Here is a 112035-nt window from a genome sequence, read left to right on the forward strand (position 1 = left end):
GCGCACCGTCTATAACTGCGAGCGCCCGCACCAGGCCATCGACCTGGCCACGCCCATCACACGCTACCGGCCCAGCCCGCGACCGTATCCGTCTACGTTGGCACCGATCGAGTACAGCCCGCAGGACATCGTCCTCAACGTCGGATGGAATGGGGAGCTACGCTTCAGGAGTTGGCGCTTCAAGCTCTCCAATGCCCTGCACGGCTTGCCGGTGGCATTGCGCCCCGACCCTAAACACAGGGATCAATTCGATCTGTACTTCGTTCACCAACACCTTGGCCGTATCGATCTGAACCTGCCCGATGACTGCTGACATGTGTCAACCATGTCCTCGCACACCTGTCACCTATGTCCCCGGTCCATACAGCAAGACAAAGAAGAGTGAGTCGTGCCCGGCAGGGTACGAAACAGGGATGATTCACACCCGCCCGGCGGGGTGGCGCGACGCTGGTGATCATACGGCGATCCGGTGGAATGTGACCCGAGCGTCAGCCAGGCTTTTCTGCCCGTCGCTGCGTCGTTTATCCTCTGCAATCTGTTTCATCCCATCTTTCATTCCAACACCAAGCGAGGAGCAGTTCATGGCAATTCAAGTCGTCGGCATCGTCGGTGCCGGAACAATGGGCAACGGCATTGCGCAAGCGTGCGCCGTGGTCGGGCTGGATGTGGTGATGGTGGACATCAGCGATGCCGCCGTGCAGAAGGGCATTGCCACCGTGGCCGGCAGCCTGGACCGCCTCATCAAGAAAGAAAAGCTGACGGAAGCCGACAAGGCCGCCGCGCTCGCCCGCATTCAGGGCTCCACGTCGTATGACGACCTCAAGCGCGCCGACCTCGTCATCGAGGCCGCCACCGAGAACTTCGACCTGAAGGTGAAGATCCTCAAGCAGCTCGAGGCTGCCGCTGCACCGCATGCCATCGTCGCATCGAACACGTCGTCCATCTCGATCACCAAGCTGGCCGCGGTGCTGCAAGACGCCAGCCGCTTCATCGGCATGCACTTCTTCAACCCCGTGCCGATGATGGCGCTGGTGGAAGTCATCCGCGGCCTGCAGACGAGCGATGCGACGCACGCGGCGGTCGAAGCGCTGGCCAAGCAGCTCGGCAAGACGCCCATCACGGTCAAGAACAGCCCGGGCTTTGTCGTCAACCGGATCCTGTGCCCGATGATCAACGAGGCGTTCTGCGTGCTGGGTGAAGGCTTGGCCTCGCCCGAGGAAATCGACGAAGGCATGAAGCTCGGCTGCAACCACCCGATCGGGCCGCTTGCGCTGGCCGACATGATCGGCCTGGACACCATGCTGGCCGTGATGGAAGTCCTGTACACCGAATTCGGCGATCCGAAATACCGCCCCGCCATGCTGATGCGCGAAATGGTGGCCGCCGGCTACCTGGGCCGCAAGACCGGCCGCGGCGTGTACGACTATCGCAAGTGAGTTAGGCGCGGTCCTTCACGGCGTTTGTGCTGTCCGCCAACTGTCAGGCTGGATTCGCGCAAACTGTCTGCAAGTGTGCATGGAGACGGTGTGGTGGTGCGTTGATGATGACGCATCGCCACACCGTTTTTTTTTCTTCCCCAACACTTCGGACGCCACCATGTCGCGCTACGCCTTCCGCCTGCTCAACGTCTTTGCCGAATCCACTTTTGGCGGCAACCAGCTCGCCGTGTTTGAAGACGGCCGCGGCCTGGACGACGCCACCATGCAAGCCATCGGACGCCAGTTCAACCTGTCCGAAATCACCTTCATCTTTCCCGACGAGGCCGATGGCGCCACGGCGCGTTTCCGCATCTTCACGCCCGATTACGAGATGCCGTTTGCCGGCCACCCGTCGCTGGGGACCGCGCAGGTGGTGCGCGAGCTGTATGGCCCCGGCAATGAACTGACGCTGCGTTGCCAGTCGGGCATCGTGTCGCTGACGGCGCAGGACGAGGGATGGTCGCTCGTGCCGCCGCGTTCGGGCGCGTTGAATACGCGCGAAGCCGATCCGGGCATTGCCAAGATGCTGGGGCTGGACGCCGATGCGCTGGCGGGTCCGCCGCTGTGGATTGACGCGGGCATCGAGCAACTGATGGTGCCGGTCAAGACGCGCGCCGATGTGGAGCGTGCCCGGCCCGACCCCTCAGCCTTCGACGCGTGGCCGCGCAGCCGCAATGATGGGCGCAATGCCTACGTCTTCACCATGCCCGCGCCCGGCAGCGACGGCCCGGTGGTCTCGCGCTTCTTCTTCGAATACGGTGCCGGCCTCTGGGAAGACCCCGGCACCGGCTCGGCGTGCGCCAACCTGGGCGGCTGGCTGCGCGCAACGGGCCATGCCTTGCCGGCAACCTACCGCATCGAGCAGGGCGCAGCAGTGGGGCGCCCCTGCCACCTCACGCTGCGCGTGGATGCCGACGGCACGATCCACGTCGGCGGCCGCGTGATCGAAATCGGCCGCGGCACGTTGACGATTTGATCGGTTGACTAGGCGGCGCTGGCAGACGGTGAGAGCTGCTTGCAGAAGAACGTCGTCCCGCAGAACGCTCCGTCGGGCATCAGCGCGTAGTTGGGCACCACGCCGACGCGTTGCCAGCCGGCGCGCGCATATAGCCGCTCGGCATCGCCGCCTGTCACCGTGTCGAGCACGAGTACCGTCTTGCGCTCGGCGCGTGCCTCATCTTCGATGGCGGCGATCAACCGCTGCGCTACACCCTGACGGCGCGCGCGGCGATGCACGAGCATCTTCGCGACGTCCGCACGGTGCGGCTGGTTTTCCGGCTGCGCCAGCACCAACTGCACCGTGCCCAGGATGTCGCCCGCCGCGTCTTCGGCAATCAGCAGGGCGCGCTCACCGCGCGTCACGCCTTCGGCCACATTGCGCCAGAACGCCTGCGCCTTGTCGCGAGACAACGGCGACATGAAGCTGACGGAAGCGCCACCCTCTACGCAATCGATGAGCACATCGGCCAATGCATCGACGCACGCGCTTGCTTCGTTGGCGCCCACGCGGCGGATGGTCAGGGTATCGATCATCAGGGCCTCCAGGGGGCGGCGGATACGGTGGTCAGTGCGACGAGGTAACGGGCCGGCCGCCGCGTGGGGTTGTGATAGACGATCAGGCAGTCCAGCCGCATGGTCAGGCAATCGCCTGCATTGAGGCGCCTGGGTCTTGCCTTGCGACCATCGCGTTGACGAGGCTGGAGAACGCCCCGGTCGCATTCCGCGGCCTGCTCGAAGGACGAACCTTCGGCAAGCGCGTGGTGCGCGTGGCCGAGGCTTGATCGCGCAATTGGGGGCGACGGACTATGGGGTCGCGGCGTCGCGGCGCTGTACGGCGGGCGGCAGCCACGAAGCGTCGAGCGCCGCTTCCTTCGGCCACGTCAGTTGCAGGCGCAGGAGGAACGGGCCGGTGGGCGGCGGCAGCCAGTTGTTGCGCATGCCTTTGGGCGGCGCACGCTGGATCAGGATGTCGAGCGAGCCGTCGCGGTTCAGGCGCGGGTGGTCGGCCTCGCTCAGCATGTTGCGCAGGCCCGGGCGCTCCGCTGTGCTGCGCGGTTGCCCGCCAGGAGATAAAGCGGCGATGGCCCAGCCGGCGTTCTCGGGCGGGAGCTGGTTGCGCTCGAAGTGCAATACGTAGCGGTGCGTGCTGTCCAGCGCAATGCCGTTGGTGTCGGTTTTGGCGGTGGCAATGAGCATGTCCTGCGGCAGGTCGGTGCCGCCGCCGTTCCAAGCGACGATGGCGCGCTGCGCATAGTCCAGCCCATAGGCGCCGACCATGCGCGGGATGAACCAGCCGTTTTGCGTGATGGGCGGCTGCTTCACGGCCAGCGAGAGGGTTTCCCGCGCTGCCGCCACCCCGCCATCCATCACCTTCAGATTGGCGGCGCTCACTGCCTTGGCGTCGAATGGCGCGCCGGGCACGATGCCCAGATCACGCAGCGATTGCAGCATGGTCGAATCTGCGGCGTGCGGTGGATTGTCCTTTAGCAGCTCGGCAAAGCGCGTGAAGTAACTGTTTGCATCGAGCGCGGTGACGCGTCGTCGCGCCGCCTCCATGCTGACGTCGAGGTCTGTGGCCTTGTCCGTGTTCAGCTTGGTTTCGGCTTCGGTGCCGCGCAGGGAGCCTTTGCCGAAGGCATCCAGCGGGGTGATGCGATAGCGGTCCTGCACGCGGCGCGCGCCGGCCAGGTCGCGCGGGCCGGCGACTTGCGTGCGAGCGACCACCCACACGAGATTGGTCGGCGCAGCAATCTGCTTGACGCCGGCCGGCAGCGTGCCTTCCCAGCCAGGCGGCGTGAGGGCGTAGTGCGCGGCCCGCGGCCCCGTGGTGCGATTGCCGAGCGACTCGAACACATCGCTCCACGCGTCGTGCAGCGCCACCCAGATGTGGCGGCGCCCGGCCTCGGGCAGGCTCAGGACGACCGGGCCGTTACGCAAATCGACGAAGGCGCTGCTGGCGAGCACGTCTACCCTGGCGCGCACGCCGGTCGGCAGGGTTTCGTCTTCCAGCGTGCGCTGATGCATGAACGTGCCGGCGGGCGCCAGCGCGGACGTGGTTTGCAGCAGCGCGTCGGTCATCATCAACGGAAACGCGTAGACGTAAGCCGAGCGCACGAGCGCTTCGTTCGGCTGCGGCAGACGTTGTTCGATGGGAGCCGTGGTTGCGGTGTTCTGGGTAGAGCAACCGGCCAGGCCCAGGGTGATCGCCCAGGCCACCACGCTCAGCGCCACGGCGGCCAGCTGGGTAAGCGGGCGCGCGGGCGCAGGGCAGTGCGTCATCTTGTTCTCCTTTTGTCGTCGGTGCGCGCAACAGGAAAGCAGACGCCTGTCGGTCATCCCCCCAAAGGATGCTTGCGCACACGGTTGCGCGGTGGCCAATCCATCGTCCCACGCGTCTCGTGTCTTTAGTCTTTGGAATGTAGAAGCGCCGCCAGCGCAAGTCAATTGAAGTGCGGCGGGGCATGCACGCATGGCTCGGCGCAGGTCGCTTCTAGAGGCGCAGGTGCAGCGCAAGACGCAACTTTGCCGCATCGTACTCGGCCTTCATGCGCGCCACGATTTCGGCGGCGGGCGGCAGATCGGCAATCTGACCCACGCCCTGGCCGGCACCCCAGATGTCTTTCCAGGCCTTGGCGCGCGAGCTGCCGTCGCCAAAGTTCATCTTCGATTTGTCGGCCTCGGGCAAGGCGGCGGGGTCCAGGCCCGCCAGTTCGATGCTCTCGCGGATGTAGTTGCCGTGCACACCCGTAAAAAGGTTGGTGTAGACGATGTCCGACGCGGCCGCGCGCAGGATGGCCTGCTTGTAGCTTTCGGCGGCGTGGGCCTCCTGGCTGGCGATGAAGCGTGTGCCGATGTAGGCCAAGTCGGCGCCCATGGCCTGCGCGGCCAGGATGGCATCGCCCGTGGCAATGGCGCCCGACAGCGCGATCGGCCCGTCAAAGATGCGCCGTACCTCGCCCACCAGCGCAAACGGCGACAGCGTGCCGGCATGCCCGCCCGCCCCAGCAGCCACCAGGATCAGGCCGTCGACGCCGGCTTCCAGTGCCTTTTCGGCATGGCGCAGGTTGATCACATCGTGCAGCACGATGCCGCCGTAGCTGTGCACGGCATCGAGGATCTCCTTGACGGGCGCGCGCAGCGAGGTGATGAAGATCGGCACCTTGTGCTTGACGCAGGTGGCCACGTCCTGCTCCAGCCGCGCATTCGAGTGGTGAACGATTTGATTGACGGCGATGGGACCTACCACCTCCTGCGGATGCGCGGTGCGGTACGTCGCCAGTTCCTCGTTCATCCGCGTGAGCCAGTCGTCCAGCACCTCGGCCGGGCGCGCATTGAGCGCCGGAAATGCCCCCACGATGCCGGCCTTGCATTGCGCCAACACCAGCTCCGGATAGCTGACGATGAACATCGGTGAACCGATGACGGGCAGCGTCAGGTGCTGCAGCGCGGGCGGAAGATGCTTGGCGGCGGGCATGACGTCTCCTGGTTTGGCGAACCGGCACGACAGGGCAGAGCCTGTCGTTCGATTATAGGAACGATCCCGCACGCCGCCGTGCGCGGTCACGCCGCAGGGCTCAGACGTGAGCGTGCTGCGCCAGCAGTTCGATGAAGGTACGGTTGAAGGCAGGCAGGTCGTCGGGTTTGCGGCTGCTGACCCAGTTGCGGTCGGTCACCACTTCACGGTCTACCCACGTGCCGCCGGCATTGCGGATGTCGTCCTGCAGCGTCGGCCAGCTTGTCAGCGTGCGGCCCCGCACCAGTCCGGCAGACACCATCAGCCACGGCCCGTGGCAGATCACGGCGATGGGCTTCTGCGCATCCTCGAACGCTTTCACGAATGCCTGTGCGGCGGGCACGACGCGCAGCGCATCGGCATTGAAGACCCCGCCTGGAAGTACCAGGCCATCGAAGTCTTCTGCCTTGGCCTGGTCCAACGTCAGGTCCACTTTGAACGTATCGCCCTTGTCGGCGTGGTGCAGGCCCGTCACGCTGGGGCCTTTCGGCGCAATGATGCTGACCGTGGCACCGGCGCCTTCCAGCGCCTGCCGGGGGCTGGCCAGTTCGGCCTGCTCGAACAGGTCGTCGACGAGGATGGCGATGCGCAAGTCATGCAATTGGGTCATGGTGAACTCCTAATCAGGGACATCGAAAGAAGAGAGCGGCAGCGGACGGTTCCGCAACGCACGTGCCCGCTCTGCGCTAGCATGCGGAGCATTCGCCACGCATCACTTCAACCACGATCGATCACCGGAGACTTGCATGACCACGCCGCTTTCCATCGATGCCGCCACCGCTGCCGCAGATGCTGCGCTGTTTCCGGGCTTCCGTCCGTTTCGCCAGGTGGCCAACGGGGTGGAAATTGCGGGGGTGATTGGCGGCAGCGGTCCGCCGCTGCTATTGCTGCACGGCCATCCGCAAAGCCATGTGATCTGGCACAAGGTCGCGCAGGAACTGGCGCACGACTACACCGTCGTGGCGACCGATCTGCGCGGCTATGGCGCCTCGTCCAAACCGGCCGGCAGCGCCCGGCACGCGGAATACAGCAAGCGCACCATGGCGCAGGACCAGGTGGAGGTGATGCGCGCACTCGGCTTTGGCCGCTTCCGGCTGTGCGCGCATGATCGCGGGGCGCGTGTGGCGCATCGGCTATGTGTCGATCATCCCCTCCACGTGGAGCGCGCCATGCTGCTCGACATCGCCCCCACGCTGGCGATGTACGAGCACACCGACATGGCGTTTGCGTCCGCCTACTGGCATTGGTTCTTCCTGATCCAGCCGTCGCCGTTTCCTGAAACGCTCATCAACGCCACGCCCGATTTCTATGTCGGCAAGTTGATGGGCCTGCGCCACGCAGGGCTCGAACCGTTCGCCCCGGAAGCGATGGCGACCTACGCCGCCGCCATGCGCGAACCCGCCTGCGTGCACGCCATGTGCGAGGACTACCGCGCCGCCGCCACCATCGACCTCGAACATGATCGCGCCGACCGCGACGCAGGCAAGCGCGTGAGCGTGCCGCTGCGTGTGCTGTGGGGCGAGCATGGCGTGATCCAACGCTGCTTCAAGCCGTTGGAGTTGTGGAAAGCGGTGGCGGACGACGTGAGCGGCGGCACGGTGCCATGCGGGCATTACGTGCCGGAGGAGGCGCCGGAGGCGTTGCTCGAGGAGATGCGCGCGTACTTTGCCTGAGGCGGCTTGAGGTGGCTTGAAGTGGCCGCCTACGCTTCAGCCCATTCGCGCAGCAGGTTGTGATACGTCCCTGTCAGCGCAATGACGGACGGGTCGTCCTGCCCCAGCAGCCCCATCAGCCGCTGCAGTTCCGTATCCATCTGGAACAGCAGCGTGCGATGCGCGTCGCTGCGCACCATGCTCTGCAGCCAGAAGAACGAGCACACGCGCGCACCGCGCGTCACCGGTGTCACGCGGTGCAGGCTGCTGCTGGGGTAGAGCACCATGTCGCCCGCCGCAAGTTTGGCGCGGTGTTCGCCAAAGGTATCGTCGATGACGAGTTCGCCGCCGTCGTAGTCTTCGGGCTCGGTCAGGAACAGCGTGCAGGAGAGGTCGCTGCGGATGCGGAAAGCGGTGCCGCGCAGATGGCGCACGGCGTTGTCGACGTGGTTGCCGAAGGTCTGGCCGCCCGCGTAGCGGTTGAACAGCGGCGGAAACACCTTGAGCGGCAACGCAGCGGAAAAGAACAGCGTATTGGCGGACAGCGCATCCTGGATGAGGGAGCCGGCCTCGCGCGCAGCCGGCGAGCCCTCGGGCAGCTGCATGTTGTGCTTCACCTGGCCCGACTGCGCGCCGGCCGTGACCTTGCCGTCCACCCACTCAGCGGCGTCGATGGTGGCGCGGCACTGCGCGACCTGTTCCTTCGTGAGGACGGCGGGAATCTTCAGCAACATGGCGATGGGGTGTTCAGCACGCAGGCCAGCGCACGCAGACGCGCATCGGGATGGCCAGCGAGAAAGTCATGCGCCTTCGCGAGGAAGGCGGGTGTGGCTGTGCGTGGCACCGCGCGCATCCAGGCGAGCGCGTCGTCTGCGCGGTTGGCGAGTGCGAGCAGGCGCGCAGCGTTGAACTGGCCGCGGAAGTCTCCGCCCTCTGCGGCACGCACATAGCAGCGCAGAGCCATCGCCGTGTCGGCCTCGACCTCCCAGCCGTCTTCATAGAAGCCGCCCAGCACGTTGATCGACTTGGCGTGCCCTTGCGCGGCCGCGGCCTGGAAGAGTGCAAACGCGCGGGCGCGGTCCGCCGGGATGCCGCGCCCGAGTTGCAACTGCGTCGCGTAGTTGTACTGACCCCAGTCGAGCCCGGCATCGGCGGCGCGGGCGTACCAGTGCGTGGCGGTCTTGTCGCAGGCGGGCGCGCCCCAGCCGTGCTCATAGCAGCGGCCCAGCATGTTGGCGGCCATCGGGTGGCCCGACAGCGCGGCCGTCTTGAACCAGAACAACGCTTCGGCCGGGTTGCGTTCAACACCGCGGCCATCGAGCAGCCATTGGCCGAAGACGGCCTGCGCTTCCGCGTGCCCGCGCCGGGCGGCTGCCGCCAGCCAGCGCGCGGCGCGGTCGGCGGGGCCGGTCAGCACGCCGTGGATGGCATCGATCACCGCAGGATCGGCTGCGGCGGTTGCAGCGTCGGCCGGCATCAGTAGCGAATGCCCAGCGTCAGGATGGCCGTGCGGCCAGGTGCGAGCGATGCGTAATGCGATGCATACGCCTGATTGAAGTACACCTTGTCGAACACGTTCTGCACATTCAGCTGCAGCGTGGTGTGCTTGTCGACGCGGTAGGCTGCCATGGCGTCAAAGCGCCAGTAGGCCGGCACCCACTTCGGGTTGGCGGGGTTGGCGCTGCCCCACACCTTCGAGACGTAATACGCGCCGCCGCCGAGCGTGAGCTTCGGCATCGGCTGATAGGTCGTCCACAGGCTGAAGCTGTTCTTTGGCGTGTTGGGGAAGGCCGTTCCGTTGGTGCCGCCAAAGGCTGCGCCTGCGCCGCCGTTGTTGCGCAGTTCGCTCTTCAGATACGTGTAGCCCCCGAACACCTGCCAGCGGTTGGTCAGCGCGCCCGACCAACCCAGCTCGAAGCCGTCGACGCGCTTGTTGCCAGCCATGGCAGCGGTGCCGTCCTGCAGCACGATGCGTGCATTCGTCGTTTCAACGCGGAAGATGGCGGCAGTCAGCGCAAGCTTGCTGTCCAGGACGTTCCACTTGGTGCCGAGTTCGTAGGCGCGGTTCTTTTCCGGAGCGAGCACGTCCCCGCGATTGCCGGAGCGGTCAGGCGTGAGCGCGCTGGTATCGGCACCTTGGCCGGCCACCGAGCCCGACGGCGTCGACGATGTGCCGTACGCGAGATAAATGCTGCCGTTCTGCGCCGGCTTGAACACGATGCCGAGCTGATAGTTCAGCAGGTTGTCGTCGCGCGAGAAGGTCGACCGCACGCCCTGCGCATTCGCCGACGTGGTGGCCGATGCCGAATAGCGGTCGAAGCGCAGGCCGCCGTTGACTTGCCACCGCGGCGACAGTTCGACCGTGTCGAATACGTAGGCCGATTGGGTGCGCACCGTCGTCTCCGCCGGATTGTTGCTCAGCTTGATGCTGCCGGCCCACGGATCGTTCGGGTTGGGGTTGAGCAGGTCTGCGCAGTTGTAGCCCCCCGCCGCGCCGATGCCGTTGGGGCAGCGGTTGCTGCCGGTGGCCACGTTGTAGGTGTCGTTGCTGCTGCGCTCGCGCGAGAACTCCAGGCCCGCCGCGTAGCTGTGCTTGAGGCCGCCGGTGATGAACTTGCCGGTCGCTTCCGTCTGGTTGGCGACGGTGTTGGCCACCGAATAGCGTGAATTGGCGCGGCGCCAGACCATGCCGTAGTAGATGTTGCCCTGGCTGTCGTCGGGCTGCGTCCAGATCGTGTCTTGGCTCGTGCGGGCAATGCGCATGGTGTTGCGCAGCTTCAGCGCGCTCGACACATCGTGCTCCAGCGTGAAGGTGCCCATGTCGACGCGGTCGCGGCGGAAGTCGCGCGACAGGCCGTAGTAGACGTTGCGGTCGACATTCACGGGCGCGCCGTCACCCGGGCCGAACAGCTGCGGGCGGCCGTCGGTGCGCCGGTTGAACGTGCCGTTGTTGTACGGAATGCCGGTGTCGGGCGTGTCGTTCGATTGCAGGTGGTAGTACGACAGCGTGGCGCGCGTGGGTGTGCCGAGCCCAAAGGCGATGGACGGCGCAATGCCCCAGCGGCTGAAGCTCGTCACGTCACGGCCGGCAACGGCGGCGTCGTGGGCCATCGCGTTCAGGCGGAACGCGGCGCGCTCGCCGATCTGGTAGTTGCCGTCGGCCGTGGCCCGCTTGTACGCGGCATTGCCGACCGACAGCGTGCCCTCGGTGAAGTGCTCAAGCTTCGGCGTCTTGGTCACGATGTTCACCGCCCCGCCTGCCGCCCCGCGGCCTTCATACGCGCCAGACGGCCCCTTGATGACTTCCACCGATTCCACGTTGAACATCTCGCGCGATTGCGCACCGATGTCGCGCAGCCCGTCCAGAAAGGTGCTGGCCTGCGCGTCGTAGCCGCGGATGAACGGACGATCCCCCACCGGATTGCCGCCTTCGCCAGCGCCAAACGCGATGCCCGGCACCGTGCGCAGGGCCTCGGTGAGCGTGACTGAGCCGGTGCCCTGCAATACCTCAGCGGGGATCACCGTGACGGACTTGGGCGTATCGAGCAGCGGCGCGGTGAATTTGCCGCCCGAGGCCGCATCCGCCTTGAAGCCGTTGGTGCCGGTCACGGTCTGCTCGGGCAGGGTGGCGGATACGGCGTCTTTCTTCGTGTCGGCCAGTGCCGGCGCCGAAACCACGGCGAAGCTCATCGCCCCGGTCAGATAACCCACCACCGAATGTTCGGTGCGCTTGCGTTCGATCTGTGCTGCGGACATGAGGTGGTGACACTCCCCTGAAAGTTTTCGTCACATGTTTGTTGTAAATGAGAATTGTTATTGTTTACATGTGAGCGAGTCAACGCTTCAGCTGGCGAATTGCTTACGGCTGCAGCGGGATCGTCATATAAATCATGGGGTTAGAAGGCCCCCGTGCCGCTGTAGAAAATTGTTGAGAGCTACCGCACACGAACGTTTCCATTTTTTCAATCAAATGATTTAGTATTGCCGGGCAGGTTGTCCAACCGAATCCCTTTTCCAGGCGAGCATCGCGTGAGCACGGACCCGGAACTCCTCATCGAGCGGCGCGGCCAGGCGCTGTGGTTGACCATTCAGCGCGAAGATCGCCGCAATGCGATCAGCGCCGCCGTGCTTGAAGCGCTCACAGCTGCATTGGCTGACGCCAGCCGCAACACTTCTGTGCGCGCCGTGGTGCTGACCGGCACCGGCACGCGTGCCTTCTGTGCCGGCGCGGATCTGCAGACCGGACAGTCCTTTCGCTTCGACTATTCCCAGCCGTACCAAGCCCTGGCGGATCTGTTTCGCCAGGCGCGTCGCTGCACCGTGCCGCTCATCGCCCGCGTGAACGGCGCGTGCATGGCGGGCGGCATGGGTTTGCTGGCGATGTGCGATCTGGCGGTGGCTAGCAGCAGCGCCACGTTCGGCTTGCCGGAGGTAAAAGTCGGCGTGTTTCCCGCCCAGGTGCTGGCCGTGCTGCAGCACCAGTTGCCGCGCCGCGTGCTGAACGAGTTGTGCCTGACGGGCGAGCCGATGAGCGCAGACCGCGCACTCGCCGCGGGCCTCGTCAACGAAGTCGCCGAGCCTGAAGCGCTTGATGGGGCCGTCGATGCGTTGCTTGCACGGTTGTGGGACAAATCGCCGTCGGCCATCCGGCGCGGCCTGTACACGCTCAAGCAGGTGGAATCGCTCAGCTTCGAGCAGGCCATGGCGTTTACCGAAAGCCAGATCGGCCTGTTCGCCCTGACCGAAGACGCGCAGGAGGGCCAAGCCGCCTTTCGGGAAAAGCGTGCTCCCAACTGGACGGGCCGCTGACATGCGCAGGGACACCATTTCCATTGGCGGAGCCAGCGGTTTCTGGGGCGACAGCGTGACCGGTCCGCTGCAGTTGGTGGCCTCCGGCCGTCTCGACTTTCTCGTCTTCGATTACCTAGCCGAGCTGACCATGTCGCTGCTGGCCAGCGCGCGCATGAAAAACCCCGAGTCGGGCTATGCCACCGACTTCGTAAGCGTGGCGATGCGCGCGGTGCTCAAGGATGCGCTGGCGCAGAACACCCGCATCATCGCCAACGCGGGCGGCGTGAACCCGCGCGGATGCGCTGCGGCGCTGCAGGCGTTGGCCGATGAACTGGGTGTGAGCGTGCGCATTGCGGTGGTGGAAGGCGACGACGTCATGCCGCTGCTGCCCGCCTTGCGCGACGAAGGTGTACGCGAATTGCAAAGCGGTCGCCCCTTGCCCGACAAGGTGGTAAGCGCCAATGCGTATCTCGGCGCATTGCCGATCAAGGCGGCGCTCGATGCGGGCGCGCAGGTTGTCATCACGGGGCGGTGCGTCGACAGCGCCGTCACGCTCGGCGCGTTGATGCACCACTTCGGCTGGGCGATCGACGACTACGATCGACTCGCTGCTGGCAGCCTCGCCGGACACATCCTTGAATGCGGCTGCCAAGGCGCGGGCGGCCTGCACACCGATTGGGAAGCCGTGCCCGACTGGGCGCACAGCGGCTATCCGATCGCCGAATGCCGGGCCGATGGCAGCTTCATCGTCACCAAGCCCGACGGCACGGGCGGGCTGGTGACGACCGCGACCGTGGGCGAACAGCTGCTCTACGAAATCGGCGACCCCGCGCGCTATGCGCTGCCCGACGTCGTTTGCGATTTCACAGAGGTGACGATGACGCAGGCCGGCGAGCATCGCGTCGATGTGCGTGGCGCACGCGGTCGCGCGCCCACGCCCGATTACAAGGTGAGCGCAACGTATGCCGATGGCTATCGGGCGACGGGCCAGCTCACCGTCGTCGGCATCGACGCCGATCGCAAGGCGCGCCGCACGGCCGAGGCGATTCTGGAGCGCACGCGCGGCCTGTTCCGCCAGCTCGGCCTGCCGGACTACAGCGCAACGCATATCGAGACGCTCGGCTCGGCGTATCTGTTCGGGCCGCATCAGCCGATCGTGCCGCGGTTTGAATCGGTGATGTGGCTGTCGGTGACGCATCCGAACAAGCAGGCGCTGGACTTGTTCGCGCGTGAAATCGCCCCGGCCGGCACCTCGTGGGCGCCCGGCACGACGGGCGCAGGTGGGCGGCCAAGCGTGGTGCCTGCCATCAAGCAATACGCTTTTTTGATCGACAAAGCGCGGGTCCAGGCGCGCGTGACATTGCTGGGTGCCGACAGCATCGTCATCGACGTGCCAACGGGTGGCGCCGCGCTTGAACCATCCGCTGCGGTGCAGGCCTCCGTTGCATTGCCTCCCGGCCCGACGCGCGAGGTGCCTCTCATCGAACTCGCCTATGCCCGCAGCGGCGACAAGGGCGACACCTCCAATATCGGCGTCATCGCGCGTCGGCCCGAAGACCTGCCGCTGCTGCGCGCGCAACTGACGGAAGATGCCGTCGCGGCGTACCTCTCGCACGTCGTGAAGGGGCGTGTGACGCGGTACGACTTGCCCGGCATCCACGCCCTCAACTTCGTGTGCGAGCAGGCGCTGGGCGGTGGCGGCATGGCATCGCTGCGCAACGATCCGCTCGGCAAGGGCATGGCGCAGGTGCTGCTGACGATGCCGGTGCGCGTGCCGGTCAACCACCCTTGATTGACGAGGCGATCATGCTTTCAGGTTTGCTCCCGTCTGCCCGCTTCGATGCCGAGCACGATACCTTTCGCGAGACGGTGCGCCGCTTCGTCGACAACGCCGTGCTGCCGCACATCGAGGCGTGGGAAGAGGCCGAGACGTTTCCGCGTGCGCTGTATCGGGAGGCGGCCGACCTGGGCTTGCTTGGCATCGGTTTCCCCGAGGAATACGGCGGGACGCCGGGCGACCTGTTTCTTGAACTGGCAATGATCGAAGAGCTGACGCGGGCGGCCAGCGGCGGCTTGCTCGCTTCGCTCTTCAGCCACTCGATCGGTGCGCCGCCCATCGTTGCAGGCGGATCGGCCGAGCTGAAGGCGCGCGTGTTGCCGGCGATTCTGTCGGGCGAGAAGATCAGCGCGCTCGCCATCACCGAGCCGTCAGGCGGGTCGGACGTGGCCAACCTCGCCACGCGCGCGGTGCGCGACGGCGATCACTACACCGTCAACGGCAGCAAGATCTTCATCACGTCTGGCATGCGCGCCGATTACATCACCGTGGCCGTGCGCACCGGTGAGGCGGGCGCGGGCGGCATCTCCGTGCTGCTGGTGGAGGGCGATACGCCGGGTCTGACGCGCACACCGCTCAAGAAAATGGGCTGGTGGTGCTCCGACACCGCGCAACTGCATTTCGATGATTGCCGCGTGCCCCTCGGCAATCTGCTCGGCAAGGAAAACCACGGTTTCGAGTTGGTGATGCGCAACTTCAACCACGAACGCCTCGCGCTGGCGATGCAGGCCTACGGCCTGGCGCGCACGTGTCTGATCGAAGCCGTGGAATGGGCCACCCAGCGCGAGACCTTCGGCAAGCGCCTCGTGCAGCACCAGGTGGCGCGTCAGAAGCTGGTGGCGATGGCCACGCGCATCGAAGCCACCCGGGCGTTGCTGGAAGACCTGATGCGGCGCATGCAGGCCGGCGATTCTCCGGTCGCCCAGCTGTGCATGCTGAAAAATTTCGCAACGCAGAGCCTTCAGTTCTGCGCGGACACGGCCGTGCAACTGCTCGGCGGTATGGGCTTCATGCGCGGCACGAAGTCGGAGCGCATCTATCGTGAAGTGAAGGTCTACATGATCGGCGGCGGGGCGGAGGAAGTTCTCAGCGACCTTGCCGCGCGCCAGCTCGGCTGGGTCTAAGGGCCTAACGCGCGCATTCAAGGGAGAACACCATGTATCGCTCAGTCTTTCGACCGGGGCTGTTCCAGGGCCAAGTGGCCGTGGTGACGGGTGGCGGCAGCGGCATCGGCCGATGCACGGCGCATGAGTTGGCGTCGCTGGGCGCGGCGGTCGCGTTGGTGGGGCGCAATGCCGAGAAGCTCGCGGCGGTGCGCACGGAGATCGTTGAAGCCGGCGGCACCGCGCACACCTACGTTTGCAACATCCGCGACGAGGATGCCGTGCAAGCGACCGTTGCGCAGATCTACGGCGCGCACGGCTGCATCGATGCGCTGGTCAACAACGCGGGCGGGCAGTTTCCGGCGCCGCTCAAGGACATTTCCGCCAAGGGCTGGGAAGCCGTCGTGCAGACAAACCTGACGGGCGGCTTTTTGATGGCACGCGAGTGCCTGAACCAGGCGATGCAGCAGCGCGGTGGCGCCATCGTCAGCATCGTGGCCGACATGTGGGGCGGTATGCCGAACATGGGCCACTCCGGTGCGGCGCGTGCGGGCATGGTCAACTTCACGGAGACGGCCGCGTTCGAGTGGGCGCAGTACGGCGTGCGCGTGAACGCGGTGGCGCCGGGCTACGTGGCGTCGTCGGGCATGGATGCGTATCCGCCGTGGATGGCCGAGACCATCCGCAGCATGCCTTCGACCGTGCCGCTTGGTCGCTTTGCCACCGAGGCGGAAGTGTCTTCGGCCATCGTGTATCTGCTCTCGGAAGCCGCTGCGTTCATTACCGGCACGACGTTGCGCGTGGACGGCGGCCGCCCGAACGTGCGGCCCGGTTCGCCCATGCCGGCTCCGCGCCATGGTGCCGAGCCGTTCAACGGCTTCCACCTGGCCGTGACGCCCAAGGTGCTGCAAGGCGAGGAGGACCGCCATGCCGGCACTTGAATCGCGGATCGTGCCGCAGAGCGACGCGTATCGGCAGAACCATGCTGCGCTCACGGAACTCGTCGGCCGGTTGCGCGCGCTGGAAGACCGCACGCGCGACAAGTCCGAAGCCTCGCGCGCCCGCTTCGAGCAGCGCGGGCAACTGCTGCCGCGCGACCGGCTGGGCCGCCTGCTCGACGCCGGCGCGCCGTTTCTTGAGCTATCCACGCTGGCGGGCTTTTGCCTCGACCACGCAGACCCGACGCGCTCGATTCCCGGGGGAGGCTTCATCGCAGGCATCGGCTGGGTGAGCGGTGTGCGCGCGATGATCATCGTCGACGACGCGGGCATCGACGCAGGGGCCGTGCAGCCGATGGGCATCGAGAAGTTCCAGCGCGCGCAGGCCATTGCGCTGGAGCAGAAGCTGCCGTTCATCCACCTTGTCGAATCGGCCGGCGCCAACCTGCTGACGTATCGCGTGGAGACATTCATCCACGGCGGCAGCGGCTTTTACTGGCTCGCGCGGCTGTCGGCGGCGGGCATTCCGGTGATCAGCGTGGTGCATGGGTCCAGCACGGCGGGCGGCGCCTACATGCCGGGCCTGTCGGACTACGTGGTGATGGTGCGCGACCGGGCGCGCGCGTTCCTCGCCGGCCCGCCGCTGCTGAAAGCGGCCACGGGCGAGATCGCCACCGAAGAGGAACTGGGCGGTGCCGAGATGCACGCCACCACTTCGGGCCTGGCCGAATACCTGGCCGAAGACGATGCCGATGCATTGCGCATTGCACGCGAACTTGTTGCCGCGCTCGACTGGAACCGTGATGTGCCGGCACCGGACAGACCATACGCGCCGCCGCGCTTTGATGCGGAAGAACTGCTTGGCATTGCGCTGACCGATCATCGCAAACCGCTCGACATGCGCGAGGTGATTGCCCGCATTGCCGACGGGTCGGACTTCCTGGAGTTCAAGCCCGACTACGGCCCTGGCACCGTCACCGGGCACGCGGCCATCTGCGGTATGCGCGTTGGGGTCATCACGAACAACGGGCCGCTGGACCCGGCGGGCGCCACCAAGGTGGTGCACTTCATCCAGGCGTGCTGCCAGTCGGGCACGCCGCTGCTGTATCTGCAAAACACCACCGGCTTCATCGTCGGCAAGGCGTCGGAGCAGGCCGGCATGATCAAGCACGGCTCGAAGATGATCCAGGCCATGGCCAACGCCACCGTGCCGCGCATCACCGTGCATTGCGGTGCGTCGTTCGGGGCGGGCAACTACGGCATGTCGGGGCGCGGCTTCTTTCCGGATTTCTGCTTCAGTTGGCCCAACGCCAAGACGGCCGTGATGGGCGCAGAGCAGGCCGCCGGCACGATGGCGACGGTGATGGCCGCGAGCATGCAACGCAAGACCCAGACCGTCGACCACGACGCCATCGAAGCGATGCGCGCCAAGGTCATCGACACCTTCGAGCGGCAGTCCGACGCGTTCACCATTTCGGGCCGGCTGCTGGACGACGGCGTGATCGACCCGCGCGATACGCGCAAGGTGCTCGCCTGCGTGCTCTCCGTCTGCGACGAGGCGCGCAGGCGAACGCTGCATCCGATCCAGTTTGGCGTTGCGCGCCCGTAGCGCCATCCCGAAATCCATACACGAAACAGCCAGCACACCAGGACAACGGAGCGAGACACCATGCACTTCACGCACGAGCACCAGGAACTGCAGCGCAACCTGAAACGCTTCATCGACAGCGACATCAACCCATACGTGGACGAATGGGAAGCAGCGGAGATGTTCCCCGCCAAGCAGCTCTTCAAGAAGATGGGCGAGCTGGGCTTTCTCGGCATCGCCAAGCCGACCGAGTTTGGCGGCCTGGGCCTCGACTATTCGTATGCGATGGCGATGGCCGAGACGCTCGGGCACATCCACTGCGGCGGCGTACCGATGGCGATTGGTGTGCAGACCGACATGGCCACGCCCGCGCTCGCACGCTTCGGTTCGGACGAACTGCGCGCACAGTTTCTCGCCCCCGCCATCAGCGGCGATGCGGTGGCCTGCGTGGGCGTATCGGAACCGAGCGCGGGCTCCGACGTGGCGAGCATCAAGACCACTGCGCGCAAGGACGGCGACGACTACATCATCAACGGCAGCAAGATGTGGATCACCAACAGCCTGCAGGCCGACTGGATGTGCCTGCTGGCCAATACGTCGGACGACCCCGCCCACCGCAACAAGTCGCTCATCATCGTGCCGATGAACACGAAGGGCGTGTCGGTCGGCAAGAAGATCCGCAAGATCGGCATGAACTCGTCGGACACCGGCCTTATCTACTTTGACGATGTGCGCGTGCCGCAGCGCTACCGCATCGGCGAGGAAGGCAAGGGCTTTACGTACCAGATGCTGCAGTTCCAGGAAGAGCGCCTGTGGGCCGCGGCCAGCAGCCTGGCGACGATGACGATGTGCATCGAGACCACCGCCGAGTACGCGCGCGAGCGCAAGCTCTTCGGCGCCAGCCTGCTCGACAACCAGTGGGTGCACTTCAAGCTGGCCGAGCTGAAGACGGAGGTGGAAGCGCTGCGCGCGCTCACGTATCGCGCCTGCGACTTGTACATCCAAGGGCAGGACGTGACGGAGCTGGCATCGATGGCCAAGCTCAAGGCCGGGCGCCTCGCGCGCATCGTGCCCGATGCCTGCCTGCAGTTCTGGGGCGGCATGGGCTTCACGTGGGACAACCCGGTCTCGCGCTATTACCGCGATGGGCGCCTGGGCTCCATTGGCGGCGGCGCGGACGAGGTGATGCTCGGCATCATCTGCAAATACATGAACACGCTGCCGGGCAAGAAGGGCTGAACGATGGCCGCCCCGCATGCCGCCTTCCGCTCGGTCCTCATCGCCAACCGGGGCGAGATCGCTTTGCGCATCATGCGCACGGCGCGTCGCCTTGGCATGCGCACCGTTGCCGTGTATTCCGACGCTGACCGCGATGCGCCGCATTGCCGCGCGGCCGATCTGGCGTTGCCGATCGGCGCGTCGCAACCGCAGGCGTCGTACCTGAACGTTGCGGCGTTGCTGGAGGCCGCGCGCAAGTCGGGTGCGCAGGCGGTCCATCCGGGTTACGGCTTCCTTGCAGAGAGCGATGCCTTTGCCGGCGCATGCGCGGATGCCGGCCTGGTCTTCATCGGGCCACCTGCGGGGGCCATCCGAGCGATGGGCAACAAGGCTGGCGCCAAGCGCCTCATGGAAGCGGCCGGCGTGCCGTGCGTGCCCGGTTATCAGGGCGAGGACCAATCCGCCACACGCATGGCGGACGAAGCGGCGCGCATCGGCTACCCGGTGATGATCAAGGCGGCCGCTGGCGGTGGCGGGCGCGGCATGCGGCGCGTAGACCGGCCCGAGGCGTTAGCGGCGGCGCTGCAGTCTGCCCGCTCCGAAGCGGAGAACGCGTTTGGCTCGGGCGAGTTGATCCTCGAGAAAGCCATCGTCGAGCCGCGCCACATCGAGATTCAAGTCTTTGCCGATACGCATGGCAACGTGGTTCACCTGGGCGAGCGCGATTGCTCGGTGCAGCGCCGGCATCAGAAGGTGATTGAAGAATCGCCGTCACCAGCCGTATCGCCCGAGTTGCGCGCGCGCATGGGCGCGGTGTCGGTGGCGGCGGCGCGCGCGATCGGCTACGTGGGTGCGGGCACGCTGGAGTTTCTGCTCGCCCCGGACGGCGCGTTCTACTTCATGGAAATGAACACGCGCCTGCAAGTCGAGCATGCGGTGACTGAAGCGATCGTCGGCGTCGATCTGGTCGAGTGGCAGTTGCGCGTGGCGCTGCGCGAGCCGTTGCCGCTTGCGCAAGACGCCATCGACGCCCGCCGTGCACAAGGCGGCCACGCCATCGAAGTGCGTCTGTGCGCAGAAGACCCGCAGCAGAATTTCCTGCCGCAAAGCGGCACCGTCGCGCGCTGGCGTGCACCCGGAGACGTGCGCACGGACCATGCGTTGGCCGACGGGCTTGTCGTCTCGCCGTACTACGATTCGATGCTCGCCAAGATCGTCGCGCACGGCACCGACCGCGCCGATGCCTGCCGGCGTCTTGCGCACGCCTTGGACGATTGCCTGCTGCTTGGGTTGCCCACCAACCGGGCGTTTCTGCGCGACTGCTTGGCGCATCCGGCGTTTCTTGCCGGCGATGTGTCGACGGCGTTCATCGACCGCCATTTCCCGGCGGCGACGCGGCAGGCGCCCGTACCCGACGCCGCGGTCTGCCAGGCCGCTGCCGTGCTGATCACGTACCTGCGCCAGGACGCCGCACGCCGCTATCCCGCAGAGCTGCATGGCTGGGCCAGCAGCCGCACGTATCCCACGCTGTGCCGCTTCACGCTCGACGGTGAAGTCATCGACATGCGCGTGCGTGCGCTCGGTGCGCAGCAATGGGAGGTGACCTGGGACGGCGGTGCCACGCAGGTGGCGCTTGTGTCTGGGGGCGAAGGGCGCATCACGCTGGTGCTGGGCGACACATTCCACGCGGTGGATTACGCCGTCACGGCCGGCGCTTGCCACTTCGTGCTGAATGGCATCGAACACACCGCCATCGACACCACCTACGCCAAGGCCGAGCGCAGCGGCGCGCAAACCGGCAGCGGCCGCATCAGTGCACCGATGAACGGTCGCGTGGTTGCCGTACACGTGGCCGAAGGCGAGGCCGTCAGCGCCGGTCAGGTGCTGCTGGTGGTCGAGGCGATGAAGATGGAGCACAGCATTGCCGCGCCGCTCGCTGGCGAGGTGAAGGGGCTGTTCACCCAGGTCGGGGCCCAGGTTGCGCCTGGTGGGTTGCTGATGGAGATTGCCGCGGCCTAACGGCTGCACTGCCGTCCTGATCCCATCGTTTTGTCGTGCTGTTCATGCGGTCAATGCAGTCAATGCAGTCAATGCAGTCCTTAGGAGACGTCCCATGTCCGAAGCCACGCCAGACACCGCGCTTGAAGCCAACCTGCTGAACCGGGTGACGTTGGGCGATACGTTGCATCGCAGTGCGCGCAAGTTCGGCGCGAAGGTCGCGCTGGTCGATGGCGCCCGCCGCATGACGCATGGCGAACTTAACGCAGACAGCAATCGCTACGCGCACGCGCTGCTTGCAAGCGGCCTCAAGCCCGGCGACAAGGTGGCGATGGTGTGTGGGAATTCCGCGCAGTTCCTGGTGGCTGCGTACGGCATTCTCAAGGCGGGGCTGGTTTGGGTGCCGATCAATGCGATGCTCGGGCCGGAAGACGTGCGCTACATCCTTGAACATGCCGAGGCGCGACACGTGGTGATCGACGCGGCGCCGTACCCGGCGCTGCGTGACACGCTGTCGGCGCTCGGGCTCCCCGCGCACCAGTGCTTCGGTGAACCGGTTGCCGACGGGCCGCAAACGGTGGAGCAAGCGTTGCAAGGCCACGCCGATACGCTGCCCGCCGTGGTGATCGACGACCGCGATCTCGCGCTCATCATGTACACCAGCGGCACGACCGGCCGGCCAAAGGGCGCAATGCACTCGCACCGCTCGGTGCATGCCGCGCTGATGTCCAACGTCGCCGGCCTGAATCTGAACGAAACCGACGTGTTCTCGTGCCTGCTGCCGATGTTCCACTGCGCACAGTTTGCAACGGCCGCGTCCGCGATGATGGTGGGCGCCACGCTCGTCATCCAGCGCGGCTTTGACCCGGCGGCGCTGCTCGACGCGATTGCCAACGAACGCATCACGCAACTGTTCGGCTTGCCGCTCATGTACGCCGCGTTACTGCACCATCCGCTGCGTGCGCAGCGGGATCTCTCAAGCCTGCGCCTGTGCCTCTATGCGATGGCGCCGATGGCCAAGCCGCTGCTCGAACGCCTGATTGCCGAGGTGTGCCCCAACTTTGCCCTGGGCTCCGGACAGACCGAGATTTTCCCGATGACGATGTACTTCGCGCCTGACCAGCAACTGCAGCGCACCGGCAACTATTGGGGACAGCCGTGCATGGTGAACGAAGCAGCGGTGATGGACGATCAAGGCAATCTGCTCGGCCCGAACCAGTTGGGCGAGATCGTGCACCGCGGCCCCAACGTCATGCTCGGCTACTACAAGGATCCGCAGGCCACGGCCAACGCGTGCCGCTTCGGCTGGCACCACACGGGCGACCTCGGCATGTGGGATGCCGACGGCCAGCTTCAGTTCAAGGACCGCATCAAGGACATGATCAAGACCGGCGGTGAGAACGTGCCCTCGGTCAAGGTGGAAGAGGTGCTGCTGCGCCACCCCGACGTGGCGAATGCCGCAGTGGTCGGCTTGCCGCACGCGCACTGGGTGGAAGCGGTGGCTGCATTCGTCTGCCTCAAGCCCGATGCACAGGCCGATGCCGCCGCGCTGCAGGCGCATTGCCGCGCGCATCTCGGCAGCTTTGAGGTGCCCAAGCACATTGCCGTGGTCGACAAGCTGCCCATGACGGCGACCGGCAAGATCCAGAAGCACGTGCTGCGCAGCGCCAACCAGACGCTGTTCGAGGGCGATGCGCGCTAACGTGGACTAAGCCACCGGCTGGGGCGGCGTACGCAGGATGAACAGCACCGCCTGATCGGCCAGTGCGTCGATGCTGATGCCGGCGCCCGCCTGATACCACTGCGCCGTCCAGTTGAGTGCGCCGAACATCAGCAGGCGGTCAACAGGTGTTGGTTGTGCCCACTCGCCGGAGGCGTGCAGACGGTCGATCACGCGCGTCCAGATGCCTTCATACCGGTCCTTGAGCGCGATGATGCGTTCCTGCGCCTGTGCGTCGAGCGAGCGCCACTCGTACAGCATCACCGGAATGAAATCCTGGTTCGGTGCGAGCAGCGTATGGAGGTGTGCGCGCACGAGCTGGCGCATCGCCTCGCGCGGGGGCAGGTCTTCGATATCGATGGCTTCGATATCCGCCAGCGCGACGGTCAGACCATGCTCGATCACGGCTTGCAGGATGTCCTGCTTGGTCTTGAAGTAGTAGAACCAGCTGCCCGCATGCACGCCCGTGGCCGCCGCAATGTCGCGCACCGTGGTGTTGCCGTAGCCCTTCTCGCGGAACAGTCGGGCCGATTGCTCGATCAGCGCGCGGCGCAAGCCCTCGTTGGCATCCTGCGCGGGGCGGCCGCGCTTGCGGCGCGGTGTTTCGGCTTCAGTGGCGGCTTCGGTGACGGATTCCGGCGGAGCGGATGTGGCGGCTTTCGGCATGCCCAAGCGGAGAGAAGAAACGTCGCTGCATTGTAGCGGGGCATCGCCACCGCGCGGCACGTCAATCGCGGTTCAGGATGCTGCCGTGTTCGACGGTGGCGGCACCGGCCTTGACCAGCGCGGCAATCGCGGCATCCAGCAACGCTTCCATCGATTGGCTCGCGAAGAAGCGCGCTTGCAAGCGCGGCATCAACGTCGTCTGCGTGAACCACGCGAACAGCGCGTCGCGCGACAGCGCCTGCTGCTCCAGCAGCTTGAACTTCACCAGCACGCGGATGGCGTGCAGCGCGTTGCGCTCGGGGTCTGCACGCAGATAGGCCAGCCGCCCCAACGAAGCGTCAATCGCGGCGTTGACGTTGGTGAACGGCCGGCCGTGTCCGGGAATGACCATGCGCGCGTCGAGCTGCGCGATGCGCTCAAGAATGGCCTGCTGTTCGGCAAAGCCGCTCTCGCCTTCCAGCTCGGGAAAGATCACGCCAAAGCCGCGTTCCCACAACGCATCGGCAGAGATCAGCACGCGCGTGTCCGGGCTGAACAGGATGACCGCGTGCGGGTCGTGCCCGGGTGCGCTGATGACCTGCCAGTCGAAGCCGCCCAGTCGCGCCGTCATGCCGTCGGCCAGGCCTGCGTCGGCATCGCTGTCAGGCAACGCAAAGCGTGCGCATTGCTGGCCAGTGGGGCCGTAGCTGAGGGCGTCGGTATCCCAGCGGCGCACGTCGTCGATCTGCGCGGCCGGTACGCGCGTGTGACTGCCGTAGAGGGCCTGCAGCGCAGCATTGCCGCCGCAGTGGTCCGAGTGCAGATGCGTATTCAGCAGCCGGCGCAGCGGCCTGCTTTGCAGCGCGTGCTGCACAAGCGCCACGGTTTGCGCCGCGTGCGTGAGGTAGCCGGTGTCCACCAGCGCGCAGCCGCCATGCGCTTCGTCATCGAAGAACAGGATGTTGTTGGACGACAGCCAGCCGCGCTCGAACACGCGCATCGAATCAGGCAAGGTGACGATGTCGTGTTCGGCCATTGTGATGGGTGCTCAGGCGCAGGACGCGTCGTTGAGCCAGGCGCAGGCGCGCTCGGGCAAGGTTTTCCACACGGTCAGGCGGGCGGTGTCGTCCATGGTCGACCACGCGGCAATTTCGTCGATGGTGCGCATGCAGCCGATACACAAGCCGCGCGCGTCGTCCATCTTGCACACGCTGATGCACGGCGATGCCACTGGCTGGGCGCGCTCGGCCTGCGCGCGGCTATTGCGCAGCTTGCCGAGCGAGCGCTTCAATTGCGCGCGGGTGCAGTGGTCCATGTGTGTTCGATCAGTCGCGCAGGGCGATGTCGGCCACAGGCGCGCCGGTCATGGCTTCCAGTTCGGCAGGCGTCAGGTTGAACACGGCATGCGGGTGGCCGGCCGCGGCCCACACGCTGTCGTATTGGAACAGGTCTTGGTCGAGCAGCATCACAGGCTTGACCGCATGGCCGACCGGACACACGCCGCCGATGGCGTAACCGGTCTTCTCGCGTACGAACTTCGCATCGGCCTTGGCCAGCGCGCCCACGTGCGCTGAAACCTTTGCCTCGTCGACACGATTGGTGCCGCTGGCGATCACCAGTACCGGCACGTCGTCTTTCGCACGGCGGAAGATGATCGACTTGGCGATCTCCGCCACCGAACAGCCGAGCCCAGCAGCCGCTTCAGCGGAGGTCTTGCCGGTGGCCGGCAGCATTACGATGGCCTTCTCATAGCCGAGCGTACGGAGGTGGTCGGCCACGCGTTGGGCGGATTCAGGCAGCGGGGCGTTCGTATCGGTCGCGGTCATCGTCGTTGTTCTTGATGGGGGTTCAGATGCAGGCCTGGGCGATCTGGTCCTGCAGCTTGAGCAGCAGCGCGCGGCCCGCACGCGAGGCAGTCGGGCGGCCGATGGCCTGCGAGATGAAGTCACCCGCCAGCACCACCTTGTCCAGGTCGATGCCGGTGCGGATGCCGAGGCCGTGCAGCAGGTACAGCACGTCTTCGGTGGCGACATTGCCGGTCGCGCCCTTGGCATACGGGCAGCCGCCCAGCCCGGCCACCGAGGCGTGGAAGATCGCGATGCCGACTTCCAGGCTGGCGAGGATGTTGGCCAGTGCCTGGCCGTACGTGTCATGGAAATGGCCTGAGAGGCGGTCGATCGGGAACGTCGCCGCGGCGGCTTCCATCACGGTTTTCACCTGCCCGGCCGTGCCCACGCCGATGGTGTCGGCAATGTCGATCTCGTCGCAACCGAGGTCGGCCATGCGCTTGATGACGTCCACCACCGACGACACCGGCACCTCGCCCTGATACGGGCAGCCCAGCGAACACGAGATCGACCCGCGCACGCGAATGCCCGCATCCTTGGCGGCCTTGGCCACCGGCACAAAGCGTTCGATCGATTCGGCGATCGTGCAGTTGATGTTCTTCTGCGCAAAGGCCTCGCTGGCGGCGCTGAAGATCACGATCTCGTCCGCACCCGCTGCAGCAGCGCCTTCGAAACCCTTCATGTTGGGCGTGAGCACCGAGTACAGCGTGCCCGGCCGGCGCTGGATGCGTGCCATCACGTCGGCGCCATCAGCCATCGCCGGCACCCATTTGGGCGACACGAACGACGCCGCCTCCACATTCACAAAACCGGCCTCGGACAGCCGGTTCACCAGTTCGACCTTGGTGTCGGTGGAGACCGGTGCCTTCTCGTTCTGCAGACCATCGCGCGGGCCGACCTCGACCACCTTCACAAAATTCGGAATGCTCATCTCAGTACCCTCGTTGCAGATCGACGATGCCGGCAATCGGCTCGCCTGCTTCCAGCGCTCGGATCTTGCGCGCGATCTGGGCAATGCTGACCTCGCGCAGCGTCAGCGCCGAAATGTGCGGCGTGATGTGGATGCGCGGTTCGGTCCAGAAAGGGTGGTCGGCGGGCAGCGGCTCGGTGCGGAATACGTCGAGCGCGGCGCCGGCAATGTGGCCGCTGCGCACGGCGGCCAGCAGGTCGTCTTCCACGACATGCTTACCGCGCGCCACGTTGACGACGAATGCGCCCGGTGCGAGTTGCGCGAGCAGTTTCGCGTCGATCACGTTTTCGGTGTCTGCCGTCAGCGGCAGCACGTTCACCAGCACGCGCGTGCCGGCGAGGAAGCCGGGCAGGGCATCGCTGCCTGAGCGGCAATCTACGCCCTCGACGTGCTTGGCGGAGCGGCTCCAGCCGCGCACCGGAAAGCCGAAGCCCGCCAGCGTCCTGGCGATGTGCGTACCGAGCACGCCGAGGCCCAGCACGCCGACGACAAACTCATCGCGGTTGAACGGCTTGAGGAAGCGCCACATCTTCGCTTGCTGCTGGCGCTCGTATTCATCGAGCCGGCGGAAGAAGCGCAGGACGGCGTGCGTGACGTATTCGCCCATCTGCGCGGCCATGCCGGCGTCGTCCAGCCGCACGATCGGCAGGCCTTCGAGGATGGCATCGGGCGCTTGCGCACGCAGGCCCAGGATGGCATCGACGCCCGCGCCGAGGTTGAACACGGCGCGCAAATCGCGGCGATCGCGCAGCATGTCGGCGGGCGGCTGCCAGACCACGGCGTAGTCGGCGTCCTGCACTGCGCCTTGCTCCCACACCGACAGGCGTGCCTCAGGAAGTGCCTGCGCGAAACCGTCGAGCCAGGGTTGGGGCTTGCCGTCGGGCGTGTAGATCTGGATGTGCATGTGGGGCGACTTCAATGCGGGTGATTGACGTATACGTCAAGCAGTGTAGCAGGGGCCGCCAAGGCGTGTGGCAGCCCCCTTGGGCTTCATTCGGCGGGCTTGAACGCCAGCAACTGCACGCCTTCCGTCACCTGATCGCCCACGCCGTACAGCACGGATTCGACGACGCCGTCGGCAGGTGCCGTGAGCGTGTGCTCCATCTTCATGGCCTCCATGACGACCAGCGGTGCGCCCTTGGTGACGGTTTGCCCCGGGGCGGCCAGCACGGCGATGACCTTGCCGGGCATCGGCGCCGTCAGCTTGCCGCCTTCGTCGTCGGCCTCGCCGGCATGGGCGAGCGGGTCGTGGCGCTCGAGTGTCCAGTGCGCGCCGCCCGTGAAGACGTGGAACGTGTCGCCGTCCACATGCACCTGGCCGGTCGCCTTGTGCGAACCGAGCGCAACGGTGAAGGTCTCGGCATGGCGCTGCGAGGTGAAGGGCGCTTCGCTGCCGCTGGTCTTCAACCACGAGCCGTCGCGGCCGTAGACGAGCGTGGCGTCAATGGCCTGTTCGCCATGCGTGAAACGCAGCGTGCGTTCAGCGGCACCGTTCAGCCGCCAGCCGCTGCCGCGCGCCCACGGCGAATGCGGATCGCGCGTATCGGTGCGCAGGCTGCGTGCCTCGCGGGCGAGCAGCGCAGCCACGGCCAGGGCGATGGCGTCTTGCGGCACGTCCGGTGCGGCGGGGAACAGCGTGTCGTGATTGCGGGCGATCAGGCCGGTATCCAGATCGGCGGTCGCAAACGGCTTCGATGCAACAAGCCGGCGCAGGAACGCCACGTTGGACGACAGCCCCACCAGGCGGAAGCTGCCCAGCGCCTGCAGCATGCGCGCCAGCGCTTCTTCACGGTCACGGCCCCAGACGATGAGCTTGGCGATCATCGGATCGTAATAGGGGCTGATGGCATCGCCCTCCCGCACGCCCGCGTCGATGCGCACGGCGGCAGGTTCGCCATTGGCCTGCGCGCCCACGGTAAATTCCACCGCTGCCGGCGTGCGCAACACCTTCAGCGTGCCGATGGACGGCAGAAAATCGCGCTCCGGGTTTTCTGCGTAGATGCGTGCTTCCAGCGCGTGGCCGTGGATGTGCAACTCGTCTTGCGCGCGCGGTAGCGGCTCCCCGGAGGCCACGCGCAATTGCCATTCGACGAGGTCTTCACCCGTGATCATTTCGGTGACCGGGTGCTCGACCTGCAGGCGCGTGTTCATCTCCATGAAGTAGAACGTGCCGTCTTCATCGACGATGAACTCGACCGTGCCGGCACCCACGTAGCCCACGGCGCGTGCGGCCGCCACGGCGGCTTCGCCCATCGCGCGGCGGCGGTCCAGCGTCATGCCCGGGGCGGGGGCTTCTTCCAGCACCTTCTGGTGGCGGCGCTGCACCGAGCAGTCGCGCTCGAACAGATAGACGGCGTCGCCGAAGCTGTCGGCAAACACCTGGATTTCAATGTGGCGCGGGCGCGTGAGGTACTTCTCGATGAGCACGCGGTCGTCGCCAAAGCTTGACGATGCCTCACGCTTGACCGAGGCCAGCGAGGCTTCGAACGCATCGCCCGATTCGACCACGCGCATGCCCTTGCCGCCGCCGCCCGCGCTCGCCTTGATGAGCACCGGGTAGCCGATGCGATCGGCCTGCGTGCGCAGGAATCCTGCGTCCTGGTTGTCGCCGTGGTAACCCGGGACGAGTGGCACGCCGGCCTTCTCCATCAGTGCCTTGGCCGCGCTCTTGCTGCCCATCGCTTCGATGGCCGGGGCCGGCGGGCCGACGAAGATGATGCCGGCGTCTGCACAGGCCTTGGCAAAGGCTTCGTTTTCCGACAGGAAGCCGTAGCCGGGGTGGATGGCCTGGGCGCCCGTTGCGCGTGCGGCTTCGAGGATGCGGTCGGCGCGCAGGTAGCTGTCGCGGGCGGCGGGCTCACCGATGTGGATGGCTTCGTCGCAGGCCGCGACGTGGCGGGCGTTGGCGTCGGCATCGGAGTAGACCGCGACCGTGCGGATGCCGAGCTTGCGGCAGGTGGCGGCGACTCGGCAGGCGATTTCGCCTCGGTTGGCGATGAGGAGCTTGGTGATCATTTGGTGTTTGTCTCCGGTGTTCTGCGTCTTTTGCACTTGTGGTGCATCTCCTGTTTCATCCCCTGCCGGGGCTGAGTCACTTTCTTTGTCTTGCCAAAGAAAGTAACCAAAGAAAGGCGCGCCCGAGATGGCGACCCCCTCCTTGAATTTTCGTAACCGGGCGGAGACGGGAAAAACTCGCTTCGCTCAGACAGTTTCCCGTCTTGTTTCCGCCCGCTTACGAAAATTCAAGGCGCCATCAAGGGCAGGAACGTCAACGGCCAAACCGTTGGGGTGCATGCTCTGTCAGGCGCTTGTTTGTTGCTGTTGCTGTTGCTTGTTGCCGTTTGCTTCGCTCCGCGTCTTGCCGCGTACCCACCACTGCCTTTGCACTGCGATGGTGTGGCCGTACCTCGCCCTAGATGGCGCCTTGAATTTCTGTTGCAGAGAGGAAAAAGAGAGGAGGCTGTTTGAGCGAAGCGAGTTTGCCTCCTCTCCCTCTCTGCGACATAAATTCAAGGAATCTTTCGCCATCTCGGGCGCGCCTTTCTTTGCTTACTTTCTTTGGCAAGACAAAGAAAGTGAGTCGGCCCCGGCAGGGGACGAAAGGGAGGCAGACCACCAACACAAAAAACAAAAACCACCTCCCACAAAACCCATCAGTCCGCAGGCGTAATGTCGATATGGCAATGCGACGAATGCGAGTGCGAAGCATCAGCGCTTTGATGCAGATGATCCTGCACGTCCACCCGCATCCCCAACCGCGCCAGCAGCTTCCGATCCGCATCCGCCTCCGGGTTGTCCGTCGTCAGCAGCTTCTCGCCATAGAAGATCGAGTTGGCACCCGCCATGAAGCACAGCGCCTGCAAGGCATCGCCCATCGCCTCGCGGCCAGCGGAGAGCCGCACCATCGCCTTGGGCATCGTGATCCGCGCTACGGCAATCGTGCGCACGAAATCAAACGGGTCCAGTTCTTCGTTGCCCGCCAGCGGCGTGCCTTCCACCTTCACCAGGTTGTTGATGGGCACCGAGTCCGGATACGGCTCCATATTCGCCAATTCGGCGATCAGGCCCGCGCGCTCGTGCACCGATTCCCCCAGCCCGACGATGCCGCCGCAGCACACGTTGATGCCGGCGTCACGCACGTGCTCGAGCGTATCGAGCCGGTCCTGGTACGTGCGCGTGGTGATGATCTCGCCGTAGAACTCGGGGGCGGTGTCGAGGTTGTGGTTGTAGTAATCCAGGCCCGCCTCCTTCAACTGCGCAGCCTGTTCCTGCTTGAGCATGCCGAGTGTCACGCACGTCTCCAGCCCCATCGCCTTCACGCCGCGCACCATGTCGGCCACGGCGTCGAGCTGATGCGGCTTGGGGTTGCGCCAGGCGGCGCCCATGCAGAAGCGGCTCGCGCCGTTTTGCTTGGCGCGCGAGGCGGCTTCCAGCACTTCGTCAATCGGCATCAGCTTTTCAGCCTCGACACCGGTGTCGTAGCGCGCCGATTGCGGGCAGTACGAGCAGTCTTCGGGGCAGCCGCCGGTCTTGATGGACAGCAGGGTCGAGAGCTGCACGGCATTCGCATCAAAGTTGGCGCGGTGCACCTGCTGCGCCTGGAACAGCAGGTCGTTGAACGGCAGCGCGAACAGCGCTTCGATGGCTTCGCGGCTCCAGCGGGCGTTGGGATTCTGCCCGGGCGTGGGCGGCACCTTGGCGGCGTTCGGCACGAAGTTGAGCGGAGTGGATTGCATGAGGACTTCCTTCGAGTGATGCGTGGTTTCGTTGTTATGCGGGTCAGGCCGGCAGCAGCCAGTTCGGCTTGCGCTTGCCCAGGAAACTTTGCACGCCTTCGCGGCCTTCTTCCGAAGCGCGAATGGCGGCGATGCGTTCAGCGGTGTCGGCCAGCAGGGCGTCGTTGATCGCGGCACCGGACACCTCGCGCACGAGGCGCTTGCTCTCACGCACGGCGTTCGGGCTGTTGGCGACCAGCGCGGCAGTGATGTCGGCCACCTTCGCGTCAAGGGCATCTGCGCTCACCAGCTCATGCACGAGGCCAAGGTGATGCGCTTCGGCAGCGGAAAAGCGTTCTGCGGTGATGAAGTAGCGGCGCGATGCCTGCTCGCCCAGCGCGCGGATCACGTATGGGCTGATGGTGGCCGGGATCAAGCCGAGCTTCGCTTCCGACAGGCAGAAGTTGGCCGTGTCGACAGCGACGACGATGTCGCACGCGGCGACCAGGCCGACGCCGCCGGCATACGTGTCGCCCTGCACGCGCGCGATCACAGGCTTGGGACAGGTGTAGATGGCGCGCAGCATCTCGGCCAGGCGCAGGGCGTCGGCGCGGTTTTCGTCATCCGAGTAGCCGGCCATCTTCTTCATCCAGTTCAGGTCGGCGCCCGCGCAGAACGCAGGGCCGTTGCCGGACAGGACGATGGCGCGCACGCTTGGCTCGGCTGCCAGCGCGCGGAACGCGCCGGTCAGTTCGGCGATGACCGTTTCGTTGAAGGCGTTGCGCACGTCGGGCCGGTTCAGCGTGAGCGTGGTGACGGCGCCGTGCTGCGCGAAGTCGAGGGTCTCGAAAGCGTTCATTCGGGGTCCTTGTTGGTGTCGGCTTTGGGGTCGTCGGCGCCGGAGGTTTCTGCGTTGCCGCCCGGCGCCTCCGCTTGCACCGGGCCTGCGGGCAGACCGAGTTCGCGCAGGAAGGCGTCGACCTGCGGCAGCCAGATGCGCAACCCCGCGTGGCTTGCGAACATGCCGTGCGAGTCGCTCTTGAAGTTGCCGAAATCCACCAGCCGGCCTTTGCCGCCGGCAGCGGTGTAGGCGGCGAACATCCTGTCGGGCATCGGCTTGGGCCAGTAGCTGTCGTTGTCGCCGTAGAACCAGAGCGAAGGGTAGCGTGCCTGGCGGCCGTACGTCTCAAAGGCGCGCACGAGGTTGTCTTCCCAATCGACACAGGTGTCGTTGCGCAGGCCGCCGGCGAAGTTCACGAGCCCACGCACGCCAGGGTAGGCGATGGTGCCGAAGGCCAGGGTGGTCAGGCCGCCATGCGACTGGCCCATGACGACGATGCGGTTGCGGTCCACGTACGGCTGCGCGGTCATGTAGTCGAGTGCGGCCACCACGTCTTCGGCCTGGACGATGCCGTTGGCTTCCACGTTGCAACCGCTGCCGATATACGCGCCGCCGGATTTGGAAAACCCCTGCCGCATCGGAATGGCGACCACATAGCCACGCGCGACCAGCGCCGCAGCCTGCTCGCTGTAACGGGCACGCGATTGGAATGCGGCCTTGCCGCGCGCCTTGCCATGATTGAGCACGATGAGCGGGAAGGGCCCGTCGCCGGCCGGCTTGTAGACGGTCGTCTCCAGCTTGACGGTGAAGATGCCCGCAGACTTGGGCACCTCCACGATGGTCTCGCTGATGCCCGGCGGCGCCGTTTCACTCGCATGCGCGGCCGCAAGCAGCAGCGCGCAGCCAACGGCTGCCAAGGCGCTGCGCCACGCTCGCGCGGTGTTGCTGTTCACTGCAGATCCCTGTTCGATGGGCGGCCCGCTTACATGCGGAACACGCCGAAGTTCATGTCGCCGATCGGTGCGTTCAGGCTGGCTGACAGCCCGAGGCCCAGCACGCTGCGCGTGTCGGCAGGGTCGATCACGCCGTCGTCCCACAGGCGTGCGCTGGCGTAATACGGATGGCCCTGGCGCTCATATTGGTCGCGGATCGGCGCCTTGAAGGCCGCTTCTTCGTCCGCGCTCCACTGGCCGCCCTTGGCTTCGATGCCGTCGCGGCGCACGGTGGCGAGCACGCTTGCGGCCTGTTCGCCGCCCATCACGGAGATGCGCGCGTTCGGCCACATCCACAGGAAGCGCGGCGAATACGCCCGGCCGCACATGCCGTAATTGCCCGCGCCAAACGAGCCGCCGATGATGACCGTGAACTTGGGCACCTGCGCCGTTGCCACGGCCGTCACCATTTTCGCGCCGTTCTTGGCGATGCCTTCGTTTTCGTACTTGCGGCCCACCATGAAGCCCGTGATGTTCTGCAGGAACACCAGCGGGATCTTGCGCTGACAGCACAGCTCGATGAAGTGCGCGCCCTTCAACGCAGCCTCGGAAAACAGAATGCCGTTGTTGGCGATGATGCCGACCGGGTAGCCCCAGATGCGCGCAAAGCCGCAGACCAGCGTCGTGCCGTAGCGCGCCTTGAATTCGTCAAAGGCGGAATCGTCGACGATGCGGGCGATGACTTCGCGCACGTCGAACGGCTTGCGCGTGTCGGTCGGGATCACGCCGTAGAGTTCTTCGGCTGCGTAGCGCGGTTCGACCGGCGCATGAATCTGCACCTGCTCCGGCTTGCGGCGGTTCAGGTGCGCGACGATGCTTCGGGCTTGCGCCAACGCGTGCGAATCGTTGTTGGCGAAGTAATCCGCCACGCCGGACAGCCGCGTATGTACATCGGCGCCGCCCAGGTCTTCGGCACTCACCACTTCGCCGGTCGCGGCCTTCACCAGCGGCGGGCCTGCCAGGAAGATCGTCCCCTGTTCCTTGACGATGATCGACTCATCACTCATGGCCGGCACATACGCGCCTCCCGCCGTGCACGAGCCCATCACCACCGCGATCTGTGGAATGCCCTTCGATGACAGGTTGGCCTGGTTGTAGAAGATGCGGCCGAAGTGGTCGCGGTCGGGAAACACGTCGTCCTGGTTCGGCAGGTTGGCGCCGCCCGAATCGACCAGGTAGACGCAGGGCAGGTGGTTCTGCTCGGCAATCTCCTGCGCGCGCAGATGCTTCTTCACCGTCATCGGGTAATACGTGCCGCCCTTGACCGTGGCGTCGTTGCAGACGATCACGCATTCCTGCCCCGAGATGCGGCCGATGCCGGTGATGATGCCGGCGCCCGGCGCGGCGTCGTCGTACATGCCATACGCCGCCAGTTGCGAGAACTCCAGGAACGGCGTGCCGGGGTCGAGCAGTTGCTGCACGCGGTCGCGCGGCAGGAGCTTGCCGCGCGCGAGGTGCTTGGCGCGGGCGTCTTCGCCGCCGCCCTGGGCGATGCGCGCAACCTTGTCGCGCAAGTCGGCGACGAGCGCGCGCATGGCATCGGCGTTGGCCTTGAAGTCTTCTGCGCGGGGGTTCAGCTTGGTCTCTAGCGTCGGCATGGCAGCAGTGCGGGAAGGTCGGTACGGTTCAGTCAGGGAAAGTGCCGTCGACGTACAGCCAACGGCCTTCGGCGGATTCAGCGCCGCTGGCGTCCAGGCGGACGAAGCGGCTGGTTTCATGCAGGCGATGCGCGCGGCCGCCCACCTTGTAGCGGGCGACGAATTCCACCGTCGCGTGCGTCGCGTCTTGCGGCGTGTGGCGCTTGACGTCCAGGCCGAGCCAGCGCGTGGCAGCGGCGTCTGCTTCGCTGGTTTCCAGGTCGACGGGGCAGGTGGACGGATGCCACGTGCGCCGCAGGTACGCCGTGTCGCCCAGCACATAGGCGCTGTAGCGCGAGCGCATCAGTTGCTCAGCGGTGGCCGCCACGGCCTCGCCCGCGTGGAACGGGCCGCAGCAACGCGCATAGGCGCCGTTGCCGCAGGGGCACGCGTCGGCCGCGCCGATGGGCTGGGTTTGTGCAGCAGGCATCAGGCCAGCAACTCCGGCAGTTCCGGCAGCTCGCGCATGTCGGTAAACGTGCGCGCCGCGCCAGCGGCGATCAACGGGCCGGGCGCGTTGCGGCCCGCGTATGCCAGCACCGTCATGCCGGCAGCGTGCCCAGCGGTAACGCCCGTGGGGCTGTCTTCGATCACCAGGCAGCGCGACGGCGATACCCCCAAGCTGCTGGCGGCGAGCAGATACACGTCGGGCGCGGGCTTGCTGCGCGCGACTTCGGTGGCCGAAAAGATGCGCACGTCCGTCGGCTGGAAATGCTCGATCAGACCGGTGCGATTGAGCTGCAGCTCCACCTTCATGCGGTCCGCTCCGGAAGCCACGGCCATCGGCAGGCCGAGCCTGGAGAGCACATCGATGGCGTGCCCGATATACGGCACGGCTTCCACTTCGGCTTCGAGCAGCACGTTGCGTCGCGCCTGGAAGGTGGACAACCAGTTCGGCGGCAGCGGTGCGCCGCGCATCTCGGCAATCGCATCCAGCTCTTCGCGGATGGCCTTGCCGAGGAAACGCTGGATGGAATCTTCCAGGCTGATGTCGATGCCAAGCTCGATCAGCATCTCCCAGATCAGCCGGTTGACGATAGGTTCGCTGTCGACCAGCACGCCGTCGCAATCGAAGAGGATCGCGTCAAAGCGCGGGTGGTTTGAAACAGAGGAGGTCACTGCAGTCATGCGCTCTTCGTTGTTGGTTCGTTGGCGGCGGTTCGTGCATCTGCCGCCGTTGTGGATGTGGCCTTATATGCGTCCGTCGCGCAGCAACGCTTCAATCTGGTCAAAGCGGTCGAAGCCCCAGAACGCCTCGCCGTCGACGATCACGTAGGGCGAGCCGAACACGCCGCGCGACATCGCCAGGTCGATCTCGGCCTTGAGCTGATCCTTGATCTGCTGGCTGCTTGCGCCGGCGTTGAGCGCGGCACCGTCGATGCCCATCGCGTCGGCAATCTTCATCACCTCGGTCGGCTCGCCGATATTGATGTCGTCAACGAACAGTGCGCGGTAGACGGCCCGCGCGAAGTCGATCGCGCGCTCCCCGCCGTGATGGTCATGCACCCACAGCGTGGCCCGCGCGGCGTATTGCGTGGGCAGCGGGAAGTGCGTCGGCTTGCGGTATTCAATGCCGTTGAAGCGCGCGGTACGCTCGAAATCGCGCCACGCGTAATCGCCCTTGAGCGGCACCTGCGGCAGCGGGGAGCCGCCGGTGGTCTTGAAGACCACCCCCAGCAGGATCGGGTGCCATGCCGTCGCCCGGTTGTACCGCTGGGCGAGTTCCTCCACGCGCGTGCTGGCGAAGTAGCCGTACGGCGATGAGAAGTCGAAGTAGAAATCGATGGCCCCGTTCATGGTGTGCTCCCCTTGTTGTGCTGCGCCTTCCCCAAAAAAATGCCTACGCCAGCGCGCGGGCGATCAAGATTTTCTGGATATCGCTCGTGCCCTCGTAGATCTGGCACACGCGCACGTCGCGGTAGATGCGCTCCACCGGGAAGTCGCTGACGTAGCCGTAACCACCGAAGACCTGGATGGCATCGGAGCACACGCGTTCGGCCATCTCGCTGGCGTTGAGCTTGGCCATGGCCGCTTCTTTCAGGCACGGCAGGCCGGCGTCCTTCAGGCTGGCGGCATGCCAGACCATCTGCCGCGCGACGTCCACACGCGTCGCCATCTCGGCCAGGCGGAACTGCACCGCCTGGTGCGCAAACAGCGGCTGGCCGAAGCTCTCGCGCTCCTTGGCATACGCCAGCGCTGCCTCAAAGGCCGCACGCGCCATGCCCACGCTCTGCGCGGCAATGCCGATGCGCCCGCCTTCCAGCCCGGACAGCGCCATCTTGTAGCCCGCGCCTTCTTCGCCCAACAGGCAATCGGCGGGGATGCGGCAGTCTTCGAACACGATCTGCGCCGTGTCGGACGAGTGCTGGCCGAGTTTGTCTTCGAGTCGCGCGACGATGTAGCCCGGCGTCTTGGTCGGCACCAGGAACGCGCTGATGCCGCGCTTGCCTGCAGCTTTGTCCGTCACAGCCATGACGATCCCCACGTCGGCATGCTTGCCGCTGGTGATGAACTGCTTCACGCCGTTCAAGACCCAGTGGTCGCCATCGCGCACGGCCGTGGTGCGCAGCGCCGATGCGTCGGAGCCGACGTGCGGCTCGGTCAGGCAGAACGCGCCGAGCATCTCGCCGCGCGCCAGCGGCACGAGCCACTGCTGCTTTTGCGCGTCGTTCGCAAACGCCATCAGCATGCTGCACACGGGGCAGTTGTTCACGCTAATGACCGTGGAGGTGCCACCGTCGCCGGCAGCAATCTCTTCCAGGATCAGCGCCAGCGACAGGTAGTCGAGCCCCGCGCCACCGAGTTCTTCCGGCACAGCCACGCCATAGGCGCCCAGCTCGCCGAGCTGGCGGTGCACGTCTTTCGGGAACGTCGCATCGCGGTCCCATGCGGCAGCGTGCGGGGTGATCGCCTCGCGCACGAAGGTGCGGATGGCGTCGCGAATCATCTCTTGCTCTTGGGTCAGCAGCATCGTTCCGGCCTCACCATTCAATGACGCTGCCGTCGTAGTTGCGGAACCCGCCGTTGTCGGCGCGCGTGGCGCCGGCAATCACGCGGCGGATGCCGGCCACGCTCTGCTGCGGCGTGATGGCCGCGCCCGCGCCGCCCATGTCGGTCTGCACCCAGCCCGGATGGAAGGTCAGGCACGTGGCGTTCTTGGCATCGATCGACAAGGCGCGCAGCACGGCGTTCACCGCTGCCTTGCTCGCGCGATACAGCCAGCCGCCGTTGCTCTCCATGTCGCCGATGCTGCCCATGCGGCTGGAAATGACGGCGAGCACGCCGCCGGGTTCGTCCACACCATTGCGTCCGGCTTCCACCATGGGCAGCACGGCGGGCAGCACGTTCATCGGGCCCCACACATTGGTGTGCATCACGGCATCGAAATCCGCCTGGCTGACGGGCGTGGCGCCCTGCGTGCGCGGGCCGTAGATGCCCGCTACGTAGATCGCCACGTCCAGCGCTTCGCCGTCGAGCTTCCACGCGAGCCCGGCAACGGCATTGGCGTCAGTCAGATCCAGCACGTGCGTTTCCGCGCCCAGCGCCTGCAATTCTTCTGCGGCTGCTTGCGAGCGCACGGTGGCGATCACGCGCCAGCCATCCGATCGGTATTGCTTGACGGTCTCCAGACCGATGCCGCGCGACGCGCCCAGGATGAGCGCGGTACGCGTGCGGCGGGACGTTGCGTTCGTCATGCGCGCGCCTTAGTAGAGTTCGATGCCGACGGCCGTGGCTTCACCGCCGCCAATGCACAGGCTGGCAACACCGCGCTTGCCGCCGCGGTGTTGCAGCGCGCCCAGCAGCGTCGCGATCAGGCGCGCGCCCGAGGCGCCGATCGGATGACCCAGCGCGCACGCGCCGCCGTTCACGTTCACCTTCTCGTGCGGGATCTTCAGGTCGTGCATCGCGGCCATCGGCACCACGGCAAACGCCTCGTTGATCTCGAACAGGTCGACGTTGCCCGAGTTCCAGTCGAGCTTCTTGAACAGCTTGTCGATGGCGGTGACCGGCGCCGTGGTGAACCAGCCCGGTGCCTGTGCGTGCGTGGTGTGGCCGAGCATCACGGCGAGCGGCGTGATGCCGAGTTGCTTGGCAGTCGACTCGCGCATCATCACCAGCGCAGCCGCACCATCGTTGATCGACGAAGACGACGCGGCCGTCACCGTGCCGTCTTTCTTGAACGCGGGCTTGAGCGAGGGGATCTTGTCGACCTTGATGCGGCGCGGGCCTTCATCGGTGTCGATGACGCTATCGTCGCCCTTGCCGGCTTTGCCCGGCACGGTAACCGGCGTGATCTCCCAGCGGAACGCGCCGGATTCGGTGGCCTCCTGCGCGCGGCGCACCGACGTCATCGCGAAGTGGTCCTGGGCTTCGCGCGTGAAGCCGTACTTCTCGGCGCAGTCCTCGCCGAAGGTGCCCATGGCGCGGCCCTTTTCATAGGCGTCTTCCAGGCCGTCGAGCATCATGTGGTCGTAGATCATGCCGTGCCCGATGCGATAACCGCCGCGGCCTTTCGGGATCAGGTACGGCGCATTGGTCATGCTTTCCATGCCGCCCGCGACCACCACGTCGACCGAGCCCGCGAGCAGCGCGTCATACGCGTTCATGGCTGCGCGCATGCCCGAACCGCACATCTTGTTGACCGTCGTGCAGCCGACCGACAGCGGCAGACCCGCGCCCAGTGCGGCCTGACGAGCCGGCGCCTGCCCCTGGCCCGCAGGCAGAACGCAGCCCATGATGACTTCTTCGATCTGTCCCGGTTTCAATCCCGCGCGTTCGACCGCAGCGCGAATGGCAGCGGCGCCGAGTTGCGGAGCGGTGAGGCTGGCGAGTTCGCCCTGGAAGGCGCCCATCGGGGTACGGGCGGCGGAGGCGATGACGATGCGGTCGGACATTGCTGCAATCTCCTGGAACTGTGCTTGGGACATGTTCTGCACTTTTGGTGCAGGGTTGATGTGTCTCTTGCTTGTTGGGTGGGCCTTGTTGGTCCATCTCCGTTTCGTCCCCTGCCGGGGCCGACTCACTTTCTTTGTCTTGCCAAAGAAAGTAACCAAAGAAAGGCGCGCCCGAGATGGCGACCCATCCCTTGAATTTTCGTAACCGGGCGGAGACGGGAAAAACTCGCTGCGCTCAAACAGTTTCCCGTCTTGTTTCCGCTCGCTTACAAAAATCCAAGGCGCCATCAAGGGCAGGAACGTCAACGGCCAAACCGTTGGTGTGCGTGCCCCATCAGGCTCTTGTTTTTTGCTGTTGCTGTTGCTTGCTGCCGTTTGCTTCGCTCTGCGTCTTGCCGCGTACCCACCACTGCGTTTGCACTGCGATGGTGGGGCCGTTCCTGCCCTAGATGGCGCCTTGAATTTCTGTTGCAGGGAGGAAAAAGAGGGGAGGCCTGTCTGAGCGAAGCGAGTTTGCCTCCCCTCCCTCCCTGCGACATAAATTCAAGGAATCTTTCGCCATCTCGGGCGCGCCTTTCTTTTGCTTACTTTTCTTTGGCAAGACAAAGAAAAGTGAGTCGTGCCCGGCAGGGTACGAAAGGGGGATGAACCACCAACATCAAATCCATCCCTCAAAAAAGCAAAAGCTCAAAACCCCACCGGACTAGGCACACTCCCTTCCTTCCCATAGTTCAACCAAGCATCAGCAAGCTGCGCATGCAGCTCCTCATTCGAACTCGCCGCCATCCCCAGATTGCGCAACATCCCGTCCTTCACGCCGTAAATCCAGCCATGAACAGTCAGCGGCTGCCCGCGATCCCACGCGTCCTGCACGATCGTCGTCAGGCACACGTTGTTGACCTGATGGATCACGTTCAGCTCGCACAGCCGGTCATGCTGATCCTGCTCACGAACCACGGTGCCGAGATAGGTTTCGTGCTGCTCGGCCACGTCGCGCACGTGACGAATCCAGTTGTCTGCCAGACCAAACCGTTGCTTCGTCAGCGCGGCCTTCACGCCCGAACAGCCGTAATGACCCACCACCGTGATGTGCCGGATCTTCAGCACCTCCACCGCGAACTGCAGCACCGACAGGCAGTTCAAGTCCGAGTGCACCACGACGTTGGCGATGTTGCGGTGGACGAACACCTCGCCCGGCGGCAGACCGATGATCTGGTTGGCCGGCACGCGCGAATCCGAGCAGCCGATCCACAGGTATTCCGGGTTCTGCTGGTTGGCCAGATTGGAGAAGAACGCCGGGTCTTCAGCGTTGACGCGCTCGACCCACTTCCGGTTGTTCTCGAACAGCTCTTTGATGCGATGTGGCATGGTTTCCCGTCGTGTTGAGAGGGTTAAGCGGCGGCGCGCTGCAGCGTCGTGTTGTCTTGCGCTGCGTTGTCGGGCGCGCTCGCGCCGTAGCGATTGACGAAGCGCTCGGCTGCGTCATACGCGTAGAAATCGTGCATCTGCCCCGTGAGCAGACGCTCCTTGTACCCCTGCCACATGGAAGCTTCAAAGAAGTCTGCGTGGTGCTTGAGGAAGGCTTCGCGCACGCGCGGGTCGCCCAGCAGGAACGTGCGGTACGTCTCGGGAAAAATGTCGTGCGGGCCGACGTTGTACCAGACCTCGCCGGACATTTCTTCTTCTTCCGTGCGCGGTTCGGGCACGGTGCGGATGTTGCAGTCGGTGAGGTATTCGATCTCGTCGTAGTCGTAGAAGACCACGCGGCCGTGGCGCGTCACGCCAAAGTTCTTGTACAGCATGTCGCCCGGGAAGATGTTCGCGGCGATGAGTTCCTTGATGGCGTTGCCGTATTCGATGATGCCGTGTTCGACCTGCGCATCGGTGCCTTCCTGCAGCCAGATGTTCAGCGGCGTCATGCGGCGCTCGATGTAGACGTGGCGAATGACGATCTCTTCGCTGCCGTCTTCGCTGCGCTGGTATTCGACCATCGACGGCGCGTGCTTCTCCAGCTCCTTGATGAGGTCGTCGTCAAAGCGCGAGAGCGGGAAGGACACGTCGGAATACTCCAGCGTATCGGCCATGCGCCCGACGCGGTCGTGGCGCTTCACCAGCTGATACTTGCTCTTGATCAGCTCGCGCGTGGTTTCCTTGGGCGGCGGGAAGTAGTCCTTGATGACCTTGAACACGTACGGGTACGAGGGCAGCGTGAACACCAGCATCACGAGGCCCTTGATCCCCGGCGCGATGATGAACTTATCCGACGAGTGCTGCAGGTGATGCAGGAAGTCGCGATAGAACAGGTTCTTGCCCTGCTTCTGCAGGCCGAGCGAGGTGTAGATCTCGGCGCGCGGCTTGCGCGGCATCAGGTCACGCAGGAAGGTCACGTAGGCAGACGGGATCTCCATGTCCACCATGAAATACGAGTGCGTGAACGAGAACAGGATCAGCAGCTGTTCCTGCCGCAGCAGCACCGTATCGAGCGAGAGCTGGCCTGCGGCATTGCGCAGGATCGGCACGGCCAGCGGGAACGTCTTGTCGCCGTTGATCACGCGCCCGATGATGTACGCCGCCTTGTTGCGGAAGAACAGCGACGACAGCACGTGGATCTGGAAATTGGGCGCGATGCGGAAATCGCCGAAGTGCTCGCCCACCGCGCGCACCACGTAGCCGATATCACGCTCCAGGTCTTCAAACGGCGCGTTGAGCTGGAAGTTGTGGACGATGCGCTCGAAACAGGCACCCAGGCCGTCGCGCGTGCCGGGGTAGTACGCGCGGTACGTCGGCTTGGTGGGCGACTCTTCATTCTCGATGTACTCCGTCGAGATGGCCGGGCGCACGAAGATGAAATCGTTGTTGAAGTACGAACGATGCAGGATGCGCGTGCACACCGAGTTGAAGAAGGTCTCGGCGCACTCGGGCTGATGATGGTTGGTCAGCAGGCCGATGAAGTGCAGCTTGATCTGGCGCCAGATCTCGTCGTCGATGTTCTCGGCGTCGTATTCGTCTTCGAGGATGACCGACGCTTCGCGCACGCGCTCGTCGTAATAAGCAATGCGGTCCCGCTGCAACTGCTGCAGGCCGGCCCAGTCTCCGGTCTCGAACGCCGTCTTGGCCTGTACGCTGACCTCGCGAAACAAGCGATAGTGCTTGTCGAAGCCGTCGAGCATCGTGCGGGCAACGTCGAAGGCGATCTGCGACGAGAGGAGCTTGGGGAAATGGGACATGGCGTGTGCGCGGGGGCAGGGAAGCGGCAAAACCAGCAAACCAGGCAGACCTAGATTGTAGGGTCTTCGGTACCGTGTTCGCGTCCTGAAACCGTTGCGCCTCCTTATCCGTTTGGCTGATGGCCCCGTGCCCCAGCCCCGCCTGCTCTCGCCAGTTACATCGTCTCTGCGTACAGCTCGCGGCCGATCAGCATGCGGCGGATTTCCGACGTGCCGGCGCCAATCTCGTACAGCTTGGCGTCGCGCCACAGGCGGCCGACCGGGAATTCGTTGATGTAGCCATTGCCGCCCAGGATCTGGATGGCTTCGCCGGCCATCCAGGTGGCCTTCTCGGCGGTGTAGAGGATCACGCCGGCGCAGTCCTTGCGCACCTGGCGCACGTGGTCGCGGCCCAGTGAGTCGAGGTTCTTGCCGACCGTGTACAGGTACGCGCGGCAAGCCTGCAGCGTGGTGTACATGTCAGCCATCTTGCCCTGGATGAGCTGGAATTCGCCAATGCTCTGGCCGAACTGCTTGCGGTCGTGGATGTACGGCGTGACCACGTCCATGCAGGCCTGCATGATGCCGATCGGGCCGCCGGAGAGCACCGCGCGCTCGTAATCCAGGCCGCTCATCAGCACCTTGGTGCCGCCGTTTTCCTGGCCGAGGATGTTCTCCACCGGCACTTCCACGTTCTCGAACACCAGCTCGCCCGTGTGCGAGCCGCGCATGCCGAGCTTGTCCAGCTTTTGCGCCACCGAGAAACCCTTCATGCCTTTCTCGACGATGAACGCCGTCATGCCGCGCGCGCCCAGTTCCGGCTCGGTCTTGGCGTAGACGACCAGCACGTCGCAGTCGGGGCCATTGGTGATCCACATCTTGGTGCCGTTGAGCACGTAGCGGTCGCCTTTCAGCTCTGCGCGCAGCTTCATGCTGACGACGTCCGACCCCGCATTCGGCTCGCTCATTGCCAGCGCGCCCACCCATTCGCCCGACACCAGCTTGGGCAGGTACTTGGCCTTCTGGGCCGCCGTGCCGTTGCGGTGGATCTGGTTCACGCACAGGTTCGAGTGCGCGCCATACGACAGGCCCACCGACGCCGATGCGCGGCTGATTTCTTCCATGGCGATCATGTGCGCCAGGTAGCCCATGTTGGCGCCGCCGTATTCCTCCGCCACCGTGATGCCGAGCACGCCCAGCTCGCCCATCTTTCGCCATGCGTCCATCGGGAACTGGTCGGTGCGGTCGATTTCGCCGGCACGCGGTGCCAGCTCGCCCTGCGCCCAATCGCGCACGGCCGAACGCAGCATCTCGATGTCTTCGCCCAAGTCGAATTTCAGGCCGGGCAGCTCAATCATGGTGGTCTCCTTGGGCGCGGTTCGAGCCGCGGGTGTCTCTGTCAGTGGTCTGGCGCTGTGCGGTGCGCGTCGCTTATGGCGGGCGCCGCGGTGCCGGGAGGGTGCAGCAGGGTGTTGCGTATTGTATTGACGTTTACGTAAACGTCAATGACCGTCCATTACGTAGATTTGCGGAATCAGGCGGCCTTGCGGCGCTTGGTCGGCTTGACCGTGCCGGCCTGCGCGTCTTGCAGCAGGCGCCGGCACTGGCGTTCGTGCTGGTCGATCTCGGCCAGTTGGGCGTTCAGGTCTTCCAGTTGCTGCGTGAGCACCGCGCGGTGCTGGGCCAGCGACGCCAGGAAGCGCTCCAGCTGCGGCACCGTATCGCGCGGTGACTCATACAGGTCCAGGATCTCCTTGATCTCACCCAGCGACAGGCCGAGCCGCTTGCCGCGCAGGGTCAGTTTCAGGCGTGTACGCTCGCCGGCCGAATACACCCGGCGACGCCCGCCCGGGCCCTGCCGATCCGGCGCCAGTAGGCCCTGGTCTTCGTAGAAGCGGATGGCGCGCGGCGTGATATCGAACTCGCGGGCAAGATCGGTGATGGTGAAGCTTGCGTCGGCAAGCGCGCCGGCATCGCCCGATTCAAGATCGGCGGCAAGCGCGGCGGCGGCAGACGGAGTGGAGGCGGACATACGGCGGGAACGGGCTAACGGCAGAGGAGTGATGACACATGCACGCCGGGCAGCGACATTAAGTTTTCGCTTAAGATGGATGACCGGCGGCGAATTGACGTTTACGTTAGCGTCAATGGCGCCAAACCGCAATCGCAGAGACCGCCCCGACGCACCCAAAGGCGGCGACCGAGACCACAACCTCATGAACGCGCTCGAACACCAACTCGACTATCCCTTTGGCGACATGCTTCCCGAAGGCGGCACGCGGTTTAAAGTCGCCCCCGGCGTTTACTGGCTGCGCATGCCGCTGCCGTTTGCGCTCGATCACATCAACCTCTGGCTGCTGCGCGATCGGCAAGACGGGCAGGACGGCTGGACGATCATCGATTGCGGCATCAACCACGAAGCGATTCGCGGGTACTGGGAAACGATCTTCGCGAACCACCTCGACGGCCTGCCGGTGCTGCGCGTGCTGGTCACGCACTGCCATCCGGATCACGTTGGCCTCTCGAGCTGGCTGTGCGAAGGCGGCGACGAAAAACGTTGGAACGTGCGCCTGTGGATGAGCCTGGGCGACTACGCCTTCGCGCGCATGCTGGTGGGCGGCACGGGCGCGTCGAATGCCGGCGGCGAATTTGCCGCGCGCCATTTCGAGCGCCACGGCTTGACCGACCCGACTTCCATCGAAGGCATCCGCAATCGCAAGGATTACTACAGCACGCTCGTGCCCGGCGTGCCGAGCCAGTATCGTCGCCTGATGGACGGCAATGTCGTCACCATCGGCGAGCACAAGTGGCGTGTCATCACCGGTTTCGGCCACGCGCCCGAGCACGTCGCGCTCTACAGCGAAGATGCCAACGTGCTGATTTCCGGCGACATGGTCCTGCCGCGCATTTCCACCAACGTCAGCGTGTTCGATCTGGAGCCTGAAGCGGATTCGCTCACGCTGTATCTGGATTCGCTCGGCAAATACGAGCCGCTGCCCGCGGATGTGCTGATTCTGCCGTCGCACGGGCGACCGTTCCGGGGGCTGCATACGCGCATTCGGCAACTGCGCGATCACCATGCGGATCGCCTGGCCGAAACGTTGGCCGCGTGCAAGGCCGCGCCGCAATCGGCCCGCGACATCGTCAACGTCATCTTCAAACGCCAGTTCGATGTGCACCAGATGACCTTCGCGATGGGCGAGGCGCTTGCTCACCTGCATGCGCTGTGGCATCAAGGCGAACTGGTGCGCGAAACCGGCGCGGACGGTATCGTTCGATTCCAGGCCGCTGCATAACCACACAACCCGTGCTTTCCACCGGAGCCGACCATGGCTGACCAGCATGACGTTCTCGACGACAGCGCCGTCGTCCTGCCGTTTCCCGCGCAAACGCCGACTGCGCCGTATTACGCGGTGATTTTTTCCTCCACGCGCACCGACGGCGACAACGGCTACGGCGCCATGGCCGACCGCATGGTGGAGTTGGGCCGCAGTATGCCGGGGTTTCTCGGCATCGAATCCGTACGCGATGAGCTGGCCGGCGATCAGGGGCGGCCGGGTATCACCGTGTCGTATTGGTCGTCGCTGGAGGCCATTCGCGAATGGAAGAACCAGAGTGACCACCTTGCCGCCCAGAAGCTGGGACGTGAGCAGTGGTATGCGTCGTACCACCTGCGCATTGCCAAGGTCGAGTACGACTATGGGTTCGAGCGATAACGTATCGCTGCGGCCAACAAAAAACCCGCCAACCGGCGGGTTTTTTTCGGCCTGAAGATTTGGCCCTAACGCAGCGTCTTCGCAAATTGCCCCAGATACCGCACGCCATCAATCGCGCGGCTGCCGTACCACGACACCATTTCGCCATCCACGAGGTAGACCGGCTTGCCGATCTGTTTTTCCAGCGCATCGACGTGCTCTTCGGTAAAGCTGTAAGGCTCGGTGGAGAGCAGCACGCAGTCGATGTTGCGCACGACATCATCGCTCCAACGGAACGTCGGGTAGTGCGTGTCGGGCCGATTGGGGCGGGCACAATCGCCGCTCTTGTCGGTGCCGCATTCCACGGGCGCAGGGTCGTCCGGCCACGTATGGCAATTCACGAGCTTGAGCATGCGCGAGATGTACGTGTCGCGCGACACCGTCATCCACGGGTCTTGCCAGATGGCGTACAGCACGCGGTGCGGCAGGAAGTGGCGGCCGCGCAGCGCTTCCAGCTCCTGCGTGAGCGCGTCCGCCAGCTTTTGTGCCTGCGCCTCGCGGCGGAAGATGCCGCCCAGCAGCTGGTATAGCGCGAGATTGTCTTCGGGCGAGCAAGGATGGGTGACGATGATGTGCGGGATGAACTCGCGCAGCCTGTCGACGGTCGGGCGCGTGTTCTCGTCAATGTTCACGATGACGTGCGTGGGCGCCAGCTCGCGCAACTTGTCCAGTTTGACGGTCTTGGTGCCGCCAACCTTGGGCACGTTGCGCACCGCTTCGCGCGGGTGGATGCAGAAGCCGGTGCGGGCGACGAGCTGATCGCCGAGGTCGAGCGAGAACAGCAGATCGGTAATCGAAGGGACCAGGCTGGCGATGCGCGGTGTGGTGTCGACAGGGGCGTGGGCGAGCCCAGCCGCATCGGTGTAAGTCATGACGAAATCTCGGGGTTGCGAGGTTTGCGCCCGGCGCGCGCAAACGCAAAGTCATAGAGCCCGCGCGGCAGCACGTGCAGCAGCTTGGCGACGATGCCCATCGGCCATGGCAGCACCGTGAAGCGCACGCCGCGATGGATCGCATTCACGGCTTTCAGCGCGAAGCGGTCCACCGGCATCAGGAAGGGCATCGGATACGGATTGTGTTCGGTCATCGACGTGCGGATGTAGCCGGGGGCGATCGTCACCACGCGCAGCCCAAGCGGGCCGAATTCCACGCGCAGGCTCTCCATCAGCTTGATCACCGCCGACTTGGAGGCGCTGTACGCCGCCGCACCCGGCAGCCCGCGCACGCCCGCCACGCTGGCAATGCCGACCAGCGTGCCGCCGGGCTGCCCAGGCTTGGCGCGTGCCAGCATCGGCCCGACAAACGGCTGGAACGTGTTGAGCACGCCCATCCAGTTGGTGTCCATCACGACAGCAAAGGCTTTCAGGTCGCCGGGTTCGCGCAAGTCCGTGCCGACCGAGATGCCGGCGTTGGCGATCACCACATCGGGCAGCCCGACCGTGGCGATAAAGGCGTTGGCCGCGTCGCGCATTGAATCGGCGCTGCGCACGTCGGCGGCGTAGCAGTGACAGCGGCTCTGGAGGGCGGCTGGCAGGGTCTGCACAAACGCTTGGAGCGCGTCGACACGCCGTGCGACCAGCCCGATCGTTGCGCCCTGCGCTGCGTACTGACGTGCCAAGGCTTGGCCGATGCCGCTGGAGGCGCCGGTGATGAAGACGATCTCGCTCATGTCGATGTCCTGGTAGGTGTGAAGAAGGCCGACGCACAAAAAACGCCCGCACAGGGGCGGGCGTCGATGGCGGTGTCACGCCCGGGCGGATGCCCGGAAACGCGTCAATCCGTCACATCTTGCGGTTGCGCACCTGGTCGACGAGGTAGTCGAGCGTCTGGGCAGCGCCCACGTTGCTGCCGGCATCTGCCGGCGACGTGGTGTATTTACCCTGCACAACGACGGTCGGCACGCCTTCGATCTTGTACTGATCGGCCAGTTGCGCGGCGCGTTTGGTATTGGCGTTCACACTGAACGAGTTGTAGGTGTCGCGGAACTGCTTCTCGTCGACGCCGTTTGCAGCCATGAACTTGGCGATGTCATCGAGTTCGGACATCGAACGGTAGTTCTTGTGCAGTTGGTCGAATACGCGGTCATGCAGCGTCTTGCCGCTGGCGTCCTTGGCGTCGAGCTTGCCCAGCGCTTCCAGCGTGTAATAGATGCGCGTATGCGGTTCCAGCTTGGCATTGAAGGCCACCGGCACGCGCTTGATCACCACGTCCTTGCCTTGCTTGGCGACCCACGCCGTCCAGGTGTTTTCAAAGTCGTAGCAGTGCGGGCAGCCGTACCAGAAGAACTCCGTCACTTCGATCTTGCCTGCGGGCACGGGCTGCGGCGTTTGCAGCACTTTGTATTCCTTACCGGCGGTGGGCGCGGCGTTGGCCGGCGCGGTCATCAGGAAGCCGGCGCCGGTGGCGAGGGCAATCAGGAAAGCAGCGAGTTTTTTCATGGTGAATGGACGACGAATTAGACGACGAACTGGACGAAGCAACGGAAAAACCAGCGAAATCCAGTGCAGAACCGACAGATGCCGCTGTCAGCGTAACTGAGACTCAGGTTTCTGACCGATCACAGCCTGCCGGGTTCACAGCAGGCTGCACAACTTGACGTTACTGGCGAGCGAAGCGGATGACCGAGGATTCCACGCCCGTCGACTGCAGGCGGCTGCGTACAGCGGTCATCTCATCCAGCGAATTGAACGGCCCCAGGCGCACGCGATACATCGTGGTGCCGTTCACCTCGCGCTGCGTCACCTTGGCTTCAAAGCCCTGCATGGCCAGATTGCCCTTCTGGCGCTCGGCATCTTCGGCGGATTTATAAGCGCCCACTTGCAGGAAATAGCCCGTCTTGGCAGCATCCTGGCGAGCGATCTCTGCAATCGGGTCCGTGACCGGCTTTTCGTTGGAAGCCGCGACCGGCGGCTTGGGCGGTTTGGCGATCGGTGCGCTCGCCGTTTGCGGCGCCGAGCCCGGCTGCGCCGGGCGGATGGTGATTCCGGGCGGCGGATTATTCTGATCAGCGGGCTGATCGACCGGCTTGGCCGGCACGCGGCTCCACAGCGGTGCGTTGGGGTCAGCTGCCTGCGGCGCGCTGGCCTGAGGCGCGGGTTGTACCGGGGGCGGCAGCGTGTTGACCACGTTGCCCGCTTCGCTCGGCTTGGGCTGCGCGCCGCCACGCGATACGAAGGGCACCGGGGCCTTGGTGATGTACACCGCCACCACCACTGCGATCGCCAAACCGACGATCAAGCCCAACACCAGACCCAGAAACGTGCCGCCGCGTTGCGAGCGGGAACGGGAAGATTGCGTATTGCGTGCCATGTCGATCCTTCTAGAAGCGCCCGATTATAAGAGCGCCGTGTGATGCCCGATCGCGGGCATTTACATCTTTTGCGGCGCGGATACGCCGATCACCGTCAACCCGTTGCGCAGCACCTGGCGCGTGGCAGCCAGCAGGGCCAGACGGGCACGCTTGACGGCCTCGTCGTCCACCAGCACACGATCGGCGTTGTAGAACGCGTGGAAATCGCCCGCGAGGTCGCGCAGGTAGAAGGCCACGGCGTGCGGGGCCAGCTCCCGCGCGGCGTCGACCAGCATGTCGGGGAATGCAGCTAGGCGTTGCACCAGGGCGGTCGCCTGCGGGCTGACGTCCGGGCCCGTCACCGCAGCGAGATCGGCGTTGGTGAGCGAAGCGGGGTCAACGCCGGCGCGCTCGAACACCGAGCAGATGCGCGCGTGAGCGTACTGCACGTAATACACCGGGTTCTCGTCGCTCTGCTTGAGCGCCAGATCCACGTCGAAGACGAATTCGGTATCGGCCTTGCGCGACAGCAGGAAGAAGCGCACGGCGTCGCGGCCGCGCGTGAAGCGCGCCGGCCAGTTCGGCTCGCCGGCTTCCACGCAGGCGCGGATGGTGTCGACACCGGCTTCGCTCTCGGCGTCGCCGTTGGACCATTCGATCAGGTCGCGCACCGTCACGTACGAGCCGGCGCGCTTGGAAATCTTCACCTCGGCGCCGTCCTTCATCACCGTGACCATCTTGTGCAGGACGTAATCGGGGTAGCCCTTCGGGATGCCGATGTTCAGGCCCTGCAGGCCGGCGCGCACGCGGGCGATCGTGCCGTGGTGGTCGCTGCCCTGCACGTTGATGACCTGCGTGAAGCCACGGCCCCACTTGGTCGTGTGGTACGCCACGTCGGGCACGAAGTACGTGTACGCGCCGTCGGACTTGCGCATGACGCGGTCCTTGTCGTCGCCGTCATCGGTCGTGCGCAGCCACAGCGCGCCTTCCTGCTCGTAGGTCTTGCCGGCAGCGACGAGCGCGTCCACCGTTTGCTGTACCTTGCCTTCGGTGTACAGCGACGACTCCAGGTAGTAACGGTCGAACTTCACGCCGAAGGCCTGCAGGTCGATGTCCTGCTCGTTGCGCAGATACGTCACGGCAAAGCGGCGGATGGCTTCGAGGTTTTCCACATCGCGCTCGCCGGTCACGGGTTCGCCATCGGAGGCGCGTACGGTCTTGCCGGCGAGGTAATCGGCGGCGATGTCGGCAATGTAGTCGCCGTTGTACGCGGCTTCAGGCCAGTTGGCGTCGCCGGGCTTGTAGCCGCGTGCGCGGGCCTGGACGGAGACGGCGAGGTTGTGGATCTGGACGCCGGCGTCGTTGTAATAGAACTCGCGGTGGACCTTGTGGCCTTGCCAGTCGAGCAGGCTCGCCAGCGCATCGCCCAGTGCGGCCTGGCGGCCGTGGCCGACGTGCAGCGGACCGGTCGGATTGGCCGAGACGAATTCCACCAGCACCGGAGCGCCGTCATGCGTGTTGGCGGCGCCGTAGCGGTCGCCTTCGGCAAACACGGCGGCGATCACGTCGGCACGCGCGGCGGCAGACAGGCGCAGGTTGATGAAACCCGGGCCGGCGATTTCCACGGCAGCCACCAGACGCTGGCCGCGGGCATCGGCGCGGATGGCATCGGCGATCTTGCCGGCCAACTCGCGCGGGTTGGTGCCCAGGGGTTTGGCGAGCTGCAGCGCGACGTTGCAGGCGATGTCGCCGTGCGCGGCCTGCTTGGGGCGCTCCAGGACGATCTCCGGTCGGGCTTGGCCCTCGGGCAGCAGGGAGCCGACGGCGTCGGACAACAGTTGGGCGATCGTCTGTTTGTGGGAGGGCAGCATAAAGAAACCATGACGCCGGCAGTGCTGAAATGGATTGAAATCCAGTCCTGGCGCCGCCAGTTGCGTTGTTCGGGGAAAAGTACGAAATTTTATCAGGTGAGCCGCGGTCTCAGAGGTATCCGCCCCAGTCAGGGCAATCCGTGGCCCCCACCCAACCAAGGGAAACAACAAATCATGATCACCTTTACTTCGCACGCTTCGCAGAAATTCTCGATGCAGAAGGATCTCGCCATGGTGCTCCTGGGCGTGATCGGCAAGACGCTGGGCGAGCGCGGTGTCATCACGCCCGAAGAAATGCCCCACGCCATCGACCGCCTCAAGCGTGCCATCAAGGATGACACGCACCAGGCACATATCAAGGTGGCCGAACTGTCGGCGTCCGAGTTGGAAGAAAACGGCGAAGAAGAGCCGCCGCACCTCGGCCAGCGCGCCTATCCGCTGCTGCACATGCTGGAAGAATCGCTGGTCGAACAATCCAGCGTGCTCTGGGGCGTCTGAGCTTCGGACGCAGGCCAAAAAAATGCCCGGCCGCCAAACGGGGCGGTCCGGGCATCCGGCCACAGCGGGCCGGGAGCGGGGGAGGGGGGGCTGGCGCGCTGGCCGGTATCTCGTCCGACTGCTTTCGCTTTATTGGTCGTGAAGCATGTCGGACAACTCGTCCGCGTGTTCTTCCTCCACGGCCAGAATCTGTTCCAGCACGCGCCGCGTGGTGGGGTCTCGATCCCCGATGTAGCGGATCATCTCCAGGTAGCTGTCGATCGCGATCCGTTCGGCCACCAGGTTTTCCTTGATCATGTCGACCAGGCTGTCGGCTTCCACGTACTCGGAATGGCTTCGCGTGGACAGCCCTTCGGGGTTGAAGTTGGGCTCGCCGCCCAGTTGCACGATGCGGGCGGCGATGCTGTCGGCGTGGGCCTGTTCCTCGTTGGCGTGCACCAGGAATTCTGCTGCGATCGGTTCTGCGTTGATGCCCTTGGCCATGAAATGATGGCGCCGGTAGCGCAGCACGCAGATCAACTCGGTCGCCAGCGCCTCGTTCAGCAGCCGTAACACGGTCTCCCGATCGGCTTTGTAATCTTCGGTCACCGCACCTTCCTGGATGTGCTTGCGAGCACGTTCGCGCAAAGTCTTGATGTCGGTGAGAAAGCCGCTTTCCGAGGGGGCGGCGACGTTGGTCAGACTCATGGGGTTGCTCCTGCGGTGATGGGCGGAGAGGGTTATTCGCTTCCGTCGCGACGGCCGCTGCCGGCCAGTGCCACGACCAAGCCGATCGCCGCGCCAATGGCCACGGCCACGCCAACCGCCCTGAACGGCGCCGCTGTGATGGTTTCTTCCGTGCGGCCAAGTGCCCAGTCCATGCGTTCGCGGGCCTGGTGGGCACGCTCGTTGGCGGCGCGGCGCAGCTGGTCGGCACGCGCCTGAAGCGTACGGCTTGCGCGATCGGCTTCGGCGCTGCCTTCGTCCGTCAACGTATGGATGGCGTCCTCAAGCGAGCGCAGCAGGCTTTGAACGTCTTCCACGGCGGGGCGGGAGGCGCTGCGGGCGTGGTCGACGGCGTCGCTGGCGCTGTCCATGGCGCGGCGCGCGCGGTCGTTGACTTCATCTATCCGACTGCGGACGCGATGGTTGGCAAAAAGTGACATGGGGAGGCTCCTCGTCGTGGCGCCGCAGGGCGGCACACACCTGCGGTGCGGTTGTCTTGAGTGCGATTCGGCTTGTGCAAAAGCGGGCCACGTGACCCAAAACAGCTAGCAAGACACGGGCCGCGCTTCCGCGCTGGATTGGCCGCGCTAATCGACGGCCTTGAAGACCGTGACGCCCAACACCAGAAACAGCACGAACAGCACCACGAAGATGAAGAACAGGACCTTGGCGATACTTGCCGCACCTGCGGCAATGCCGGTAAAGCCCAGCACGCCTGCCACCAGGGAGATGATGGCGAAGATGAGTGCCCATTTGAGCATGTTGTCGTCTCCGGTTCGGATGGATGGGATGCAGGGCACCGCCCTGCGGCGTATCCCCACGCACATCGCGTGCCTGACCGGGGTGCGCCCCAAGTGTCGCCCGGGGCGCCCACGCGGTATCATCCGAATTGCTAAAAAAATCACAAACGCAACGCACGCCGCGTCGGGCGGTTTGACGTTTCCTATGGGTCTGCATGCCATGCGGTCATCCTTGCGCTCCACTCTGCTGCTCGCCGGCGGCATTCTGCTGACGCTCGGGGTGCTGATTGCCTCAGAGACGGGCAACATCCGCCTGAGCCAGGGCTATCGGCAGGTGATTCAGTCGCAGCAGGCTGAAACCGCCATCAACGAACTGCTGGCCGAACTGGTGAATGCCGAGGCCGGGCAACGCGGGTTCTTGCTCACGGGCAAGGACGAATACCTCGATCCGTACAACAAGGCCATCCCGCACATCCACGCGTTGATGGCGGAAATTCGCGATCACTACGCCAACGATCCGGACGCGCTCAAGCTGTTCTCGGAGACAGCGCTTCAGGTGAGCCGCAAGCTCACCGAGATGGAACTCACGCTCATCTATGGCAAGCGTGATCTGGAAGTGGCGCTCGATCTCGTGCGCACCGATTTCGGCAAGGCATCGATGGAAGCGGTGCGACAGGGGCTGGATCGACTGCGTCAGCGTGAGATCGCCACCGTGGCGCGCAGTCTTGAACACGCCGAGCGCGACCTGGCGCTCTCGCGCTACGGCATTGCGCTCATCACGGCGGTCAACATCATCCTGCTGGTGGTATTGGGCATGCAGCACGCCAAGCGCCTTGCCGTGACGGAGCGCGAGCGCGACATGGCCGAAGAGGAAAGCCAGAAACTCGACCGCATGGTGCGTGAGCGTACACGACAGTTGAGTGACCTCGCCGCGCACTTGCAGCGCGTAACCGAAGACGAGAAGACGCGCCTGGCGCGCGAGTTGCACGACGAGTTGGGCGCCATCCTCACCGCCACCAAGATGGACCTCCACTGGCTGCGCTCACGCGTGCACAGCAGCGAGCCGGCCGTGAGTGAAAAGATTACCCGCGTGATGGCCCACGTCGATCAGGGCATCCAGATCAAGCGCCGCCTGATCGAAGACCTTCGCCCGACCATCTTGCTGAACCTGGGGCTGGTGGAAGCGCTCTCGCAATTGACCGAGGACGTCGGTACGCGCAATGGCTGGCATACGGAAGTGAGCCTGCCCGACGATATGCCCAAGCTGACCGACGATGCGGCCATCGCGCTGTATCGGATCGTGCAGGAATCGCTGACCAACGCATCGAAATACGCGCATGCGACCACGGTGTCGGTGGCGCTCGATGTGGGTGAAGAGGGCGTGCGCTTGCGCGTGCGCGACAACGGCCGAGGTTTCCCTGCCGATATCGAGCGCCGCCGCATGGTTGGCCATCACGGCCTGCTGGGGATGGAGCAGCGTGCCATTGCGCTGGGTGGCACGCTCGTCATCGATTCCATGCCGGGCGGAGGCGTGACGATCATCGTCGAGCTACCTCCCAGCGATGCCGTCTTCGACCGGAGTGCGGCCAACGAACCGTCGGGCATGCAGGCGCTGACTGGCGGGATTGCGCCCGCGCCGGGTCACGGCGGCGCAACGGTGTAGGTCGCTCGCCAGGTGCTGCCCAAACAAAAAGCCCCATCGCGGGGCTTGTTGTTTTTGATGCCGGATTGGCTGACGCGGGCGTTACATCTTCTGCTTGACGTTGTCGGCCGAGTTCTCCAGCTTCTGACCACCGGTCTGGATGTCTTTGCCGGCGCCGGCCATGGTGTTGCAGCCAGCCAGGAACATACACGTCAGTGCAAGTGCGGCACACAAGGTCTTCATCGAACGCTCCTTGGGGTGAGAAATGACGTTGGGCGCGCAGCGCGGCGGTATTTGCGGCGCGCGCGAACAATCTCAGGGGTGAAAATGCTGCGCGGGCTGCGGGCGGGGGCGGCCCACGCCGGCGCGCTCTTCGATGACCTCGAACACCTTGTCGAGCTCGAGCGACTTGTCGAAGAAATAGTTGGCGCCAGCTTCAAAGCAGCGCTGCCGGTAGGTCGGCACTTGCGCGTGGTTGGTATAGACGATACGCACGCTGGGTGATGCCTGATCACGCAAGGTTTGAAGGACCTTGAACCCGTTGCCCTGCCGCAATTGCAGGTCAACGATCACGACGTCGTAGTTGCCTTGCCCGAGGAGGCGCAGCGCCAAATCTTCGGTGTCTGCCCATTCGACCGTCGCCACGAAGGCGGAGGCCTTGAGGTATTCCAACACCATGCCACGAAGCACAGGGGAGTCCTCGATCAGGAGGACACGCAGGCCACGGGCGGAGAGGGTGACGGCTTGATCCAGCATGGGTTGATGTTAGCCAGCGGGTTGCCGAGGTGGTATCAGGCGTTGTCCTACATGCCAGTTGGGTTTGCGGCGCGCCAAGGGGTTTTGGCACCCCACCGCATGCTACTCAACCAGGCCGTTCTTGATGGCGTAATACGTCAGATCGGCATTGGATTTCATGCCCATCTTTTCCAGAATCCGCGTGCGGTACGTGCTGACCGTCTTGACGCTCAGGAACAACTCTTCCGCGATGACCGATACCGATTGCCCGCGCGCCAGCTTGCAGAAGATCTGGAATTCGCGCTTGGACAGCGTCTGGTGCAGCGGCTGGTCGGTCGGTTTTTCCAGGCCGCCAATCAGCAGTTCGGCCACGGTCGGGCTGACGTAGCGACGGCCTTGCGACACGGTGCGGATGGCCTTGACCAGCTCGTCCGGCGCGCTTTCCTTGGTCAGATAGCCCGAGGCACCTGCGCGGATGAGATTAATGGCGTACTGGTCTTCCGGGAAGGTCGACAGGATCAGCACCGGCAGATCCGGATGGCGCTGGCGAGCCAGCTTGAGGGTGTCTATGCCGTTGCGATCGGGCATGGAAATGTCGAGCACCACGACGTCAAAGGCCCCGGTGCGGAGTTGCTCCATCACCTCTTCCCCGCTGGCCGCTTCCCCCGCGACTTCGATGTCCCGCTCTTCGGACAGAAACTGTCGAAGGCCGGCGCGGACGATCTCGTGGTCGTCCGCAATCAGGACGCGAATCATGCTGCTCCTTATGAGCGCGCTGGGCGGATTGCCCGACTCCGTGCGCTGCGCTTGTTGGTTCGATACGACAGCAATTGTATCGGACTGTTGCGCCAAAACGGGGCCCCTCTTGCTGGCGGTTTGAGAAGGCGTTGTCTGCGTTTCCATAAGAGACCTCGGGAATGTGCATGAATCGCAACATGTCGATGCCTCCCAACCAGCAATCGGCGTGCCTGAGCGCGTGCGGCCAAAGAAAACGGGGCGGAAGAGTTCCGCCCCGAGGGTAGCCGGAATTGCCGGGCGGCCCCGGCTTTTCCGCGCAGTGACGTGTTACTTCGTCTGGGTCGTGGCGGCGGCGTTCGCGCCTGCGTCGGCGCTCAGGCCGGCGCCGGTGTCAGCCTTTGCGGCCTTGCCCGACTTCTCGGCCGACTTTTCCGTCTTGCTGACCGACTTGCCGACCTTGTCTGCGGTCTTGTCGACGCCGGCTTCCGTCTTCGCCTTGTGCTCGTGCGCGGCCTTGGCGCCGTGCTCAGCCTTGGTGTTCAGTTGGCTCTTGGCGGACTCGGTGTCCAGCTTGGCGCCGCCGTCCGACTTCGCATCGGCCTTCAGGCCCACGCCGGCATTGCCTTGCGCGGGCGCCACGGCCGCAGTGCCGTTGCTTTGCAGCGATGCGCCGGCCGACGGGGTTTGTGCGTTGGCGTAGGCCGAAGCAGCAGCAATAGCGATGGCGGACAGGGAGATCAGCAGCTTGTTCATGGAGAGACTCCTTTCATTCTGAACTGCCACGCGAGGAATTCGTCGCGGCATCACTCCGTGTGTGTTGAGTGAATGCGTTCAGTCTATGGAGTCGTGCCGGTTACGACTGTTAGGGGGTGTAAGCCTTTGTAATGTAAGGAACGCCCCTCTTGAAACCCCAGCAAAGCCAATGTTTGCAAGGGTTTGCGGACGTAAGACACGGTGTGGATCACGCCATGTCTTAAACGTCTTGTCACAGAATCAGAGATTCGGGGCGAGGGCGCGCTCCACAAAGGCGCGGTCTTCGCCGCTGCGGGCGATCATGTCGTCCACCTGATCCTGGCCGATCTTGCCGAGCGTGAAGTACGTGCTGGCCGGATGCGACAGGTAAAAGCCCGAGACGGACGCGGCGGGCGTCATCGCCAGCGCTTCGGTCAGGTCCATGCCGATCTCCTGCGCGTCGAGCACGCGGAACATGTCGCGCTTGACGGTGTGCTCCGGGCAGGCCGGGTAGCCGGGCGCGGGGCGGATGCCCTTGTATTCCTCGCGGATGAGCGCATCGTTGTCGAGCGTCTCATCCGGTGCGTAGCCCCACAAGTCGCGACGCACGCGGGCGTGCAGGCACTCGGCAAAGGCTTCGGCAAAGCGGTCGGCCAGCGCCTTGAGCATGATCGCGCTGTAGTCGTCGTTGTCGGCTTCGAACTGCTTCTCGCGCTTTTCCACCCCGATGCCGCCCGTTACGGCAAACAGGCCGATGTAGTCGGCAATGCCGGTGTCCTTGGGCGCGATGAAATCCGCCAGGCAGCGGTTCGGGCGCATCACGCCATCGATGATCGGGCGCTCGCTCTGCTGGCGGATGTTGCGCCAGGTGAGCGCGACTTCCGAGCGCGATTCGTCGGTGTAAATCTCGATGTCGTCGTCGTTGACGGTGTTGGCCGGCAGCAGCGCGATCACGCCATTGGCCGTCAGCCAGCGCCCGGCGATCAGGCGCGCGAGCATGCTCTTGCCGTCGGAGAACACCTTGCGGGCCGATTCGCCGACGATCTCGTCGTTGAGGATGTCCGGGAATTTGCCGGCCAGGTCCCACGTCTGGAAGAACGGGCCCCAGTCGATGTACTGCGCGAGTTCGTTCAGATCGTAGTTGCGGAACACGCGGCGGCCGATGAACTTCGGCTTGGGCGGCGTGTAGTTGCTCCAGTCGATCTTCGTCTTGTTAGCGCGCGCGGCGGCCAGCGACACCATCGGCGTGGCCTTCTTGTTGGCGTGCTGCGTGCGGATGCGGTCGTAGTCGGCGTGCAGTTCTTCGACGTAGCGCGCGGCGCCTTCGTCGGACAGCAGGCTCGACGCCACGCTCACTGAGCGCGAGGCGTCCGGCACGTAAACCACCGGCCCTTCGTAATTCGGGGCGATCTTCACGGCGGTATGCACGCGGCTCGTCGTCGCGCCACCGATCAGCAGCGGGATTTTCTTCACGCGGAAGTACTCGTCGCGCTGCATTTCCGACGCCACGTAGGCCATTTCTTCGAGCGACGGCGTAATCAGGCCCGACAGGCCGATGATGTCCGCGCCTTCCACCTTCGCCTTGGCCAGGATGTCGTTGCACGGGACCATCACGCCCATGTTCACGACTTCGAAGTTGTTGCACTGGAGCACGACGGTGACGATGTTCTTGCCGATGTCGTGCACGTCGCCCTTGACCGTGGCGATGACGATCTTGCCGCGCGAGCGCACGTCGCCGCCGGCCGCGGCAATCTTGCGCTTCTCTTCTTCGATGAACGGAATCAGGTGGGCCACCGCCTGCTTCATCACGCGGGCGGATTTCACCACCTGCGGCAGGAACATCTTCCCGGCGCCGAAGAGGTCACCGACGATGTTCATGCCGTCCATCAGCGGGCCTTCGATGACCTGGATCGGGCGGCCGCCGGCGGCAAAGATCTTCTGGCGGACTTCTTCAGTGTCTTCGACCACGTAGTCGGTGATGCCGTGCACGAGCGCGTGGGCCAGCCGCTTTTCCACGGGCTCCTGGCGCCAGGCGAGGTTTTCTTCGCGCTTTGTGCCGCCGCCCTTGTAGCGGTCTGCAATTTCCAGCAGGCGGTCGGTGGCGTCGGGGCGGCGGTTTAGCACCACGTCTTCCACGCGCTCGCGCAGCTCGGGGTCGAGGTTCTCGTACACGCCAAGCTGCCCGGCGTTGACGATGCCCATGTCCATGCCCGCCTGAATCGCGTAGTACAGGAACACGGTATGGATCGCCTCGCGCACCACGTCGTTGCCGCGGAACGAGAACGACACGTTCGACACGCCACCGCTCACCTTCGCGTACGGCAGGTTCTGCTTGATCCAGCGCGTGGCTTCGATGAAGTCCACGGCATAGTTGTTGTGCTCTTCGATCCCAGTGGCCACCGCAAAGATGTTCGGGTCGAAGATGATGTCTTCGGGCGCGAAGCCGACCTTGTTGACCAGGAAGTCGTAGCTGCGCTTGCAGATCTCGGTCTTGCGGGCAAACGTGTCGGCCTGGCCTTGCTCGTCAAACGCCATCACCACGGCGGCCGCGCCGTAGCGCTTGATGAGCTTGGCATGGTGCGCAAACTGTTCTTCACCCTCCTTGAGCGAGATCGAGTTGACGATCGCCTTGCCCTGCACGCACTTCAGGCCTGCCTCGATCACCTCCCACTTGGACGAGTCGATCATGATCGGCACCCGCGCGATGTCGGGCTCCGAGGCGATCAGATTCAGGAAGCGCACCATCGCCGCCTGGGAATCGAGCATCGCCTCGTCCATGTTGATGTCGATGACCTGCGCGCCGTTTTCGACCTGCTGGCGCGCCACGGCCAGCGCCTCGTCGAACTGGCTGTTCAGGATCATGCGCGCGAACGCCTTGGACCCGGTGACGTTGGTGCGCTCGCCGACGTTGACGAACAGCGTGCTCTCGCCGATGTTGAACGGCTCGAGGCCGGAAAGGCGCATGGGGTGGTCGGTCATGATCGTTTGATGCGAATGGGGACGGCGGTGTACGGGCGTGGGGCCTGTGCTCAGGCGGCTTCTTGGTATTGGCCGGGCCAAGCGCGCGGTTTGCGATTCGCCACGCGCTCGGCAATCGCCTTGATGTGCTCCGGCGTGGTGCCGCAGCAACCGCCCACCAGATTCACCAGGCCGGCCGAGGCAAACTCGTCGACCAGGCTGGAAGTAACGTCAGGCGTTTCATCGAAACCCGTGTCGCTCATCGGGTTGGGCAGGCCGGCATTCGGGTAGCATGAGACGGCCGTATCGCAGATCTTCGCCAGTTCGGCAATGTACGGACGCATCAACGCCGCACCCAGCGCGCAGTTCAGGCCGAAGGTGATCGGCTTGGCGTGGCGCAGGCTGTTCCAGAAGGCTTCGACGGTTTGGCCAGAGAGGATGCGGCCCGAGGCGTCGGTGACGGTGCCGGAGATCATCACGGGCACGCGCTCGCCGGTGTCTTCGAAAAGCTGATCGATGGCGAACAGCGCCGCCTTGGCGTTGAGCGTGTCGAAGATGGTCTCGACCAGGAACACGTCCGCGCCGCCTTCGAGCAGCGCCTTACCCTGCTCGTAATACGCATCGCGCAGTTGGTCGAAGCTGACGTTGCGGGCGCCCGGGTCGTTCACGTCGGGCGAGATGCTCGCGGTCTTTGGCGTCGGCCCAAAGGCGCCGGCGACGAAGCGCGGCTTGTCGGGCGTGCTGTATTTGTCGCAGGCCTCGCGTGCGAGGCGGGCGGCCACGACGTTCATCTCGTAAGCCAGCTCCGCCATCTTGTAGTCTTCCTGCGCGATGGTCGTCGCACCGAAGGTGTTGGTTTCGATCAGGTCGGCGCCAGCCGCGAGATACTGCTCGTGGATTTCACGGATGACGTCGGGGCGGGTGAGCAGCAACAGCTCGTTGTTGCCCTTTACATCGATCGGATGGTCGGCAAATCGCTCGCCACGGTACTGCGCCTCATTCAGCTTGTAGCGCTGGATCATGGTGCCCATTGCGCCGTCCAGGATCAGGATGCGCTCGCGCAGCAGCGCGGGCAGGTTGGCGGCACGGGTGTAGGGCAGGGGCGCGGTCATGGGGTGGGACTCCGGGGTGCGGCGGCCGGTCGAATATTCAGAATTTGCGGCCAAAGCGGAATTTTACCAGTCGCATCAATGACTTGCCGCCGTTGCGGGCAATCGCGCTTCTATAATCGACATCACGCCAATTGCTCTGCTCTGACGCCCGCCATGCAACTGCTCGACCCCACAGACGCCCAGGCGTTCCTGCAGCGTACGCCTGCCGCCCTCTTTATCGACTGCCGCAGCGAGATGGAACACCTTTTCGTGGGGCATCCGGCCGGCGCGCACCACGTCTCCTGGAATGACGGCCCGCACTGGGAAGTGAACCCGGAGTTCGTGCCGACCGTACGCAAATTGACCGGCCACGGCATCGAGCGGCCGATCGTGCTGATCTGCCGGAGCGGCAATCGCTCCGCGGCCGCTGCGCACGCGCTGGAAGAAGCCGGGTTCCGCGATGTCTACGTCGTGCGCCACGGCTTCGAAGGCGATTTGGACGGCACGCGCCATCGCAACACCCTCAATGGCTGGCGTCATGCCGGTCTCCCGTGGGAGCAGTGCTAGAGAGAAACTATCGGCCCGATAGTCGGTCGGCAAATGAATAACGCCCGGCAGCGCCAAGCTCCGGGCGTTTTTTCATGGTTGTTCCAGCGGGCAGTCTGACCCGCGAAGTGCCTCAGTGCATCGTGACCGGCTGCGTCATCACCGTGTCGAATTTGCCCAGGAAATCATCGACTTCTTCAACGGTCGGTTCGCTGGCGATGAGCTTCTTCACGTCTTCGCGGAAATGCTCGGCCAACTCGCCGCCAAGGAAGATTTCACGTTTGAGGTTCTTGTCGACGATCTCGTAGCCGCCCGCGGCAAGCATGGCGTGTTGGCCGTCTACACCGAACTCGACAACACAGTAGTTGTCGCTGTTGTAGATCATCTGCATGGTGCACCTCCGAGGCGTCAATCGTCTTGCTGTTGTGGGGACTGCTCTACTGCTGCACCGGGTAGATGGGGCCCACCATGATGACTTCAAGGGCCGATCAACTCCCGCCTCATGATCGTGCTGCCCCATCTGTTCCTTGGGCTTCATGATCGGTCACAAAGTTCGCAAACGCGAGGCGAAATGTGTGACGTGCGTTGGGATCGCGTAACAATATCTTTCCGGGCCTGCCCCGAAAGGAGCAAACGGGCTTCCGCCATTCGGCCAGTGGACAACGGGCGGTGTGCGGGGCGCTTGCAACTATCGGCAAGGCAAGCAGGCCTCATGGCGTGTCACCCTGGCTCTCGCATCCCGCGTGCCCGAGGAACTCATCCAGATCGGCGAGAAAGGCCTCCTCCTGTTCGATAGGGGCCAGGTGCGCCGCATGCGGAATCACTTTCAAACGGGCGTCGGGAATGTGCGAGGCGATTTCGCGCGCTGTTTCTACAGGCGCGCCGGTGTCTTGCTGGCCGGTCATGACAAGCGTCGGGCAGGCGATGCGCGCCAGCGCGCTGCGTGTGTCGAGCGCCTTGATGGCCAGGCACGCACCGACATAGCCGTGGGGCGGCGTGGCGCGCAGCAATGCACGAATCCGTTCGACAACATCGGGATGCGCTTCCCGGAACGGCGTAGTCAGCCAGCGCTGCATCGTGGGTTCCACGATGCCGCTCATGCCGTGTGCTTCGACCTGGCCAATGCGTTCATCCCACATTGGGTGCGCCGATATGGGCGTGTGGCACACGGTGTCGCACAGGGTGAGCGACAGCAGCCGCTGCGCGTGCCGTACGCCCAGAACCTGCCCGACCATGCCGCCCATCGACAGGCCCACGAAATGCACCTGTCCGATCGATAGCGCATCGAGCAGGCCGGCGACATCGTCCGCCATCTGGAACAGCGTGTAGGGGCCATGTGGGGCACTGGTCTGGCCGTGGCCGCGTGCGTCGTAGCGGAGGACCCGATAGCGGCCTGCCAGGCGTTGGGCGGTGTTGTCCCACAACCGGTGGTCGACGCCCAGCGCGTGCGCGAGCACCACCCAGGGGCCGTCCGTGCCGTCGGTGCGGTAGTGGATGTCGATGTCGTTGGCGCGCACCGTGCCGGCGGCGGAGAGGGCGTTTGCGTCCATGTCAGCCTCCTTCCTGGGACTGATAGACCAGATCGAACTGCATGCCGTTGGGCTCGGTCTGGCGCAGGCGTACCGGCAGCCAGCCGCGATCGGGGGACAGCCAGATCTCTACACGCCGTTTGTCATCCGCGCGGCGCGGCAGCCGTATGAAGTGCTGCGCACGAATCGTGCCGTTCGGCGTGTCGATAGTGTCCTCGCCGATGTGCTGGACGCGGGCGATTTCCACGCTATCGGTATCGGCGATCGGAAATTCCAGCGTGAGACCGGGACTGGCGATGCGCTCGGGGCCGCCGCGGGCCAATCCCGTCAATTGCAGAAAGACGCTGAAGCGGTCTTGTGTGCCCTCCGGCAACGGAAGCACGGCCGGCGTTCGTGTAAAAGTGACTGTGGATGCGCTCTGCACGCCCGACGCGGGTGCCGATTCGGTCGCGTAGTGGAACGTGGTGACGTCGGGCTGCCTGCGGCCGCGCACTTCTTCATAGCGTGTAGGAGTCAGGCCATAGTCGCCGACGGTGCCCGCGCTGCGAAAGGCCAGTGTGCCGAAGAACAACGGCAACGGAATTTCCACGGCGAGCGTGTAAGTTTTGCCGTCGGTGGCCCAGCGGATCACACCGTCTTCGTTGCGCACGCCGTTGACGTAAGTGGCGTATCGCAGCGTGGCCGAGGGTGGCAGCGAAAAGCCCTCGCCGGACGGTGCTGGGGGGCCACCCGGGCCGTCGCCGCTGAGATCTCTGGCCATGCCGGTATCGCCGGAGGCTTGTGCGCCAGCGCTGGTGAACTCGGACGGGTCCATGCTTGCGAGGTCGGGCGCCGGCGCAGGTGTCGGCGCCGGCGCGGGTGCGGCCGGATGGGGCACATGCGGTACAGCCGGCCGTGGCGTGGGCGTGGCCGGGGGCGGGGGCGGCTGTACAGGCTCAGGGAGCAGCAACAGCGCGGGGATGATCTGTTCCGGCGCGGGCGGCCACGTCACCTGACGACTGCGCGCAACCCACACGACCGCAACGACATGCAGCACAAGCACGGCCAACAGCACCACCCCGAGACGGCCAAGCCGATGGAAGCGACGCCTGCGGGGTTGCACGGGGTCGCTACTCAGTTCGTCAGGATTGCGGGGCGGTGGGAGCAACGTATCCAAGATCGGCGGAAAGCTGTTGTGCGGCCAGCCGCAAGCGCCGCTCCAGCGGGCTGCTCCAGCTGGTGTCGAAGGTGCTTTGTGCGCCCAAGGCGATCAGCACCAGACACAATTGGCCGTTGGCGTCGAACACCGGCAGCGACATCGCGTTGATGCCGGGCAGCACGCCACCGTGGATGCGCGAGGCGCCGTGCTGGCGCACGTCTGCGCAGATGGCGTCGTAGGCTTCGAGTGTTCGCGGCAGCTCGGGGTTCTCGGAGTCGGCGGACTCACCCTTGGCCGCAATGCGATCGAGTTCGCGCTGGATGAACGAGCGCGTCTGCGCGCGCGGCAAGTACGCGCCGAACACGCGGCCGGTTGCCGAGTTCAGCATCGGCATCACGTCGCCCAGGCGCAGGCTGACCGTTACCGGATGGCTGGCTTCTTCCCAATGGACGATGGCCGGGCCCTGATTGCCCCAAACGGCCAGGCCGATGGTGTGATCGATCTCGTCGCGCAGCGCGGCGGCGGCGGGCCGGGCGCGGCGCATCGGATCTTGCCGGTTCAGGCTCAAGAGCCCCATTTCCAGCGCGAAAGGCCCGAGGTCGTAACGGCCTTCAGGCGTTTGCGTGACCAGCCCCAGCCGCGCAAAGCTCACCAGGTAACGGTGCGCCTTGGCGGGGTTCATGGGCGCGGCACGAGCGAGGTCGCGCAGCATCATCGGGCCGTTGGTGTGCGTGAGCACTTCCAGCAACCGGAAGCCGACTTCGATGGACTGGATACCCGAGCGTGCGGGCGCATCCAATTCACTATCGGCATCGGGCTCCAGATCGAGATCGGCGTCGGCGGGCAGCGGTGGCATGGTCAGGGGCGATGGATCGGTTCGGGCCAGTTTAGCCGATGCTCGGTGTACCATCCGCGAAGCCTTTTTTCATACAACGCACATGAAACTCGCCACCCTCAAGGATGGCTCGCGCGACGGCCAACTGGCCGTGGTCTCGCGCGACCTGAAGACCGCTCACTTCGCCACGCACATCGCCGGTACGCTGCAGCGCGCGCTGGACGACTGGGCTTTCCACGCGCCGCAGTTGCAGGATCTGTATGACCAGCTCAACGCGGGCCGCGCACGCCACCCGTTTGCGTTCGACGCTGCCAACTGCATGGCCCCGCTGCCCCGAGCGTATCAGTGGGCCGACGGCTCGGCCTATGTGAACCACGTTGAACTGGTGCGCAAGGCGCGCGGTGCCGAGATGCCCCCCGAGTTCTGGACCGACCCGCTGATGTACCAGGGCGGGTCGGACGACCTGGCCGGCGCGCACGACCCGATCGTCTGCCGTAGCGAAGCGTTCGGCATCGATTTCGAAGCCGAGGTGGCCGTCATCACCGGCGACGTGCCGATGGGCACCGAGCCGGCCGCCGCTGCCGAGGGCATCCGCCTGATCGTGCTCGCCAACGATGTGTCGCTGCGCAATCTGATTCCCGCGGAGCTGGGCAAGGGTTTCGGCTTCTTTCAGAGCAAGCCGGCCACGTCGTTCTCGCCCGTGGCCGTCACGCCCGATGAATTGGGCGACGCCTGGCGCGAACGCAAGGTGCACCTGCCAATGACGGTGCGCTGGAACAACAAGAAAGTTGGCCAGCCCGAGTGCGGCACCGATATGGTGTTCGACTTCGGCCAGCTGATCGCGCATATCTGCAAGACGCGCAACGTGCGCGCGGGCAGCATCGTCGGCTCCGGCACGATTTCGAACGTGGACCGCAGCAAGGGGTACGCGTGCATTGCCGAGAAACGCATGCTGGAAACCCTCGAATCCGGGGCGCCCGTCACCGAATACATGCGCTACGGCGACACCGTGAAGATCGAGATGTTCGACGCCAACGGCGTGTCGATTTTCGGGGCGATCGACCAGGAAGTGGTTGCGCCGGGCACGCAGGCGTAAGGCTTTGCCTTACGCGGATTCGGGCGCCGTCCGCGGACGGCGCCCCCGTTTTGGCGCAGCGGCACCAGCCGTCAGGGCCTGCCCGTGATACCCCAGGCGCAGCGACAGCGTCCGCCCGGCCTCGCGCAACAGCCGCGCGGCGGGCCCTTCCAGGCTCGAATCAAACACGCTGGACAAGCCCAGCGCCGTGATCGCCCCGGCCAGCTTGCCCTGGGAATCGAGCACCGGCACGGCCACTGAATCGATGCCGTGCACCAATGTCCCGCCGATGCGCGCGACGCCCTCCTGCCGCACCGCCTGCCAGCGCGCGCGGCAGTTCAGCCAGTCGGTCAGACCCGCCTTGCCGGCGCCGGGGCCGCGCAGCTCGCGGTCGATGAGCGAGACGATCTGGATTTCAGGCACCCACGCCGCGCACGCCTGGCCCGTCGCTGAATTCAGCAGGGGCATGACCGAGCCCACCCGCACATTGACCGCCACCGGCCGGCCGCTGTCTTCCCAGCGCACGATGACGGGCCCGCGCGCGGTCCAGATCGACAGAAACACGCTTTCGTTCAGCCGTTCGGCCAGCTTAGGCAGCAGGTTGCTGCCTTCGCGCACGAAATCCACGTCGGACAGCGCTGACAGCCCCACCTGCAAGGCCTGTGTGCCGAGCCGATAACGGGCCGAGGCTGGATCCTGCTCGACAAAACCCATGCGTTCCAGCGACACCAGATAACGGTGCACTTTCGCGCGCGGCATGCCTAGCTGGCGGCCCAGTTCTGAGACGGCGTGTGCGCCACCGGCATGCGCCATCGCCGAAAGCACGCTCAGCGCGATCTCGGCGGACTGGATGCCCGCGCTGGTGCGTTCAGGTGCGGCGTCTTCTGCGGGCAGTTCGTCGGGCGATGTGTCCGGCGGCAGGGGAGCGTCGATGGGCATCTTGATGTCTCGAGTGTCGCTTTATAAGATACGCGTTACGTAAAAAGATACAACCGGCGCGGTGGCCCTGCGCGCTGGAAAGACCTCGAAACCCCGGGAGACGCCATGAAGCTGTCGATCTTTTCCGTCCAGGACCACTACCCCGACCGGCCCCGCAGTCTGCCGCAACTCTACGCAGACGTCATCGCCCAGGCGCGCCTCGCCGAAGCGCTCGGCTACGACACCTTCTGGGTGGCCGAGCATCACTTTCACGAGTACGGCGCCGTTCCCAACCCAGCGGTCTTTCTCTCCCATCTGGCCGCGCAGACGCAACGCCTGCGGCTGGGCACGGCCATCTCGATCCTCACGTTCCATCATCCGGCCACGGTGGCCGAGAACTACGCGATGGTCGATGCGCTCTCGGGCGGGCGGCTGTCGCTGGGCGTGGGCTCCGGCTACCTCAAGCACGAGTTCGAAGGCTACGACGTCGATCCCGCCGTCAAGCGCGAGCGCTTTGATGAAGCGCTGATGCTCGTCGAGCGCTTGCTTGCAGGTGAGCGTGTGCACCACGCGGGTCAGTTCCACACGCTGCGCGACGTGCGCCTCAACGTGCTGCCGGTGCAGGCCCGCGTGCCGATCCACGTGGCGATCCTGCGGCGCGAGGCGGCGTATCACATTGGCCGGCAGGGGCGACGCATGCTGTTCGTGCCGTATGCGTCGGTCGACAGCTTCAATGACATCCGCGCGTTGATGGACGACTACCGGCGCGGCCTGGCCGAAGCAGGCATTGCCGACACGCGTGGCATGGCGGCCGTCGCGCTGCACACGCATGTGAGCCCGACCGAAGCCGCCGTGCGTGCAACGGCCGCCGACGCGTTCGACCTGTACGTTGCAACGCGTCTCTACGCGCGCCGCCAGACGTACGACGATGTGCTCCTCAGCGGCCTGTCGTTGTTCGGCACGCCCGATGCGGTGGCCGGGAAGCTCGCGCGGCTGTCCGACATGGGCGTCGACCACGTGATGGCGCTGCATAACTTTGGTCTGATGCCGCAATCCGCGGTGCTTGAATCGATGCGCGCGCTGGTCGAGGATGCGCTGCCCCGCGCCGGCATCACGGCGCTGGCTGCCTGAACCTGTCCAGCCTGGGCGACTCCGCATCGCCAAACCGCGGCAAAACCGCTACGCTCTTTGCCAAACCACGTGAGGAGACCCCCAATGCAGCGACCGAAGTGGCGGCACGCAGGCGTACTGGCTGGTCTGGCTTTGCTGTCGTCCGCCGCACTGGCGGACATCCGCGTCGGGGTCACGGTGTCGGCCACCGGGCCGCAGGCCTCGCTGGGGCAGCCCGAGAAGAACGCAACCACGCTGTGGCCAAGCGAGATTGGCGGCGAAAAGGTCGACGTGATCGTGCTTGACGATGCCTCGGACACCACGCGCGCCGTTACCAACACGCGCAAGCTGATGAGCGAGTCGAACGTTGACGTCATCGTTGGCTCTTCCACGACGCCGAATACGCTGGCGATGATCGACGCGGCGGCCGAGGGCAAGACGCCCGTGATTTCGCTGGCCTCATCCGCCCGGTTGATCGAGCCGATGGATGCCAAGCGGCGCTGGATCTTCAAGACGCCGCATTCGGACTCGCACATGGCGTCGCTGATTGCTGAGCACGCCGCAGCGCACGGCGTGAAGACCATTGCTTACATCGGCTTTGCAAATGCACTGGGCGAGGCCTTCCTGACGGAGGTGCAGCGCTTTGCCGATCTCAAGCACATCCGCGTCACCGATACCGAGCGTTTTTCGCCCACGGACAACAGCGTGACGGCGCAAGTCCTGCATCTGCTGGCCAACAAGCCCGACGCGGTGGTGATTGGCGGCTCCGGAACGCCGGCCGCGCTGCCGGCTCGCGCGCTGGCCGAGCGGGGCTACACCGGCAAGATCTACTTCAATCACGGCGTTTCCAACAACGATTTCGTCAGGCTATGCGGCAAGGACTGCGAAGCCGCCTACGTGCCGACCGGCCCCGTGATGGTCGCCGCCGAACTGGCTGATACCCACCCAGCCAAGAAGCAGGCGCTGGATTTTGCGCGCCGCTACGAGGCCGCCTTCGGCAAGGGCAGCGTGTCGATCTTCGCGGCCTACACCGGCGACATCGGCTTGCTGTTGCAGCGTGCGGTGCCGGTGGCGCTCAAGCGCGCCAAGCCTGGCACGCCGGCCTTTCGCGAGGCGCTGCGCGACGCACTGGAGCAGGTGCGCGATCTGCCTACCAGCACCGGCGTGGTGAACATGAGCCCACAAGACCACGTTGGCCTGGACCAGCGTGCCCGCGTCATGGCGCAGATCCGCCGTGGCCAATGGCACCTGGCCGATACCGCGAAGTGACGAGGGCGCACATCCCGCGTTGCATGCGCGATCTCATCCGCTATGCTTAATTCATTACCTCGGACGCCATGACCTCGCTCGCTCCCCGTTTTGCCCGCTACCAGGCGCTGACGCTCGTCCAGCACGGCCCCATCCTCGAAATCGTGATGGGTGCGGCGCAGTCGGCCAACCGCAAATTGTCCACGGCCGATGCCGGGCTGCACCGTGAGCTGGCGGAAATTTGGCGCGATGTTTCCGCCGAGCCCTCCGTGCGCGTCGCGCTCATCCGCGGTGAGGGCAAGGGCTTTTCGGCTGGCGGCGATCTGCACCTCGTCGAGCAGATGGCCGACGACTTCGAGGTGCGCACGCGCGTCTGGCACGAGGCACGCGACCTCGTCTACAACGTCATCAACTGCGACAAGCCCATTGTCAGCGCCATGCACGGCCCGGCCGTGGGCGCAGGGCTGGTAGCCGGATTGCTGGCCGATATTTCCATCGCTGCCAAGGATGCCCGCATCGTCGACGGCCACACGCGCCTGGGCGTGGCGGCGGGCGACCACGCGGCCATCGTCTGGCCGCTGTTGTGCGGCATGGCCAAGGCCAAGTACTACTTGCTGCTATGCGAGTCCATGACCGGCGAAGAGGCCGAGCGCATTGGGCTGATTTCGCTGGCCGTGCCGGAATCGGAACTCGTCAACCGCGCATTCGAGGTCGCCGAGCGCCTGGCGGCGGGTTCGCAGACGGCCATCCGGTGGACCAAGTACGCGCTGAACAATTGGCTGCGTCTGGCGGGCCCGAGTTTTGATACGTCGCTGGCGCTTGAATTCATGGGCTTTGCGGGCCCCGACGTGCGCGAGGGCATTGCGAGCCTGCGCCAGAAGCGTCCGCCCACGTTTGATGGCGCCTGATTGAAGATGAAGACACGTATGCGCGCCCGCCCCCCGACCGATTTGTAGGAGACACCATGTTCACCCAGATGCCCAATTTCGCCGAAGGCGGTTTCGATTTCCTGCGCAAGCTGTGGGGCGGCGGCTTTGCCGGGATGGCCGGTGGCGGCATGCCCAACATGGCGAGCTTTGCCGCGCCGCCGATGGACCTTGAGGAAATCGACAAGCGTATCCACGACCTGCGCGCGGTGGAGAGTTGGCTGCAACTGAACGCCAGCCTCCTGCGTACGGCAATTCAGGGCCTGGAGGTGCAGCGCGCCACGTTGGTGGCCTTGCAGACGTTCGGCTCCGCACTGTCGCCCGAGGCCATGAAGTCTGCGTTCGACGGCCTGACGCCGAGCGCGTCGTCGTCTTCTTCGTCTTCCGGCGAGGAATCCAAACCTGTCTGGCCCCACACCGCCACCACAGCCAAGCCGGACGACGAACCGCCGCCCGAAGACGAGGACGAGGCGGAAGAAGACACGGACGACGATCAGGCCGAAGCCCGCGCCGAGGCTGCCCACGCTCAGGCACAGGCCGCTGCGCAGGCGCAAGCGGCCGCACGCGCCGCCGCGGCTGCGCTGGACCCCTCGCCGTGGTGGAACATGCTGCAGCAGCAGTTCAACCAGATCGCCAGCTCCGCAGCGGCCGCCATGCCGATGCCGCAGAACCTGATGCCGGGTTTCCCCGGAGGCTTCCCCGGGTCTGGCGGCGCCCCGGGCGCGGAAGGGCTCGATGCGGCGCCGGAAGACATCGAAGAGCCGACAGCGCCGGCCCAGCCCAAGCGCGCTGCCGCCAAGGCGACGCCGAAGCCGGCCGCCAAGGCGTCTGCAGGGCGCACAGCCAAGCCGGCCACCAAGAAGACTGCTGCCAAGAAAGCGCCGGCGAAATCTGCGCCGCGCAAGCCCACCAACGACACCCCCTGATCGATGTCGACGGACTGCACTGCACTCTTGATGATGGGCGGCGGTGCGCGTGCCGCCTACCAGGTCGGAGTGCTGCGCGGCATCGCGGGGTTGGCGCGCGAGTATGCGCCGGGCGTGGCACGTACGCCGTTCGACGTCATTTGCGGGACATCGGCGGGTGCGATCAACAGTCTGGGCTTGGCCCGCGGCGCGCAGGATTTCACGCTTGCCACCGAGGCGCTCACCCAGCTCTGGGGCACCCTGCATGCCGATCGTGTCTATCGCACGGACGTCGGCCGCGTGGGCTCCAGCGGCGCGCGCTGGCTGACCGCGCTGGCGTTCGGCTGGATGACCGGCCGCACGCCGCGCGCGCTGTTCGACAATACGCCGCTGCGTGAACTGCTTGAGTCGCAACACGACGGTCAGCAGGTGCAGGCCGCATTCGATGCCGGAGCGCTGCGCGCGCTGGCCATCACCGCGCTGTCATACACCACTGGGCGCCACGTTACGTTCTATCAATCGCCGCACGTGGTACTCCCGTGGCGGCGCTCGCAGCGGATTGCGGTGTCAGACCAGATCGGCGTGTCGCACATGCTCGCGTCGTCGAGCATCCCGTTCATCTTCCCGGCCGAGCCGGTGCCGCTCGAGGGTAACGACGAATGGTTCGGCGACGGCACGATGCGCCAGATGTCGCCGTTGAGCCCGGCCATTCATTTGGGCGCGAATCGCATTCTGGTGGTGGGCGCCGCGTCTCGCTCGCAGCCGGGCTGGTACGACACGGTGCCGGCGTCCGGGTATCCGTCGCTTGCGCAGATTGCGGGGCAGGCGCTGGCAAGCATCTTCCTCGACGGGCTTTCGGCCGATATCGAGCGGTTGCAGCACGTCAACGCCATGGTGGCCCGCAACCCCGAGATTGCCGACGCGCGCGAGGGCTGGCGCAAGATCGAAGTGCTGGTGATGGCGCCGTCCGAGCGCATCGAGCTGATTGCCTCCCGCCACGTGCAGCGCCTGCCAGGCACGGTGCGCGCGCTGCTCAAGCCGCTGGGCGGCACCGAGGCGCGCGGGGCAGCATTTGCGAGCTATCTGCTCTTCGAACCCGAGTTCACGCAGGAACTGATCGACCTGGGCGAGCGCGATGTGCAGGCCCGCCGCGACGAACTGGCCGCGTTTCTGTACGGCGCGATTCCGGACACGATGCGCGCAGCCTGATCAGCGGGACGAGCGGGTCGATGGTTCAGCCAGCAGTGCGTCGATGCGTTTGATGAGCGCTGGGTCGCTCGGCTCGACACTGCTGGGGAACACTGCCGCCACGCGGCCGGTGCGGTCCAGCAGGTATTTGTGGAAGTTCCACTTGGGCGGCTGGCCCGTCTGCGTCGCGAGCCATGCATACAGCGGCGATGCGCCCGCACCCACCACTGCCGTCTTCGAGAACATCGGGAATTTCACGCCGTACGTGTTGTAGCAAAAGTCGGCGATCTGCTTGCTGTTGCCGGGTTCCTGCTGAAAGTCATTGGACGGAAAGCCCAGCACCGTCAGCCCCTTGTCGCGATACTTTGCGTACAGCGCTTCGAGCCCTTCGTACTGATGCGTGTAGCCGCAATAGCTGGCGGTGTTGACCACCAGCACGACGCGGCCGGCGTACTGGCAAAGGTCTTGCGGCGCATCGTCCTGCAGGCGCTTGACGCGAAAATTCAGGCTGGCGGGGCAGGCGCCCGTGGTGGTCGGAGTTTGTGCAGCCGGTGCGACGCCGGCCGTAACAGCATGCCCCGTGCGGGGCAGCAGCAATGCAATGACGGCAATGGCAATCGCAATGATGATCATCAGCACATGGTGCCGACGCAGCGCACCCGACGCGTGCAATTGCAGGCGTGGGCGACGCGGGGTAACGGTGGTGGGAAATAGCATGGGAAATCTCCAAAAGCGGACGCTCAGCCGGCGAACCGGAGTTTGTCTTCAGTCTAGGGTATAACGCCCCGGGGTCGCACCGGGTTAAATGTGCGGTATGCGTCGCATATCCCTCTCCGCACGGCTTGCAGCGCTTCCTATACTGAAGAACTCGCCGGGCGGTAGTCCGGTCCGACACAAAAGACGGCAGCCGACGTGCTGCCGATCACATCGCGGCGTACCGCGAGACAACGCGCGACGTTATCGCGCGTGAGGGGGTCGCCGGGCCATGTTGCAACCGTGGCCGCGGCAGGCCTGTTGTGACGAGGAAACGGGCAGACCGAGAACTTTGCTCCGGCAACCCGGAAAATCGGGGGCTGGTCAATCATGTCTGCTAGAATCCGCCTGCAAATTCAAAGGCTTACCATGCTCTATCCCGAATTGTTCAAGTCGTTGGAAGCGGTCCGCTGGAATATGGAAAAGGATATTCCGTGGGACACGTTCGATGCGTCGCTGCTGACCGACGCGCAAGCGCAGACCATCAAGATGAATGCCATCACCGAGTGGTCAGCCCTGCCGGCCACCGAGATGTTCCTGCGTGACAATCGTCACGACTCCGATTTTTCGGCGTTCATGAGCGTGTGGTTCTTTGAAGAGCAGAAGCACTCGCTGGTGCTGATGGAATATCTGCGCCGCTTCCGCCCGGACCTCGTGCCGACCGAAGAGGAGCTGCACAACGTGCGCTTCGAGTTCGATCCGGCCCCGCCGCTTGAAACGCTGATGCTCCACTTCTGCGGCGAAATCCGTCTGAACCACTGGTACCGCCGTGCCTCCGAATGGCACACCGAGCCGGTCATCAAGGCGATCTACAAGCATCTGTCGCAGGACGAAGCCCGCCACGGCGGCGCCTACCTGCGCTACATGAAGAAATACCTCGGCCAGTTCGGCGACAGCGCGCGCAGCGCATTCGCCAAGATCGGCGTGCTGATGGCTTCGGCGCGCCGCACCGAGAAGCCGCTCCACCCGACCAACCTGCACGTGAACAAGGCGCTGTTCCCGCAAGACACGGTGCAGTCGCGCCTGCCGAACCCGGACTGGCTGGAGCACTGGCTGGACGAGCAGATCAAGTTCGACGCCGGTTGGGAAAAGAAGGTCATCGAGCGCATCCTGCACAACATGGGTCTGCTGTTCGAACGCACTTTTGAGACCGTGCAAGACCTGAACCGCTACCGCAAGGAACTGAACGCGCGTCTGCTCGGCTCGGCCGAACAAGCTGCCTGATCCTTGCCACTGGCAGTGAGCGGCCCATCGATTCGATGGGCCGTTTTGTTTTTCACTCCGACTTCGCTTTTTGCCATGACCGCTCGCCAGCCCGCGCCCGCCTTTGAACAGAAGATCTGCGATGCCGCCGATGTGGAGGCCCGCGTGCGCGACTTGCAGCGCCCGCTGGTCTTCACCAACGGGGTGTTCGACATCCTTCATCGCGGGCACGCCACGTATCTGGCGCAGGCGCGTGCGTTGGGCGCGTCGCTCGTGGTCGGCGTGAATACCGATGCCTCGGTGCGGATGCTGGGCAAAGGCGACGACCGCCCGCTCAACACTCAGGACGATCGCCTGGCCGTGCTGGCCGCACTGGAAGCGGTGAGTCTGGTGGTGTTGTTTGCCGAGCGCACGCCGGTCGAACTCATCCAGCGCGTGCGCCCTGACATCTACGTGAAAGGCGGCGACTACGACATCGATGCGCTGGAAGAAACGCGCGTGGTGCGTAGCTGGGGTGGCAAGGCGCTGGCGATTCCGTTCGAGCACGACCGATCGACCACGGCGCTGCTCAAGCGCGTGCGCGCAACGTCCTGAGGCGTTAGCGCGATGCCGTGACCGCCACGCACGCGTGCAGGTCTTCGGTGCCCAGCGTTTTCTTCAGCGCGGCCAGTTGGGCTGCGACGCCCGAAGCCGCGTCGGCGGTGGCGGTCACGCGCAGCGACGTCTGCGAGCCAAGCCGGCGCGTTTGCGTGACCACGGCCGTGCGCACGTCCTTTGCGCGCAGTTCATCGAGGCGCTGCTGCGCGCGCTCCTTGTCGCGAAACAAGCCCAGCGATACCACGAACGTATTGCCTTCCTGCACGATGGCTGAATCCGCCACGTTGCGGCGCTTGAGTTCAGACACCTTGCGCTCGGCGTCGTCGCGCGTGTCGCGTGCCGGCATGTGGACCCACCAGCGGTTGTCTTCCTGGCGCGTGAAGCGCTCGACCTGCACGCCCGCCACCTGCCTGAGCTGATCAATGCTGCGCGTGGCTTGTGCTTCGGTCAGGCCGCCCAGTTCGGTGCAGGTGCCGCCGTTTCCAGCAGCAGCGGTCGTCAGGGCCGTAGGCTCGAGGTTGGCTTGCGTGCCTGACGCGGCAGGCGGGGAGGCCTCCGGCGAGCCCGGCGCCGATTTGGGTACGGCAGCAGCCGGTGAAGAAGCCGGTGCCGGTTCGAGAATACGGATCTCTTCGGTGCGGATCTGGCGCCGCATGCGGTCAGGCTCGCGCTCGCTCTCGAACCACGCCTTGGACACTTCTGGCCCGAACACGCCGGTATTGGCCGCGAGCAGAACGCCGTTGACGAGCAGCAGGAGCAGCAGGGCGAGGCGAAGCGTCATGGTGCGAACGGACGTGGATTCGGAAGGGGGTTCGGAATGCAGGAACACAGCAGCATCAACGGTAAAACGCCAAGCAAACACAGCGGCACGGCGGGCTGAAACTAGGCCAGCGTCGCGGCGCCGTCCCGGCTTGCACGCGCCAGCACCTGCAGGCCAAGCAGCACGAGATTATCGTGCATCTGGAACGGCATGCGCAGATGCGGCCCCAGCGCAGCGCGCGCCCCGCCGCTCAGCACGCAGCGTGCCGGCCCGGGATGTTGCTTCTGCAGTGCCAGCCACGTCTGCGCAATGGCGCCTGCCTGGGCGATGACGCAGCCCAGCGCGATGGCGTCCTGCGTATTGTCGGCCCAGGGCGGCGCCACAACGTCGCCCGCGCTCAGGTAGCTGACGTCCACTTCGGGCAACTGCGCGGTGTTGCGCGACAGCGCGCGCATCATCAACGTGAGACCGGGCAGTATCAGGCCGCCGGCAAACAGGCCGTCGGGCGTGACGATGTCGAGCGTGGTGGCGGTGCCCGCCGTCACGAGCAGCAAGGCCGTGTCGGGCCACAGATGGCGGGCGCCGACCGCGCCGACCCATCGGTCAGTGCCGAGTTGCGTGGGGTCGCGATACCCATTGCGCAGGCCGGCGGTGGCGTCTTCCGATGCCGCAATGCGCACGCGCGCCCCGTCGAACACGCGGGCGATGCGCGCAGTGAGTGCATCGCGCAATGCCGGGCCGGCCACCGCGCTGATCCACACCTCGGGTGGGGCAACGCCGGAGGCATGGCAATCGCGCCAGTCTTCCACCAGTTCTGCCAATCGATCGCGCGCGCGGGCGCCGGCATGCTGCCAGGGCGTGCCGCCGGGCTCCTCCGGCAGGGCGAGTTCGGCATCGGCACCCCCGGCAATCCACGCCCATTTGATGCGTGTGTTTCCCGCGTCGATCAGCAACAGCGGACGGGCGGGGGCAGCGTGCGCGGCCGACACCTTCAGGCGTGTCATGGCTGGTCCGCCTCTGCGCTGCGCAAGGAGACCTCGCCGCTGTGCACCCACTGCACACGTCCGCCCGACTCAATCGCCAGGCGGCCCTGCGCGTCGATGCCATGCGCCACGCCTTCCAGCACCACGGTGCCGTCCTGCCACAGGCGCACCTGTTCGCCGGCAAAGGCATCACGGGCGGCAAACGGCGCAACGAACGGCGCCAGGCCCTGCGCGCCGAAGCGCTGCAGATGCTCCCCCAGCGATGTGAGCAGGGCCGAGAACACGGCATTCGGCTCTGGCGCATCCACGAGTTCTTCCACGCCCGACAGCCCGCGGCCCAGCGTGGCTTCCAGCACGCGCGGCCGTTCCAGATTCAGGCCGATGCCGATGACGGCCCAGGTCTGACCCGCTTCCTTCCGCACGGTCTCGACGAGGATGCCGGCCAGCTTGCGCCCGGCGATCTGCACATCGTTGGGCCATTTCAGGGCGAGCGCCTGTCCGCTGCCGCCCCGCGCTTCCGCGTACCCGGCGACCGCGTCAGCCACGGCGACACCGACGGCCAGGCTCAGGCCGCCGAGCAGCGCGGGCTCCCCCGCAAAGGCGCAGGCGACGGAAAACGTCAGGCCGTGGTCACCATCCCACGGGCGGCCCTGGCGGCCACGTCCTGCAGTCTGCCGCTGGGCGGCCAGCACCCGGGCGCCCAGCAGCGGCGCCGTGCCGGCAGGAGCAGGCATCGCAGGGTTGGCAGGCCAGGCGGCATCACGCACGGCGGCCATCAGATCGGCGTTGGTGGAGCCGGTGGCCTCGACCACATCGACAGGCCAGCCGGCAGCCAGGCCGCTGGGCTGGATACGCTCGCGCGCAAGGCGCCACCGCGCGGAGGGTTCTGCAAGAGACATAAAAAACGGGCGATCAGGTTCGCGCTAAGAATGGGCGCATTGTACGAGTGGCGCTGCAAACATGGGCGTGGCGCTTGCTTCAAGCGACGCAAAGGCCTCACAGTGTGGGAGCCAGTGTGACAGTGTTCGGCGGCGCGTTGGCTACAATTCGACCGATACCCGGCATCACCGCTGACGGAGACCCGTTTGATCACCTGCCGTACACCGCAGCTTGAAGTGCGCGTTGTCGATGGACGCTCCGTCGCCTTTCTCTCTGGCGACTGGACCACGCTTGCCCTGGCCGAACGCGCCGGCGTGCGCAGCGCGCGCCAGCAGATCCGCGCCGGGCTGGACAACGCCAACGCGTGGTGCCTGACCGAAGTCGGCCGTATCGACCACTTTGGCGCACAACTGCTCTGGCGTGCCTGGGGCAATCAGTGGCCCGAACATCTGGATGCCCGGCCCGACCAGCGTCGCATGCTCGATCGTGTTGCGAAGCTCGACCCCGGCGGCTGGAAGCAGCGTCTGGCGCCCCGCATGAACCCCGTGGCGATCCTCGGCGAGGGCATGCTCGATTTTTTCGATCACGCGAGCAATGGCATCGCCATGGTCGGCCAGCTCGTGTTCGACTTGGGCAGGTTCGTGCGCGCGCCGCATCGCGGGCCGTGGCGCGAAATCTCCGCCAACATCTACAGCACGGGCTACAAGGCGCTGGGCATCACGGCGCTGGTGGGCTTCTTGATCGGTATCGTTTTGAGCTACCTGTCGGCCAACCAGCTGCGCGTGTTCGGGGCCAGCATCTTCATCGTCAACATTTTGGGCATGGCCATCATCCGCGAGCTTGGGCCGGTGCTGGCGGCGATTCTGGTGGCGGGGCGTTCGGGCTCGGCCATCACGGCGCAGATCGGCGTGATGCGGGTGACCGAGGAGCTGGATGCGATGCGCGTGATGGGCATCTCGCACGGTTTCCGCCTGATCCTGCCCAAGGTGATTGCGCTGGCGATCGCCATGCCGCTGCTGGTGGCGTGGACGGATCTTCTCGCGCTGGCGGGCGGTATTCTCGCGGCCAAGTTCCAGCTCGACATCAGTCCGACGTATTTCATCACCTCGTTGCCCGATGCGGTGCCGGTGGCCAACCTGTGGCTCGGCATCGGCAAGGGCGTGGTGTTTGGCATGCTGATCGCGCTGGTGGCCTGCCACTTCGGCCTGCGCATCCAGCCCAACACGCAGAGCCTGGGCGAGGGCACGACGACGTCCGTCGTGGTGTCGATCACCATCGTCATACTCGCCGATGCGGTGTTCGCCATCCTCTTCAAGGACGTCGGGATATGACGCGGCCCCGCCATCCTCACATCAAGCCCGCAGCGGAACCGCCGGCAATTACGCCCGCGCGCGAACGCGTGATCGAGGTGCGCAACGTCACCAAGCGCTACGGCAAGGTGACCGTGCTCGACAACATCGATCTGGACGTGTTTCGCGGCGAGGTGCTTTCCATCGTCGGCGGTTCGGGCAGCGGCAAGACGACGCTGTTGCGCCAGGTGGTGGGCCTGGAGAAGCCCACCTCGGGCACGATCCACATCTTTGGCGAAGAGCTGACCTGTCAGGTTGGCAACGATCTGCAGTCGATGCGCAACCGCTGGGGCATGCAGTTCCAGCACGGCGCGTTGTTCTCGGCGCTGTCCGTGATCGACAACGTGGCGTTGCCGATGCGCGAATTGCGCACGCTGCCCGACGCGTTCATCCAGCGCGTGGCGATGCTCAAGCTGCAGATGGTGGGCCTCAAATCCACCGATGCCGACAAGATGCCGTCGGACCTGTCGGGCGGCATGATCAAACGCGTGGCACTGGCACGGGCCTTGTCGCTGGAGCCGGAACTGGTGTTTCTGGACGAGCCGACCGCCGGGCTGGACCCGCGCGCATCGGACGATTACGTCGCGCTTATTCGCGAACTGCGCCAGGAACTGGGCCTGACGGTGGTGATGGTGACGCACGATCTCGACACCCTGGTGGCGCTGTCCGACCGCATTGCCGTGCTGGCGGATCGCAAGGTGCTGGCGGCCAAGCCGCTGGAGCAGATCATTCAGATCGATCATCCCTTCATCAAGGAGTATTTCCTCGGTGAACGGGGCAAACGGGCTCTTATGGCGCTGGGCCCGCAGATGACGGAGGCGGTGGCTGCGGCCTCGCTTTCGACGCAGGAGGATTGATGGAAAACAAAGCCCACGCATTCCTGGCCGGGCTGTTTACGATCGGGCTGGCCATCTTCATGGGCCTGGCGGTCATGTGGTTCAACCGCGACCAGACCGTGCGCGTGCCCTACGAAGTGGTCACCCGCTCCACTGTCAACGGGCTGAACCCGCAGGCTTCCGTGAAATACCGCGGCTTGGACGTCGGCAAGGTCGACAGCATCCGCTTTGACGACAAGGTGCCGGGGCAGATCGTCGTGCGTGTGCTGGTCGACAAGGATGCGCCCATCACCACGACGACGTATGGGCGCCTGGCGTACCAGGGCGTGACGGGCCTCGCCTATGTGCAGCTCGACGACCGCGGTTTCGACAACAGCCAGCACGCGCCCAGTCCCGTGCGTCTGGCCACTTCCCAGAAGGATCCCGCGCGCATCCGCATGGACGCCGGCTTTCTGGACGAATTGGACAAGCGCGGCGACCAGATGCTGTCCAAGCTCGATCAGACGCTCAGTTCGCTGTCGATCATGTTCGACGACGAGCACCGCCAGCAGGTCACTGCGTCGCTGCAAGCGTTCCAGAAGACGATGGACGCCTACAGCACGCTCGCGCAGCAGGCGGAGCCGACCATGCGCCGCCTGCCGCAGATTGCTGACAACCTCGACTCCACGCTGGTGGCCACGCGCAAGCTCACGCAGTCGCTGTCCGATCCGAAGGGGCCTTTGATGACGACGCTCTCCGGTGCCGGCACCGATCTGACGGCCGCAACGCAGTCGATGCAATCCGCAGCCAACGTGTTGACGTACGAAACGCTGCCGCAGCTCAATGGCTTTGCACGCGAGGCCCGCCAGGCCGTGCGCGGTTTCGACCATGCCGTGACCGACTTCAACGCCCGGCCGCAAAGCGTGCTGTTTGGCCCCGCACCCGGCGCGCCTGGCCCCGGTGAAACCGGCTTCACCGCGCCCGCCGCCCGCGCTTCGGCTCAGCCCTGAGGAGATTCCATGCCGATGTTGTCCGCTGTGTTCCGCCGCGCGTGCGCGCTGCCTGCCCTGATGGCGCTGTCGCTGCTGGCAGCTTGCTCCAGCGCGCCGGTGGCGCCCGCCGCCCTCTATGACTTTGGACTCGCGCCGGCCGCAAGCGCCGGCGCGCGCCTGCCCACCGCCTTGCGCGTGGCCGACGTGGCCGGCCCGGGCTGGATGGACGGCAACGCCATCTATTACCGCCTCGCCTATGCGCAAGGCCAGCGTACCGACGCCTACGCCAACAGCCGCTGGGTGGAATCGCCCGTGAGTCTGTTCGATGCCCGTTTGCGCAATGCGGCGGCAGGGCGCGGCCAGGTGATCGGCTATCCCACGCCCGATGTGCCGAGCCTGCGTGTCGAGCTGGTCGATTTTTCACAGGTATTCGACAGGCCCGATGCCAGCCGCGGCGTGGTGCGCCTGCGTGCAACCGTGTCACTGGCGCGTGGTGTGATCGACCAGCGCGTGGTACAGGCGGACGCGCCGGCCCCGAGCCCGGACGCTGCAGGCGGCGTGGCCGCCCTCACGCAGGCATCGGACAAGGCCATCGGCGAGGTGCTCGACTGGGTGGCGGGCCTGCCGCTCGCGGCCTCCGCCTCTTCGACACCGGCAACGCCCGGCGCTGCACTTGGCTCGCGCCGGCGCTAATACCGCCACCTCTGGACCGGATGGAGGAACCATCCGTGATGCGCGGCATCGGACGCTATGATGGACGGCTTTTTCCGGCCACGTCCGCTCCTCCTTCTAGCTCGCTTCTTCCGGTGACGGACCTCCACGCGCAACCCGCTGCACCCACCCAGCATCGCCACTCGCCGCTTGCGCGCGCCGGGCTGGGGTGGTTCGTGCTGCTGGTCGTCTACGCAAGCCTGTATCCGTTTGCCGGCTGGACAGACACCGGCGTGTCGCCGTTCGCCTTCCTGAGCGCACCGCTGCCGCGCTACAACACCGCCTTCGACATGCTCACCAACGTGTGGGGCTACATGCCGCTGGGCATGCTGACGGTGCTGGCGCTGCACCCGCGCATCACCGGCTGGCGCGCGGTCTTGCTGGCGCTGCTGGCGGGGTTGCTGCTCTCCGGCGCGATGGAGGCGATCCAGACCTATCTGCCCACGCGCGTGTCCTCCAATGTCGATCTGGCGACGAACACGCTCGGCGCCTTGCTGGGCGGCCTCGTCATGCTGCCTTTTGCGGCGCGGCTGATCGACCGCGGCGGGCTGCGCCGCCTGCGCCGCCGGTGGTTCGAGCCCCATGCGACCTTTGCCATCCTGCTGATGCTGGTGTGGCCGTTCGCACAGATTTTTCCGCAGGAATTCCTCTTCAGCATGGGCGGAGTGATCCGCAGCATCCTGCTCGATCCATCGCCGGATGCGTTTGTGGTCAATCTCCTTAACGGCTGGTTTCCCGAGCTGTTCGACTGGCAGGACAAGCTGACGGCGCACCCGGAAGCACTGCAGCGCCAGGAACTGCTGGAAGCGCTCATCACCGCTTGCAGCTGGATCGGCACGGGGCTGCTGGCCAGCGTGGCCATGCGCCGTGGTGCGCCCATGCTGCGGCTGCTGGCTGCGCTGCTGGCCGGCGCGCTGCTGGTCAAGGCGGGGGCGACGGTGCTGCAGTTTCCGCTGGGCGGCGCGTGGGATTGGCTTTCCTCCGGTGCGCGATTCGGGTTGATTGTCGGCTCGCTGGTGCTCGTGCTGTTGGTGCGGCTGCCGCGCTGGTTGCGCGGCGCGCTGGCCATGACGTTGCTGATTGCGCTGATCGTTCTGTCCAACGTCTTGCCGCCGAGCCCGTATTCGTGGGTGTCCGCGCAAAGCTGGCGGCTGGGGCGTTTCGTCCATTTCAACAGCCTGTCGCAATGGATCGGCTGGCTGTGGCCGTTTCTCGGCCTCGGCTATCTCGCCTGGCGCGCCGAGCAGACGCAGCTGCAGCGGCGCGCCGGACGTCACGCGCGTTGAGTGCCCGCCGCAGCAGATGCGGGATGCGGTGAGGCAGCGCGCCGCACCGCGATCAGCGCTGCCAGCGCCGCAAGATACATTGCCGCCATGGCGACAAAACCCGCGCGCCACCCAAACAAGCCCGTCGACAATGCTGCCACGCCCAGGCCGATGAGCGCGCCGCCCTTGGCTGCGCTGCTGCACAACCCCAACGCAAAGCCTTGGCGGTGTTCCGGGCTGGTTTCCACCACCAGGCTATTGAGCACCGGCAGCAGGCCGCCCAGGCACAGGCCCCACGCCAGGCGCGCAGCAATGAATGCGTTTTCTCCTTGCGCAATGCCCTGCCAGAGCGCGGTGAGGCCGCAGACAGCGGTCAACGCACAGACGCGCCCCAGCGTGACATGCACGGGCAGGCTCGCAAAACGCTTTGCCCACCAGCGCGCAGACAGCGCCAGTGTCGCGGCCGTGGCACTGTAGGCCAAGCCTGCCAGCATCACCGACCCATGCAGCGTCTCCGTGATGTAGGGTGCAAGAAAGCCTTGCGGCATGACGCGCGCCGCCTGCACTGCCACCATGCCCAGCAGCAGCCCGATCACCAGGCCACCCAGCGGAGCGCGACCTGCCCGGCGAGCGTCGGCGTCCTGGTGGATCTCGGACGTTGGAGCGGGCTTGATGGCGGGCAGACAGAACATCGCCAGCGGAATGCACGCCAGGATCACCGCAGCGCCCGCCGTGTTCGCCATGCGGAAGCCCATCCACCCCACGAGCCACGCACCGACGGGCGGCGCCATGAAGCTGCCGCACGCCGTGACGGTCTGCAGATCGGCGAAGACGCGCCGGCGCATGTCGGCAGGTGCCACGCGCATCGCGTAGATCTGTGCGGCTGCCAGAAAGCCGGCCAGTCCGCCTTGCACGGTGCGCGCCAGCAGCACGCTGGCCGCCGAGTCCGCATAGACCGACCACAGCTGCGACGCTGCCAGCGCGATGAGCGCTCGCAGGATCATCGGCTTGGGTCCGACGCGATCAGCCAGGCGGCCCCACCAGGGCGCGGTGATGAGCGTGGCGGCCATCGGCGCGAAGTACGCTGCGCTCGCCACCCATGCGAACGGCACACGCGGCACCGGCGACAGCTCGCGCAGGAACAGTGGCCAGAACGGCCCCGTCATTTCCATCGCGCCCATTGAAAGGGCCTGGATGACGAGGAGCCACCGAATGGCCCCGCGCCACGCGTCCACGGGCGTTGCGGAGCTCATGTTCGAACCGCGTCGGCCAGCGGGTTAGGCAGCGCGGCGTGCATGTCGTCGGACTGGTCGCGCAGGCGCATGCGGACGAACGTCTTGAACGACCATGGCGCTTCGAGCAGCGCGTGACGCTCCTGCTTCCAGGTGTCGGCATCCAGCGCCGAGCGGTTTGCCTCGAACACGGCCTGCATGGCGTCATGCCACTGGCGTAGCCCGACGGCGCTACCGCGTTCGGGAAACAGCGCCAGCGCCAGCTCACCGATATGGCACAGCAGGAAGGCGTGGATCAGCTTCTTGCGCGGGATGTCCCGATCGGGATACGTGGTGTGGCCGGCACGGAACGGCGTGATCGAGAAGCCTTGCGCCTGCAGCGCCGGCAGGGCGATCTTCACGTCGCCAAAGTCTCGCACCACCAGGCGCACCGGCATGCCGCCCTCGTCGATGACGACGAAGGTGTTCTGCTGATGCGCCTCCAACGCAATGCCGTAACGCAGATAGAGGCCGACGATGGCCGGAATGGCGACGTGCAGGTACGCATCGAAAAAGCGCGCAGCCCGCTCGGCGCGCGTGCCGTCGGCCTGGCGCGCCAGCACGGTGTCGAGCAGCAGCGGTGCTGCTGCGTGCGTCATGTCGGCGGTGAAGTCGGGCGTGAAGAGGGCGCCGACCGGCAGCAGCCGTTCGTTGCCGGCAATGCGTGCGGTCGGGTTGTCGCGCACGATCATCGAGAGATGCCGGGCGCGATCGTCGTCGGTGCCGGCCAAGTGGATGCCATGGCGCTCCGGCACGATTGATAGGACGCTCGCCAATGCTGCGTCGTTCGCGAGGATGCGTTCCAGCAGCGCACTCACGCGCGGGCCCATCACGGCCGATTTGGGCGATACGGTGCGCTCAACGCTGGTCAGCCGCATGCTGACCGGCAGCTTGAGCATCGGGCCGCCCGGCGCGTCGGTCGCGGCCACGGTGCGGAATGACATCGTTGGCCGGGCGGCAATGTTGATGTCCGGCAAACGGATCAATTCGCCTGCGGCAAATTCTGCGGCGAAAGTCTCGCCGAGTGTCGTGTCGCGCTGCCAAGGGTGAACCGGCAGCGGCAGCCATGCTTCGGGCGCAAGCTGGCGCGCCAACAGGGCTTTGCGAAACGCCGCCATGGTCTCCGGGAACGTCGCCGCGAACCAATTGGCGTACGGCTGCACACCGTCCATCGACGTGACCTGCAGTCGGTGCGCCGCCACCGCCACCACGCCGATGGGCACCTGTGCCTCGAACTCTGGCGACAGCGCAATCACCTGGTCGGGAGCCAGTCCCAGCCGTGTCTTGTAGGCCGGATGCCACGGGTGGCCGCCGGTGCCCCACTGCTCGGTGCGCGCCAAGGCGAGGGGCGTGCCGTCGCCGCAGAGCAGGGCCAGCGCGTCTTGCCACGCGGCGGTGCGGTGCTCGGCAGCGAGACGTGCGCCCCAGGCGAGTCGATAGGCCTGGCACAGCGTGTCGTTGTCCTGGCTGTTGTCGAGTTCTGCCGCGAGCCGGCCGATGGCGGCGAGGCGATGGGCCTCGGCGGCATCGCCCATGTCCAGCATGGGCGCGAGCCAGTGGAGCAGGGCTGATGGATGTTCAATCGGCGTCGGCGGGCGCTCGTGCGCCAGCACGGCGACATCGCCCGTCAGCGTCCAGCTTCCTAGCGCGCCGGGCCGCAGCCCGGTAAAGCGCAACAGCACGCGCTGCTGCCAGATGGGCAGCAAGGTCACATCGGCCCGTGTATCGGCGATGAGTTGATCTGCGCTGAGCAGCGCTTCACGAAACAGCGCCTGCAGCAGGCGCGACAGCACGCGGCGGCGTGCCAACTGCTGCGCTGTCGACCAATGTTCGGTCCGCACGCCGGCTTCGCGCAGCGCAGGAATGGATTCAAGGCGGAGGTTGCCGGCCGCAACGGCAGCGGATGCGGTTGCGGTGTGGGCGGCGGTATCAGATCGTCGTTGCACGAGGGCTCCTACGGGACATGAGCGTGTGCAGGCGAGCGGGGCTCGGCCCTGCAGCACAGGGGGGGTCCAGATGTAGGGGCCGCTTCAGAGACAGGCGGGAATATCACGCTCCCATGGGCCAGCAGCCGGGAGGTGCGTTCTTCTACGGAGGTGCGCGATGCGGGCAGTTGGGTCGGCTACGCGAAGGCACCATTTGGTGCGCTGCAGTGTAGGTGAGAATGATTCGCACTTGCAACAAAAATCCATCAATCCAATGGGGGATGGGACGGTGCCGGCGCGAGTCGTCTTCACGTAACCGACATGAATCCTTTCTACCGTAGCGCGTGTTGAGCGGACGGCGCGCGCTGCACAGTCCGGCTCGCTGATGTCATCAGGAGGTCATCCGTGTCTGCAAGCCAAGACGCCAACGCTCCTCATCGATTGCCCGTGGTGTCTGCAGGCGCAGCCGCGCTGTCTGCGCTTGCGTTGAGCGGTGGCGATGCGGCTGATCCTCATGTGCCTCTCGTGATCCACACCGTCGACTGACTGCGTTCGCTCGCGCTCAGTCAGGCGTTGCCCCGTGTTGTCCCCCCCAACCTCCCAAATACACAGACATCAGGACGAGAACATGACCTCCAACAGTCGCCGTGGTTTTCTCCGTTCCGCTGCCCAACTGGCTGCTGCCTCCGCAGCCATGGGCGCGGTGCCCGAAGGCATTCGCCAGGCGCTGGCGATTCCCGCCCATAACGCGCACCGCAACATCGAGGACGTGCAGCACATCGTGATCCTCATGCAGGAAAACCGCTCGTTCGACCATTACTTCGGCACGCTCCGCGGCGTGCGTGGGTATGGCGATACGCGCACCGTCACGCTGCCGAGCGGCAAGAGCGTGTGGCATCAGCCGGTGGCCGGTGGCGTGGGCGAAGTGCTGCCGTTCCGCCCGAGTGCGCCCGATCTGGGCCTGCAGTTCCTGCAAGACTTGCCGCACGGCTGGAACGACACGCACCTTGCCGTCAACGGCGGCCGCTATGACGGCTGGGTCCCGCACAAGGGCACCACGACGATGGCGTATCTCACACGCCAGGACATTCCGTTCCACTACGCCCTGGCCGACGCCTTCACCATTTGCGACGCCTATCATTGCGCCACGCCCACGTCGACCGACCCGAACCGCTACTACATGTGGACAGGCTATGTCGGCAACGACAACGTCGGCGGCGGCCCGGTAATCGACAACGCAGAAGCCGGCTACGGCTGGTCGACGTATCCGGAAGTGCTGGAGGCCGCCGGAATTTCGTGGAAGATCTATCAGGACATCGGTACCGGGCTGGACGCCGCAGGTTCCTGGGGCTGGACGAGCGACGCCTACATCGGCAACTACGGCGACAACTCGCTGCTGTACTTCAAGCAATATCAGAACGCGCAGCCTGGCAACCCGCTGTACGACAAGGCGCGCACCGGCACCAACGCAGCGGCCGGAGAGGGCTACTTCGACATCTTGAAGCGCGACGTGCAGAACGGCACGCTGCCGCAGGTATCGTGGATTGCCGCGCCGGAAGCGTTCTCCGAGCACCCGAACTGGCCGGCCAACTACGGCGCCTGGTACATCGATCAGGTCTTGCAGGTGCTGACCTCCAACCCCCAGGTGTGGAGCAAGACCGCGGTGTTCATCACCTACGACGAGAACGACGGCTTCTTCGATCACCTCGTCCCACCGTTCGCCGCGTCGGGCAGCAATGGACTGTCGACGGTCGATACCACGGGCGAATACTTCCCGGGCAACAGCACGTACAGTGCCGGCAGCTACGGCCTGGGCCAGCGCGTGCCGATGCTTGTGGTATCGCCGTGGTCAAAGGGCGGCTACGTGTGCTCCGAAACGTTCGACCACACGTCGATCATCCGTTTCATCGAGCAGCGCTTCAAGCGCACGCACGGCGTGAAGTCGCCGAACATCTCGAAGTGGCGTCGCGCCGTGTGCGGTGATCTGACGTCGGCGTTCAACTTCGCCACGCCCAACGAGGTGGTGCCTGCATTGCCGAGCACCGCAGCCTACGTGCCGAAGGACAAGCTGCGCCACGCCAGCTACGTGCCGCTGCCCCCGCTGGTGCAGGCCGTGCCGAAGCAGGAAGCGGGCGTGCGAGCGTCGCGTGCGCTGCCGTACGAACTTTTCGTGCGCGGGCGCCAGGACGAAGCCGCCGGCAAGTTCCAGCTGGAATTCGTGAACACCGGGGACGTGGGGGCAGCCTTCCTCGTCTACACCGCCGGCAGCACGGATGCACCGCGCACCTACACGGTCGAGGCAGGCAAGCGGCTGTCGGACAAGCTGGCCGTGAACGCAGGCGGCGCCTACGACTTCACGGTGCACGGTCCGAACGGCTTCCTGCGCCGCTTTGTCGGCAAGCTCACGCTGTCGGGCCTGCTGCGTCCGCACGGTCACGCGCTGGAAGTGAAGGAAGGCTACGACGTGGCCAACGGCAACCTGCAACTGCGCCTCATCAATCACGGCCGTGCGCCGACCGTCTTCACCATCAAGAGCGCTTACACGGGCGAAAGCGTGCAACGCGAAGTGCGCGGCGGTGACGATGCGTCGGTGTACCTCGACTTGCGCAGCCACCACGCCTGGTATGACCTGACCGTCACGGCCAGCACCGATGCCGGTTTCGCGCGTCGCCTTGCCGGCCACGTTGAAACCGGCCGAGTCAGCGCGTCCGATCCGGCGCTGAGCGCGTAACCGCGGCCCAAGCAAAACGGCCCGCTGGCATGTTTTGCCAGCGGGCCGTTTTTGTTACGACGGTCAGCGCCAGAGTCGCTTCGTGTACATGCGAGCCTGCTACAGGGCCAGCGTGCTCTGCCCGATGTTGAGTGCGATTGCCAGGACAGCGGCAAACAGTTCGCCCCGATAGTGCGTCATTGCGCAGCTTCCTTCGGCGCTTTCCGACACGGTCCCAGCGCAAGAGCCTCTTTTTCCCGGCAAGGCCGAAATCTATTGTTGATAATTGGAGAACAGTATTTTCTTCGATCGGGTATTTATTCATCAAGGGCAACGATCTATTCTGATCACAAGCGCAACGAACTCAGCGCAACCGAACATCCAAACAGATCAGGAGCCCATCATGAACACCCGTCTCGCAACCGCTTTCTCCCGTAACGCTCTGCTGGTCCTGGTGGCCACGGTTTCCGCTTCCGCTGCGCTGCTGTCGGCCCAGCCCGCCGCTGCTGCCGTGCAAGGCCGCGCCGATCCGTACGCGCAAGGCGCTGTCGCCAAGGCCGACCCCTACACACAGGGTGCAGCCGCCAAGTACGACGTCTACACCCAAGGCGCGGACCGTCAAGCTGATACCTACGGCTATCTGTCGTGGAAGAACGATCGCTTCGATCCGTACACCCAAGGTGCCGTCGGCAAGGCTGACCCCTACACCGATGGCGCCATCGCCAAGGCTGATCCGTACACCGACGGCGCTGCTGCCAAGTACGACGTCTACACGCAGGGTGCCGATCGCCAGGCCGACACCTACGGCTATCTGTCGTGGAACGGCGATGCCTCGTATCCGAAGGACGCCGCTTCGCAAGCCTGATTGGGCCGTACCAAAGCAAGAGGGCCTTGGGTTCTACCCCAAGGCCCTTTTTGTTTCTGCAGCGTTCCGGCGGTGATCAGACCACGCCGGCTTCGTGTGCCTGCTGATCCGCGTGGTACGAACTGCGCACCATGGCGCCCACGGCCGCGTGCGTGAAGCCCATCTCGTACGCCTTCTCTTCGAACATCTTGAAGGTGTCCGGGTGCACATAGCGCAGCACCGGCAGATGGTGGCCCGACGGCGCCAGATATTGGCCGATGGTCAGCATGTCGATGTCGTGCTCACGCATGTCGCGCATGACTTCCAGGATTTCCTCGTCCGTCTCGCCCAGGCCGACCATCAGGCCGGACTTGGTCGGCACGTTCGGGTTGCGGGCCTTGAAGTCTTTCAGCAGCTTCAGCGAGTGCGCGTAATCCGCACCGGGGCGCGCCTGCTTGTACAGGCGGGGCACCGTTTCGAGGTTGTGGTTCATCACGTCGGGCGGGCATTCCTGGAGGATGTCCAGCGCCTTCTCCAGGCGGCCGCGGAAGTCCGGCACCAGCACTTCAATGCGCGTGGCCGGCGACAGGGCGCGCGTGCGCGAGATGCAATCGACGTAATGCTGCGCGCCGCCGTCACGCAGGTCGTCGCGGTCGACGCTGGTGATGACGACGTAGTTGAGCTTGAGCTGGGCGATGGTCTTCGCCAGGTTTTCCGGCTCGTTCACGTCGAGCGGATCGGGGCGGCCGTGCCCGACATCGCAGAACGGGCAGCGGCGCGTGCACTTGTCGCCCATGATCATGAACGTGGCCGTGCCCTTGCCGAAGCACTCGCCGATGTTCGGGCAGCTTGCCTCTTCGCACACCGTCACGAGGTTGTTGGCACGCAGGATGTCCTTGATTTCGTAGAAGCGCGAGTTGCCGGTGGCGGCGCGCACGCGAATCCAGTCCGGCTTCTTGAGCTTCTCGGCCGGCACGATCTTGATGGGGATGCGGGCGGTCTTGTCGAGCGACTTCTGCTTGGCAGTCGCGTCGTAGGGCTTGTTCGACGGGGTGGCAGGGGTGGCGACTTCAGTGGCGCCGGCGGCGGAATCGGTCATCGTGTTCTCCGCACGGGCTTGCGGCTCGTGCATATCCGGGCGCTATGCGGTAGCGGCCTCGGCGGGGTGCGCTTGCGCGCGTTGCTGCAATTGAGCGACCAGCGCATTGGCCAGGTCGCGGGAAATGGGCTGCCAGTCGTTGGCATCGACGGGGCGTCCGGACGCAACTCGGGCGCCGGCGGTCACCATATCGACGGTTTCCAGGCCGGCATAGCCACACGGGTTGATCTGCGTGAAGGGCGACAGGTCCATCGCCAGGTTCAAGCTCACGCCGTGGTAGCTGCAGCCGTTGCGGATCTTCAGGCCCAGCGCGGCGATCTTGGCACCAGCATGCGGCCCGCTCGACAGGTAGATGCCGGGGGCGCCAGCCTTACGCTCGGAGGCAACATTATACGTGGCGAGCGTCTCGATGACGGCCGCCTCGATCGCGTCGACCAGCGCTTTCACGAACAGCCCACGGCGGCGCAAATCCAGCAAAAGGTAGGCAACGACTTGGCCGGGGCCGTGATAAGTGATCTGACCGCCACGGTCGACTTTCACCAGCGGGATGTTGCCGGGGGCCAACAGATGCGCGGGATCACCGGCCAGGCCGAGCGTGAACACCGGCGGGTGTTCGACCAGCCAGATCGTGTCGGGCGTATCGGGGCCCCGCTGTGCGGTAAAGGTCTGCATTTCGTCGAAGCAGGCGGCGTAGTCCTGCAGGCCGCGTTCGACGATGTCAATCGGAATCATGCCCGCGAGTGTAGCGCAGGGCCGTCGATGTCGCCGTACGCCGTTGACCGCTTTGGTCGCGGGGTGGGGCGAAAAAATGCCGGCGCGATGGGAGGCATCGGCGCCGGCGTCGGCTTTTGCGGCAGATGCCGCAAAAGGAGGCTTGAAACAGGTTTCGGGCTCAGGCGGCCACGATGGGCGTGTCGGCGTGCTCGTTCCAGCCGAGCGCGGCGAGCGTGTGGCGCCAGCCGTCGGTCACGTGCCACGGCTTGCGCGGCATGTGGCCGTCGGTCGCTTCCACGGCCAGTGCGACCGGGCCGAGGGCTTTCGGGTCTACCGAGACGACGATTTCTTCGCCGCGCTTCACGGCTACGCTGCCGCCCGCGCGCAGCCATTCGTCACCGGCTTTGTTCTCGTGCGTGACCCATACGTCGCGCCCGGAGGCTTCTTCGACGCGCAGATTCTGGTTGCCCGGCATGCGCAATGCCACCACTTCGCCGGGCTGCAGAGTGAATACAATTTTTGTTAGTACAGCTTTCATGATCGGCTCCTTCACGGCATCGGGATGGGGCCTTGCCGTTGAAGGAAGTCTAGGCGCTTGGTTGCCTAGTACCAAACGATATATATTGCGTTTCTTGATAGTGCAGCTCACATAAAAATCACCCTGCGCTACGAAAATCAGGAGGGAAAGATGACCGAAATCCGCGAACCAATGCGCTTGCCGTCACTTGGCGCGCTGAGGGTGTTCGAGGCGGCAGCCCGGTATGAGAGTTTTTCGCGTGCAGCGACGGAGCTGTTCGTTACGCACGGCGCCGTCAGCCATCAGATGCGCACCTTGGAAGACGAGCTGGGCGTGCCGCTATTCGAGCGGCGCGGCAAGCGCGTCATGCTCACGCACGCGGGCCGCGCCTATGCCGATCGCGTGCGCGAGGCGCTCGACCAGATCGCCCAGGCCACGCATCAACTGCGCGCCGGCAATCGTGACAATCGCTTGGCCATCAGCACGATGCCGTCGTTTGCGGCGCGCTGGCTGACGCCGCATATCGGCACTTTCATTGAGCGCCATCCCGAGCTGGAGGTGGGGCTGTTCTCCAGCCCCGCGCTGGTCGACTTTGCGCGCGAAGAGATGGACGTGGCGCTGCGCATGGGTTCGGGCAACTATCCGGGCCTGTACGTGGAAAAGCTGCTTGACGATGTGTTCTTCCCGGTCTGCAGTCCGTCGTTCAACGGCGGGCGCCTGCCACGTACGGTGGCCGAGATGGCGACCATGACCCTGCTGCGCAGCGAGGGTGAGGATTGGGAGCCATGGTTCGAGGCTGCTGGCGTCTCAGGGTTTGTGGAGCCGCGTGGCGGGCTGATGTTCCAGGACTCGTCGCTGCTGTTGCAGGCAGCGGCGGCGGGGCAGGGCATTGCGCTGATCCGCCCGACGCTGGCGTTCAACGAATTGCTGGCCGGCCGCGTGGTGCGCCTGTTCGAGACGACGACGCCGTGTCCGTGGAACTACTACTTCGTCTGCCCGCACAGCGCGCTGCAGACGCCCAAGATGCAGGCCTTCCGCGCGTGGCTGCTGCCCGAGATTGCGGCGTTCAAGCTCAAGCTGGCGCGGTTGATGGATGACAACACGGTCTGCTTGGGGCACGTGGCCAAAGGCTGACGCGGTATCGCCGCACAAAACAAAACGCCCCGGCATGACCGGGGCGTTTTGCTTGGCTGCTCAGAGGCGCGTTACAGCACGATCTTGACCATCGGATGGCTCGTCAGCGCCTGGTACAGCGCATCGAGCTGTTCGCGGCTGGTGGCGCGCACCGTTACGGTCAGGCCCAGATAGTTGCCGCTGGAGGACGGACGTTTTTCCAGGCGCCCTTCGTGGAATTCGGGGTCGTGCAGGCGGACGACCTCGACAATGGTCGCGGCAAAGTCGTCATGCATCGGCCCCATCACCTTGATGGGGAAATCGCTCGGGTACTCGATGAGCGACTGTTCGGGCGGAATGTGGCCCGGCGGGGGCGTGTGGGAGGAGGTCATGTCGAAGTAAATGGGGACGATTACTTCTTTTTAAACCACAGCTTGACCGCGTCGATGGTGCGGCCGATAAAGCCGGCTTCCGGCACCGCTTCCAGTGCCACCACCGGGAATTCCGACACGACGGTCGAGCCGTCCATCACCTTGACCGTGCCCAGTTGCTGGCCCTGGGCGATCGGGGCGATCAGCGGGTCCTTGCGCTCCAGCACCGGCTTCAGGCGTGCGCCTGCACCCTTGGGCACGGTGATCCACTTGTCTTCCGCCACGCCGAGTTTCACGCTCTTGGCCTGGCCCTTGTACACGTCGGGCGTCTGCAGCGCTTCCTTGGCCTTGTACAGGCGCACGGTATCGAAGAACTGATAGCCGTAGTTAAGGACCTTCAGGCTCTCCTGCGTGCGGATAGCGTCGCTCTTGGTGCCGATGATGACCGACAGCAAGCGACGGTTCGCGCCCGGCACGTCCGGCAGCGGACGGTTGGCAGAGGTGACGAGGCAGTAGCCGGCCGACTTGGTGTGGCCCGTCTTGCCGCCGTCGACGGTCGGGTCGAGCCACAGCAGGCGGTTGCGGTTGGACTGCTTGATGTTGTTATAGGTGAATTCCTTCTGCGAGTAGAACTTGTAGTCCTGCGGGAAATCCTTGATCAGCGCCGCGGTCAGGATCGAAAGATCACGTGCCGTGGAGTAGTGGTTCGGATCAGGCAGGCCCGCGGCGTTCGCGAAATGCGTGTTCTTCATGCCCAGACGCTCGGCTTCGCGGTTCATCAGCATCACGAAGTTCGTCTCGGTGCCGCCTACGGCCTCAGCCAGCACGAGGGCTGCATCGTTGCCAGACTGGATGATCAGGCCTTGCGTCATCTCCCGCACCGAGGCCGGTTTGCCGGCTTCCAGGAACATGCGCGATTCGTCGGTCTTGACGGTGCGCACGGTCTCGGTGGGCGTGATCATCTGGTCGTACTTGAGCTTGCCGTCGCGCACGGCTTCGAAGACGAGGTAGGCCGTCATCAGCTTGGTGAGCGAGGCGGGCTCGATGCGTTCGTCCATGTTGGCGCCGCCGAGCACCTGGCCGCTGGTCACGTCGGTCAGCATCCACGAGCGGGCCGCGACTTGCGGGGCGGGCACCGGCTGCGCCATGGCGGGCAGCGCGGTGACCAGCACGGCGGCGGCCACGGCGGTTGCGGCGGCGGAATGGAAGGCGAAGGGCGTGAAATGGGCGAAGCGGGTCTGCATATCGGGTCCTGCGGTCTGCTTGGAATTCAATGGCGCCACGCACCGGGGGAGGCGCGGCGTCCGGAAAGTCAACGGGTGGGTATTACGGTTTTGGCGCCCAGGCGCCTGTAATGAGCTGCCGGATCAGATGCAGCTTGCGGTGGAAGAAATGATCGGCGCCCGGGATGACGATCACGGGCAGCTCCTGCGGCCGTGCCCAGTTGAGCACGTCGACCAGCGGCACGGTGTCATCCTGTTCGCCGTGGATGATGATGGTGTCGGCCGGCACCGGGGCGACATCCCAGCGCGAGGTGGCGGTGCCGACCAGCGCCAGGCGCTCGGCAGGCGTGCCGGCCTCGGCCAGGCGGCGTGCCACCTGGGACACGACAAAGCTGCCGAACGAAAAGCCGCCCAGTGCCAGGGGCAGCGTGGCCACATCGGCAGACCATTCGGTCTGTGTACGCATCCAGTCGAGCAAGGCCAGCATGTCGTCCTGCTCGCCGATGCCGTTGTCGTGCGTGCCTTCGGTCTTGCCTACGCCGCGGAAGTTCAGGCGCACTGTCGCGTAGCCCAGGCCGACGAAGGTGCGTGCCAGCGTCTGCGCGACCTTGTTGTCCTTGGTGCCCCCAAAAAGCGGATGCGGATGGCCGATCAGCGCCAGGCCGCGCAGGGCGCTGTCCGGCTGGTCGATCGACAGGTCGATCTGCCCGACGGGGCCCGGAATCAGGCGTTCTTCGGTATGAACGTTCATGGAAACTGGAGAAGCAGATGCGGTAAAGCGCGGGCTCACGCGTTGGCAGGGCGGTCGACCATCAGTCGTTCGACCGGTTTGCCTTCGACCAGATGGCTCTGGATGATCTCGTCGATGTCTTCCTTGTCGACGAAGGTGTACCAGACGGCCTCGGGGTAGACCACCATGACCGGACCGAGTTCGCACCGGTCCAGGCAGCCCGCCTTGTTGATACGCACGCGGCCTTCGCCGTTGATGCCGAGTTCCTTGCAGCGCTTCTTGGCGTATTCCTGCATCGCCTTGGCGCCAAAGTCGGCGCAGCAACGCGAGCCGTCCTCGCGCTCGTTCAGGCAGAAGAAAACGTGGTGCTGATAATGGCTGCTCATGGGCGGACCGAAAAGGCTGGGAGGGCTGCGTGGCGGTACGCGCGGCAGGACATGACAGGCTTTCCCGGCGTCGCGCACCCATGTGGATTTGCGTAACGAGCCCGCATTATACGGCCCCGGTGTCGCGCGCCCTCCCAACATGCTGACCGCACGCAGCCTGCGATGCTGCGTCGCAACACGTTTTCCGGATGTCTGGACACCCTGGGTGCGCGGATTCCGGGATTGACGACGGTTGGGGTGGGTGCCATCGTAGTCACACCAAGCTGCTGCAAGGGCTGGCGGGCCGCCAGTGCCTGAAATTGAGGTTGGCATAGCCCTTGCAATTAAAAGCGACCTGCTGCGGGAGGCGCCGGAAACATCAGCGTATCGAGGCAGGAGAGAGACCACACCAGGGCGGGTCGGACCGGGCGAGCAACTGAGCGCACGGCCGGTCTGTGACACTCGAGGAAGACATGAAAAAACCGTTCTACAAAATCCTGTACGTGCAGGTGCTGGCGGCCATCGTCATTGGCGTTCTGCTGGGCCATTACTCGCCCGAACTCGCCGTCAAGATGAAGCCGCTGGGCGATGGCTTCATCCAACTGATCAAGATGGTGATCGGCCCGATCATTTTCTGTACCGTCGTCTCCGGCATTGCCGGCATGCGTGACATGAAGAAGGTGGGCCGCGTGGGCGGCAAGGCGCTGATCTACTTCGAGGTCGTCTCGACCTTCGCGCTGATCATCGGTCTCGCGGCGGGCCATATCTTCAACCCCGGCGCGGGCTTTAACGTCGACGTCAACACCATCGATGCCAAGGCTGTGGCGCAGTACGCCGCCAAGGCCCACTCGGCCAGCACGGTCGACTTCCTGCTCAACATTATCCCGAGCACGGTGGTGGATGCCTTCGCCAAGGGCGACATCCTGCAGATCCTGCTGATCGCGCTGCTGTTCGGCGGTGCGCTTTCTGCCATGGGCGAGCGCGCGCAGATGGTGACGGACTTCATCGACCAGATCTCGCACGTGTTCTTCCGCATCGTGCACGTCATCACGCGTGTGGCCCCCATCGGGGCCTTTGGTGCCATGGCATTCACCATCGGCAAGTACGGCGTGATCTCGCTGGTGCCGCTGCTCAAGCTGGTCGGCACGTTCTACCTCACGGCCATCATCTTTGTCGTGGTGGTGCTGGGCATCATCGCGCGGCTGGTCGGCTTCAACATCTTCCGCTTCGTTGGGTACATCAAGGAAGAACTGCTGATCGTGCTGGGCACCAGCTCGTCGGAATCGGCGCTGCCGCACCTGATGGAAAAGATGGAGAGGCTGGGCTGCTCGAAGTCGGTGGTGGGCCTGGTGGTTCCGACCGGTTACTCGTTCAACCTGGACGGCACCAACATCTACATGACGATGGCGGTGATCTTCATCTCGCAGGCGCTGAACATCGAGCTGACCTGGACGCAGCAACTGACCATCCTGGCCGTTGCCATGCTGACGTCGAAGGGCGCATCGGGCATCACCGGCGCGGGCTTCATCACGCTGGCCGCCACGCTGGCGGTGGTGCCGGATATTCCGGTAGCGGGCATGGTGCTGATTCTCGGTATCGACCGCTTCATGAGCGAATGCCGTGCCCTGACCAACATCACCGGCAACGGCGTGGCCTGCGTGGTGATCTCGGCCTGGGAGCGTGAACTGGATCGCGCCAAGCTGGCGCGCGTGCTGTCGGGCGACCGCAGCGACGAGGGCGTGCCGGCCACCCCGGCAGTTTGATCGATCGAATCTGGCTGGCGCCTGCGGGCGCCGGCGCCTGAAAGCGCAAAGCGTATGATTGCGGGGCCTGTCCTTCCAGACGGCCCCGCTTCTTTTTTGGGATGCACCTCGTGAAGCACCTCGGCGACATGCCGACTGCGGGCACGGCGTTGGAAGGCACGGCAACACTCTCTTCCGCCGACCTCCAGCCGATGTCCGATCGCGATTTCTTCCTGACCAGCGCCTCCGGCTCGCGACGCGGCTTCTGGTGGCTGGTGGCGCTCGGGCTCGTCGTTGTAATGGCCGGGGTGTGCGCGACCACCTTTGTGGTGGCGTGGAACCGGGGCCTTACGCAGGCCCAGCAGGCCGCCGGCGGGCGGGTCGACCGCTATGCCGCCAACCTCAAGAGCACGCTCGATCGCTACGAATACCTGCCGGCGTTGGTGGCGCTGCATCCGTTCATCCACGATCTGCTCGCCAATCCGACATCCGCCAACGTCGACCGCGCGAACCGCTATCTGCGCGAAGTCAACGATCGCGCGCACGCCACTGCCACCTACGTGATCGCGCCCAGCGGCAAGGCGCTGGCAGCATCCAACTACAACCAGCCCGACAGCTTCGTCGGTGCCAAATATCGGTTCCGGCCGTATTTCCAGCAGGCAGCGGAAGGCCACGTCGGGCGCTTCTACGGCATTGGCATTACGCGTGAAGAGCCCGGCTATTACATCTCCCAGCCGGTCATGCAGGATGGCCGCGTGATCGGCGTGACCGTGGTCAAACTCAACCTCGAATGGTTCGGCCGCGCCAGCCACGACGCGTCGGAACCCGTGATGGTGGCCGACGAGAACGGCGTGATTTTCCTGTCGTCCGTGCCCGCGTGGCAGTACCGCACGGTGGAACCTCTCACGTCCAAACTGCAGGCGCAGTTGGAGGCGACGCGCCAGTATTACCGCAAGCAGATCACGCCGCTGCCGCTGCAGCCCGAGGCGCCGGCTTTCCTGCGATTGACCGGGCGCTTGCCGGAAGGCGCAGAACTGATTCGCGTTGGCGAGCGCACGAACGCCACGCGCTATCTGCAGGTTTCGCGTGACCTGGTCGAGCCCGACTGGACGCTGATGTATCTCACGCCGGTGGAGCCCGTGATGGGCGCCGCGCGCAGCGCGACCGTGGCGGCGGCGTTTGCCTTCGCCTTTGCATGCCTGCTGCTCTTCTACTGGCGCCAGCGGCGCCTGCGCATGATGGAGATGCTGCGTAGCCGCCGCCTGCTGGAAGCCGCATACGATCAGCTCGAACGCCGCGTGGAAGACCGCACGGCCGATTTGATGGCTACCAATGAACAATTGCAACACGAGATCGTCGACCGCACGCGTGCCGAGGCCGAACTGCGCGCCACGCAGGATGAACTCGTGCAGGCCAGCAAGCTTGCCGCGCTGGGCCAGATGGCTGCCGGCATCACGCACGAACTCAACCAGCCGCTGGCTGCGCTGCGCACGTTCTCCGACAACACCCGCATCCTGCTCGAACGCGGCCAGCACGGCGCCGCCACCGATAACCTGCAGGCAATTGCCGACCTGACCGAGCGCATGGGCAAGATCACCGCGCAGCTCAAGCTGTTTGCGGGCCGCTCGCGGCGCAAGGTGGTGGATGTGCAGGTGCGCGTGGCGCTGGATCACACGCTCGCGCTGCTGCGTCCGCGCCTGGGCGATGTGGCGCTCGAACTGCACTGGCGCATCCCCGAGAAAGAGGCCGTGGTGCGCGCGGACGAACTGAAGCTGGAGCAAGTGCTGATCAATCTGATTGGCAACGCGCTCGATGCGATCAGCGCCAACGAGCCCGCGCGCGCCGGACGCATCGACATCACCATCGGCCCGATCGAAGGAGCGCAGGCGCCGTCGAATCAGCTATCCATCGCTGTGCGCGATAACGGCCCCGGCATTCCGCCCGACGCCATGCCGCACTTGTTCGAGCCGTTCTTCACCACCAAGGAGATCGGCCAGGGGCTCGGCCTTGGGCTGGCGATTTCCACCAGCATTGCGCGGGACTTTGGCGGCTCGCTGTCGGCTGCGAACGTGCCGGGCGGTGGCGCGCAATTTACGCTGACGCTGGTACGCGCCGACGTCACCTCCGCGGCTTCCCTCTGATCCGTTTTTCACACAGACACGAACCATGTCCGAAGGCTTGAACGTTCTCTTCATCGAAGACGACCCGCCTGTGCGCCAAGCCACCGCGCAGAGCCTGGAACTGGCCGGCTTCAATGTGCAGGCGTTCGGCAGCGCCGAAGAAGCCGTCGGCAAGATCGACGCGAACTTTCCCGGCGTGGTCGTGAGCGACCTGCGCTTGCCGGGCGCGAGCGGCCTGGACGTGCTCACGCACTGCCAGTCGTTTGGCACGGGCATTCCCGTCGTGCTCGTCACCGGCCACGGCGACATCACGATGGCCGTGCAGGCCATGCGCGAAGGCGCGTTCGACTTCATCGAGAAGCCGTTTCCCGCCGAACGCCTGACCGAGACCGTGCGCCGCGCAGTGGAGCGCCGCGCGCTGGAGCTGGAAAACCGCGCACTGCGTCGTGAACTGGCCGGCCCGGCGGCTGGCACGCGCATCATCGGGCGCTCGCCAGCGATGGCCGCCGTACGCGCGCTGATCGAGAACGTCGCGACCACCGATGCGCCGGTGCTCATCAACGGCGAGACCGGCACGGGCAAGGAACTCGTCGCGCGCAGTCTGCACATGCTCTCGCCGCGTCACGACAAGCCGTTCATCGCGCTGAACTGCGGCGCCGTGCCTGAACAGATTTTCGAGAGCGAGATGTTCGGCCACGAGGCCGGAGCCTTTACCGGTGCAAGCAAGCGGCGCATCGGCAAGCTTGAGCACGCGTCGGGCGGCACGCTGTTTCTCGACGAAATCGAGAGCATGCCGATCGCGCTGCAGGTCAAGCTGCTGCGCGTGTTGCAGGAGGGCGCGCTGGAGCGGCTGGGCTCGAATGCGTCGGTGCGCATCGACGTGCGCATCGTGGCGGCCGCCAAGGGCGATATGGAAGCGCTGATCGAGGCGGGCGGTTTCCGGCGCGATCTGTACTACCGCCTGAACGTCGTCGCCATCGACCTGCCGCCGCTGCGTGAGCGCCGCGAAGACATCATCCCGCTGTTCGAACACTTCCTGCTCGAAGCCGCCGTGCGCTATCAACGTCCGCTACCGATGCTGGCCGAGCGTCAGCGCCACGAGCTGATGCAATCGAGCTGGCCCGGCAACGTGCGCGAACTGCGCAACGCGGCCGATCGTTTGGTGCTAGGCGTTGGCCGCACGCCGGTCGTGCCGGATGCTTCGGAAGACGGCATGCCGCTCAAGGAGCGCGTCGAACGCTACGAGCGCACGGTGATTGCCGAAACCCTGGCGCGCACGGGCGGCTCGGTGCACCAGGCGGCGGATATTCTGCAGGTCGGCCGTGCCACGCTGTATGACAAGATCAAGCGATACGGTCTTTGACCTGGCACGCTCGTACGCAACAACGTCCGGCTTCGACCGGGCGTCTTCTTTTCTTTCTCTTTTTGCGCTCAACCCAGAATCGGATGGGCATCCGCCACCGGGTATCCACGGTCGTCTGTCGGAATCCGCTGGGTTTGGAATGCGATGAGCAGCGCCTGAAACCTCCCGTCGATTTCCACGATGACAGCCCCGTCCTGCCGTGTGCCGTTTTCGCGCGAATGGTCCTTCACACCCGGCGTGTGGACAACGGGGTTGCCCTGGTTCATGTGCGTTTCGTGCAGGCCGTTGTGCTGCGGCTCGAACAGGAAGCCAAAGCCGTAGACCGTCACGTCGGTACGCGGTGGCCAGCCTTTGCGGTCGTCGTCGCCGGAGCTGCCGTGGTAGACGTAGTCGATGGGCGTGGTGGTGCGGTCGAGGCTCAGCATGTCGTCAACGAGGGCGTTGATGTCGTTGTGTTGAGTCGCGGTATCCAGCGCGATCGGCTGCATGTGGGGGAAGTCGACCAGCCCGGCGTCGCGCACGTAGTCCAGACGCGGGAAGCCGCTTTCGTGCAGGCCGGGGGCCAGCGCGGCAAGGTCGGCGGTGATCGGCAACTCCAGATCCGTCGTCCACTGATACAGCACGTGATAACCCGCGGCGCCGGCGCCCGGCATGCTCGAGTCGGATTTCACGTTGGCGAGTACCACGAATTCCGACCCATCCGGCGCTTCCACCACGATCGCGTAATGCGGATTGCCGTTGTAGCCCTCCAGATACGGCACACCGAATTTCAGCTTGCCCTTGAACATGCAGTAGTGATTGGCCATGCGCACTCCATCGAATCAGGCATTGACGGACTGCCATTGCAGCAGGCCCGCGTGAACCTAGTGTGGAACGTGCATTGCCCGAAAACAAAAATGCCCGGCATTCACCGGGCGTTTCGTTTGCATTGAGGGGTGGACGCTCAGGCCTGCTTGCCCAGCGTCTGCTTGAGCAACGCGTCGAACGATGACCATTCCGGCTCACCTACGTAGCGCTTCAGGATGCGGCCGTCGCGGTCCACCAGGAACGTGGTCGGCGTGAGCTGCACGTCGCCGAAGGCCTTGGCGGCTGAGCCATCGGCATCCATCGCGACCTTGAAGGGCAATTGGCGCGTCTGGCTGAAGTTCATCACATACATTGGCGCGTCGTAGCTCATCGCCACAGCCACGTATTCCAGGCCTTCGCCTTTGTACTTGTTGTACGTCTGGATCATGTTGGGCATTTCCTTGATGCAGGTGGTGCAACTCGTGGCCCAGAAGTTGACGAGATAGACCTTGCCCTTCAGGTCTTGCGTCGAAAGCTTTTGCCCATCCAGCAGCGTGAAGGTCGCAGCCGGGACCTGCTGCGACGGCGAAAACGCACGCCAGCCGAACCAGCCGGCCACGGCCAGCACCAGCACGATCACGGGAAGCAGCCAGCGGCGCCCGCCTGAGGTGGCGCCAGATACCGGGGCTGCAGAAGGAGTCAGGGTCGAGGCCATGTCGGCAACGGGATCCGGAAAGAAATCAGGCACCTATTGTAGGCCTGCCGTGCCACCGCCGCATGTGCGTCGCGTCAATCCGTCCACAGTGCGATGCAGAAATCACTTTCTGTTGCCGAGGGCGGCTTCGTACAGGATCAAATCCGCAGCCGAGAAGCAGCAAAAGGTGATTGTCTCGAAGCGGCTGCCATGCTCGCGGGCGGCACGTACTGCAATAGGCGCGGCCAATTGCGGCGGGAAGCCATAGATGCCGGTGCTGATGCACGGAAACGCGATGCTCCGCACCTCGTATTTGCACGCCAGTTCCAGGCTGTTGCGATAACACGCGGCCAACAGCGCCGCCTCGTCCTGCCGGCCGCCGCGCCAGATGGGTCCGACGGTATGGATGACGTAGCGCGCCGTCAGCTGGAAGCCCGGCGTGAGTTTGGCTTCGCCGGTCCGACAGCCATGGAGTGCACGGCACGCCTCCAGCAATTCCGGCCCCGCCGCGCGGTGGATCGCGCCATCGACACCGCCCCCGCCCAGCAGCGAGCTGTTCGCAGCGTTGACGATGGCATCGCAGTCCAGCGTGGTGATGTCGCCGCGCAGGGCACGCAGCGTGACGGACGGGGTTGGCATGGCGCAGTCCTTGACGGGAAGGCGAGGGCGGGCGTCTCTGCTCGATAATAGGCGGCACAGAATCGGACCGAAAACGGACGGGAGGCGACGTGGCAGTCAAAGCGAGGGCAGGCTGGCGGATGGGGTTTGGCGCGTTGGCGTGCGCGCTGCTGATGGCCTGTTCGCCCAAGTACGACTGGCGCACGGTCCATTCCAGCGAGGGCGCCTATGCCGTCGACTACCCCGCCAAGCCCACCGCGGAAGCGCGTCCCATCGTCATCAACGGCCAGCGCATGCCGATGACCATGCAGGCCGCCAGCGTCGACGGCACGTTGTTCGCGGTCGGCGTGGTGGAGCTGCCCGCGGATGATCCGGTATCGCGGCAGCGCGCCGTTGAAGCGCTGCGCGGTGGCTTATCCGCCAATCTGAAGGGTCGTGTGACCGAGCGCGACATCGCTGTGCAAACCGCCGCCCAGCCGCCTTTGTCATTACCGGCAGTGGAATTGATTGCCCAGGGGGCGGGCGGCGACGATCCCGCGCCGCGCCGGCTGACCGCCCGCGTGGTCGCCGTGGGCAAGCATGCCTACCAGGCGGTCGTGCTGGAATCGGGCGACGCCGCTCGCGATGCGCGCCAGCAGGAGCAGGTCGACCAGTTTCTCTCCAGCTTCCATCCGTACTAGACCCTGAGCGCGCCCGAGCGGACTGGCCACAGCCGGTGCACAATCGTCGCCTTCGCTTTACCGCATAACATTTCACGAGGAACCATCATGACGTTGCAAGTCTGGCTGGCCTTTTTTTTGGCGGCCTGGGTGATCGCCATCTCGCCGGGGTCGGGCGCCATTCTCTGCATGAGCCATGGCCTGACGCATGGCGTGCGCCGCACGTCGGTCACGATCGCGGGGCTCGAGCTGGGCATTGTCGTGATCCTGTTCATTGCGGGTGCGGGTCTGGGCGCGTTGCTGATCGCGTCGGAGCACGCCTTCATGGCCATCAAGATCATCGGGGCCATGTATCTGATTTATCTGGGCATCGTGCAATGGCGCACCCCCATTCAGATTGCCAAGCCGGCTGAGGGCGAGCCCGTGAAAGTGTCTGGCAGTGGCGCCGGCCGCCGGTTCCTCGTCGGGTTGCTGACCAATCTGACGAACCCGAAGGGCATCCTGTTCATGGTGGCGGTGCTGCCGCAGTTCATCGATCCGGCCAAGCCGCTGCTTTCCCAACTTGGCATCCTGGCGGCGACGATGGTGTTCGTCGATCTGATCGTCATGCACGGTTATGCGCTGCTGGCCTCGCGGGCGCAGCGCCTGTTCCGCAATCCGCGCGCGCTGCGCTGGCAGAGCCGCTTCTTCGGCGGCATGCTGATGAGCATCGGCGCAGCGCTGTTCTTCGTGAAGCGGCAGACTGCGTGACCTTTGCACTGCCGCAGGGCTGCCCGCCAAGTCGTTGAGGGCACAGCGTGGGGATGCAAGCTAATCCGCCTTCACCCCGCGCCGATACTGAATGGCCTCGCCCACATGCGCGGCATCGATCTGCTCGTCACCTGCCAAGTCGGCAATCGTGCGGGCGAGCTTGAGCACGCGCGCATAGGCGCGGGCAGACCACGAAAAGCGCGTCATCGCGTGGCGCAGCAAGCCATCGGCCGCATCGGTGCGGCTGCAATGCTGATCGATTTCATGGCCGCCCAGCAGGGCGTTGCGTTTACCTTGCCGTGCGAGCTGCCGCGCGTGCGCCGCAGCAACGCGCTCGGCCACGTTGAGCGTCGGTTCACCTGGCGGCCCATCGAGCAACTCTTCCTGCGAGGGCGTCGGCACCTCGATCTGCACGTCGATGCGATCGAGCAGCGGACCAGATATGCGCGCCTGGTATCGCTCCACTTGATCCGGCGTGCAACGGCACGCCCGCAGCGGATGCCCGCGATAGCCGCACGGGCACGGGTTCATGGCGGCAATCAGCTGGAAGCTGGCCGGAAAATCTGTCTGGTGGGCGGCGCGCGAGATGGTGATGTGGCCGGTTTCCAGCGGCTCACGCAGGACTTCGAGCACGCGGCGTTCGAACTCTGGAAGTTCATCCAGGAAGAGCACGCCCTGATGTGCCAGGGAGATTTCCCCAGGCCTTGGCGTATTGCCCCCGCCCACCATCGCCACCGCCGACGCCGTGTGGTGTGGCGAGCGGAACGGCCGCACCTTCCAGCGTCGCGCATCGAAGCCGCGCGTGGTCAGGCTCATCACGGCGGCAGCGGAGAGCGCTTCGTCATCGCTCATGTCCGGCAGCAAGCCGGGAAACCGCTGCGCGAGCATCGACTTGCCTGTTCCGGGCGGTCCGATCATCAACATGGAATGACCGCCGGCGGCCGCGACTTCCAGCGCACGCCGCGCCTGCGGCTGTCCGCGCACATCAGCCAGGTCGGGATAGCGGATGTCCGCGTCGACCGGCGCAGGCAGCGCTGGTGCGAGCTTGCGGTCCGGCGCGCTCAGGTGATCGCATACCTCAATGAGCGTGCGCGCGGGCAGGACTTTGGTGCCGCTCACGAGCGCAGCTTCGGCAGCGTTTTCGGCGGGCAGCACGAAGGCGCGGGCGAGCGGTGCGTCGCCATCGGCCGAAGCGGGGTTGCGCGACAGCGCGTACGCCATCGCCAGCGCACCGCGAATCGGCCGCAGATCGCCGGACAGCGACAGCTCGCCCGCAAACTCATGCGCGTCCAGATGCGTGTGCGGAATCTGGCGGCTCGCGGCGAGGATGCCCAGCGCGATCGCCAGGTCGAACCGGCCCGATTCTTTTGGAAGATCGGCCGGGGCGAGGTTGACGGTGATGCGCCGCGCCGGAAACTCGAAGCGGCTGTTCTGGATCGCTGCCCGTACGCGATCCTTGCTCTCCTTCACCTCGGTATCAGGCAGGCCGACGATGGTGAACGATGGCAGGCCATTCGCCAGATGAACTTCCACCGAGACGGCCGGCGCATCGATACCCGAGAGCGCGCGCGAGCGCAGTACGGCTAGGCTCATCGCGCCGCCCTCCAAGTGGACTCACGAGTAAGGCGGAGGGCGTGGCAGCAGTGCATGATGTGACGGAGCGTGGCGGTTGCGGAACCCTCCACTGTGCCAGCCGGGTTCTACTGCCACGATCACCGGCATCCAAATTTGACGATCGCGCCGACATGAGAACAGTGGCCAAAAAAAAACCGGAGCACTGGGCTCCGGCTTCGTTGTCGGCAGATCAACTCAGGGGAAGGCCGGCATGGCCGTGTCTTCGCCGCTGAAGCGGCCTTCGGGATGCGTCTTCTGCAGCAGCGCGCGAATCTCGCTCACGCGCGAGCGCGGCACATCGACCATCAGCAGGATCTGCCCATCCTCCACTGCTTGCTTGAACGGCTTCAGGCGGCTGTTCGGCACCGAACTGCCGATCATGCTTGAAGCCCACGCGCCAAACAGCGCCCCCACCACGGTCGTAATGCCGACCATGCCCCACTGTGGCCCTTCGCCGATGACCGGGAAGAGAGCGGCCACGATGCCGGCCAGCACACCCGCACCTCCGCCGATCACCAGCCCGTTCTGGGTGGCATGGACGATGTCGGAGGTCTGGAGGATGTTGGCTTCGTGCAGGCCGGTGAGATCGATGCCGGGCTTGGAGACGAAGTGGATGTGGCGCTCGGTGATGCGCGCCAGCAGGAGGTCGTTCATCACGCGCCGGGCGCTGGCGACGTCCGGCATCAGGAAGTAGAGGCGATGCTGCATGATCTTCTCCTCAAGCGCGGCTGCGCGTGCGTCTTAAGGACGTTCTAGATCAGTTCGCCAGCCGCAACAAGGCGGCACATCGATCTTTTCGCTGTGCGCTGCAGCAGGGGTGCCGAGGTCCGCACAGCGGCTTTCTGGATGCGCACCCGGCGCAACACCGGCGCGGCTTACTGGTCAGCCGGGGTAGCTGACTTGAGTTGCGCTTCCAGTGCGGCCACGCGGGTTTCCAATTCTTCCAGGCGCGCACGCGTACGTGCCAGAACTTGCGATTGCACGTCGAATTCCTCGCGCGTGACCAGATCGAGCTTGGCGAAGCCCTGGGTCATCATCGCGCGGACGTTCTTCTCGATATCAGCCGCCGGCGAGTTGCGCAGGGCTTCGCTGACGCGGTTCTGGAAGTCGGAAAAGAGATCGGTCGGTTTCATGTCGTTTGCTCCATGGGTCGTGCTCTCTGCGCCAAGCCGGTGCATGCACCGCGGCTGTGCGTTGAAATTGCTGTGTCGTGGTGCGAAGGCCTGCGTCTGGCGCGTGGTTTCGGTGCTGCCGGCTGCGATGGTACCGGCTGAGCGCTCTGAACGGCACACCTTGCGTCAAATCTCGCTGCGATGCGGCATTGGAGGAGTCATACAAACGGGGACAGAACTGGTCGCCTGAGCTCCCGTGCCGCACCGCACGCGCCACTGCATAAGGCTGAAATCACTCTATCACATGGTTTTTATCGCGCTATGACGGCGTAGGCCGCCATGGCATGAACCCGCCTGCGGCAACTGTTCGCGGGCAGCAGGTGGTGTCGGGCGTGACCCGTCCCCAATTTCCTCCGCTTTTGTGCCATGGCGCAAGGCGACGCCGTAACCGAAGACACCCTCCAATCCGTCGACATCGACATGGCATGACAGTTGCAGAACTGGTGCGATTTTTTTTCCATTGCCGTTGCGACTTTCTAAAGGGGGAGAGCCGTTATGAAGAAGTTTGCGTACGCAGCCAGCCTTGTACTGTTGACCGGTGCCGTTGCCGGCGTCAGCCAATCCGCCATCGCACAGTCCGCACCCGCGGCTGATGCACCGGCCGCCGCACCCGCACCTGCGCCGGCCGCGCTCACGGCCAACGTCACGCTGGCCAGCCAATACCGCTACCGCGGCATCATGCAGACCAACAACAAGCCGGCCATTCAGGGCGGCTTTGATTACGCCATTCCTGGCGGTGTGTTGCCCGAGGGTTTCTACATCGGTAACTGGAACTCGTCGATCAGCTGGTTGAGCGATTCCAACTCGAACGTCTCCGCACCGATCGAGATGGACTTCTACGGCGGCTACAAGACCGAGATCATCAAGGACGTGCCCATCGACGTGGGCGTGCTTCAGTACTACTACCCGGGCAGCTATCCCGACGGTTTCACGCGTCCGCACACGACCGAAGGCTATGCGCAGATCGGCTACGGCCCGGTCACGTTCAAGTATTCGCACGCGTTTTCCAACCTGTTCGGCACGCCCGATTCGCATCACAGCCAGTACTTCGATCTGTCGGGTAACTTCGACACCGGCTTCTGGGGCCTGACGCTGAACCTGCATGCGGGCTACCAACAAGTGCCCCATCAGACCGTACGCGCTTCGTATGCCGACTGGAAGATCGGTGTGACGAAAGACTTCGGCAACGGCTGGGCGGCATCGCTGGCCTACATCGATACGAATGCTTCGCGCGTGTTCTATACGAACCCGCGTGGCAGCTACATGGGCAAGGCCACGGCCCTGCTGTCGATCACCAAGACTTTCCAATAACGATGCGCGGCGGTGCTCCGGCGCCGCCGACCGAGGAGCAACCAGCATGAAACTCATCATGGCCATCATCAAGCCGTTCAAGCTCGACGAGGTCCGCGAGGCGCTGTCCGAAGTTGGTGTGTCGGGCATTACCGTCACGGAAGTCAAAGGCTTCGGACGCCAGAAAGGTCATACCGAGCTTTACCGCGGCGCGGAGTACATCGTCGACTTCCTGCCTAAAGTAAAGATCGAAGTGGCTGTGCCTGACGACGTGGTCGAGCGCGCCGTCGAGGCCATCGAAAAATCCGCGCGCACCGGCAAGATCGGCGACGGCAAGATCTTCGTGGCCGACGTCGAACAAGTCATCCGCATCCGCACCGGTGAGACCGGTGGCGACGCCCTATAAGCCCCAATCCGCCAAGGAAGAGGTCAAAACATGAAAACCTGGTTCACACGATTCCTGACGGCTGGGGCCGTCGCTGCCGTGCTCGCAGGCGCCGTGATCTCGGCGCCGGCCGCTGCACAGGACAAGCCAGCGGCTGAAGCTTCGGCGCCGGTTGCCGCGGTCGCCGCTTCCGAGCCGGCCGCTGCCGCACCGGCAGCCGCAGCTGCGGCTGCAGCCCCCGCCGCCGCAGCTGCTCCAGCTGCCGCTGCGCCCGCCGCTGCTGCGCCCGTCCCCAACAAGGGCGACACGGCGTGGCTGCTGGTCTCCACCGCCTTCGTCATCCTGATGACGCTGCCGGGTCTGGCGCTGTTCTACGGCGGCCTGGTGCGCAAGAAGAACATGCTGTCGGTGCTGATGCAGTGCATGGGCATCTTCTCGCTCATCATCATCCTGTGGGCCATCTACGGCTACAGCTTTGCGTTTACCGAGGGCAACGCGTTCTTCGGCGGGCTGGATCGCCTGTTCCTGAAGGGTCTGACGCCCGATTCGGTTGCCGCCACCTTCAGCAAGGGCGTGGTGGTGCCGGAATACGCGTACTTCGCCTTCCAAGGCGCGTTTGCGGCGATTACCTGCGCGCTGATCATCGGTGCTTTCGCCGAGCGTGCGAAGTTCTCGGCCGTGCTGTTGTTCGTGGTGCTGTGGTTCACCTTCAGCTACGTGCCGATCGCACACATGGTCTGGTTCTGGCCGGGTCCGGACGGCTTTACCGACGCCAAGGCGGCCGAGGTGATGACGGCCAAGTCTGGCTGGCTGTTCCAGAAGGGCGCGCTGGACTTTGCCGGCGGTACCGTGGTGCACATCAATGCCGCTGTAGCGGGCCTGGTGGGCGCCTTCCTGTTCGGCAAGCGCATCGGCTTTGGCCGTGAGGCGCTCAAGCCGCACAGCCTGACGCTGACCATGGTCGGTGCCTCGCTGCTGTGGTTCGGCTGGTTCGGCTTCAACGCCGGTTCGGCTCTGGAAGCCAACGGCAGCGCCGCGCTGGCCTTCGTCAACACGCTGCTGGCGACCGCCGCTGCGGTGCTGTCGTGGAGCTTCGGCGAGTGGTTCGGCAAGAGCAAGCCTTCGATGCTGGGTGCTGCATCGGGTGCCGTGGCTGGCCTGGTCGCCATCACCCCGGCCGCCGGCTTTGTCGGCCCGATGGGTTCGATCGCGCTCGGCATCATCGCCGGCCTGCTGTGCCTGTGGGGCGTCAATGGTCTCAAGCGCATGCTGGGCATGGACGACACGCTGGACGTGTTCGGTGTGCACGGCGTGGGCGGTATCCTCGGGGCGCTGTTGACTGGCGTCTTCGCGGCGCCGAGCCTGGGCGGCACCGGCATCTACGACTATGTCGCCAACAAGGTAGTCGACGATTACTCGATCGGCGGCCAGCTGTGGATCCAGTTCCAGGGCGTGGCGACCACGGTCATCTGGTCCGCAGTGGTGGCGTTTATCTCGTACAAGATCGTCGATGCCATTGTTGGCCTGCGCGTGCCGGAAGAAGAGGAGCGCGAGGGTCTGGACATCACGTCCCACGGCGAAACTGCCTACGAAGACTGATCGTCTGCGTCATCCCGCAAAAGACCCGGCCGCGCGCCGGGTTTTTTGTGTCGCCCCCCCCCCTGAGCCGGACGTCCTTAAGTCCGATGTAAAAAACCTTCAATTGCCTCTCGTTATGCGGGCGCTTACATTGCAGACGTGGTTTCCTCCACCTGCAGAACGCTCCCCGTATCTGTCAGGCTATTCCCTAAGCGCGGCAGCCCCGCGCTTTTTTTTGTCCGCTTTTTTGTGTGGCCTGCTGCACTGCCCCACCGCGCCTCTTGCGAATCCTCTTTCCTGACCGCATATCGATAGCCCGCTGTCGTCTGCAAGCTATTGCCTGTTCCTCTACAATTGGAGTGGGCGATAAATAACATCAATAGGAAGGGTATGGTTCCGCACTTGATCACCGCGCTGAACGGGCCGCTGCTTGAGCTCGAGCAGAAGATTCTTGACGCCACGCCCGCCATCGAACGCTGGTTCCGCCTGGAGTGGCAGGAGCACACGCCCCCGTTCTACTGTTCCGTCGATTTGCGCAACGCCGGCTTCAAGCTGGCGCCGGTCGACACCAACCTGTTCCCGGGTGGCTTCAACAACCTCGCGCCTGAGATGCTGCCCCTGGCCGTGCAGGCCGCCATGGCCGCTATCGAGAAGATCTGCCCGGATGCCAAGAACCTCCTGCTGATCCCGGAGCGCCACACGCGCAACATGTTCTATCTGCAGAACGTGGCGCGCCTATCGCAGATCATGCGCCAAGCGGGGCTGAATGTGCGTCTCGGATCGCTTTCCGAAGACATCACCGAGCCGACCCCGATCGATCTGCCCGATGGACAGCGCCTGGTGGTCGAACCGATCAAGCGCATCGGCACCAAGGGCCGTCGCTTGGGCATGGAAGACTTCGATCCGTGCTCTATCCTGCTGAACAACGATCTGTCAGCCGGCGTGCCGCCCATCCTCGAGAACATCAACGAGCAATATCTGCTGCCGCCACTCCATGCCGGCTGGTCGCAGCGCCGCAAGACCAACCACTTTGCCGCCTATGACGAAGTGGCCAAGAAGTTTGCCAAGCTGATCGACATCGACCCGTGGATGGTCAACCCGTACTTCACCAAATGCAGCGGACTGGACTTCCATGAGCGCGCCGGCGAGGAAGAACTCGCCCACGCGGTCGAGACGGTGCTGAAGAAAACCGCCAAGAAGTACAAGGAATATGGCGTGACCGAGACCCCCTACGTGGTGGTCAAGGCCGACGCCGGCACCTATGGCATGGGCGTGATGACCGTGCGCGATCCGTCCGAGGTCAAGGGCCTCAACCGGAA

The 112035-nt window shown here is 65.1% G+C and carries 109 protein-coding genes and 1 pseudogene (2 of these 110 running past the window's edge); 43 read left to right on the forward strand and 67 right to left on the reverse strand.

The genetic code is table 11. From position 1 onward, the window contains the following. The 3 genes from RP6297_RS00485 to RP6297_RS00495 all read left to right on the forward strand — a co-directional run. Nucleotides 1–313, forward strand: the final stretch of a protein-coding gene (locus RP6297_RS00485) for an IS481 family transposase (RefSeq protein WP_009239574.1). Its footprint begins 833 nt before the window's first position; only the last 313 of its 1146 coding nucleotides appear in the window; its start codon lies off the left edge, out of view; it ends in the stop codon at nt 311–313. 268 nt (nt 314–581) lie between these two features. Then, on the forward strand, nt 582–1436 hold the full coding sequence (locus RP6297_RS00490; RefSeq protein WP_009239280.1) for a 3-hydroxybutyryl-CoA dehydrogenase: 855 nt from the start codon (nt 582–584) through the stop codon (nt 1434–1436). Nucleotides 1437–1596: 160 nt separating this feature from the next. Further along, a complete protein-coding gene (locus tag RP6297_RS00495; RefSeq protein WP_012760926.1) occupies nt 1597–2454 on the forward strand; it encodes a PhzF family phenazine biosynthesis protein in 858 nt (285 codons plus the stop codon). Nucleotides 2455–2462: 8 nt separating this feature from the next. Here RP6297_RS00495 and RP6297_RS00500 read toward each other — a convergent pair whose 3' ends face one another. The 5 genes and pseudogenes from RP6297_RS00500 to RP6297_RS00520 form a co-directional block, all read right to left on the reverse strand. Further along, nucleotides 2463–3011 (reverse strand): GNAT family N-acetyltransferase, encoded by a 549-nt coding sequence (locus RP6297_RS00500; protein ID WP_037027709.1) that lies wholly within the window; start codon nt 3009–3011, stop codon nt 2463–2465. Continuing rightward, nucleotides 3011–3139 (reverse strand): annotated as a pseudogene (locus RP6297_RS00505) (helix-turn-helix domain-containing protein); the annotation flags it as partial. The pseudogene RP6297_RS00505 and the gene RP6297_RS00500, both read right to left, overlap by 1 nt. A 142-nt stretch (nt 3140–3281) precedes the next feature. Then, nucleotides 3282–4757 carry a DUF1254 domain-containing protein gene (locus RP6297_RS00510; protein WP_037027713.1) on the reverse strand — a complete coding sequence of 492 codons (1476 nt, stop codon included), beginning with the start codon at nt 4755–4757 and terminating at the stop codon, nt 3282–3284. A gap of 211 nt (nt 4758–4968) precedes the next feature. After that, entirely contained in the window at nt 4969–5952 is a 984-nt protein-coding gene (locus RP6297_RS00515) for an NAD(P)H-dependent flavin oxidoreductase (RefSeq protein WP_037027715.1), read from the reverse strand. Between the two features lie 100 nt (nt 5953–6052). Next, nucleotides 6053–6601, reverse strand: coding sequence for a type 1 glutamine amidotransferase domain-containing protein (locus RP6297_RS00520; RefSeq protein WP_012760933.1), 549 nt, complete (start codon nt 6599–6601; stop codon nt 6053–6055). A 136-nt stretch (nt 6602–6737) separates the two neighbouring features. Here RP6297_RS00520 and RP6297_RS00525 point away from each other — a divergent pair, with 136 nt between their 5' ends. Then, on the forward strand, nt 6738–7664 hold the full coding sequence (locus RP6297_RS00525) for an alpha/beta fold hydrolase (protein WP_037027717.1): 927 nt from the start codon (nt 6738–6740) through the stop codon (nt 7662–7664). Nucleotides 7665–7693: 29 nt separating this feature from the next. On the opposite strand, the gene RP6297_RS00530 is transcribed toward RP6297_RS00525, so the two are convergent. Genes RP6297_RS00530 through RP6297_RS00540 form a run of 3 tightly spaced genes read right to left on the reverse strand, consistent with a single transcriptional unit; the run spans nt 7694 to nt 11399 of the window. Beyond that, entirely contained in the window at nt 7694–8377 is a 684-nt protein-coding gene (locus RP6297_RS00530; protein WP_037027719.1) for a Fe2+-dependent dioxygenase, read from the reverse strand. Further along, the gene (locus RP6297_RS00535) at nt 8368–9120 is read right to left on the reverse strand and encodes a tetratricopeptide repeat protein (protein ID WP_037027720.1); all 753 of its coding nucleotides are present in this window, start codon (nt 9118–9120) and stop codon (nt 8368–8370) included. The genes RP6297_RS00530 and RP6297_RS00535 overlap by 10 nt, the downstream gene beginning before the upstream one ends. Next, entirely contained in the window at nt 9120–11399 is a 2280-nt protein-coding gene (locus RP6297_RS00540; protein WP_037027723.1) for a TonB-dependent receptor, read from the reverse strand. The genes RP6297_RS00535 and RP6297_RS00540 overlap by 1 nt, the downstream gene beginning before the upstream one ends. 273 nt (nt 11400–11672) lie before the next feature. Between RP6297_RS00540 and RP6297_RS00545 the strand changes: the two genes are divergently transcribed. The 8 genes from RP6297_RS00545 (at nt 11673) to RP6297_RS00580 (ending at nt 22818) form a co-directional block, all read left to right on the forward strand. After that, nucleotides 11673–12452 carry an enoyl-CoA hydratase/isomerase family protein gene (locus RP6297_RS00545; RefSeq protein WP_037027724.1) on the forward strand — a complete coding sequence of 260 codons (780 nt, stop codon included), beginning with the start codon at nt 11673–11675 and terminating at the stop codon, nt 12450–12452. Nucleotide 12453: 1 nt separating this feature from the next. Continuing rightward, complete coding sequence (locus RP6297_RS00550; protein ID WP_037027725.1) at nt 12454–14226, forward strand: acyclic terpene utilization AtuA family protein; 1773 nt, start codon at nt 12454–12456, stop codon at nt 14224–14226. A gap of 14 nt (nt 14227–14240) precedes the next feature. Then, on the forward strand, nt 14241–15395 hold the full coding sequence (locus RP6297_RS00555; RefSeq protein ID WP_037028744.1) for an acyl-CoA dehydrogenase family protein: 1155 nt from the start codon (nt 14241–14243) through the stop codon (nt 15393–15395). Nucleotides 15396–15427: 32 nt separating this feature from the next. After that, on the forward strand, nt 15428–16315 hold the full coding sequence (locus RP6297_RS00560) for an SDR family oxidoreductase (RefSeq protein WP_037027726.1): 888 nt from the start codon (nt 15428–15430) through the stop codon (nt 16313–16315). Then, on the forward strand, nt 16302–17921 hold the full coding sequence (locus tag RP6297_RS00565; RefSeq protein WP_037027729.1) for an acyl-CoA carboxylase subunit beta: 1620 nt from the start codon (nt 16302–16304) through the stop codon (nt 17919–17921). The genes RP6297_RS00560 and RP6297_RS00565 overlap by 14 nt, the downstream gene beginning before the upstream one ends. A gap of 60 nt (nt 17922–17981) precedes the next feature. Further along, the gene (locus tag RP6297_RS00570) at nt 17982–19139 is read left to right on the forward strand and encodes an acyl-CoA dehydrogenase family protein (RefSeq protein ID WP_009239266.1); all 1158 of its coding nucleotides are present in this window, start codon (nt 17982–17984) and stop codon (nt 19137–19139) included. Between the two features lie 3 nt (nt 19140–19142). Beyond that, entirely contained in the window at nt 19143–21137 is a 1995-nt protein-coding gene (locus RP6297_RS00575; protein WP_037027731.1) for an acetyl/propionyl/methylcrotonyl-CoA carboxylase subunit alpha, read from the forward strand. A gap of 94 nt (nt 21138–21231) precedes the next feature. Continuing rightward, nucleotides 21232–22818, forward strand: coding sequence for an AMP-binding protein (locus RP6297_RS00580; RefSeq protein WP_037027733.1), 1587 nt, complete (start codon nt 21232–21234; stop codon nt 22816–22818). A 6-nt stretch (nt 22819–22824) separates the two neighbouring features. Here the strand turns inward: RP6297_RS00580 and RP6297_RS00585 are convergent, their stop codons facing one another. The 21 genes from RP6297_RS00585 to RP6297_RS00685 all read right to left on the reverse strand — a co-directional run bounded on the left by RP6297_RS00585 (nt 22825) and on the right by RP6297_RS00685 (nt 44616). Beyond that, nucleotides 22825–23502 (reverse strand): TetR/AcrR family transcriptional regulator, encoded by a 678-nt coding sequence (locus RP6297_RS00585; RefSeq protein ID WP_037027735.1) that lies wholly within the window; start codon nt 23500–23502, stop codon nt 22825–22827. A 61-nt stretch (nt 23503–23563) separates the two neighbouring features. Further along, nucleotides 23564–24517, reverse strand: coding sequence for an MBL fold metallo-hydrolase (locus RP6297_RS00590; RefSeq protein WP_037027736.1), 954 nt, complete (start codon nt 24515–24517; stop codon nt 23564–23566). A gap of 12 nt (nt 24518–24529) precedes the next feature. After that, complete coding sequence (locus tag RP6297_RS00595) at nt 24530–24796, reverse strand: DUF1289 domain-containing protein (RefSeq protein WP_037027737.1); 267 nt, start codon at nt 24794–24796, stop codon at nt 24530–24532. A gap of 10 nt (nt 24797–24806) precedes the next feature. Beyond that, a complete protein-coding gene (locus RP6297_RS00600) occupies nt 24807–25307 on the reverse strand; it encodes a YbaK/EbsC family protein (RefSeq protein ID WP_037027739.1) in 501 nt (166 codons plus the stop codon). 22 nt (nt 25308–25329) lie between these two features. Then, a complete protein-coding gene (locus tag RP6297_RS00605) occupies nt 25330–26259 on the reverse strand; it encodes a hydroxymethylglutaryl-CoA lyase (RefSeq protein WP_037027741.1) in 930 nt (309 codons plus the stop codon). A 1-nt stretch (nt 26260) separates the two neighbouring features. Further along, a complete protein-coding gene (locus RP6297_RS00610; protein ID WP_037027743.1) occupies nt 26261–27202 on the reverse strand; it encodes a 2-hydroxyacid dehydrogenase in 942 nt (313 codons plus the stop codon). A gap of 86 nt (nt 27203–27288) precedes the next feature. Continuing rightward, nucleotides 27289–29313 (reverse strand): acetyl-CoA carboxylase biotin carboxylase subunit, encoded by a 2025-nt coding sequence (locus tag RP6297_RS00615; RefSeq protein ID WP_037027745.1) that lies wholly within the window; start codon nt 29311–29313, stop codon nt 27289–27291. A gap of 638 nt (nt 29314–29951) precedes the next feature. Next, the gene (bioB, locus tag RP6297_RS00620) at nt 29952–31034 is read right to left on the reverse strand and encodes a biotin synthase BioB (protein ID WP_037027746.1); all 1083 of its coding nucleotides are present in this window, start codon (nt 31032–31034) and stop codon (nt 29952–29954) included. Nucleotides 31035–31077: 43 nt separating this feature from the next. Further along, entirely contained in the window at nt 31078–31872 is a 795-nt protein-coding gene (locus RP6297_RS00625) for an enoyl-CoA hydratase/isomerase family protein (RefSeq protein ID WP_037027748.1), read from the reverse strand. Beyond that, nucleotides 31869–32807 (reverse strand): dienelactone hydrolase family protein, encoded by a 939-nt coding sequence (locus RP6297_RS00630; protein WP_037027750.1) that lies wholly within the window; start codon nt 32805–32807, stop codon nt 31869–31871. The genes RP6297_RS00625 and RP6297_RS00630 overlap by 4 nt, the downstream gene beginning before the upstream one ends. A 29-nt stretch (nt 32808–32836) precedes the next feature. Further along, the gene (locus RP6297_RS00635) at nt 32837–34444 is read right to left on the reverse strand and encodes a carboxyl transferase domain-containing protein (protein WP_037027753.1); all 1608 of its coding nucleotides are present in this window, start codon (nt 34442–34444) and stop codon (nt 32837–32839) included. 28 nt (nt 34445–34472) lie between these two features. Further along, a complete protein-coding gene (locus RP6297_RS00640) occupies nt 34473–34913 on the reverse strand; it encodes a YchJ family protein (protein ID WP_037027755.1) in 441 nt (146 codons plus the stop codon). Beyond that, nucleotides 34913–35611 (reverse strand): HAD family hydrolase, encoded by a 699-nt coding sequence (locus RP6297_RS00645; RefSeq protein WP_037027756.1) that lies wholly within the window; start codon nt 35609–35611, stop codon nt 34913–34915. Before RP6297_RS00645 ends, RP6297_RS00640 begins: the two co-directional genes overlap by 1 nt. Nucleotides 35612–35674: 63 nt before the next feature. Then, nucleotides 35675–36280 carry a 2-hydroxychromene-2-carboxylate isomerase gene (locus RP6297_RS00650; RefSeq protein ID WP_012760959.1) on the reverse strand — a complete coding sequence of 202 codons (606 nt, stop codon included), beginning with the start codon at nt 36278–36280 and terminating at the stop codon, nt 35675–35677. 43 nt (nt 36281–36323) lie between these two features. Then, nucleotides 36324–37454 (reverse strand): acyl-CoA dehydrogenase family protein, encoded by a 1131-nt coding sequence (locus RP6297_RS00655; RefSeq protein WP_037027758.1) that lies wholly within the window; start codon nt 37452–37454, stop codon nt 36324–36326. Between the two features lie 10 nt (nt 37455–37464). After that, nucleotides 37465–38178 carry an SDR family oxidoreductase gene (locus RP6297_RS00660; protein ID WP_037027760.1) on the reverse strand — a complete coding sequence of 238 codons (714 nt, stop codon included), beginning with the start codon at nt 38176–38178 and terminating at the stop codon, nt 37465–37467. Nucleotides 38179–38187: 9 nt separating this feature from the next. After that, nucleotides 38188–39378, reverse strand: a complete 1191-nt coding sequence (locus RP6297_RS00665; RefSeq protein ID WP_037027762.1) for an acetyl-CoA C-acetyltransferase — start codon at nt 39376–39378, stop codon at nt 38188–38190. Between the two features lie 687 nt (nt 39379–40065). Next, complete coding sequence (can, locus tag RP6297_RS00670; protein WP_027678430.1) at nt 40066–40746, reverse strand: carbonate dehydratase; 681 nt, start codon at nt 40744–40746, stop codon at nt 40066–40068. 23 nt (nt 40747–40769) lie between these two features. Further along, the gene (gene aceK, locus RP6297_RS00675; protein WP_037027763.1) at nt 40770–42605 is read right to left on the reverse strand and encodes a bifunctional isocitrate dehydrogenase kinase/phosphatase; all 1836 of its coding nucleotides are present in this window, start codon (nt 42603–42605) and stop codon (nt 40770–40772) included. A 155-nt stretch (nt 42606–42760) separates the two neighbouring features. Further along, nucleotides 42761–43942, reverse strand: a complete 1182-nt coding sequence (locus tag RP6297_RS00680; protein ID WP_037027764.1) for an isovaleryl-CoA dehydrogenase — start codon at nt 43940–43942, stop codon at nt 42761–42763. Nucleotides 43943–44118: 176 nt separating this feature from the next. Beyond that, nucleotides 44119–44616, reverse strand: coding sequence for a MerR family transcriptional regulator (locus tag RP6297_RS00685; protein ID WP_037027766.1), 498 nt, complete (start codon nt 44614–44616; stop codon nt 44119–44121). A 184-nt stretch (nt 44617–44800) separates the two neighbouring features. On the opposite strand from RP6297_RS00685, the gene RP6297_RS00690 reads away from it, so the two are divergent. After that, the gene (locus RP6297_RS00690; protein WP_037027768.1) at nt 44801–45880 is read left to right on the forward strand and encodes an MBL fold metallo-hydrolase; all 1080 of its coding nucleotides are present in this window, start codon (nt 44801–44803) and stop codon (nt 45878–45880) included. Between the two features lie 33 nt (nt 45881–45913). Next, on the forward strand, nt 45914–46300 hold the full coding sequence (locus RP6297_RS00695; protein WP_009239249.1) for an antibiotic biosynthesis monooxygenase family protein: 387 nt from the start codon (nt 45914–45916) through the stop codon (nt 46298–46300). A 65-nt stretch (nt 46301–46365) separates the two neighbouring features. On the opposite strand, the gene RP6297_RS00700 is transcribed toward RP6297_RS00695, so the two are convergent. The 5 genes from RP6297_RS00700 to argS all read right to left on the reverse strand — a co-directional run bounded on the left by RP6297_RS00700 (nt 46366) and on the right by argS (nt 51499). After that, the gene (locus tag RP6297_RS00700) at nt 46366–47211 is read right to left on the reverse strand and encodes a helical backbone metal receptor (RefSeq protein ID WP_037027770.1); all 846 of its coding nucleotides are present in this window, start codon (nt 47209–47211) and stop codon (nt 46366–46368) included. After that, on the reverse strand, nt 47208–48008 hold the full coding sequence (locus tag RP6297_RS00705) for an SDR family oxidoreductase (protein ID WP_037028745.1): 801 nt from the start codon (nt 48006–48008) through the stop codon (nt 47208–47210). The genes RP6297_RS00700 and RP6297_RS00705 overlap by 4 nt, the downstream gene beginning before the upstream one ends. A 112-nt stretch (nt 48009–48120) precedes the next feature. Then, the gene (locus RP6297_RS00710) at nt 48121–48777 is read right to left on the reverse strand and encodes a thiol:disulfide interchange protein DsbA/DsbL (protein ID WP_004633713.1); all 657 of its coding nucleotides are present in this window, start codon (nt 48775–48777) and stop codon (nt 48121–48123) included. A gap of 160 nt (nt 48778–48937) precedes the next feature. Continuing rightward, nucleotides 48938–49648 (reverse strand): SPOR domain-containing protein, encoded by a 711-nt coding sequence (locus tag RP6297_RS00715; RefSeq protein ID WP_037027771.1) that lies wholly within the window; start codon nt 49646–49648, stop codon nt 48938–48940. 60 nt (nt 49649–49708) lie between these two features. After that, nucleotides 49709–51499 carry an arginine--tRNA ligase gene (argS, locus tag RP6297_RS00720; RefSeq protein WP_037027772.1) on the reverse strand — a complete coding sequence of 597 codons (1791 nt, stop codon included), beginning with the start codon at nt 51497–51499 and terminating at the stop codon, nt 49709–49711. A 174-nt stretch (nt 51500–51673) separates the two neighbouring features. Here argS and RP6297_RS00725 point away from each other — a divergent pair, with 174 nt between their 5' ends. Further along, nucleotides 51674–51997 carry a DUF1840 domain-containing protein gene (locus RP6297_RS00725; RefSeq protein WP_037027773.1) on the forward strand — a complete coding sequence of 108 codons (324 nt, stop codon included), beginning with the start codon at nt 51674–51676 and terminating at the stop codon, nt 51995–51997. Nucleotides 51998–52126: 129 nt separating this feature from the next. Here RP6297_RS00725 and RP6297_RS00730 read toward each other — a convergent pair whose 3' ends face one another. From RP6297_RS00730 to RP6297_RS00740, 3 genes are all read right to left on the reverse strand, one after another. Beyond that, the gene (locus RP6297_RS00730; protein ID WP_037027774.1) at nt 52127–52684 is read right to left on the reverse strand and encodes a ferritin-like domain-containing protein; all 558 of its coding nucleotides are present in this window, start codon (nt 52682–52684) and stop codon (nt 52127–52129) included. 32 nt (nt 52685–52716) lie between these two features. Beyond that, the gene (locus RP6297_RS00735; RefSeq protein WP_037027777.1) at nt 52717–53142 is read right to left on the reverse strand and encodes a DUF883 family protein; all 426 of its coding nucleotides are present in this window, start codon (nt 53140–53142) and stop codon (nt 52717–52719) included. A gap of 147 nt (nt 53143–53289) precedes the next feature. Then, the gene (locus RP6297_RS00740) at nt 53290–53463 is read right to left on the reverse strand and encodes a DUF1328 family protein (RefSeq protein ID WP_004633727.1); all 174 of its coding nucleotides are present in this window, start codon (nt 53461–53463) and stop codon (nt 53290–53292) included. A 199-nt stretch (nt 53464–53662) separates the two neighbouring features. Here RP6297_RS00740 and RP6297_RS00745 point away from each other — a divergent pair, with 199 nt between their 5' ends. Next, nucleotides 53663–55105 (forward strand): sensor histidine kinase, encoded by a 1443-nt coding sequence (locus tag RP6297_RS00745; protein ID WP_037028749.1) that lies wholly within the window; start codon nt 53663–53665, stop codon nt 55103–55105. 81 nt (nt 55106–55186) lie between these two features. Here the strand turns inward: RP6297_RS00745 and RP6297_RS00750 are convergent, their stop codons facing one another. The 6 genes from RP6297_RS00750 to RP6297_RS00775 all read right to left on the reverse strand — a co-directional run bounded on the left by RP6297_RS00750 (nt 55187) and on the right by RP6297_RS00775 (nt 61359). After that, nucleotides 55187–55327 (reverse strand): entericidin A/B family lipoprotein, encoded by a 141-nt coding sequence (locus tag RP6297_RS00750; RefSeq protein WP_012760976.1) that lies wholly within the window; start codon nt 55325–55327, stop codon nt 55187–55189. 72 nt (nt 55328–55399) lie between these two features. Beyond that, on the reverse strand, nt 55400–55840 hold the full coding sequence (locus RP6297_RS00755; protein WP_012760977.1) for a response regulator: 441 nt from the start codon (nt 55838–55840) through the stop codon (nt 55400–55402). Between the two features lie 102 nt (nt 55841–55942). Further along, complete coding sequence (locus tag RP6297_RS00760; protein ID WP_037027780.1) at nt 55943–56575, reverse strand: response regulator; 633 nt, start codon at nt 56573–56575, stop codon at nt 55943–55945. A 309-nt stretch (nt 56576–56884) separates the two neighbouring features. Continuing rightward, a complete protein-coding gene (locus tag RP6297_RS00765) occupies nt 56885–57310 on the reverse strand; it encodes a hypothetical protein (protein WP_037027782.1) in 426 nt (141 codons plus the stop codon). Between the two features lie 240 nt (nt 57311–57550). After that, nucleotides 57551–60268, reverse strand: a complete 2718-nt coding sequence (gene metH, locus RP6297_RS00770) for a methionine synthase (RefSeq protein WP_037027783.1) — start codon at nt 60266–60268, stop codon at nt 57551–57553. Between the two features lie 50 nt (nt 60269–60318). Beyond that, nucleotides 60319–61359, reverse strand: coding sequence for a homocysteine S-methyltransferase family protein (locus tag RP6297_RS00775; protein ID WP_037027784.1), 1041 nt, complete (start codon nt 61357–61359; stop codon nt 60319–60321). A gap of 153 nt (nt 61360–61512) precedes the next feature. Here RP6297_RS00775 and RP6297_RS00780 point away from each other — a divergent pair, with 153 nt between their 5' ends. Further along, complete coding sequence (locus tag RP6297_RS00780; protein WP_037027786.1) at nt 61513–61905, forward strand: rhodanese-like domain-containing protein; 393 nt, start codon at nt 61513–61515, stop codon at nt 61903–61905. 112 nt (nt 61906–62017) lie between these two features. On the opposite strand, the gene RP6297_RS00785 is transcribed toward RP6297_RS00780, so the two are convergent. From RP6297_RS00785 to RP6297_RS00800, 4 genes are all read right to left on the reverse strand, one after another. Beyond that, nucleotides 62018–62275 (reverse strand): BTH_I0359 family protein, encoded by a 258-nt coding sequence (locus tag RP6297_RS00785; protein ID WP_012760982.1) that lies wholly within the window; start codon nt 62273–62275, stop codon nt 62018–62020. A 319-nt stretch (nt 62276–62594) separates the two neighbouring features. Further along, nucleotides 62595–63434 (reverse strand): 3-oxoadipate enol-lactonase, encoded by an 840-nt coding sequence (pcaD, locus tag RP6297_RS00790; RefSeq protein ID WP_037027788.1) that lies wholly within the window; start codon nt 63432–63434, stop codon nt 62595–62597. A gap of 1 nt (nt 63435) precedes the next feature. Next, nucleotides 63436–64569 (reverse strand): DUF3108 domain-containing protein, encoded by a 1134-nt coding sequence (locus tag RP6297_RS00795; RefSeq protein ID WP_037027791.1) that lies wholly within the window; start codon nt 64567–64569, stop codon nt 63436–63438. After that, a complete protein-coding gene (locus RP6297_RS00800; RefSeq protein WP_037027794.1) occupies nt 64535–65407 on the reverse strand; it encodes an IclR family transcriptional regulator in 873 nt (290 codons plus the stop codon). The genes RP6297_RS00795 and RP6297_RS00800 overlap by 35 nt, the downstream gene beginning before the upstream one ends. Nucleotides 65408–65489: 82 nt before the next feature. On the opposite strand from RP6297_RS00800, the gene RP6297_RS00805 reads away from it, so the two are divergent. Then, complete coding sequence (locus RP6297_RS00805; RefSeq protein ID WP_037027795.1) at nt 65490–66482, forward strand: fumarylacetoacetate hydrolase family protein; 993 nt, start codon at nt 65490–65492, stop codon at nt 66480–66482. Nucleotides 66483–66491: 9 nt separating this feature from the next. Here RP6297_RS00805 and RP6297_RS00810 read toward each other — a convergent pair whose 3' ends face one another. Continuing rightward, complete coding sequence (locus RP6297_RS00810) at nt 66492–67400, reverse strand: IclR family transcriptional regulator (RefSeq protein WP_037027796.1); 909 nt, start codon at nt 67398–67400, stop codon at nt 66492–66494. A 105-nt stretch (nt 67401–67505) separates the two neighbouring features. Here RP6297_RS00810 and RP6297_RS00815 point away from each other — a divergent pair, with 105 nt between their 5' ends. From RP6297_RS00815 to RP6297_RS00835, 5 genes are all read left to right on the forward strand, one after another. Further along, nucleotides 67506–68510 carry an LLM class flavin-dependent oxidoreductase gene (locus tag RP6297_RS00815; RefSeq protein WP_037027798.1) on the forward strand — a complete coding sequence of 335 codons (1005 nt, stop codon included), beginning with the start codon at nt 67506–67508 and terminating at the stop codon, nt 68508–68510. Nucleotides 68511–68594: 84 nt separating this feature from the next. Next, entirely contained in the window at nt 68595–69758 is a 1164-nt protein-coding gene (locus RP6297_RS00820) for an ABC transporter substrate-binding protein (protein WP_037027799.1), read from the forward strand. A 68-nt stretch (nt 69759–69826) separates the two neighbouring features. Next, nucleotides 69827–70645, forward strand: a complete 819-nt coding sequence (locus tag RP6297_RS00825; protein ID WP_037027801.1) for an enoyl-CoA hydratase/isomerase family protein — start codon at nt 69827–69829, stop codon at nt 70643–70645. A 56-nt stretch (nt 70646–70701) separates the two neighbouring features. Continuing rightward, nucleotides 70702–71589 (forward strand): PhaM family polyhydroxyalkanoate granule multifunctional regulatory protein, encoded by an 888-nt coding sequence (locus RP6297_RS00830; RefSeq protein ID WP_012760991.1) that lies wholly within the window; start codon nt 70702–70704, stop codon nt 71587–71589. A 3-nt stretch (nt 71590–71592) separates the two neighbouring features. Further along, entirely contained in the window at nt 71593–72777 is a 1185-nt protein-coding gene (locus RP6297_RS00835; protein ID WP_172506162.1) for a patatin-like phospholipase family protein, read from the forward strand. On the opposite strand, the gene RP6297_RS00840 is transcribed toward RP6297_RS00835, so the two are convergent. Next, nucleotides 72778–73473 (reverse strand): glutathione peroxidase, encoded by a 696-nt coding sequence (locus RP6297_RS00840; RefSeq protein ID WP_037027803.1) that lies wholly within the window; start codon nt 73471–73473, stop codon nt 72778–72780. Between the two features lie 405 nt (nt 73474–73878). Here RP6297_RS00840 and RP6297_RS00845 point away from each other — a divergent pair, with 405 nt between their 5' ends. Together RP6297_RS00845 and rfaE2 are read left to right on the forward strand one after the other, a co-directional pair. Then, nucleotides 73879–74733 carry a ferritin gene (locus RP6297_RS00845; RefSeq protein ID WP_004633768.1) on the forward strand — a complete coding sequence of 285 codons (855 nt, stop codon included), beginning with the start codon at nt 73879–73881 and terminating at the stop codon, nt 74731–74733. Between the two features lie 75 nt (nt 74734–74808). Then, nucleotides 74809–75306, forward strand: coding sequence for a D-glycero-beta-D-manno-heptose 1-phosphate adenylyltransferase (gene rfaE2, locus RP6297_RS00850; RefSeq protein WP_037027805.1), 498 nt, complete (start codon nt 74809–74811; stop codon nt 75304–75306). Nucleotides 75307–75310: 4 nt separating this feature from the next. Here the strand turns inward: rfaE2 and RP6297_RS00855 are convergent, their stop codons facing one another. The 3 genes from RP6297_RS00855 to RP6297_RS00865 all read right to left on the reverse strand — a co-directional run bounded on the left by RP6297_RS00855 (nt 75311) and on the right by RP6297_RS00865 (nt 77951). After that, on the reverse strand, nt 75311–76090 hold the full coding sequence (locus RP6297_RS00855) for an SPOR domain-containing protein (protein WP_037028752.1): 780 nt from the start codon (nt 76088–76090) through the stop codon (nt 75311–75313). Between the two features lie 101 nt (nt 76091–76191). Then, nucleotides 76192–77073 (reverse strand): type III pantothenate kinase, encoded by an 882-nt coding sequence (locus tag RP6297_RS00860; protein WP_037027806.1) that lies wholly within the window; start codon nt 77071–77073, stop codon nt 76192–76194. Further along, a complete protein-coding gene (locus tag RP6297_RS00865) occupies nt 77070–77951 on the reverse strand; it encodes a biotin--[acetyl-CoA-carboxylase] ligase (RefSeq protein WP_037027809.1) in 882 nt (293 codons plus the stop codon). The genes RP6297_RS00860 and RP6297_RS00865 overlap by 4 nt, the downstream gene beginning before the upstream one ends. 186 nt (nt 77952–78137) lie before the next feature. On the opposite strand from RP6297_RS00865, the gene RP6297_RS00870 reads away from it, so the two are divergent. Genes RP6297_RS00870 through RP6297_RS00890 form a run of 5 tightly spaced genes read left to right on the forward strand, consistent with a single transcriptional unit; the run spans nt 78138 to nt 83084 of the window. Beyond that, the gene (locus RP6297_RS00870; RefSeq protein ID WP_012760998.1) at nt 78138–79262 is read left to right on the forward strand and encodes an MlaE family ABC transporter permease; all 1125 of its coding nucleotides are present in this window, start codon (nt 78138–78140) and stop codon (nt 79260–79262) included. After that, the gene (locus tag RP6297_RS00875) at nt 79259–80137 is read left to right on the forward strand and encodes an ABC transporter ATP-binding protein (RefSeq protein ID WP_037027812.1); all 879 of its coding nucleotides are present in this window, start codon (nt 79259–79261) and stop codon (nt 80135–80137) included. The genes RP6297_RS00870 and RP6297_RS00875 overlap by 4 nt, the downstream gene beginning before the upstream one ends. Then, nucleotides 80137–81105, forward strand: a complete 969-nt coding sequence (locus tag RP6297_RS00880) for an MlaD family protein (RefSeq protein WP_012761000.1) — start codon at nt 80137–80139, stop codon at nt 81103–81105. Before RP6297_RS00875 ends, RP6297_RS00880 begins: the two co-directional genes overlap by 1 nt. Before the next feature lie 9 nt (nt 81106–81114). After that, nucleotides 81115–81780 carry an ABC-type transport auxiliary lipoprotein family protein gene (locus RP6297_RS00885; protein WP_037027817.1) on the forward strand — a complete coding sequence of 222 codons (666 nt, stop codon included), beginning with the start codon at nt 81115–81117 and terminating at the stop codon, nt 81778–81780. Nucleotides 81781–81818: 38 nt separating this feature from the next. Beyond that, a complete protein-coding gene (locus RP6297_RS00890; protein ID WP_037027820.1) occupies nt 81819–83084 on the forward strand; it encodes a VanZ family protein in 1266 nt (421 codons plus the stop codon). Here the strand turns inward: RP6297_RS00890 and RP6297_RS00895 are convergent. Together RP6297_RS00895 and RP6297_RS00900 are read right to left on the reverse strand one after the other, a co-directional pair. Continuing rightward, nucleotides 83072–84316 (reverse strand): rhizoferrin export MFS transporter, encoded by a 1245-nt coding sequence (locus RP6297_RS00895; protein ID WP_037027821.1) that lies wholly within the window; start codon nt 84314–84316, stop codon nt 83072–83074. The genes RP6297_RS00890 and RP6297_RS00895 overlap by 13 nt on opposite strands. Next, nucleotides 84313–86280: an NRPS-independent rhizoferrin synthetase gene (locus RP6297_RS00900; RefSeq protein ID WP_037027823.1), complete on the reverse strand. Its 1968-nt coding sequence runs from the start codon at nt 86278–86280 to the stop codon at nt 84313–84315. The genes RP6297_RS00895 and RP6297_RS00900 overlap by 4 nt, the downstream gene beginning before the upstream one ends. Nucleotides 86281–86664: 384 nt before the next feature. Between RP6297_RS00900 and RP6297_RS00905 the strand changes: the two genes are divergently transcribed. From RP6297_RS00905 to RP6297_RS00915, 3 genes are all read left to right on the forward strand, one after another. Continuing rightward, nucleotides 86665–86805, forward strand: a complete 141-nt coding sequence (locus RP6297_RS00905; RefSeq protein WP_155647578.1) for a hypothetical protein — start codon at nt 86665–86667, stop codon at nt 86803–86805. Nucleotides 86806–86887: 82 nt separating this feature from the next. Beyond that, entirely contained in the window at nt 86888–88990 is a 2103-nt protein-coding gene (locus RP6297_RS00910) for a phosphocholine-specific phospholipase C (RefSeq protein WP_037027824.1), read from the forward strand. 382 nt (nt 88991–89372) lie between these two features. Continuing rightward, nucleotides 89373–89834 carry a hypothetical protein gene (locus RP6297_RS00915; RefSeq protein WP_012761006.1) on the forward strand — a complete coding sequence of 154 codons (462 nt, stop codon included), beginning with the start codon at nt 89373–89375 and terminating at the stop codon, nt 89832–89834. Nucleotides 89835–89910: 76 nt separating this feature from the next. Here RP6297_RS00915 and lipA read toward each other — a convergent pair whose 3' ends face one another. The 3 genes from lipA to RP6297_RS00930 all read right to left on the reverse strand — a co-directional run bounded on the left by lipA (nt 89911) and on the right by RP6297_RS00930 (nt 92164). Continuing rightward, the gene (gene lipA / locus RP6297_RS00920; RefSeq protein WP_012761007.1) at nt 89911–90912 is read right to left on the reverse strand and encodes a lipoyl synthase; all 1002 of its coding nucleotides are present in this window, start codon (nt 90910–90912) and stop codon (nt 89911–89913) included. Between the two features lie 42 nt (nt 90913–90954). Further along, on the reverse strand, nt 90955–91644 hold the full coding sequence (gene lipB / locus RP6297_RS00925; protein ID WP_037027825.1) for a lipoyl(octanoyl) transferase LipB: 690 nt from the start codon (nt 91642–91644) through the stop codon (nt 90955–90957). Between the two features lie 160 nt (nt 91645–91804). Continuing rightward, nucleotides 91805–92164, reverse strand: coding sequence for a DUF2917 domain-containing protein (locus RP6297_RS00930; protein ID WP_012761009.1), 360 nt, complete (start codon nt 92162–92164; stop codon nt 91805–91807). 150 nt (nt 92165–92314) lie between these two features. On the opposite strand from RP6297_RS00930, the gene RP6297_RS00935 reads away from it, so the two are divergent. Then, nucleotides 92315–93277, forward strand: coding sequence for a transcriptional regulator GcvA (locus RP6297_RS00935; RefSeq protein ID WP_037027826.1), 963 nt, complete (start codon nt 92315–92317; stop codon nt 93275–93277). Between the two features lie 71 nt (nt 93278–93348). Here RP6297_RS00935 and RP6297_RS00940 read toward each other — a convergent pair whose 3' ends face one another. The 4 genes from RP6297_RS00940 to RP6297_RS00955 form a co-directional block, all read right to left on the reverse strand. Further along, a complete protein-coding gene (locus RP6297_RS00940; RefSeq protein WP_012761011.1) occupies nt 93349–93648 on the reverse strand; it encodes a YbeD family protein in 300 nt (99 codons plus the stop codon). A 20-nt stretch (nt 93649–93668) separates the two neighbouring features. Next, nucleotides 93669–94871 (reverse strand): D-alanyl-D-alanine carboxypeptidase family protein, encoded by a 1203-nt coding sequence (locus tag RP6297_RS00945; protein ID WP_037027827.1) that lies wholly within the window; start codon nt 94869–94871, stop codon nt 93669–93671. Nucleotides 94872–94953: 82 nt separating this feature from the next. Then, a complete protein-coding gene (locus tag RP6297_RS00950; RefSeq protein WP_037027829.1) occupies nt 94954–95601 on the reverse strand; it encodes an alpha/beta hydrolase in 648 nt (215 codons plus the stop codon). Nucleotides 95602–95636: 35 nt separating this feature from the next. Further along, nucleotides 95637–95966, reverse strand: coding sequence for a (2Fe-2S) ferredoxin domain-containing protein (locus RP6297_RS00955; RefSeq protein ID WP_012761014.1), 330 nt, complete (start codon nt 95964–95966; stop codon nt 95637–95639). Nucleotides 95967–96418: 452 nt separating this feature from the next. Here RP6297_RS00955 and RP6297_RS00960 point away from each other — a divergent pair, with 452 nt between their 5' ends. The 3 genes from RP6297_RS00960 to RP6297_RS00970 all read left to right on the forward strand — a co-directional run bounded on the left by RP6297_RS00960 (nt 96419) and on the right by RP6297_RS00970 (nt 101170). Further along, on the forward strand, nt 96419–97708 hold the full coding sequence (locus RP6297_RS00960; RefSeq protein ID WP_037027831.1) for a dicarboxylate/amino acid:cation symporter: 1290 nt from the start codon (nt 96419–96421) through the stop codon (nt 97706–97708). A gap of 101 nt (nt 97709–97809) precedes the next feature. Then, complete coding sequence (locus tag RP6297_RS00965) at nt 97810–99828, forward strand: sensor histidine kinase (protein ID WP_037027833.1); 2019 nt, start codon at nt 97810–97812, stop codon at nt 99826–99828. A gap of 25 nt (nt 99829–99853) precedes the next feature. Continuing rightward, a complete protein-coding gene (locus RP6297_RS00970; RefSeq protein WP_037027835.1) occupies nt 99854–101170 on the forward strand; it encodes a sigma-54-dependent transcriptional regulator in 1317 nt (438 codons plus the stop codon). Between the two features lie 68 nt (nt 101171–101238). Here RP6297_RS00970 and RP6297_RS00975 read toward each other — a convergent pair whose 3' ends face one another. From RP6297_RS00975 to RP6297_RS00985, 3 genes are all read right to left on the reverse strand, one after another. Further along, a complete protein-coding gene (locus tag RP6297_RS00975; RefSeq protein WP_012761018.1) occupies nt 101239–101976 on the reverse strand; it encodes a DUF2278 family protein in 738 nt (245 codons plus the stop codon). A gap of 137 nt (nt 101977–102113) precedes the next feature. Continuing rightward, the gene (locus RP6297_RS00980; protein ID WP_037027836.1) at nt 102114–102671 is read right to left on the reverse strand and encodes a TlpA disulfide reductase family protein; all 558 of its coding nucleotides are present in this window, start codon (nt 102669–102671) and stop codon (nt 102114–102116) included. A gap of 102 nt (nt 102672–102773) precedes the next feature. Then, the gene (locus RP6297_RS00985; RefSeq protein ID WP_037027837.1) at nt 102774–103289 is read right to left on the reverse strand and encodes an O-acetyl-ADP-ribose deacetylase; all 516 of its coding nucleotides are present in this window, start codon (nt 103287–103289) and stop codon (nt 102774–102776) included. Nucleotides 103290–103378: 89 nt separating this feature from the next. Here RP6297_RS00985 and RP6297_RS00990 point away from each other — a divergent pair, with 89 nt between their 5' ends. Both RP6297_RS00990 and RP6297_RS00995 read left to right on the forward strand, forming a co-directional pair. Then, nucleotides 103379–103948 carry a hypothetical protein gene (locus RP6297_RS00990; RefSeq protein ID WP_037027839.1) on the forward strand — a complete coding sequence of 190 codons (570 nt, stop codon included), beginning with the start codon at nt 103379–103381 and terminating at the stop codon, nt 103946–103948. An 87-nt stretch (nt 103949–104035) separates the two neighbouring features. Continuing rightward, on the forward strand, nt 104036–104677 hold the full coding sequence (locus RP6297_RS00995) for a LysE family transporter (RefSeq protein ID WP_012761022.1): 642 nt from the start codon (nt 104036–104038) through the stop codon (nt 104675–104677). Nucleotides 104678–104737: 60 nt separating this feature from the next. Here the strand turns inward: RP6297_RS00995 and RP6297_RS01000 are convergent, their stop codons facing one another. From RP6297_RS01000 to RP6297_RS01010, 3 genes are all read right to left on the reverse strand, one after another. After that, entirely contained in the window at nt 104738–106270 is a 1533-nt protein-coding gene (locus RP6297_RS01000; RefSeq protein ID WP_037027842.1) for a YifB family Mg chelatase-like AAA ATPase, read from the reverse strand. Nucleotides 106271–106486: 216 nt separating this feature from the next. Continuing rightward, nucleotides 106487–106999, reverse strand: coding sequence for a hypothetical protein (locus RP6297_RS01005; RefSeq protein WP_037027844.1), 513 nt, complete (start codon nt 106997–106999; stop codon nt 106487–106489). 167 nt (nt 107000–107166) lie between these two features. Beyond that, nucleotides 107167–107424 (reverse strand): accessory factor UbiK family protein, encoded by a 258-nt coding sequence (locus RP6297_RS01010; protein ID WP_037027846.1) that lies wholly within the window; start codon nt 107422–107424, stop codon nt 107167–107169. A gap of 534 nt (nt 107425–107958) precedes the next feature. Here RP6297_RS01010 and RP6297_RS01015 point away from each other — a divergent pair. From RP6297_RS01015 to gshA, 4 genes are all read left to right on the forward strand, one after another. After that, nucleotides 107959–108774 carry a TorF family putative porin gene (locus tag RP6297_RS01015; RefSeq protein ID WP_037027848.1) on the forward strand — a complete coding sequence of 272 codons (816 nt, stop codon included), beginning with the start codon at nt 107959–107961 and terminating at the stop codon, nt 108772–108774. A 46-nt stretch (nt 108775–108820) separates the two neighbouring features. Next, nucleotides 108821–109159, forward strand: coding sequence for a P-II family nitrogen regulator (locus RP6297_RS01020; RefSeq protein WP_004637070.1), 339 nt, complete (start codon nt 108821–108823; stop codon nt 109157–109159). 30 nt (nt 109160–109189) lie between these two features. Then, nucleotides 109190–110737: an ammonium transporter gene (locus RP6297_RS01025; protein ID WP_037027851.1), complete on the forward strand. Its 1548-nt coding sequence runs from the start codon at nt 109190–109192 to the stop codon at nt 110735–110737. Nucleotides 110738–111106: 369 nt separating this feature from the next. Further along, nucleotides 111107–112035, forward strand: the 5' portion of a protein-coding gene (gene gshA, locus RP6297_RS01030) for a glutamate--cysteine ligase (protein ID WP_004637074.1). 367 nt of this gene lie beyond the right edge of the window; 929 of the gene's 1296 nt are visible here — the first part of the coding sequence; it begins with the start codon at nt 111107–111109; the stop codon falls past the right edge of the window.

The organism is Ralstonia pickettii (assembly GCF_016466415.2).
GTDB classification, from domain to species: Bacteria; Pseudomonadota; Gammaproteobacteria; order Burkholderiales; family Burkholderiaceae; genus Ralstonia; species Ralstonia pickettii.

Coding starts and splice junctions, on each gene's coding strand:
- RP6297_RS00490 (WP_009239280.1), top strand. CDS start 582: ATGGCAATTCAAGTCGTCGGCATCGTCGGTGCCGGAACAATGGGCAAC.
- RP6297_RS00495 (WP_012760926.1), top strand. CDS start 1,597: ATGTCGCGCTACGCCTTCCGCCTGCTCAACGTCTTTGCCGAATCCACT.
- RP6297_RS00500 (WP_037027709.1), bottom strand. CDS start 3,011: ATGATCGATACCCTGACCATCCGCCGCGTGGGCGCCAACGAAGCAAGC.
- RP6297_RS00510 (WP_037027713.1), bottom strand. CDS start 4,757: ATGACGCACTGCCCTGCGCCCGCGCGCCCGCTTACCCAGCTGGCCGCC.
- RP6297_RS00515 (WP_037027715.1), bottom strand. CDS start 5,952: ATGCCCGCCGCCAAGCATCTTCCGCCCGCGCTGCAGCACCTGACGCTG.
- RP6297_RS00520 (WP_012760933.1), bottom strand. CDS start 6,601: ATGACCCAATTGCATGACTTGCGCATCGCCATCCTCGTCGACGACCTG.
- RP6297_RS00525 (WP_037027717.1), top strand. CDS start 6,738: ATGACCACGCCGCTTTCCATCGATGCCGCCACCGCTGCCGCAGATGCT.
- RP6297_RS00530 (WP_037027719.1), bottom strand. CDS start 8,377: ATGTTGCTGAAGATTCCCGCCGTCCTCACGAAGGAACAGGTCGCGCAG.
- RP6297_RS00535 (WP_037027720.1), bottom strand. CDS start 9,120: ATGCCGGCCGACGCTGCAACCGCCGCAGCCGATCCTGCGGTGATCGAT.
- RP6297_RS00540 (WP_037027723.1), bottom strand. CDS start 11,399: ATGTCCGCAGCACAGATCGAACGCAAGCGCACCGAACATTCGGTGGTG.
- RP6297_RS00550 (WP_037027725.1), top strand. CDS start 12,454: ATGCGCAGGGACACCATTTCCATTGGCGGAGCCAGCGGTTTCTGGGGC.
- RP6297_RS00555 (WP_037028744.1), top strand. CDS start 14,241: ATGCTTTCAGGTTTGCTCCCGTCTGCCCGCTTCGATGCCGAGCACGAT.
- RP6297_RS00560 (WP_037027726.1), top strand. CDS start 15,428: ATGTATCGCTCAGTCTTTCGACCGGGGCTGTTCCAGGGCCAAGTGGCC.
- RP6297_RS00565 (WP_037027729.1), top strand. CDS start 16,302: ATGCCGGCACTTGAATCGCGGATCGTGCCGCAGAGCGACGCGTATCGG.
- RP6297_RS00570 (WP_009239266.1), top strand. CDS start 17,982: ATGCACTTCACGCACGAGCACCAGGAACTGCAGCGCAACCTGAAACGC.
- RP6297_RS00575 (WP_037027731.1), top strand. CDS start 19,143: ATGGCCGCCCCGCATGCCGCCTTCCGCTCGGTCCTCATCGCCAACCGG.
- RP6297_RS00580 (WP_037027733.1), top strand. CDS start 21,232: ATGTCCGAAGCCACGCCAGACACCGCGCTTGAAGCCAACCTGCTGAAC.
- RP6297_RS00585 (WP_037027735.1), bottom strand. CDS start 23,502: ATGCCGAAAGCCGCCACATCCGCTCCGCCGGAATCCGTCACCGAAGCC.
- RP6297_RS00590 (WP_037027736.1), bottom strand. CDS start 24,517: ATGGCCGAACACGACATCGTCACCTTGCCTGATTCGATGCGCGTGTTC.
- RP6297_RS00595 (WP_037027737.1), bottom strand. CDS start 24,796: ATGGACCACTGCACCCGCGCGCAATTGAAGCGCTCGCTCGGCAAGCTG.
- RP6297_RS00600 (WP_037027739.1), bottom strand. CDS start 25,307: ATGACCGCGACCGATACGAACGCCCCGCTGCCTGAATCCGCCCAACGC.
- RP6297_RS00605 (WP_037027741.1), bottom strand. CDS start 26,259: ATGAGCATTCCGAATTTTGTGAAGGTGGTCGAGGTCGGCCCGCGCGAT.
- RP6297_RS00610 (WP_037027743.1), bottom strand. CDS start 27,202: ATGCACATCCAGATCTACACGCCCGACGGCAAGCCCCAACCCTGGCTC.
- RP6297_RS00615 (WP_037027745.1), bottom strand. CDS start 29,313: ATGATCACCAAGCTCCTCATCGCCAACCGAGGCGAAATCGCCTGCCGA.
- bioB (WP_037027746.1), bottom strand. CDS start 31,034: ATGCAATCCACTCCGCTCAACTTCGTGCCGAACGCCGCCAAGGTGCCG.
- RP6297_RS00625 (WP_037027748.1), bottom strand. CDS start 31,872: ATGAACGCTTTCGAGACCCTCGACTTCGCGCAGCACGGCGCCGTCACC.
- RP6297_RS00635 (WP_037027753.1), bottom strand. CDS start 34,444: ATGCCGACGCTAGAGACCAAGCTGAACCCCCGCGCAGAAGACTTCAAG.
- RP6297_RS00640 (WP_037027755.1), bottom strand. CDS start 34,913: ATGCCTGCTGCACAAACCCAGCCCATCGGCGCGGCCGACGCGTGCCCC.
- RP6297_RS00645 (WP_037027756.1), bottom strand. CDS start 35,611: ATGACTGCAGTGACCTCCTCTGTTTCAAACCACCCGCGCTTTGACGCG.
- RP6297_RS00650 (WP_012760959.1), bottom strand. CDS start 36,280: ATGAACGGGGCCATCGATTTCTACTTCGACTTCTCATCGCCGTACGGC.
- RP6297_RS00655 (WP_037027758.1), bottom strand. CDS start 37,454: ATGCTGCTGACCCAAGAGCAAGAGATGATTCGCGACGCCATCCGCACC.
- RP6297_RS00660 (WP_037027760.1), bottom strand. CDS start 38,178: ATGACGAACGCAACGTCCCGCCGCACGCGTACCGCGCTCATCCTGGGC.
- RP6297_RS00665 (WP_037027762.1), bottom strand. CDS start 39,378: ATGTCCGACCGCATCGTCATCGCCTCCGCCGCCCGTACCCCGATGGGC.
- can (WP_027678430.1), bottom strand. CDS start 40,746: ATGCCACATCGCATCAAAGAGCTGTTCGAGAACAACCGGAAGTGGGTC.
- aceK (WP_037027763.1), bottom strand. CDS start 42,605: ATGTCCCATTTCCCCAAGCTCCTCTCGTCGCAGATCGCCTTCGACGTT.
- RP6297_RS00680 (WP_037027764.1), bottom strand. CDS start 43,942: ATGATTGAGCTGCCCGGCCTGAAATTCGACTTGGGCGAAGACATCGAG.
- RP6297_RS00685 (WP_037027766.1), bottom strand. CDS start 44,616: ATGTCCGCCTCCACTCCGTCTGCCGCCGCCGCGCTTGCCGCCGATCTT.
- RP6297_RS00690 (WP_037027768.1), top strand. CDS start 44,801: ATGAACGCGCTCGAACACCAACTCGACTATCCCTTTGGCGACATGCTT.
- RP6297_RS00695 (WP_009239249.1), top strand. CDS start 45,914: ATGGCTGACCAGCATGACGTTCTCGACGACAGCGCCGTCGTCCTGCCG.
- RP6297_RS00700 (WP_037027770.1), bottom strand. CDS start 47,211: ATGACTTACACCGATGCGGCTGGGCTCGCCCACGCCCCTGTCGACACC.
- RP6297_RS00705 (WP_037028745.1), bottom strand. CDS start 48,008: ATGAGCGAGATCGTCTTCATCACCGGCGCCTCCAGCGGCATCGGCCAA.
- RP6297_RS00710 (WP_004633713.1), bottom strand. CDS start 48,777: ATGAAAAAACTCGCTGCTTTCCTGATTGCCCTCGCCACCGGCGCCGGC.
- RP6297_RS00715 (WP_037027771.1), bottom strand. CDS start 49,648: ATGGCACGCAATACGCAATCTTCCCGTTCCCGCTCGCAACGCGGCGGC.
- argS (WP_037027772.1), bottom strand. CDS start 51,499: ATGCTGCCCTCCCACAAACAGACGATCGCCCAACTGTTGTCCGACGCC.
- RP6297_RS00725 (WP_037027773.1), top strand. CDS start 51,674: ATGATCACCTTTACTTCGCACGCTTCGCAGAAATTCTCGATGCAGAAG.
- RP6297_RS00730 (WP_037027774.1), bottom strand. CDS start 52,684: ATGAGTCTGACCAACGTCGCCGCCCCCTCGGAAAGCGGCTTTCTCACC.
- RP6297_RS00735 (WP_037027777.1), bottom strand. CDS start 53,142: ATGTCACTTTTTGCCAACCATCGCGTCCGCAGTCGGATAGATGAAGTC.
- RP6297_RS00740 (WP_004633727.1), bottom strand. CDS start 53,463: ATGCTCAAATGGGCACTCATCTTCGCCATCATCTCCCTGGTGGCAGGC.
- RP6297_RS00745 (WP_037028749.1), top strand. CDS start 53,663: ATGCGGTCATCCTTGCGCTCCACTCTGCTGCTCGCCGGCGGCATTCTG.
- RP6297_RS00750 (WP_012760976.1), bottom strand. CDS start 55,327: ATGAAGACCTTGTGTGCCGCACTTGCACTGACGTGTATGTTCCTGGCT.
- RP6297_RS00755 (WP_012760977.1), bottom strand. CDS start 55,840: ATGCTGGATCAAGCCGTCACCCTCTCCGCCCGTGGCCTGCGTGTCCTC.
- RP6297_RS00760 (WP_037027780.1), bottom strand. CDS start 56,575: ATGATTCGCGTCCTGATTGCGGACGACCACGAGATCGTCCGCGCCGGC.
- RP6297_RS00765 (WP_037027782.1), bottom strand. CDS start 57,310: ATGAACAAGCTGCTGATCTCCCTGTCCGCCATCGCTATTGCTGCTGCT.
- metH (WP_037027783.1), bottom strand. CDS start 60,268: ATGACCGACCACCCCATGCGCCTTTCCGGCCTCGAGCCGTTCAACATC.
- RP6297_RS00775 (WP_037027784.1), bottom strand. CDS start 61,359: ATGACCGCGCCCCTGCCCTACACCCGTGCCGCCAACCTGCCCGCGCTG.
- RP6297_RS00780 (WP_037027786.1), top strand. CDS start 61,513: ATGCAACTGCTCGACCCCACAGACGCCCAGGCGTTCCTGCAGCGTACG.
- RP6297_RS00785 (WP_012760982.1), bottom strand. CDS start 62,275: ATGCAGATGATCTACAACAGCGACAACTACTGTGTTGTCGAGTTCGGT.
- pcaD (WP_037027788.1), bottom strand. CDS start 63,434: ATGGACGCAAACGCCCTCTCCGCCGCCGGCACGGTGCGCGCCAACGAC.
- RP6297_RS00800 (WP_037027794.1), bottom strand. CDS start 65,407: ATGCCACCGCTGCCCGCCGACGCCGATCTCGATCTGGAGCCCGATGCC.
- RP6297_RS00805 (WP_037027795.1), top strand. CDS start 65,490: ATGAAACTCGCCACCCTCAAGGATGGCTCGCGCGACGGCCAACTGGCC.
- RP6297_RS00810 (WP_037027796.1), bottom strand. CDS start 67,400: ATGCCCATCGACGCTCCCCTGCCGCCGGACACATCGCCCGACGAACTG.
- RP6297_RS00815 (WP_037027798.1), top strand. CDS start 67,506: ATGAAGCTGTCGATCTTTTCCGTCCAGGACCACTACCCCGACCGGCCC.
- RP6297_RS00820 (WP_037027799.1), top strand. CDS start 68,595: ATGCAGCGACCGAAGTGGCGGCACGCAGGCGTACTGGCTGGTCTGGCT.
- RP6297_RS00825 (WP_037027801.1), top strand. CDS start 69,827: ATGACCTCGCTCGCTCCCCGTTTTGCCCGCTACCAGGCGCTGACGCTC.
- RP6297_RS00830 (WP_012760991.1), top strand. CDS start 70,702: ATGTTCACCCAGATGCCCAATTTCGCCGAAGGCGGTTTCGATTTCCTG.
- RP6297_RS00835 (WP_172506162.1), top strand. CDS start 71,593: ATGTCGACGGACTGCACTGCACTCTTGATGATGGGCGGCGGTGCGCGT.
- RP6297_RS00840 (WP_037027803.1), bottom strand. CDS start 73,473: ATGCTATTTCCCACCACCGTTACCCCGCGTCGCCCACGCCTGCAATTG.
- RP6297_RS00845 (WP_004633768.1), top strand. CDS start 73,879: ATGCTCTATCCCGAATTGTTCAAGTCGTTGGAAGCGGTCCGCTGGAAT.
- rfaE2 (WP_037027805.1), top strand. CDS start 74,809: ATGACCGCTCGCCAGCCCGCGCCCGCCTTTGAACAGAAGATCTGCGAT.
- RP6297_RS00855 (WP_037028752.1), bottom strand. CDS start 76,090: ATGACGCTTCGCCTCGCCCTGCTGCTCCTGCTGCTCGTCAACGGCGTT.
- RP6297_RS00860 (WP_037027806.1), bottom strand. CDS start 77,073: ATGACACGCCTGAAGGTGTCGGCCGCGCACGCTGCCCCCGCCCGTCCG.
- RP6297_RS00865 (WP_037027809.1), bottom strand. CDS start 77,951: ATGTCTCTTGCAGAACCCTCCGCGCGGTGGCGCCTTGCGCGCGAGCGT.
- RP6297_RS00875 (WP_037027812.1), top strand. CDS start 79,259: ATGACGCGGCCCCGCCATCCTCACATCAAGCCCGCAGCGGAACCGCCG.
- RP6297_RS00880 (WP_012761000.1), top strand. CDS start 80,137: ATGGAAAACAAAGCCCACGCATTCCTGGCCGGGCTGTTTACGATCGGG.
- RP6297_RS00885 (WP_037027817.1), top strand. CDS start 81,115: ATGCCGATGTTGTCCGCTGTGTTCCGCCGCGCGTGCGCGCTGCCTGCC.
- RP6297_RS00890 (WP_037027820.1), top strand. CDS start 81,819: ATGCGCGGCATCGGACGCTATGATGGACGGCTTTTTCCGGCCACGTCC.
- RP6297_RS00895 (WP_037027821.1), bottom strand. CDS start 84,316: ATGAGCTCCGCAACGCCCGTGGACGCGTGGCGCGGGGCCATTCGGTGG.
- RP6297_RS00910 (WP_037027824.1), top strand. CDS start 86,888: ATGACCTCCAACAGTCGCCGTGGTTTTCTCCGTTCCGCTGCCCAACTG.
- RP6297_RS00915 (WP_012761006.1), top strand. CDS start 89,373: ATGAACACCCGTCTCGCAACCGCTTTCTCCCGTAACGCTCTGCTGGTC.
- lipA (WP_012761007.1), bottom strand. CDS start 90,912: ATGACCGATTCCGCCGCCGGCGCCACTGAAGTCGCCACCCCTGCCACC.
- lipB (WP_037027825.1), bottom strand. CDS start 91,644: ATGATTCCGATTGACATCGTCGAACGCGGCCTGCAGGACTACGCCGCC.
- RP6297_RS00930 (WP_012761009.1), bottom strand. CDS start 92,164: ATGAAAGCTGTACTAACAAAAATTGTATTCACTCTGCAGCCCGGCGAA.
- RP6297_RS00935 (WP_037027826.1), top strand. CDS start 92,315: ATGACCGAAATCCGCGAACCAATGCGCTTGCCGTCACTTGGCGCGCTG.
- RP6297_RS00940 (WP_012761011.1), bottom strand. CDS start 93,648: ATGACCTCCTCCCACACGCCCCCGCCGGGCCACATTCCGCCCGAACAG.
- RP6297_RS00945 (WP_037027827.1), bottom strand. CDS start 94,871: ATGCAGACCCGCTTCGCCCATTTCACGCCCTTCGCCTTCCATTCCGCC.
- RP6297_RS00950 (WP_037027829.1), bottom strand. CDS start 95,601: ATGAACGTTCATACCGAAGAACGCCTGATTCCGGGCCCCGTCGGGCAG.
- RP6297_RS00955 (WP_012761014.1), bottom strand. CDS start 95,966: ATGAGCAGCCATTATCAGCACCACGTTTTCTTCTGCCTGAACGAGCGC.
- RP6297_RS00960 (WP_037027831.1), top strand. CDS start 96,419: ATGAAAAAACCGTTCTACAAAATCCTGTACGTGCAGGTGCTGGCGGCC.
- RP6297_RS00965 (WP_037027833.1), top strand. CDS start 97,810: ATGCACCTCGTGAAGCACCTCGGCGACATGCCGACTGCGGGCACGGCG.
- RP6297_RS00970 (WP_037027835.1), top strand. CDS start 99,854: ATGTCCGAAGGCTTGAACGTTCTCTTCATCGAAGACGACCCGCCTGTG.
- RP6297_RS00975 (WP_012761018.1), bottom strand. CDS start 101,976: ATGGCCAATCACTACTGCATGTTCAAGGGCAAGCTGAAATTCGGTGTG.
- RP6297_RS00980 (WP_037027836.1), bottom strand. CDS start 102,671: ATGGCCTCGACCCTGACTCCTTCTGCAGCCCCGGTATCTGGCGCCACC.
- RP6297_RS00985 (WP_037027837.1), bottom strand. CDS start 103,289: ATGCCAACCCCGTCCGTCACGCTGCGTGCCCTGCGCGGCGACATCACC.
- RP6297_RS00995 (WP_012761022.1), top strand. CDS start 104,036: ATGACGTTGCAAGTCTGGCTGGCCTTTTTTTTGGCGGCCTGGGTGATC.
- RP6297_RS01000 (WP_037027842.1), bottom strand. CDS start 106,270: ATGAGCCTAGCCGTACTGCGCTCGCGCGCGCTCTCGGGTATCGATGCG.
- RP6297_RS01005 (WP_037027844.1), bottom strand. CDS start 106,999: ATGCAGCATCGCCTCTACTTCCTGATGCCGGACGTCGCCAGCGCCCGG.
- RP6297_RS01010 (WP_037027846.1), bottom strand. CDS start 107,424: ATGAAACCGACCGATCTCTTTTCCGACTTCCAGAACCGCGTCAGCGAA.
- RP6297_RS01015 (WP_037027848.1), top strand. CDS start 107,959: ATGAAGAAGTTTGCGTACGCAGCCAGCCTTGTACTGTTGACCGGTGCC.
- RP6297_RS01020 (WP_004637070.1), top strand. CDS start 108,821: ATGAAACTCATCATGGCCATCATCAAGCCGTTCAAGCTCGACGAGGTC.
- RP6297_RS01025 (WP_037027851.1), top strand. CDS start 109,190: ATGAAAACCTGGTTCACACGATTCCTGACGGCTGGGGCCGTCGCTGCC.